This window comes from Pseudoalteromonas sp. C8, from assembly GCF_011378685.1.
GTDB lineage: Bacteria > Pseudomonadota > Gammaproteobacteria > Enterobacterales > Alteromonadaceae > Pseudoalteromonas > Pseudoalteromonas arctica.
This window is the reverse complement of record NZ_WTKT01000016.1, coordinates 1-111,302: the sequence shown is the minus strand read 5'-3', so window position 1 is coordinate 111,302 and position 111,302 is coordinate 1. Positions and strand designations below refer to the sequence as shown.

The following is a 111,302-nucleotide window of genomic DNA, read 5'->3' as shown; positions in this document are numbered from 1 at the left end:
TTTATATTGTTAAAGAACGTTGCGATTATAAAGTTAAACTTTATCTCGCTAGGGCTGCGCATATTACGCTTTCCTATTTTTTTGTCAACACTTAAATTTAAACTTTCTAAAAAGATTCAAACTAAGTTTTACTTAACACCCGAGTTGTTCGTGCCTCGCTATGCGTTGGCGTTTCCCGTCTCAGTGGGGTCGCATTATAGGGAGATCCGAAAACAGATCAACCCTTTTTTGAAGAAAACTTGAAATAATGTACTGTTCGCACACATTTGCATCGAAATGGTTACTTTAAACACTAAAAAGGCCCTGATGGGCCTTTTTAATTAGTTTACTATGAGCTTCCACCCAAGTTTACCTTGCTGTTTAGACTCTTGTTGTAGCTCGCTGGCCATTAATGGATGATCTTTTAACCAGTTACTTTCGAACTTAAGGTCTAACACTTCATTTTTAGCAGTTAACTCAAACTTAGGCAGTACATCATCTTGTCTGCGCATTGATAAGATGACTGCTATCCGTAGTAATCTCACTATATATTGCGCTAATAGACTATTTACGCCGAGTGAATTAAAACAGCCTTTTGGAAAATCAGAACGATGCGCATCTGCTACCGCTACTATTAATTTATGCTCTGACTGTGAAAAACCAGGCATATCGGTATTTTCCAAAATATAAGCGGTGTGTTTATGGTACTGCTTATATTCTATTAGTAATCCAATCTCATGAAGCTGCGCTACCGCTTTTAATAGTGGTAACCCATTTAAACTTTCAATTGGCCAATCTTTATCAATACTTACCGCTAACTGCATAGCTAAGCTTGAAACCCGACACGCTTGTTTTTGATCAACGTGATAACGACTCATAAACCCATCAACTGTGCGTTTACGAATGTCGTTATTATGAAACTCCGGAACCATGCTATATAAAACGCCTTCACGCAGTGCTCCACCCGCCAATCCCATTTTTTCTATTTCAAGAGATTCAAATAGTGCGATTAAGATTGCGAGCCCTGATACAAATACCAGTCGACGGTCTTCACTTAATCCAGGAAGGTCTAGCGCTGCAATAGTGCTAAATGCAATTGCTTGCTCTTTTATAGTGTTGAGCTTTTCAAGCGTAAGTAAATCGTCAAGATTTTGAGCGACCATAATTTCTTGAATTGCTTGCACTGTGCCAGAAGCACCAGATGCAATTTGCCATCCCGCTGTTTTATATTCTGGAGAAATTTCATCAATGACTGTTCGAGCTGCTTTTATGGCTGCGTTAAAGTTACTCTTACTTAATTGGCAGTCTTTGAAATAGCGTTCAAGATAGGTAACACACCCCATATTGAGGCTTTTGTAATGTAAGGCATCAAATGCTTTACCAATTACAACTTCGGTACTTGCACCACCAATATCAATAACAAGCTGTTTGCCAGTACAAGATGAAGTATGAGCAACACCTTTATAAATTGTACGCGCTTCTAATTCTCCGCTAATAACATTAATGTTATGGCCAAGAATCTTTTCTGCATGATTTTTGAATACTTCGGCGTTAGTGGCTAGCCGTAAGGTGGCTGTTGCTACTATGGTGATGTTTTTATCTGGGATATCTTGTAGACGCTCAGCAAAAAGGGCAAGGCATTCCCAGCCTCGCTGCATTGCTTCAGTGCTCAATACGTTATCTTTATCAAGCCCTGCGGCTAATCGGACTTTGCGTTTAACACGTCCAATTGTTTGTAGACCGCCAGCAATTGATTTGGCTATAAGCATATGAAAGCTATTTGAGCCCAAATCAATAACTGCGTACACATTTTTTTGCGGTTTAAGTTGCCCCACCGTTCAAAAACCTCTAGTTACTACTACTTATACAAACGGTCGTTTACGACCGTCCTTTTTGGTAACTATTATTTGGGCGACGTCCGCTGTTATTACTACGGTTACGTGGACCTGTTGAATAGTTGCGCTTTCTTTGAATAATAGGCTGAGTTAAATCATCTAGCAATGCTGTTTTATCATAATGTGATAAAGGAATGCTGTGCTCTATATATTCTTCAATTTCATGCAGGTTATATGCATATTGCTCACATGCAAAACTAATTGCGTGGCCTGATGCACCAGCGCGACCAGTACGACCAATACGGTGAACATAATCTTCACAATCGTCAGGTAAATCAAAGTTAAATACATGACTTACTTCTGGAATATGAAGACCACGCGCTGCAACATCAGTCGCAACTAAAAAGTCTAAGTCGCCTTTGCTAAACTGCGCTAATATAGTTTGGCGTTTTTTCTGGTTAACATCACCAGTAAGCATACCTACACGATGACCGTCTGACTTAAGCCAAGCATATACTGTTTCACAACTGTGCTTGGTATTTGCAAACACGATTGCTTTCTCTGGCCATTCTTCTTCAATTAAGGTTAACAACAGCTTAATTTTATCTTCTTGCGAAGGATGAAATAGCTCTTCTTGAATACGTTTACCCGTTTTAACGTCAGGTTCAATTTGAACATGTTCTGGGTTTGTCATGTGCTCAAAAGCTAATTCTTGTACGCGATACGATAATGTGGCAGAAAATAATAAGTTTAAACGCTTTGATGTATCTGGCATACGATCGAACATATAGCGAATATCTTTGATAAAACCTAAATCGAACATACGATCAGCTTCGTCAAGCACGACTACCTCAATTTCATTAAGGGTGTAACAGCCTTGCTTATACAGATCAATTAGACGACCTGTAGTACCAATTAAAATATCAACGCCTTTTTCTAGTTGTGCACGTTGTTTTTCGTAATCTTCGCCACCATATACTAAACCTAAGTTAAGATTACAGTGCGGCGCTAAAATTTTAGCATCTTTGTGTATCTGAATCGCAAGCTCCCGAGTAGGGGCCATGATCAGGGCTCTTGGATGTTTACTAGGTGCTTTGCTAGATTGTAATAACCGATGGCACGTGGCAGTTAAAAACGCCAACGTTTTGCCTGTACCTGTTTGAGCTTGGCCCGCGATATCGCGTCCATCACAAATAAAAGGTAGGCATTTTGCTTGAATAGGTGTGCAATATTCAAACCCATTCTCGGTTAAACCGGCAACCACTTCCGGTGCGATAGCAAAGTCTGAAAACTTTTTATCGGTTAAATGTGTCTTAGTCATAGCGTTTAAGCATAACGTTTAAACTTGCAATAAGAAACAAGAGTGTTTAAATACGCACTAAATATTTCGCCTAACTAAATCGGAGAGCGCAATGAGCGAGAAAATAATCCAAATTACTGACGATAGCTTTGAAGCTGACGTATTACAATCTGACAAACCAGTACTAGTAGATTTCTGGGCTGAATGGTGTGGACCTTGTAAAATGATCGCCCCTATTCTTCACGAAGTTGCTGATGAATACGACAGCCGTGTGACTGTTGCTAAATTAAACATTGACCAAAATGCTGGCACACCGCCAAAATTTGGTATTCGTGGTATCCCTACTTTACTTCTTTTTAAAGATGGTCAAGTAGCTGCAACGAAAGTAGGTGCTCTTTCAAAAACTCAACTTATTGAGTTTTTAGAAAACAACATCTAACTGTAAGCTAGAACAATAAAAAGGGCTTTTTGCCCTTTTTTAAATTTATTTTGTATAAAGACTGGACGCTTTGCCAGTGAACTGCTAGTTTATAAAGCCAACTAATCCTTAGTTATATTCAACAAACCTCACTCAACGATCAAAGCGATTTTGAGTATGACAACTGTAATAAAGAACCCACCAATATGCATTTACGCGAATTAAAAGACAAGTCCATTAAAGAGCTTGTAGACTTAGCTGAGTCCATGGGGCTCGAAAACGTAGCCCGCTTAAGAAAGCAAGATATCATTTTTGCCATTCTTAAATCCCATGCCAAAGGCGGAGAGAATATCTTCGGCGGCGGTGTATTAGAGATTTTACAAGATGGTTTCGGCTTCTTAAGATCATCAGAAGCCTCTTACTTAGCTGGCCCAGATGACATTTATGTTTCACCTAGCCAAATTCGCCGTTTCAGCATGCGTACTGGCGATTCAATTTCAGGTCTTATTCGTCCACCTAAAGACGGTGAACGTTACTTTGCTTTACTTAAAGTAAATGAAGTTAACTTTGATAAACCTGAAAACTCTCGAACTAAAATTCTTTTTGAAAACCTTACTCCATTACATGCAAACGAACGTTTTCGCATGGAACGTGGTAACGGCAGTAAAGAAGATATTACAGCCCGTGTACTTGATTTAGCATCTCCTATTGGCCGCGGCCAACGTGGTTTGTTAGTAGCTCCGCCAAAAGCGGGTAAAACAATGCTACTTCAAAATATTGCACAATCAATTACGCACAATCATCCTGATGTAACATTAATGGTTTTACTTATTGATGAACGTCCGGAAGAAGTAACAGAGATGCAACGCCTAGTTAAAGGTGAAGTTATTGCATCAACGTTTGATGAACCAGCTTCTCGTCACGTACAAGTTGCCGAAATGGTTATCGAAAAAGCAAAACGCCTAGTTGAACATAAAAAAGATGTTGTTATCTTATTGGATTCAATCACTCGTTTAGCACGTGCTTATAACACCGTTATTCCTTCATCAGGTAAAGTACTTACTGGTGGTGTTGACGCTAACGCATTACATAAACCTAAGCGCTTCTTTGGTGCCGCACGTAACGTTGAGGAAGGTGGTAGCTTAACAATCATAGCTACAGCTCTTATCGATACTGGCTCTAAAATGGATGAAGTTATCTACGAAGAGTTTAAAGGTACTGGTAACATGGAACTTCACCTTAACCGTAAAATTGCGGAAAGACGTGTATTCCCAGCTATCGACTTTAACCGCTCAGGTACTCGTCGTGAAGAATTACTAACAAAACCAGATGAACTTCAAAAGCTTTGGATTTTACGTAAAATTGTTCATGACATGTCAGAAATTGATGCAATGGAATTCTTAATCGATAAACTATCGATGAGCAAAACCAATGATGAATTTTTTGATTCGATGAGACGCCAATAAAAGCGTTTTAATTGAATAAAAAAGCGCCTTAGGCGCTTTTTTTGTGTCTGGATTAAATACAGTTTAACTTTCATTATACTTTTTAAGTACACCCTGCAGCGTATCAACGAGCGCTTTAAAGTCATTTGCACTGCTTTTTTTGCTTCTGCGTAGAAGTGCTCTGTCTAAATTTTTAGCCGATTGCGCAATTTCATCCAAACCAAACATTTGTGCAGCCCCTAAAATGCGATGGCTATCTTTTTGTAGCGCATCTAAATCTTCGCTTATAAAATGCTGCGCAATCGTTTCACTCTCCAAAGCAAAGCTCTGCTTGAAACTAATCACAAGATCGCTCATATCAACTTCATTTTGCTTTGTAATTGGCTGATCTTCTGCATTATGTAGGTGACTAGAAAGCGCTTTATAAAATGACTCTTTGTCTATCGGTTTACCTAAGTAACCAGTAAACCCTAACTCTAAATAACCATCCACTTCATGACTCATAGCATTTGCTGTTAAAGCAAAAATAGGTCGCTCAAAACCACATTGTTTTAATAGCTGAAAAGCAGAACGCCCATCCATCACTGGCATTTGAATATCGAGCAATACCAAATCTGGATATTCTTTTAAGCACTGCTCTACCGCTTGCTCACCATTTTCAACAGCAATAACCTCGAGTCCCATTGAGCGTAAATAACGACTTATTAACCTACGATTATCAGGATGATCTTCCGCAAGTACGACACGACCTGCCAATTGCTTATTTGCCTTAGGAGCACTTTGAGTTTCAATCATGCTTTGCGATTTATTTACTTCTGCGCACGGTAAAAAGAACGAAAACTGACTGCCCTTTTTGTATTCGCTTTGTACGCTGATATAACCACCCATCATCGCAGCTAATTGTTGCGATAAGCTAAGGCCTAACCCTGTACCACCAAAGCGACGGCTAATGCTGTTATCAGCTTGGCTAAAGCATTCAAAAATAAGCTTTAACTGTTTAGAGCTCATACCAATACCGGTATCTTTTACAATAATAACTAGTCCTTGCTCACTCTTATTTAATGCAATAATGATCTGCCCAGAATGAGTAAACTTAATAGCATTTGCACATAAGTTTATAAGAATCTGCTTTACGCGTATTAAATCCAGCTTAGTGTAAAACTCATTACCCACTTGATTGTCTAAAATAAGATGTAGATTTTTTGCTTTTGCTTGGGTGATAAACATTGCGTGCACATCATTTACGAGCTCTACAATATCAAAGCACGAAATATTTAACTCTAATCTATTGGCTTCAATTTTACTTAAATCAAGTACATCATTTATTAAGCTTTTTAAATGGTCACTGTGACGCTGAATTACTCTTAATTCATCTTTAAGTGACTCAGGCTCATATAATTCATTAATCAAAGCATCTGTTTGCCCTAAAATAGCCGTTAGTGGAGTGCGAATTTCGTGACTAATATTAGCCAAAAACTGGCTTTTAACATCGTTGGCTTCTCTCAGCTCTTGTGCAATTGCCTGCAACTCTGCGGTACGTTGCGTAACTTGTTCTGTTAACTGCTGCTTAGCGCGTTTTTCTGCACCACGGCGATAAAGCGCAATACCAGTTACGACAACTAAAAGTAATAGTAAAAAAGAGAATAAAGTAAGCTGAGAACGCTGCGACATTTTTAGCTCTTGCACACGGCGATCTTGCTTAAGTTTTTCTATCTCTTGGTTTAATTGCGTTGCTTTAAATTGATGCTGAAGTACCGCTAGTGCATTTATAATTGCCGTACTTCTGAGCTTTCGCAACTCACTAATATATTTTTGTTGCAAAGCCATTGCGCTTGAATAATCGCCTTTACTGGCTTCAAGAAGTGCTTTGGCCCCTAAGCTCTCTCTAATTATTCGCTCACTACCATATTCATGAGCAAGTAAAATAGCTCTATCTAAATTTATTTGCGCCTCTTCTAAGTTACCCTTAACAAACTGAATTTTAGCCAGCGCATGTAGCGCATTAAGCTCTAAATTATGATTATCTATTTTAAGGGCGTAGTACTCACCTAATTTAGCTTGCTCGTACGCTTCATCCACTTTTTTTAATACTAAATTAGTGTTAGCTAAATTTGTATATTGTGTAGATAACTTATTGTAATCATTAGCTGAAATATAATAGCGCAGCGCTAGCTGATAATAATGCAGTGCTAAGTCAAATTGATTACTCTCCATATGGGCAACACCCATATTGTTATATACCTGCGCAATACCGCTTTTATCATCTAATCGTTGATAAACCTTAAGTACATCTTGATAAAGACCAAACGCACTATCGTAGCGTGATAAGCGTATATAAACGCCTGCTATATTAAGTAGTATATCGGTTTTATCTTGCTCACTGCCGTACGCCTCGTAGATAGCTTTTGCTTTTAAATAAAACTCTAGGGTATCGCCTAGCTTATTCATATTAAAATAGGCCAAACCAATATTATTTAATAAGTTTGCCTGCTCTAGTAATTGCTTATTCTTTTCTGCTAATGCTAGGGTACGGGTATATTCAATAATCGCTTTTTGAAATAAGCCTTGATAAAAAAGTACAACACCTTGCATTTTAATTGCACGAAAGTGCTCATCAGGGAAGAAAGTATCCGAAGTATGTTGTTCGAGTAATTTAAAGTAATGTAATGAGTCTTTAAAATTATCAACCGATAACGCAGTATTACCCAATGCCGAATAAACAGCGACACGCTCCTTTTTGGAGGCATTTTTATTAGCAAGTAGCATGTTTGCTAATTGTAATTTAGGCTCCCACTGCACTTCGTTTTTGAATTGCTCAAATAACGAATCATTATTTTGGGCATAGCTAGGAGCTATTAGTACACAGCATATAGTAAATAAGAGGCATTTTAACTTGCCCAGCATAATTTTAATCCTTCAAACCGTTACTTATATCAGTGTAATCTTTATTGAAGATACACCAACTACTAGGGCCTAAACAATGCTTAACCCACTGATTGATGAGATTTTTGAGCTAATACTAACAAAGCAGGTTTGGCAAGTTCATACTTTAGCAGCAGAACTGACAAACCGCAGCGCTATGACCACTCTCGATAAAAGTCCTGAACGTGATTTATTTAAACGTAACTTTTTAATCATGAATGCACTGTACCAACTGCAGGCACAATTACGCCCTCAGAGTTTACTCATTTCAGCTCTGCATATCGAGCTTTTAGAAAAAGGAGATAATAGTTTAGTAACAACAAGCGAAAATTTGCGAGATTATTATTTAGATTGGCATAATTACGATACCAGTGAAGAGCAGATTGATGAGCTTTTAAATAGCTTTTGGCGTCAGTTTAAAACGACATCACCACAACAAGCTTTAAATGAAAATGAATTTAAAGCATTGGCTTTAGAATGGAAGTTACCTGAAAATTTCACTCTTAAAAATGTTCAAAAGCGCTGGAGACAACTTGCATTACAAGTGCACCCAGATAAACCAAATGGCTGTGAAGTTGAGTTTAAAAAAATACAAACACAATACGAGCAACTAAAGGTAGCTGCTCGTTAATCTATTAATTTAGAAGTTTAAATTAACGAGTAAGGCGACGTGCGCGTATTTTACGCCCTTTAATATTGCCTTCGGTTAATTTACGAAGCGCAGGTTTTAATGAGTTACGCTCAACAGCAACAAACGCTACGTTATCAAGTACGTTAATTTTACCCACCTGACGACCTGCAACCCCATCTTTACCCGTTAAAGCACCTAAAATATCACCTGCACGTACTTTTTGTTTTTTACCTGAATCAATCATCAAAGTAACCATTTCAGGGCGGTACGGTGGCTTGTCTAATAAATTAAATGGTGGCATTTGCTCTGGAGTAATATCACGTTCGTAATGTTCGCCTATTTGAGCAATTTTAAACGCTTCTGCTTCACCGTAAATAGAACATGCAATGCCCTTTTTACCAGCGCGACCTGTACGACCAACACGATGCACATGTGTTTGCGTGTCATGTGCTAAATGGTAGTTAATCACCATATCCATGTCGTCAATATCTAAACCACGTGCAGCAACATCGGTTGCAACAAGTATTGAAGCACTTTTATTTGAAAAGTGAATTAACGTACGTTCACGATCGCGCTGTTCTAAATCACCGTGTAGCGAAACAGCACTAAAGCCTTCATCAGCTAAATCGTCACACACTTGTTGTGTTTCTACTTTAGTATTACAAAACACAACACAGCTTTGTGGTGTAAATTTAAGTAATAATAATTTTAGCGTTGGATAGCGCTGCTTATTATTATCCATTTTGTAGAAGTACTGCTTAATTGTGCTTTTGGCTTGCTCTTCTTCTACTTTAACCATTTCTGGATTTTTAAGTACACGCTTAGCAATTGCTTCAATAGCTCTTGGGAATGTTGCACTAAATAACAATGTTTGACGATTTTGTGGAATGCGCTCAATAATTGCATCAAGTGTATCTTGAAAACCCATATCAAGCATTTGATCGGCTTCATCAAGTACCAATGTTTCAACATCATCTAAACGTAAAGTACCTTTACGAATATGGTCATCAACACGCCCAGGTGTACCAACAATAATATGCGCGCCATGTTCAAGCGAGCCTATTTGTGGACCAATTGATACACCGCCACATAACGTTAATATTTTAATGTTATGGATACCGCGCGCTAATTTACGCATTTCAACCGCAACCTGCTCGGCAAGCTCACGAGTAGGACACAAGACTAAAGATTGAATACGAAAGCGTTTTACGTTTAATTTAGCTAACACACCCAAGCTAAACGCAGCAGTTTTACCTGAACCGGTTTTTGCCTGAGCAATGATGTCTTTACCAGCAAGTACAGGCGGTAAACTTTGCGCTTGTACAGGTGTCATATGCGCATAACCAAGTGTTGATAAATTATCAACGAGTCCAGCTGGTAAAGCCAAAGATGAAAAAGCAGTTGAAGTCACAGTAAGTTCCATAGCAATAAAAATAACGTGGGGGAAAGCCCCACTAAATATGCTGCTAATAATAGCAGAATTCGTAATTAGCAACCATTAACAAACACATAATAAAGCACGTTAACAAAAGGTGTTGAAAATGATAGTAGTTTGCATTAAGATCGCGATTGTTTTTTACATATCACTGCTGGAAGCAAACAATGAAACTGAATTCTCTTTACATAGCACTATTAGCAAGCATTACAACAAACACATACGCAAACACTACTGACCTTGAGCGTATAGAAGTAAAAGGTAGCTACTTTAACGATTACAAAGTAGATAACGCTAATGGCGCAATGAGAACATCAGCTTCATTACTTGAAACCGCACAATCTGTAACCGTAATAACCGACACTATTATTAGTGAGCAACTTGCCACTACCCTTGGCGAAGTACTAACAAATGACGCAAGCTTAACTGCAGGCTCACAACAACGAAATCGTGAGGTATTTAACTTGCGCGGCTTTGAGCTAAGCTCATCAACAGGTTATTTACGTGATGGGCATCAGCATTGGTCGCACTACCAACAACCAATCGAAATTTTACAACAAGTTGAAGTAATTAAAGGCCCATCGAGCATTTTATATGGTCAATCAGGTCCGGGTGGCTTGGTGAACATGGTTACTAAAAAGCCTACAGCACAAACATTATTTAATGCCAGTGCCGATGTAGATCAACATGGCTCAACGCGCTTTATGGTTGATGCTGCAGGTGCCTTGACTGAATCTGAAGATTTACGTGCTCGTGGTATTTTAGTTAAACAAGATGTTGATTACTGGCGTGAATACCAAAACGGTGAAAACCGCGAGCGTGACCGCTTTTTAGGTGCTTTAGTTGTAGATTACGATATTAGCGACAACGCATTAGTACGTGTGCATTACGACCGCACAGACGACGAAGCCGGTTTAGATACTGGCGCATGGATAGACGAAAACGCCAATGTAATTGGTGATGATAAAACAATCCGTGATATGTCTTGGGCATTTACCGACATAACCGTAGAAAACCTAGGTGTAGACCTAGAAGTATTTTTAACCGATAACTGGCAAGTAAAGCTTGGCTATAACGAACAAACGTTTGAGCGCCAACGCTTTGAATCAGCACCGAATATGCCAAGTGACTTTGTTGAAGGCGATAGTTATGAATCTCGCCCTTACGACCGTTTTGATGATTGGCAATTTAAAACTGCATTTATTGATTTTATTGGTGAATTTAAAACAGGTAGCTTACAGCACCAATTTTTAATTGGCGCAAACTCGCTTGATTATTACTACGGGCAACGTCGTACCTCTGCCGACTCTTTTGATTTTTCTGCAGGACAAGCAGAACCATCTCGTCCATCAGTAAGCTATAAAACAGATGATACAGTAAGCGAAACTGAATACGACTACTACGGAATTTACGTTCAAGACTTAATTTCGTTCTCGCCTGAGTGGCAACTATCATTGGGTGGTCGTTACGACAAACAAAATAGCACAGGAAATGATAACGAATCATTTGTACCAAAAGTAGGTGTGCTTTATCACCCAAATGCTTCTGCAACTATATACGCTAGTTACTCAGAAGGTTTTGAGCCTCAAGGTAGTGAAACACTGATTGATGAAACAGATGTAAATAACGGCATGAAATTAGATGCTGTTACATCTAAGCAAAGAGAGATTGGTATTAAATGGCAGTTATTTGATGACCGCCTAATGCTTACCAGTGCTATTTTTGATATTAGCAAAGAAGGTACTCTTGTTAGCGAACAACTTGAGACGCCTATTGGCTCATTCACAAGTGAAACAAACCAAGTGGGTGAACAACGCCACAAAGGTGTTGAAGTAAGCGCACAAGGTGCCGCTACTGACCGCTTATTTGTTATGGCATCAACTATGTATCTAGATGCTAACTTTGAACGCGATGAAATATTGGAAGGTAAACGCCCTACCGATGCACCAAAATGGTCGGCATCACTTTGGACGCGTTATGAATTAAACGACGCCATTGCACTTAATGCTGGTGCTTTTTACGAAGGTGAGCGCTTTGCCGATAGCGCCAATACAATTACTAAAGATGCCTATACGCGTGTTGATGTAGGTGCAACTTATAAGTTTAACTTAAGTAATACCGATATTAACTTACGCCTTAACATCGAAAACTTATTTGATAAAAGCTATTTAGGTGGCGGCGGCACAAATAATGTAACTGTTGGCGAGGGCACAAATCTTCGTTTAGCTGCGCAATTTAGCTTTTAAATAAATGCCTTAAATAACAGCTTTAAAATATAGCCCGCGTACATTTACGCGGGCTTTTTTATATCTAAATATTCACACCTAACAGCATTAAACCTATTACAAAGCCTATTCATCTCATCTATTTTTTATCATGTTTGTTACATGCTCTAATAGCGCTAATTATTAAAAAGGCCTACCAAAATGAAAAAATTAATTACCGCACTGCTGCTTACTAGCAGTATGGCTGCAAACGCTAACAGCGCCGAATTTACCCAAAAGCAATTACAACAAGTAGACGAAGTGCGCACCTCTGCACTAAATAGTGATTTAAGTTATAAATTACTAGAGTCATTAACAACTGAAGTAGGCCCACGCCTTCCTGGTACCGAAAACGATAAAAAAGCCGTGGCATGGGCTCAAGCCAAATTTAATGAACTGGGCTTTGATAAAGTATGGTTAGAAAAAGCCACATTTCCTGAATGGCGCCGTTATAGCGAAAGCGGAAAAATACTAACACCAAGCGAGCAACCACTGCACTTAACTGCATTAGGTAACAGTATAAGCACGCCAAAAGATGGGATTACAGCGCCGGTAGTCTTATTCGAAACACTTGATGAATTAAAAGCCGCACCGGCAAACAGTTTAAAAGGTAAAATTGCGTATATTAATTACCGTATGAACCGCGACATAGACGGGAATGGTTACGGACCTGCTGTAAAAGCACGCGGTACAGGCGCTATAGAAGCATCTAAAAAAGGCGCTGTTGCCTACATGATGCGCTCGGTTAGTACCGGTCATCATCGCTTTGCACACACTGGCGGTAGTTACTACAAAGAAGGTGTTACAAAAATACCTAACGTAACAATTGCTAACCCAGATGCAGATCAAATAGCACGCTTAGTTGCTTTAAATAAAGACGTATCGGTAAATATTAATGTGCAAACCGAAAGCCTTGGTGAAGGCACTGGTTATAACGTGATTGGCCAATTTAATGGTACCGAAAACCCTGAGCAATATGTATTAATTGGGGGGCATTTAGATTCTTGGGACTTAGGGACTGGCGCATTAGATGACGGCGCAGGCGTTGCACTAACAATGGCAGCCGCTAAACATATTAGCGATGTAAAACGTCCTAAGCGCAGTATTCGTGTGGTACTTTTTGCAGCTGAAGAGCTAGGTCTTTGGGGTGCAAAAGCTTATTTTGCAGAGCATAAAAACGAGCTAAGCAATATTGTTGCAGCCGCTGAGTCTGATTTTGGCGCCGATGTTGTATATGCTTTTGAATCGAACGTAAGCGCAGAGTCACTTCCTGTAGTTCGCGCTATAGCAAAAGAACTTGCGCCGTTAAATATTGAGCACATTGGTAAAAACCAAGCGAATGGTGGCCCCGATCTAATTCCACTTAAAGCAGCAACGTCAGCGCCTATTTTTGAACTTGCTCAAGATGGAACAGATTACTTTGATTACCACCATACAGCTGACGATACGCTTGATAAAGTAACACCTGCTAAGCTTCGTCAAAATACCGCTGCATATGCTGTATTTGCTCTAATGGCTGCCGATGCAAAAACCACTATCAAGCCTAAAGCTCAAAATAAGTAATAACAGACATACTTACTTACAGTTTGTAGCTTTAACTAACACGCTTCTTGTTTTACCTTTAGGTAATTAAACAAGGAGCGTGCTTTATGTTACTTTTCAATACGAGTGAATCATTTCCACATTTTGCACAAATAACACGCTGCCCTCACTGCCAGAGCGACGCCTACCATTTAGTAAATAAAAGCCGCTATTTACGATTTAGCATTTTACCTATGCTTGCCTTAAAATTAAGCTATAAACGCGAGTGCTATCAATGCGGAAAAAGCGAACCTGTTAAAATACCGCAACTACCGTTAATAGAAAAACTAAGCCTACCTAAATACTTTATTGGCGTATTTTTATTGCTTTGGATTGTTTCGTTTTTTTATCAACAACACCTTGATACCGAGACTCAAAAGCAAAGCTATTTGAATACACCTAAAATATATGACACCTACTTAGTACACGCCGACAAATTTACACACGAACCCTGGACCCTAACCAATTTAAGAATTGCTCAAGTTTTAAGTTTTGACAAGCAGTTTATTACCTTTCAGATAAGCAACTACAGCTATAAACGTAATAATAGTATTACCTTGGCAATGCGTACCAGCCAACTAATTCAAGACAATTACTTCTCCACTAAAACAATCACTCTCCCTCGTGATGAAGTAAAGCGTTTGTATAAAGACGAAGCTATTTATGACGTGCTGCGACCTTATGCCAACAGCCTTTATGGCGGGTTTGTGATGTTTCCTCCCAAACCTAAGCCACTATATAAAGGTTTAAAACTCGATAAAAACAATCAACAAGGCATTATTTATTTTAAAGATAAGTTGTTTTTTGAAGCATTTAATAGCTTTAAGCTAGCTGCTGAAGCGGGTTCTCAATGGGGGCAATTAAATTTAGCGCAAATGTATCGTGATGGTCAGGGAATAGCTCAAAATTATCAACAGGCTATTTATTGGTATAAAAAGGCCATTGAGCAAAAAAATACTAAAGCACAATTTGAATTAGAATCGCTTTGTAAAATAGCTAACTGTGAATGAGTGAATTTAAATATAGCTGGCGCAACAAGTACGCCAGCTATAAACTATTTTTTAAATAACTTTGTATAACTTACATGTATAAGCACAACAACTAAGCCGGCAATAACACCTAGCAAACCATCAAACAAGAGAGGCGCTAATACTTCTCCTGTGCCGCCAGCAACAGACTGAGCATAGCTTGTTACATCCACTTGAGTATGATGCAGTAACTCAACACCATGCACTAAAATCCCGCCGCCTACTAAAAACATTGCAATGGTGCCCGCAAATGCTAAAAACTGCATCAACCTAGGCGCTGCTGCGAGTAAGCCTTTACCAAGTAACTCTTTAAATTTATTAGCTGACACTTTAGATTGGTTGAGTAAATAAAGCCCGGCATCATCCAGCTTTACAATACCGGCCACTAAGCCATAAACGCCAATCGTCATTATAATTGCGATAACACAAAGCACTAAAGCTTGGTTAAGTAATGTAGCGCCTGCCACAGTGCCTAAAGTAATAACAATAATTTCGGCAGAAAGAATAAAGTCGGTTCTTATTGCCCCTTTTATTTTTTGTTTTTCATACTCAACTAAATCTAATTTTTCATCTTCATCTACCACTTCATTGTGATGAGGCAAAAACTTAGCAAATACTTTTTCAGCTCCCTCAAAACACAAAAACAAACCACCCATCATTAAAAGCGGTGTTATTAACCAAGGCAGCCATACGCTTATTAATAAAGCAGCGGGTACGAGTATCGCTTTATTTAAAAATGAGCCCTTTGCCACAGCCCAAACAACCGGTAATTCACGCTCTGCTGCAACACCTGTAACCTGCTGTGCATTGAGCGCTAAGTCATCGCCTAATACACCCGCTGTTTTTTTTGTTGCTACCTTACTCATTGTCGCAATGTCATCAAGTAAAGTGGTTATATCGTCTAATAACGTTAAAAGGTTAGTGCCTGCCATAAAGCTTCCGAGCTCAAAAAATATTGCTATAAACATAACGTAAAGCGCTACTTTCACCAACGGTTAATTTTGCTTTGTTATTCTTACATTAGATTAAAATTTTGCCCTGTGTTTTAACTAACTTTTAAAGAAGATGGGAGGAAAAATGAAAGTATATTTAGCATTAATCGCTATTTTACTAAGCTTAACCGCATGTAGTGATTTACAAACCAGTACTGCTTACCAATGCGATGATGAGAGCGTAAAACTCAATATCATTAATAATTCTGAAGCCGAACTTATCTTTAACAATAAAATGCATGTACTTAATCACGAAAAAAGTGCATCAGGGAATAAATATATAAGTGAAGAGGTACTGTTTTGGGGTAAGGGAAATGAAGCCATGCTAATCATTGCTGGTAAAAAAAGACAGTGCATCAAGGTTTAACACAAAACCAACCAATAAATTACAGCAATGCTACAATAATTAAAGACCCATTATTGTGATGAAGTTATGCGTTCAATTGCGATCAAACATAAAATAATTTTAGCTTTTACAGCCATTGGTTTATTGGTGCTAACAAGTAGTGTGTTTTTTTATTGGTCATTAAACAAAATTAGCGTTAACAATACCCGAACCGAAAAATTAGCAGTTCCGGTACAACAGTTCAGTAAAGATTTAAGGCTATCATTACTGTCTATTACCAAATTTAATGCCTTAGCTTACAGCCAAGCAAACCTTGATTTACTTCAACAAAATAAAAAACAGGCGCAAGCTGAACAACAACAATTTAGCGATATGCTCAATTCGTTAAGCACTCAACTAAATCAACAAATAACAATGCAAAATTTACTCACCAGTACCAACGCAGGCTTCGAGCAACTGACTAAAGTAAGTGTCGCAATGTTTAGTGCTAAAGAGAGTAAGTTTGTAGCGCAAAATTCCACCATAGAATTATCAGCAACGTTTAACGAGCAACTTTACAATTTAAGTTCTAACTTACTTGATATAGAACTTTTAGAAGTGCCTGCAAAACAGCAGGCGCTACTTAATGCGATGTTTGGAACAGCGACCCGTATAGATGATTTATTGTTTAACTTAAGCAATAATATAAAAAGCATTACTCAAACTACAAGTATCAATGATTTAAATAGCCATCAGCAAGATACCCTATTTCTACTAGATAACATCCAACCTAATTTCACCTATTTAGAGCAACAAGCGCTACCTTTTAATAATGCGTTTAATGCTAAAAATTTAACGGCTAAATTTAATCAATTAAGAGAGTTACTTAACAACGATACAGGAATTTATGCCCAACAAAATAAAGTACTCAAAAGTACTATTGCTGCGGCTCAAAATTTTGAACACTTTCAACAGCAATTTATAACAACAGAAGGTCAGCTTATTGAACTTAATAAATTGGCTGATGAGCGCTTTAATGCCTTACAAACTAATGCAAAGGCCGCCATAAATACAGGGATTAGTTCTGTAGTAATTATTACGCTTGTTTTAATTATATTGATTATCGCTATCTCTATTTTTACAACTCGCGCAATGCTAAAACCGCTTAAAAAAGTAAACCGCGATTTAGCCCGAATCGCCTCAGGTGATTTATCAAAGCGAAGCCATCCGCGCAGTAAAGATGAATTTGGTACTTTGCTAAATAACATAAATAAACTCAGTGAAGACCTTACCCAGTTAATTGGCGCAATTAGTAGTGACGCCCATGAACTAGACCGCAGCGCTATTAAAACCAGTGAAAAAGGTCAGCAAATGACGGTTGTTGCACAACAGCAGTTGGAGCGAAGCGCGCAGGCAACATCGCTTGCACAAAATATGCTAACCAACTCACAAGCGGTTTATGAACAAGCAGATAAAACATCAAGTGAAATAACCAATGCATCGCAATTTGCCAATGACGTAAACAAGATTGCTAATAAAAATAGTCTAAGTATAGAAACTTTATTACAGCGCCTTGATAAAGCAGTAGGCAGCACTGAGGAACTAGCCCAACACACTCAGCTTATTGAAGCCATTGTTGAAACAATTAGCAGCATTGCCGAGCAGACCAACTTATTGGCACTCAATGCTGCAATTGAAGCAGCGCGAGCGGGTGAAAACGGACGCGGGTTTGCTGTAGTTGCTGATGAGGTTCGATCATTAGCTGCACGTACACAGACCTCGACTAGCGAAATAAACACCATGATCCAAACATTGCAACAGCACACTCAAACAACTCAAGAACACATTACCGATGGCCAACACCAAGCCAAGCAATGTGTTAAAAACAGCACTGAACTAAATAAAGCCGTAGAGCGTATTAAAAGCACATTGTTGTCTGTTAATCAGATGAGTGAGCAGATTGCTCATGCATCACATGAGCAATTGACTAACAGTAACGACATTCAACAAATAATGGCCAAGGTGACAGAGCAAGCAACCTTGAATGCCAAAAACGCGACAACCCTAGCAAGCGAAAGTGAAGACGTAAATCAACTTGCACACTCCTTAACAAGTGCCGTAGAGCGCTTTAAGTTTTAAGTGCAAGTAATGACTTGGCTTGCATGAAATGGGTATAATACTTCAACTCTTTTGCTTAATAGCGGCCCACAATGAAATATAAAGATCTACGTGATTTTATCGATTTGCTTGAAAAAAAAGGCGAACTTAAACGTATCACCCAAGAAATCGACCCGTATCTTGAAATGACCGAAATATCTGATCGCACATTGCGTGCAAAAGGCCCTGCGTTATTATTCGAAAATCCAAAAGGCTACGATATGCCGGTGCTTACCAACTTATTTGGTACACCAAAACGCGTAGCAATGGGCATGGGCCAAACAGACGTTAGCGAGCTGCGCGAAGTAGGTAAACTACTCGCTTTTTTAAAAGAGCCTGATCCACCAAAGGGTATTAAAGAAGCTTTAGGCGCTATACCTATTTTTAAGCAAGTGCTTAATATGCCAGCAAAAGAAGTTAAAAAAGCGCCTTGCCAACAAGTAGTTTTAGAAGGTGATGATGTAGACTTAACTAAATTACCTATTCAACATTGTTGGCCAGGTGATGCAGCGCCATTAATTACTTGGGGCCTTACAGTTACTAAAGGGCCTTATAAAAAGCGCCAAAATTTAGGTATTTATCGCCAGCAATTATTAGGCAAAAATAAAATAATTATGCGTTGGTTGTCGCATCGTGGTGGCGCGCTTGATTTTCAAGAATGGTGTAAAGAAAACCCAGGGCAACCTTACCCTGTCTCGGTAGCACTAGGTGCCGATCCAGCTACTATATTGGGTGCAGTAACGCCTGTACCCGACACATTAAGCGAATATGCATTTGCTGGTTTATTACGTGGTAGCAGAACCGAAGTTGTAAAATCTATTTCAAATGACCTACAAGTCCCTGCCAGTGCAGAAATAGTACTTGAAGGTTACATTATGCCAGGTGAAATGGCGCCAGAAGGCCCTTATGGTGACCATACCGGTTACTATAATGAAGTAGATGACTTTCCAGTAATGACGGTAACTCACTTAACGCATCGTAAAGATCCTATTTATCACAGCACATTTACTGGCCGTCCGCCTGATGAGCCTGCAATTTTAGGTGTAGCACTTAATGAAGTGTTTGTGCCGATATTACAAAAGCAATTTCCTGAAATCGTCGACTTTTATCTGCCGCCTGAAGGGTGCTCGTACCGTATGGCGATTGTAACAATGAAAAAACAATATCCTGGCCATGCTAAGCGCGTGATGATGGGAGTTTGGTCGTTCTTACGTCAGTTTATGTATACCAAGTTTGTAATTGTGTGCGATGACGATATTAATGCCCGTGATTGGGAAGATGTTATTTGGGCTATAACAACCCGAATGGATCCTGCTCGCGATACAACATTAATAGAAAACACACCTATTGATTATCTCGATTTTGCATCGCCAGTCTCTGGCCTTGGTTCAAAAATGGGAATGGATGCCACCAATAAATGGCCTGGCGAAACCACCCGCGAATGGGGCGAGCCTATTGTTATGGATAAAGACACCAAAGACCGCGTAGATGATATTTGGGAAAGCCTTAATATTCTTTAAGTGTTTATATGTAAGTACATAACAGGCTATAAAATAACCCTGCAGATATGCTAGAATCGAGTCATTCGATTGCGTATCTGCTGTTTAAAGCGCTGCTAAAAGGTAAAAAATGCAAACATTAAAAGCTGAAGTTGTAGCTATCAGCCCACTTACAGAATTTGTTCACAAAGTAATTTTAAAGCCACAACAACCTGTGACCTTTGAAGCTGGCCAATACATGCAACTCGTATTGGGCGAAAAAGACAAACGTGCTTTTTCTATAGCTAGTCGCCCTTCACAGTGCGATGCAATAGAACTGCATATTGGCGCGTCAGGTGCCGATTCGTATGCAATGCAATCGCTGGAACATTTACGAAACGCCCATACCACTGGGCAGTTAGTAGACATTGAAGCTGGCTTGGGTATTTCACAGTTGCGCCTGCAATGTGAGCGCCCTATTATTTTACTTGCCGGTGGCACTGGTTTTTCATACGCAAAATCAATGGCTGATCACTTAGCTGAAATTAAGTGCGACCGTCCTGTATTATTTTACTGGGGTGTAAAAGAAGAGTCAGCTTTATACGCACATACAGAAATGCAAACATGGGCCGATAGCCACAAAAACTTTGAGTTTATCCCTGTGGTAGAAAATCCATCTGCTAATTGGCAAGGTCACACTGGCTATGTACATAAAGCGGTAATGCAAGATATTGTATCACTTGAACCATACGATATTTATATGGCCGGTCGTTTTGACATGATAGGTATTGTCCGTGATGACTTTATTACTCATGGTGCAATTCGTGAAAACATGTACGCAGATGCATTCGCATTTATCAAATAATTGAAATTAACTTTCAGTTATGAATAAAGGCACCTAATCGGTGCTTTTATTTTATATAACAACAAATACTTAATAGTTAAAACCTATCAATCTCATCAACATAAACAATTTCCTAAATCCCTATCTATAAACCATACTTTGTATAGAACATCAGCGGGAGAGACCCAAATGCTAAATACAAAAGTAAAAGATTTTATGCAACGCAAGTTGCCAAATATCACACCAGATACAGAAATGACGACAGCCATAGCAGAACTACAAAAATTTAAACTACTTGGCGCACCAGTATTTGATAAAGATAAATGCCTAGTCGGATTTATATCTGAGCAAGAACTATTAAAACCACTTACGCAAAGCAGTTATTTTTGTGATGGGATGGTTAAAGTATCGCAACTTATGCAAACAAAGGTAGTGACCGTTAGCGGCGATACCAATATTATTGAGCTTGCAGAGCAAATGCAGCCCGGTAAACCAAAAAACTACCCTGTTGTAGAGGGTGTTAAAGTAATCGGCATGATCAGCCGAGCTGACGTACTTAAAGCACTTTACGATAATTATATAAGTTGCCAAACGCGTTAATTAAACTGACATTACAAATACAAAAATGCCGCTTATATAAAGCGGCATTTTTAATATTCTTAAATTAACGTGCGCTAACGATTGCTGAAAGTTCTTTTTTATCGCCATCGCTTAAAAATGCTATTTCTAATGCATTTTTTTGGGCTTTTTCCATATCAGCTTGAGATAAGCCAGCTTTAGGTGCTGCAACGGTATATTCGTACTCAATTTCAATGCCTTCAACCGCAGGGTCATCAGTATTAATACACGCTAAAATACCGTGATCTAAAAACTGTTTAAGTGGGTGCTTAGCTAAATCGTTTACTGTACTGGTTTGAATATTACTTGTTAAGCACGACTCAATGCCAATACGGTTATCGCGTAAGTAATCCATTAGTTTTGGATCTTCAATAGCTTTAACGCCATGCCCTATTCGGCTTGCACCTAGCTCATTAATTGCTTGCCAAATACTTGGAGCACCGAGTGCCTCTCCAGCATGAATAGTCGAAGCTAAATAAGCATTTCGTACTTGTTTAAAGTGCTCTACAAACAACTCACCAGGAAAGCCAATTTCGTCACCGGCTAAATCAACAGCAACTAAATCATTTTTAAATGCGAGTAAAGCATCAAGCTCTTTTTGACATGTTTTTACGCCATAAGTACGCGATAAAATACCAATCAAGTTAGCTTTTATATTTGCATCCTTTGTTGCTGATTTAATACCATCAACAACCGCCTCTACAACCCCTTCTGGGTGTAAACCTTGGCTTTGTGCCATGTAGTAAGGGCTAAATCGAAGCTCTACATAATCAAGGCCTTGTGCTTGTGCATCTTCAATGTTTTCAATCGCTATGCGTCTACACGCATCGTAGTCGCCAAGTACAGTGACACCCCAATCTAACTTTTGTAAAAAAGCCATAAGGTTTGGCTCAGGGTCAATAACTTGAACATGAGGAATTAATGCCTCAACGTTATCTGCAGGTAACTCTATATTAAACTGACGACCAAGTTCTAATATGGTTTGCGCACGTACATTACCATCTAAATGACGGTGAATATCTAGCAAAGGTAATTTTCTATTGATCATAATAGCAACCCAGTTTAGTTAAATTTGCGCGCATGATACGCAGATATAGTTATTTTTCAAGTCTATATGGTTTGCGTTAAGTTTAAGCGGTCATATGTCTGCTTTTTGTGCAAAAAATAACGTTACTTATTTATTTGATAAATAATGCCAAAGAGTTTTAAAAAGCGTATTTGCATCAATAGGTTTGGTAATATAACTATTCATTCCAGAGGCTAATGCCTTTTTAACGTCATCGTCATGGGCGTTCGCCGATAGCCCTATTATGGGTAAATCAATTAACCCTAAATCACAACGAATTACTTTTGTTGCTTGGAGTCCATCCATTTTTGGCATCTGAATATCCATAAGAACAATGTCGTAGCTATTTTCGGTTAGCTTTTCTATGGCTTCAAAACCATCATTAGCAATGTCGGCAATACACCCTTTTGTTTTTAAAATGGCACTGGCAACATGCTGGTTAAGTGGGTTATCTTCGACTAAAAGTAACTTATAGTTTGCGAATGATAAGGTACTTACATCTATTTCGTCGTATTGCTGTTGAATTTGCTCTGCCTTTGGTAAAGGCGATATAAGCGGCAAACTAAATGTAAATGTAGAACCTTTGCCTTCATAACTAACTAAATCAATTGCACCACCCATTAACTCAACCAGCTTTCTGCAAATACTTAACCCTAAGCCTGTACCACCATATTGACGTGAGGTTGAGCTATCGGCTTGCGCAAACGGTTTAAACAATTGTTTTTGTGCTTCGCTACTAATACCAATACCCGTATCGTTAATACTAAAGTAAGTCATTTTTTTCGACTGCCAAATTTTCAGAGTGATCTCACCTTCCCCTGTAAATTTAACCGCATTATTGAGCAGATTCAGCAGCACTTGTTTTAAGCGGATTGGATCGGTATTAATGACCAAATTTGATGTTTTATCAAAATCGAGACTTAACTTTATTGATTTAATGTCAGCTTCAAACTGAAGTAAATTAAGCATTTCATCCGCTAAACTCGCTACGTTAATAGGCTCTTGCATTAAGTCTAGCTTGCCTGCTTCCATTTTTGAAAAGTCGAGCACATCGTTTAATACCCGCAGTAAAACACCCAGTGCTCCATCTGCTTGTTCAATGTAACTCCTTGCTTGTTGCCAATCATTCTGTTGCAGCGCTAAATAATGCAGCCCTTTTATACCGTTAATAGGGGTGCGGACTTCGTGACTCATGTTTGCTAAAAACTGTCCTTTAATATGACTCGCTTCATCTGCTTTTTGTTTTTCTTTGCGTAATGTATGCGTTTGCTTAGCCACTTGTTCGCGAATTTGTATGTTTGTACCTGTAACTGAAATCAAAAATGTAATCAGTAACCACACAAACAACATACCTACTATTTGTGCAAGCCAATACATTAACCAAGACGTTCTAACTATTGGTTCATATAACTCGACCTGCCACATGCGTTTGCCAATCAACAATTGATATTCTTTAAACAGCGTTTGCGAGTTATCGGTATCGGCAATATAAATTGCCTGCTTTTTCCCTGGTATCGTTGTATCAAAAAAACTGACTGAAATTGAGTTGTTGTGATCAAATAATAGTGTTTGCGATAAGCGTTTCAGACTGACAATCGCAGCCACAAAACCTTGAAAATCATCTTCGGTAGACGACTCTCCAAAAACAGGATATAAAAAGAGTACACCGTCTTCAGCTGTATTTTGGACTAAATTAATTGGCTCACTTAGTGCAAGTTCATTAAGCTCTTTCGCTTTGCTAAGCGCTGCACCTCTTACTTTACTAGAAGCTAAATCAAACCCTAAAACACCTTCATTATCTTTTAAGGGATATACATATTTTACAGGAAAGTAATTACTACGAGTACCTGCAGGTTGCCAACCTCCATCAAGTGACTTTTCTTTTATATATAAAGGTTTGCCTGTGGCTGTATTTTCATGTGTTTCAAAATCTGCGAGTTTATTTGCTGGTACATAAGGTATCCATTCAAATGCTAAAATTTCTTGGCTATAGTCCAACTGCTTTGAAGTAAATTGTTTAAACTCTTTAAAGTTCACGTCATTACTACTAGCAAAAAATGTAGCTAACAATCCTAAGTGAGCAGTAATACCATCGAGCTTCTGGCTTATAGCATTTTGCACAGTAAGTATTTTGGCTTCTTGCTTTTGAATGTCTTTTTCTTTTTTAACACTGGCAGCGCCATAAAAACTAACGCTGATTAGTATATAAATTAATAGTGAAGGTAAAATTACCAACATACGGTGGCGTACTTGCGTGTAATTAAAGGCTGCGAGCATGAGTGGAGTAAATATAAGTACACCGATACTGTCGCCAATCCACCATGCTATAAAGCTATCAAAAATAGCATGCGTAGGGATCACATTATTCAATGCTAATAAACTAGTTCCCACACCTGCAGCAATAACACAGCATATTGGTCCTGCTACTATTAAGCTCTGCACACTGTGTTTTAAAGAAGATAAATCTAGTGGAGCCTTTATAACATTTACTATAATTTGACGACCAATCCAAGCCTGTAAAACAGAGGCTAAAGTGACGCAAATAGCTTGTAAAAGCACATTAAAATGAAGAATATCTACGGTGTTATCAAGATGAATTAAGTTAGTACAGAAAGCACCAAGAATAAGGCCAATAAATGACTTACGTCCCCAAATTAAAAAGCTCGCTAAAGCAATTCCTGAGGGCGGCCAAGAGGCGACCGCATAGCCATCTACAGAAAGAAGTGAGTTGCTAAAATACCCAGTAAAAAAGTAAGCACAAGCCAAGCTAAGGGTTAATATTAAAAACTTTCTCAATGCTTGTGCTCCTGAACTACAAAAAATGCTAAGTAGTTATAGTGTAGTCATTTATTGATATAAAACGAGCGCCTTTTCTGCTTGTGCACTATTTTTATAACTTAAAACAGCTTGTTCAGAGAACTGTTTTTTATTGTCACTATTCAGTGCTTTATCAAAAATTCTAGCTGCTAAGTCATAATCACCTTTAGCATTAGCAAGGCAAGCCAGCGCAAGTAATAGTGAATTATTTGAATCATCCTTTTTAAGGCGTTCTTGTATGTTTATTTGCAACTTAGGCGCATCGGCTGCTGTTGCTTTACTTAATATATTGGCAAGCTCTAAGTGTTGCTCATTGTGCTTAACCATTTTAATTAAGTCACTTTCAATAGCAGCCAATTGACCTGCTTGCGCCATTTGCATTAAATATGCGGTGTGGGCATGAGCTTGCAGCTTTTTAGGTAGCTGTTTATATTTTTCACTCAGTTTGTCTGCATCTAACGCATTAAAGTAGGCACTAAATAACTGCGTCCACTGTGCATCAGTAAGTGCTTTTTTGCGTAATAAACGCGGCAAAAAATCTTCCAGCGCACTAAAGTGTTGTTGCTGTACTAATACTTCTGCATAAAGTTTTAACTCAAGTGCGGTGGCTTTTTTAGCTTCTGCGCTAATACGCATTTGTGATTCAATCGCGCTACTGTCGCCACTTGCCAACCATAGCTTTGCTACTTTTAATTGATGCTCTGGGCTTATTTCAAATAAACGCTCAAGTGCTTTATCTGTTTGATTATTAGCAAGCGCTGCTTTTGCAAGTAATGCTAAGCGAATATCTTCAAACTTATCTGGTACGCTATTACCCGATAGAGCCTGCTCTACATGCTCATAATCATCATTAATAGCACTCCACAGAGCCTGCTCAATAGCTACTTGTTTGCGCTCTTGGCTACGTGCAAAAAAGCCATGTTTAGTATTATGATAAATCGATAATAAGTAGCGGATTAGCTTATATGTAATAAATACGATCGCAGTAATAACAATCACTGTACCGCAAAAAGCAATCATAGTGCCCTCAACTGTATAGTTATTAAATGAGAAAAGGACATAACCTTTCTCATTTATAACGTAAGGAGCTACACCAATAACAAGTACTAACGCAATAACCAGTATTATTAGCCCTATCATTGTACCCACTCCTTAACCTGCTGTGTACTTTGAAGTGTTACTTTAGGGTTAAAGTTAAGTGATTCTTTTTCAAGATTAGCTATTGATTTTAAAACCCTTTGTGTAGCGTTATCGTCTTTCTTAAAATACTCATCAACTAAGCGTTTTGCTTCACTTAAAGTACTAAAGTAAATACTAGCTTGTTTACTAAGTAACGCATCTTGTGCCTGAGTAATATAAAGCTTAATACGTTGATTAACGAGGTGACGCTCTTGCTCATCAAGAAATGGAGCAACTACTCCTCCTTCTCGGTGGTGAAGTGTTAAAAAGCTGTCTAAGAAGCGACCCCAGCTGTTATTTAAATTCTGCTGCCAATCATTTATGTCTTCACTTAATACATTTTCATCTACTTCGCTAACTTCTTCTGGCAAATTAACTGCATTAAAAACTAAGTCGTCAATACTGCTTAGTACACTGTTTAGCTGTAAATAAATAGCCTCTGTTGCTATAGGTTTAAGGCTATCAAGTGTTTGTATGTCTTGCATAATAGCTTGGCGAACTTCAACTGTTCCTGGGTGTTCGCTAAGTAATGCATCTAAGCGCTTTAAAACAGCACTAGTGCCTTGGTAATCTTTTTCAGCCCATAGTTTAAATTCAGCCATACGCTGTAAGCTGGTTACTTCTTGTGGGTTTAAAGACGAGCCTTGTTGCTGCGCTTTTTGCAGGGCTGCTTTTAGTTCTTGCTGATTTTGAGCTGCACTTTCACTTAGGGTTGCGGCTACTTTTTTCTCACTATTAAACAGCGCTTGCTGCAAATTAGATTGCGCCGATTTAAGTGCTTGCAGCTCTTGAACGAGTAACTTATTTTGCTCGCTTAACTCATTAACGGCTAGGTTTTGCGCCTTACCAGCATTTAATTTTTGATAAAACTCGTATCCAACACCAGAGGCCACAATTAACGAAATAAGAAGCGCAAGTGCTGCAACCTTACTTACCTTTTGTTTGTTTTTTTCTGTCGTATTTTTTGTAGCTGCTGGCTCTTGCTTAGCTGATTTAGCTGAGGCCGGGTTAGCTATTGTTGATGTGGCTTTTTCTGCCGTAACTGGCTTTGACTGTTCGCTCATGTTGCTACCTTGCTGATTTATGCAGGTAAACATAGCATTATCGCTAGCCCCTGCTGCAATGTGTATATTAGCCGAACTTACCTGTTGCAACTTTAAATAAGCGGCTATCCGCTCGCTTGCAACATAAAATCGGCACTGTTGTAACCATTGTAGTTGGTGTGCAGTAAGGCTTTTAAATATAGCATCAACTGCTGCATTACTTGTTATGACTATACCGTGTACATTCTGGCTTTTCCAGTGGTCTGTCCAGTTAGGGGTGATACTCTCTGTGGGTTCACGTTTGTACACAACACAATTATTTAAAAAAGCACCGCGCTCTTTTAGCGTTTTAGCTAACTCAGGGCGGCCACCTTGCCCCTTAACTAACACTATATTACTGCCATCAACCTCGGCGAGTGATTTGAGCGCAAGCAACCCTTCTGAATCATACTGCTTTGGTACTGCTGCGCGCACACCAAATTGCTCATATATAATGTCGGCTGTTTGTTGTCCAACCGCATAAAACTGCGCTTTGGTATTTATATCGGGTTTTAATTGCGAAAGTGCACTGACTGCATCTTGCGATATAAATATTATTTTATCTGCATTTAACAGCGGACTAAGTTCAGTGCTGGAGGGTGTTAAATGCGTTATTTTTAATACCGGAAATAAAGACGCCTGATAACCCGCTTGCTCAAGTTGCTGTGCAAGGGCTGCGCCTTTTCCTTCGGGCCGAGTTATCAGAATATGTGTCATTTATGCGTCTCTATAAACTTCAGCTAATATTTTGTCTGCGCCTTGAGCTAGTAATTTTTTAGCAAGCTCAATACCTAGTTCTTCTGCGTCATTTACATGACCTGTTACTTCGTCACGTAAAATTTCGCTGCCATCAACAGCACCCACTAAACCACGCAAATGTACCTGCTCGCCATCAACTAATGCATAAGCACCAATAGGAACTTGGCAACCACCTTCTAAATAGCGGTTCATCGAACGCTCTGCATTTACGCGAATACGTGTTTGGGTATGCTCAAGTGGTGCAAGTAATGCTTTTGTTACTTCATCATCAATACGACATTCAATACCTACAGCGCCTTGACCATTTGCCGGTAATGACACTTCTGGCTCAATGTAGTCAGCAATACGCTTACTCATTTTTAAACGAATAAGCCCCGCTGCCGCTAAAATAATAGCATCGTATTGGCCATCATCTAATTTACCTAAACGCGTATTTACATTACCGCGCAAATCACGAATATCTAAATCAGGGCGAAGTGCTTTAATTTGGCACTGGCGGCGTAAGCTCGAAGTACCCACAATGGCGCCCTGTGGTAGCTCGTTTAAATTTGCAAAATTGTTTGATACAAACGCATCACGCGGATCTTCACGCTCACAAATAGTATACAGCTCTAATCCTTCTGGGAACTCTACTGGCACGTCCTTCATAGAATGCACGGCAATATCAGCTCGGCCATCTAACATAGCTTGCTCTAGCTCTTTAACAAATAAGCCTTTACCGCCAATTTTAGCCAATGGCGTATCTAAAATTATATCCCCTTGCGTCGACATTGGGACTAATTCTACGCGCACATCTGCATGAAAACGCTCAAGCTCTGCTTTTACAAATTCGGCCTGCCAAAGTGCTAAGGCGCTTTTGCGCGTTGCGATGCGTACTAATTTTGTTTTTTCTGTCATAGGGGTATCCAATTAATTACTGCGTTTAGCTAGTTTTAGTCAGCTAAAATTCTAAATTCTTTTTGGGCAATTAAATTGCCTTGCTCATCAACTACATCAACACGCCAATGGCCTGTTTGTGTGTCCATGATATTTTTTGTTGAGTACGTTCTGTAGCGAGGCGAAGTAACATTAAGTGTAATTTCAGCCATAGTTTCACCTTCAAACGACCAAACATGCTTAACTTGCTGGCCTTGAAGATTTTTAATCTCACTAAAAAACGATACGCCTTCATCAAACTGACTTAATCTAATATCAGCAGCAAACACATTAGTGGGCTCACGCTTACTTACTTTACGAGTAAGTACTGCACGGCTAATTTTACCTGTATCTATTTGCGCCCCCAATGCCACACTTGCCACTTGTGCTGTAGGTGAAAAACCTTCAGTGCCACTCAATGCACCATCATCACTTTCTAAATCTAAAAGTAAGTCGCTTTGACTGGCTGGCTCAGCTACGTTTTGAGCTTCTGCGGTTTCTTCTTGCACATCATTATCAAGGTTTGAGTTTAACTCTGTATTAATACTCTCACTTTGATCAATCACAATATCGTTGTTAGCTAATAAAACTGTATCAGTATTTACAAGCTCAGCGTCATCAGATGTATTACTTGAAATGCTTAGTTGAGCCTCATTTTGCTCAGCTGACAACGGTTCAATCCGAGCTTGCATTACCTCTGCAGGCTCATTAGGGGTATTGTTTACTGATGATTCAGGCTCAACATCCGTTACTTCAACGCTTGCCTGGTTTTGAGCGTTACTGCTAAAGCTTAAAAATTGCTCCTGCTCATTTGGATGCTCACCTTGCTCAGCACTGGCTGACGTTGTTAAGCCATACACAACTGCTGCAGAGGTCATTAATACCAACATAGCAATACTCACAATACGACGCCAATTCCACTCGTAGCTTACCGTTGGTACACTCTCATGTAGTTCGCGTTTAACATTTGCTTTAATAACTATTTTTTGACTCATATTGACCTCAGCGGTTCCAAAATTAGCTTAAACGAGCAATTAACCATTGGCGAATAGCTTGCAATTCTTCTGCGCAAACTTGGTGAGCCATTGGGTATTCTTGCCAGCTTACATCCATGTTATGTGCTGTTAATACTTCAAACGCACTTCTTCCCGCACTATGCGGTACAACGTTATCTTGGCTACCATGAGCCATAAATACGTTTAAATCAGTATGCTTTGCTTCATCAGCAAATTTTTGCGGCACACACATATAAGTAGAAAGCGCCATAACACCCCCAAGCTTTTGCTCAAAGCGCGGTGCTAAATGCAGAGACACAACACCACCTTGAGAAAAACCAGCTAAAATAATTTTATTAGCAGGTATGCCATTAGCAATTTCTTTATTAATTAACTCTTCTACCTTTGCAGCCGAATCCCTTACGCCTTGTTCATCGGCACGCTTATCTAATTCTATAGATTTAATATCGTACCAAGAGCGCATTTCCATGCCACCATTTATGGTGACCGGTTGTACTGGCGCATGCGGAAAAACAAACCGTATACCAAGCTCACTTGGTAAATTAAGCTGCGGAGCTACTGGCGCAAAACCATCCCCAGAGTCACCTAAACCATGTAACCAAATAACCGTTGCTTTGTGCTCACTTTGGGCTGCATATTCTACAAATTCTAAACTCATAGTGATGATTGCCACTTAACTTCTTGGCCTGCTTGGCGAGTTGAGGCTTCATTTATAAACGCCCAAAATTCAGCGCCAGAACGGTTATCGATCCATAATCCATCACGCATTTCAAAATGATGTCCGTTAAACTTAGTCGCAACCCATACTTGATGAAGAGGTGCTTGCTTGTTAATCACTATTTTACTTTTATCAGGAAAAATAATTTCTAAAATACCTTGTGCCGATTCGTAATCTAAATCAGCTTCGCAATCATCAACCTGCTCTTCAATAGTGAACATAAGAGCTTCGGCTAATTGGTGATATTCGTGTTCAGTCATTGTTATTTCCTTTGCAGGCGAGCCGCCTAATATTGGGTACGTTTTAGCTTTGAATTAGCTTTAAAAATGTGCAGCTAGGGCCTGTTAACCTTTCAGGATTGAAATTTGTTCTATCTAGGGGCGATTTAATCGCGGCGCGAGGTTTGTAACCTAGTGGACTAAGTTAAAACCGAGCAACAAAGAGTAAATCGTTCCTAGGACGAACCCAACGGGCAGCGCAAATTCAACCTCGAGAGATAAACAAGTCCTAGTGTAACAGGAATAAAATCATCCGCGAATAGCTGCATTTTTTAGATATTCTGTTACTCTGCGATTATAAAGCCAGCAACCGTATTAATCTAATGAAAGCGACACATACCTTACAATTAAAAAAACTATTAATAAGCACTGTACTGTTAAGCGCCTTAGCTGGCTGCGGACAAAGCGGTCCGTTATATTTACCAGAGCAACAAACAGAGCAAAACCAACCTCAAAATACAGCTAAACCAGCCACTACCGCTGAGCAAGCCAAAACATCACAAAGTCAGGAGCAATAAATGGATTATTTTAACTACAAAAACAACCAATTATTTGCCGAAGACGTCAGTGTGGCAAGCATAGCGCAGCAATACGGCACGCCGTGTTATGTGTACTCGCGTGCTACATTTGAGCGCCATTATTTAGCGTTTGCTAACGCCACTAAGAATCATAAAAGCTTGGTATGTTACGCCGTAAAAGCAAACTCAAATATAGCCGTGCTTAATATATTAGCGCGCTTAGGATCGGGTTTCGATATTGTATCCAAAGGCGAACTTGCGCGTGTAATTAAAGCGGGAGGCGATGCTTCTAAAGTGGTTTTTTCGGGCGTGGCTAAAACAGCCGACGAAATAGCTTACGCATTAAAATTGGGGATTAAATGTTTTAATGTAGAGTCGGCCTCTGAGCTTGAGCGTATTTCTGAAGTGGCTTGCGAGCTTAACCTAGAAGCACCTATTTCTATTCGCGTAAACCCAGACATAGATGCAAAAACACATCCGTATATTTCTACTGGTTTAAAAGAAAATAAATTTGGTATTGATATTCAAACGGCTGTAAGCGTTTATCAACAAGCCGCTGCTTTACCGGGCTTAAAAATTATTGGTGTTGATTGCCATATTGGCTCTCAATTAACTGAAGTAAGGCCATTTTTAGAAGCCCTTGATAAATTAATGGCGCTTATTGATGAGCTAAAAACTAATGGTATTGAGCTAACTCACTTAGATATTGGTGGTGGTTTAGGCGTACCATATAACAACGAGCAACCACCGCACCCAAGTGAATATGCAGCGCAAGTTACCGAGCGCTTAGCTAACTATAAACACCTTGAACTAATTTTTGAACCAGGGCGCGCTATTGCAGCTAACGCAGGTATTTTAGTTACTCAAGTTGAATTTATTAAACAAAACCAAGACAAATTTTTTGCCATTGTAGATGCAGGTATGAACGACATGCTTCGCCCTGCGCTTTATCAAGCGTGGCAAAAAATCATTCCGGTATCAGTTCGCGACGACGAAACACCTACTCACAACTTTGATATTGTGGGCCCTGTGTGCGAAACCGGCGACTTTTTAGGAAAAGATCGTGAGCTAGCGCTTAAACAAGGCGACTTACTCGCACAGCGAAGTGCGGGTGCATATGGCTTTACCATGAGTTCAAACTACAACTCGCGCCCGCGTGTTGCAGAAATAATGGTAGATGGTCAGCAGCATCATCTTATTCGTGAACGCGAAACTATTGAAAGCCTTTATCAAGGTGAGAAAGTTTTACCATAAACGTTTTTGTCTACTAGCTGCTCTGTGGCATGATTAGCACAGAGCAAAACCGAATTAGAGCGCTATGTTAGTTAATTTTTCCAAAATGCACGGCTTAGGCAACGACTTTGTTGTGATTGATAACATTACACAAAATGTTTTTTTGTCGCGAGATCAAATCAAAAAACTGGCAGATCGCCATTTTGGCATTGGCTTTGACCAATTGCTGATGGTTGAAGCGCCATACTCTCCTGATCTCGACTTTCATTATCGAATATTTAATGCCGATGGTACCGAAGTAGAACAATGCGGTAACGGCGCACGCTGCTTTGCCCGCTTTGTACGTATGAAGGGCCTTACTAACAAGCATAAAATTACGGTGTCGACCAAGTCGGGCAACTTAACGCTCTACATAGAAAAAGACGGTCAAGTAACGGTTAACATGGGTCATCCTAATTTTGAGCCAAGTAAAATCCCTTTAAAAGCGAGCAAGCGCGAGCTTACTTATATTATTAGAACGCAAGAACACACTGTATTTAGTGGCGCGGTATCTATGGGCAACCCGCATTGCGTGCTAGAGGTTGACGACGTAACCACCGCGCAAGTTGATATATTGGGTCCATTACTTGAAAACCACGAACGCTTTCCACAAAAAGCGAACATTGGCTTTATGCAAGTTGTATCGCAAGAACACATTAAATTAAGAGTGTGGGAGCGCGGCGTTAACGAAACCCTAGCCTGTGGCACAGGTGCGTGTGCAGCAATGGTTATTGGTCATATGCAAAATAAGTTATCAACAACCGTTCAAGTAGATTTACCAGGCGGTAGCCTACAAGTACGTTGGAGTGGCGAAGGTCACCCGGTACGCATGACTGGCCCCGCAGAGCATGTGTTCGACGGGCAAGTAGCGCTATGAGCGAGCTAAGTAAAGAACAGGTTATTGCTTACTTGCAGCAACATCCTGATTTTTTGGTTCAACACCCGGAGCTACTCACACAACTTGAGCTGCAACAGCAAGCTCAAGGTGCAACGTCGCTGGTACATATTCAGCAACGCCAATTACGCGAGCACAACACGCTTTTAAAAAACCAAATAGACGCTATGAGCAAGCATGCAACGCAAAACGAGCTTGTATATCGTTTGTTTAGCCAGTGCCATCGCCAGCTTTGGAATCATGACGATTTTAACACTCTTGCAAATAATCTACGCAATATAATTTGCTCAAGTGAAGATGTTAACGACTGCAAATTAGTAAAATACAATCCCGAATACGACGAACTTATTTCACATCGCCTTACCCATTCTGGGCATTATTTAGGGCGTATTAATCAGCAAGAGCGCGAATTATTATTTAGTGAAGATACACAATCTGTCGCTATTTATTTAATTGGCGACACTAAACACCCTATCGCTATTTTGGCGTTTGGTAGCAGTAACGTAAACCATTTTGAGCCCGCTCAAGATAATCTGTTTGTACTCGACTTTATAAACGCATTACACCTGCGGTTGCAAAAACTAGCATGAGTGACGATGCGCCTAACATTACCCAGTTAAGCGATAATTGGCGTACACCCATAACGCTATTTAGCGATTATTTAAAGTTTGAAAAACAATATTCAGCGCACACAGTTAATCAATATGTAAGCCAGCTTGGCTTTGCAGCACTTTATTTTAGCAAATTATGTGACGACTGGTTTGGCGTGCAAGGCGAGCATATTCGCCGCTACAGCATGGCACTACGCTCAAAACAATTAAGTGGGCGTACTATTAGTTTAAAGCTCAGCTGCATTCGTAGTTTGTATAAGTTTTTAAAAGCAAAAAATATTGCCGAGCAATCGCATTACCATAATCCGGCGGTGGGTATAAAAGGTCCTAAGTTTGCAAAGCCCCTCCCTAAAAATCTCGATGTAGATCAAATGGCGCGCTTACTCGAAATACCCGACGACGAGCCTCTCGCTATTAGAGATAAAGCAATGATGGAGCTTATGTATTCATCAGGGCTGCGTATAAGCGAGTTAGTTGGCGCTAACATGCAAGATATTAGTGCTGCCAATGGCGAAATTTTAGTGCGTGGTAAAGGCAATAAAGAGCGGTTAATTCCGGTGGGCAAAAAAGCGTTAGACGCATTAAAAAAATGGCTCACAATACGCCCTCAGTTTACAAAACCCGATGAAATAGCAGTATTTTTAAGTAGCCAAAAAAATCGTATTTCGATTCGCCAAGTGCGCCTGCGTATGCAAGAGTGGGGAATAAAACAAGGCATTAGCTCGCAAGTTCACCCGCACAAGCTGCGCCACTCGTTTGCGTCACATATTTTAGAATCGTCTGGTGATTTACGCGCCGTACAAGAACTACTAGGGCACAGTAGTTTGTCGGCTACACAAGTGTATACGCATTTAGATTTTCAACATTTAGCCAAGGTGTACGACAACACCCACCCTCGCGCAAAAAAACGAACTGATTAGGGAAGTAAATATGATCCGATTTAATCGTGCTATTAAGCCATTTTCTGTCATGAGCTTTGATCTAGACGACACGCTATACAGCAATCACCCTATTATAAAAGCAGCCGTTAAAGCCCAACAAAATTATTTAAACGCGCTACCGGACTATCAAGAGCAAGGTCCAAAGTACTGGCAACTGTGCCGAGAACTTGCCGTAATACAAAACCCAGATCTCGCGGATGATGTAACTAAATGGCGCAAACACACCCTACGTTTAGCGCTTTCTAAACTTGGGTTTACCGCAGATGAAGTAGAGCACCATGCAAATGCCGCCTATAACGCCTTTGCCGATGCGCGCAGCAACATAATCGTAAGCGATGACGTACTTAACTTACTAGATAACCTAGCCAAACACTTTACGCTTGTTGCAATTACTAACGGTAACGTTGAAATTGAACGCTTTAACTTACACGATAAATTTGAACTCGTACTGCAAGCAGGTATGCACGGTAAAGCAAAACCTCACAGCACCTTATTTGATAAAGCAGCCACACATTTAAACGTTGCTAAAAGCGATATTTTACATATTGGCGATAGCCTAGATACCGACGTACAAGGCGCAAATAATGCCGGTTGCCAATCGGTATGGTTAAACGACCAAGGCGTTAATTATGCTTATAAAGGGCTGGCTGATATTGAAATAGCTAATATTCATGCCTTAACGCACTTTATTAAATAATACCAATTGCATTAAATAAGAGGTCACAATGAGCCACTATACCAAGCTAATTACCTTGCTATTAATTGGCTCGCTTAGCCTTAACGCTTATTTATTATGGCCGCAGCCTGCGTTAACTAAACCACAAAAAACACAAAGTACCCAGCAAAGTGTATTACCTAAACAACAAAATACGTTACTAAATACAGCAAAGCAGCAATTTAAACAACACCAATTTGAAGCCGCACTTAATAGCTATCAACAGTTAAAAAACAGCAATCCAGAAAGTGCAAAAAAACTTTATTCATCGTGGCTAATACAGCTTAAAACATGGCTAAGTAGCAATTTATTACTCAGCGAGTCATTTCTCAATGCGCTATTAAATAACAGCCCTTATAACGTAGAATTACTTAACTTTCAGGTTGAGTATTTAATAAGTAGCGAGCAAACACAAAACGCCATTATTGCTTTATTTGAGTTGTTTCCGTTGCTATCTGCTGATCAGCAAAGCAATGCAAATACACGCTTAAATACGCTCACTCAAAACGAATTACACACATTAACTGAGCAACAAAATTGGCAAGCTATTATTGAGCAAACACAAATTTGGCTTGATTATAAAAGCGATAACGCACAGTTTTTATACCCGCTTGCGTACGCCTACTATCAGCAAGGCGATTTAATTAGCGCACAAGCCACGCTTGATCGAATGCCAAACCAGCACAATCTAAAAAGCCAAGTGCAAACACTGCAAGCGATGATCAATAAAGCACAATCGCAAGACGACTTCGTTGCTTTAACGCCTTACGGCGCACATTACTTAATAAACACCGAAATAAATAATAATCTATCGACCGAACTAATGATTGATACCGGCGCAAGCGTGACCTCGCTACCTACAAGTATAATTGAGCAAATTTCGCCACAACCTTTATATTTAGGCGATGTAACGGTAAATACAGCTAACGGTCAAATTATTGTAAAGCGTTATCAAATTGAATCGTTTAAAGTGGGCTCGCAAATTATTTATGGTTTTGAAGTGTTGAGTATTGAGTACACCCGCGGGCAAGGTTTGCTAGGAATGAACTTTTTATCGCGATTTAAATTTAATATAAATCAGCAAACAGATGAGTTAGAGTTGAGCGCTAAGTAAACAAAAATAATAAAAGGAAGTTTATGCGTACTCTACTATTTACACTACTTTGTTTTTGGCAATGTAGTGCTCAGGCAACAAGTTACTTTTTAAAAGATACACGTTGTGAGGCTATTTCACCCGAAATAGAAATAAACCTGAGCACCACACTTAGAGATTTAGATAATCATCAAAGAAAAAGACAAAACCTTAGACAAAAAGCTCTTGATAAGTATAGCGAACAGTACAATCAACTGCATGAGCAACTATATGTAGAGGAACGTTTTACTACGCAAAGCCCCCATTCTGCTGAAGCCCCTACAATAAGCAGATCCAAAAAAAAATTACACTACCTTGTTAAGCTAACCCCCTCAAGAAACTGCAATCAGCAAGTCGCCATGACTAGCGAGCTATTTATTTCAGGAATGCACAAGCGCAGTTTATCAAATACCATTGAGGGAAATGCAATTGAAGTCACTTTAGACATAAACAGTTCCCCTAAGTTTACTCAATTTAACCCCCCCCTCATCACCCCAACTAACTTTTTTGGACTTCAACTTGGCAATAGCTATGAGCAGGTATTAGCGTCTCTCGGACTTGCCAGTTTATCGCTAAGCGATAAAAATAATGCAATACTTGTATATGGAAGAAATCATGCTTTTCACTTTAAAAACAATGTCTTTATAGGTTATCAGTTCCATGAAACGCTGCTACCTATGGTGATAAATAATGAGCTTTCTCTGACAAATGAAAAACTACAAATAAGCACCGGAAAAGATCAAGCTATTTTGTTAAATACTGATTTAACCCAACCAGCACTCAATAAATTAAAAAACAGTTTTGATGAAGTGGAAACCGCATCTTATAAAGTATCCATTAACAAATCAGAGCAAAGAGTCGTTGGTATATCGCACGGTGAACTAGTTGAACATATAGAGAGCACCACTCAATGCTATAACGGCACAATGTTGGCCGATGAATACTTAAAAACTCATAAAAATAGTAAAACGCTTAAAGTGGTTAATGAAGATCATGACAATATAATCATTACTCCTTGTTATGAGTTTATATATGAAGGCAACGGCTACATTTCTAAATTAAAGCTTGTGGAGCCCTTTTCAACCGCTAAAATTAAGCTCGCCGCATTAGCTGGCTATATTAATCAAAGTACACAGTGGAGCTTATCAGGCGTAAAATACAATGACCCTGTTGCAAGCCTTGCTAAGTTGGGCAATTACGATGAGTTTTTTGACTCAGCAGAATTTACTTCTCAACACTGGGATGGTTATTTTTATATTTATGACGGAAAGCTTTTAAGTGCAGAGCTTACAAGTAACGACTATTAATTTTCCTCTTTGAATTTTCTGTTAGAAAAGGACAAACATGTTATTAAACTATTTTTTACAGCAACTTGCAGAAAACCCAAAGAGCATTCAATTTACCGATACAATGGCGGTGATTGAAGCAAATTACGACTTTACTGCATGTGGCTTTAATAACCATGGATTACTTAGCGCTGCGAGTGAGAACAACGGATCGTGTAAAATTTTTGCGTTTGCTAAATTAAACGACTTAAGTAAACAAAATACGTTGGATTGTTTTGGTAAGTTTTACCGAGAAGACGTGCTGAAAAACCCTAAAGGGGATGATCACATGAACATTCGCACGTTTATGTTAGCACCAGAGGCAACACCGTTTTTAGGTATTACCTTTGAAGGCGAGCCACTAAAAGCAAAATAGTCAGCAAAAAATTAAAGTGGCTTTTCCATAAAATAACGCGTACCAGAGCGTGGGTAATTATTAAGTTGATACTTAACACTATAACCGCGCTTTTCATAAAAAGGTTTTGCTTGAAAATCAAGTGTATCAAGCTGAGCAGTTGTTGCTTCTAGTTCAATAGCAGCTTGTTCAAGTGCCGTTAGCAGTTTATCTGCAAGCCCTTTACCTCGTGCACTATCGCTACACCAAAGCCAACTAATCATCAGCCAATTTCCAAACACACACCCACTAATACCGGCAACAAGCTCGCCTTGCTCATCAGTAAATTTATAACCTAATGGCACTCTTTGCGCATCAAAATACTGGGCGTTAAATTCAACCATTTTACCACGTAGTATAGAGCTTAATACGTCGGAGTGATCTGCTTGTAATTGGTACATATTGCGCTTCTTAAAAAGCGAATGTTAGCAAACTCATATCATCAATACAGATTATTTTTACCATAAGGTACTTCAAGCATATTGCTGCCGGTTTTTTCTGGCTGACCGCACATTTCGTCATAAGCACTAGTTTGCCTTAATATCATCTGTGCATATGCTATTTTGTCAAAACGCTTTTGAACATGCAGTGGGCTTAGCGCTCTTAAAAACTCACCGCTGTCTTCTGTTACATAATATTCAACGTGATTAATCATTACCGATACTTGATAAAGCGCCATATCTAAAGAGTGAACAATAACTTTTTGTAGCGGCTCGTGCTTTTTTAACTGTGAAAATTTAATACCCATAATTTTTGCCTTAATTAAATTTAACATTATCGATACGCAGCTTTGCTATAATCGCGATCAAATTTTTATTAGCCGCTGGCATCACACGTTATGAGCACAAAAATCCGACTCGCTAAATATATTGCCCATGCAGGTATTTGTTCTCGTAAACAGGCATCGCGTTTAATTGATGAAGGTGTTGTGACTGTAAATAATCGCCCAGCAAATCATATTGATCACGTTGATGAGCAAGACACAATAATAGTGAACGAAAAAGAAATTAAAGGTGCTGCCGATTTAGTTTATTTTGCGTATCACAAACCAGTCGGTATTGATTGCAAATTAAATATTGATGACCCAGCCAGCCTTATTCACCATTTGCCTACACTCACCCGTGTTTACCCTATTGGACGATTAGATAAAGACTCTCGCGGTTTACTTATTTTGACCAACGATGGGGATTTTTGTAACCAACTAATACATCCAGACTTCCACCAGCCTAAGCATTATTTAGTCACCGTAAATAAGTCTTTAGACGATGCTTTTTGTAAAAAAATGGCAGCAGGTGTACCCGTTGATAAACACATAACCCTGCCTTGTGAAGTAAATAAAATAGCCAGTAACCAGTTTAGTATTGTTTTAAAGCAGGGGCTAAACAGGCAAATACGTAAAATGGCGCATTACTGCGGATACAAAGTTATTGATTTATATAGAGCGCAATTTAGTGACCTTGTACTTGAGGATTTAAACCTTTGTGAAGGGCAGTATATCCGCATTAATAAAGCTGATATTTTAAAAGCCCACAGCTAACCCCCTACCTATTAGCTTAAATAACATCCTAAAAAGTTAAAAAATAAACTTGCAATTATAGATTACAGGCGTAATCTTATGTTGAAGATTACATTTGTAGGCAATAGCATGATTGAATTATCAAAAGCAGAGTTTGACGTACTCGACGCACTTTGGATTAACTACCCCGCCACCGCGAGCCAAATAATTGAGCGCTTAAGCGACGATAAGCAATGGCACGAAAAAACCATTAAAACCCTACTAGGTCGACTAGTAAAAAAAGGCGCACTTACATTTGAAAAAGAAGGTCGTCAGTATATTTATATGCCGTGTATGGAGCGCGCCGACTACACCTTAAAAGAAAGCCAAAACTTTATTGAGCGCTTTTTTAGTGGACGTATTGCGCCACTTGTAAGCGGTTTTGCTAAATCGGAGCAGCTTTCTCAGCAAGATATAAACGAGCTTAAAAAAGTTATAGATGACTGGGAAAAAAACCAAAAGTAAGGGATTAACATGGTTATTCAAACTGGGTTTAATTGGTTAATTGAGCAGCAACTACTATTAAGTATTTTGTTTTGTGGATTTATTTTACTCGAGCGATTTTGTTTAAAAGCCCTTGGCTCGCGGTTTGTATATAAATTAGCATGGCTATTACCTGCAGCATTGGTTATTGCTAATTTACCAAATGCGGTTAAACCACTGCAAAATAGCAATATTAGCCATTACTTAATCACCCCTAACCAGCCCTTTATACATGAAATGGATATTAGCTGGGCGCTCATGTATGCACTTATTACCGCAGGGTTATTAATAGCTAGTTTTATTACGCATACCCGTTTTGTTAAAACCCTGCAGTTAACTGAGTTAACACAATTTGAAGGTACTCTTACCACTGGTGTTAAAACCTACACCAGTCAACATGTAGCCACACCAATGGTGGTCGGGATTTTAAACAGCAAGCTGGTGTTACCGAGTAACTATAATACTCAGTTTGATCAAGCCACATTAGCACTTATTTTAGAGCACGAAAACGTACACATTAAACGCAAAGACAACTTAACAAACGCACTTATATTACTGCCTACTATTTTACTTTGGTTTAACCCACTAGCTTGGTTTTGTTACGCAAGTATGCGCCGACTACAAGAGCTGACTTGTGATGAACGGGTACTTAGCAATAAAACCACACAACAACATATTTTATATAGCAAAGCCCTAATAAACTGCGCGGCAAATGCGCCCACAGGACTTATGGCTTATTCACACTACGGAGATAAAAAAACCATGTTACAACGACTAATTAATATAAAACACAGCGGGGAGCGTTCAAAGCTTGCTAAAGGTGGCTTATTACTTGTAGCCGCAAGCATGCTAAGCGGCTTAGCCATTGCAAAACAACCAGAAGTAAATAAAACGCAAGAGGAGCATATCTCACCAACAATACGCATTGAACCTGCTTATCCAATACAAGCAGCTCAACAAGGGATCAGCGGCTCTGTTGTATTAAAATACGATATTGCAGCAAACGGTAAAACAAAAAACATTAGTGTTATTCAATCTAAACCTAAAGATGTTTTTGATAAATCAGCGAAAGAGGCGCTAGCAAAATGGAAATATAAAGCATCAGATTCAGGTTTTGAAGATGTACTTGTGCAACTAGATTTTGCGATTAATAGTGAAGTGGCACCTACCGATTTAATTGAGCGAATTAAAGTATCGCATTAACGCCATCGGGTTGTTCAAGACTACAAAGCAAGCGCCCTTTTAGGCTGCTTGCTTTGTGGTTTTAAAGTATAAACCTACAAACTCACCACAATCATGGCAATGGCTGTACCCAAACCAATAAACCACACTAATGAGCGAATTATATCTAGGTTCATATAGTAAAATACGCAATACAAAATACGCGACACAATATGTGTAACCGCTAGCGTTTCGGTCACTGCGCCTACAGAGTTAGTGCCGAGTACAACTGCAATAGCGACAGCAAAAACAGCGAGCGATTCAAAACAGTTTTGATGAGCAGCGAGCGCCCGTGCACCAAAGCCGGTTAATTTTATTTGTTGCGCCCTTGGGTGTTTATTGTCGTATCGACCTAATTTTGCCATTGCTATAGCAACCGGCACTTTTGCAAAGTAAGGCATTAATACCGCAAGTAATGCACATACAACTAATGTTGTCATAATTTATCCTTTTGATGTTTCGGATAATTTAGCATAAACGTAATAAAAAAGCCGCCAGATACGTTTTATGACAAACGCTGGCGGCTAACAATAACATCAGGCTTACTATAGCTAAATTTATCCTCAAACCCGTGCGACATAATGTCGCAGATGATGAATATTCAACATCACGGTTAATGCATCGCTTTACTTCACAAAGCTTGTTAACTTTACTGCCTTACATTTTAACGATGACAATCATGACCTGGATATTTTTCACTTTTTTAGCCGCTTTCATGCAAGCATGGCGTAATGCCCTGCAAAGTAAATTAAGTAACGATGTGAGTGTTGCTGGCGTAACCCTCTCCCGCTTTATTATTGCAGGCCCTATTGCTGCCGTGTATTTATATGGTTTGTATCAATATCAAGATACCACCATGCCTACATTTAATAATGCCTTTTGGGGATTTATTGTAGGCGCAAGTGTTATGCAAATACTTGCTACCGGTTTAATGGTTAAGTTGTTTAAAATGAATAATTACGCTGTAGGTGCTGGTCTTGCCAAAAGCGAGGCGTTAGTAGCTGCCATTTTAGGTGTATTATTTTTTGGCTCGGCACTTTCTTTGCTTGGTTGGCTTGGTGTGTTTTTTGGCGCTATTGCCGTATTGCTGCTCAGCGGCATAACAAGCGTTAAACACTTTAATGCTAAAACTGCATTACTAGGCCTTGCTTGTGGTACTTGCTTTGCACTTACCTCACTGTGGGTACGAGAAGCGAGTTTAAATTCAGGGTTACTATTCCCACATTCTGCCGCTTGGGTTTTACTGTTTGTAATCAGCCTACAAACGCTAATACTACTTGGCTATTTATTATTAAAAGAGCCGCAAACACTCAGTAAACTGTGGCAATACAAAGGCACTACAGCCGCAATTAGTGTTTTTAGTTGTGTCGGCTCTATTGGTTGGTTTAGTGCAATGAGCTTACAACATGTTGCTTACGTTAAAACACTTGGACAGGTTGAAGTATTTTTTACCATGCTAATTGCCGTACTTTGGTTAAAACAGCCACTTAAAAAACAAGATACTGCAGGCTTAATACTCATTGCTATTGCCGCTATTTTGGTAATGTTACCGTATTAATGGCAGCATAAAAAAGCGCAGGCTTTTACACCTGCGCTGTTATAATTTTTTATAGTTTTAATAACTGATTCTAAGAGCTGATTTTTAGCGTTATCACACCACTAATAATCATTAATACTCCCGCAATACGACCAAACGTAGCGGCATCGTTATAAAACAATATACCTACTAAAAACGTACCCGCAGCGCCAATACCTGTCCATACGGCGTATGAGGTGCCCATAGATATTTGCTTTTGGGCAAGCCACAACATAAAACCACTAGCAACTAAAAATGCCACCGCTATTGCTATGCCTTGCCAACGAGTATCTGGGTTTTGCGACACCTTTAAACCTATCGGCCAGCCAATTTCAAGTAAACCGGCAATAACCAAATAAATCCACGCCATTAAACATCTCTCTTTTTCAATATAACTTCATATAAATCTTCGCGGCGGTCTTTTAAGTTACGCACTGTGCCTTCGCTGTGAAGAATTTTTAACTTATCCATATCAAGGTCACTAAATAACAGCATTTCTGTATTAGGTGTGGCTTCGTTAAGTGTTGCATCGTGCGGGAACGAAAAATCAGAAGGCGTTAACACTGCCGATTGTGAGTACTGCACATCAAGGCTTTCTACTTGTGGTAAATTACCTACCGAGCCTGCAATAACTACATAACATTCGTTTTCGATTGCGCGTGCTTGTGCACAATGGCGAACACGTAAGTAGCTATTTTTAGTGTCTGTCCAAAATGGCACAAACAAAATATCTAACCCTTGTTTTGCTAATATGCGCGATAATTCAGGGAACTCAACGTCATAACAAATTTGAATACCTACACGCCCGGCATCAGTTTCAAATACAGCAATTTTGTCGCCGCCTTGAATAACCCAATCGTTTTGCTCATGCGGGGTAATGTGTATTTTACGTTGCTCGTCTATTTTACCGCTACGGTGACATAAATAACTCACGTTATAAATTTTATCATCTTCGGCAAGTGGCATAGAGCCAGTAATTATATTGGCGTTGTATTCTATTGCCATACGCGACATCGCGTTTTTAAACGTTTCGGTATATTCGGCTAAATAACGAATCGCTTCCGTTTGGTTGCTTTGATTTCCTAAGCCCATTAGTGGTGCGTTAAAAAACTCAGGGAATAATATAAAGTCACTTTTGTAGTCAGATACGGTATCTACAAAGTATTCAACCTGCTTTAGCATTTCTTCAACCGATTCAACGCAGCGCATTTGCCATTGCACAGCACCTACACGCACTATTGATTTAGTTGACTCAAGTACCGTGTCGGTTGGTTCATACATAATGTTATTCCACTCAAGTAAAGTGGCGTAACCAACTGACTCTTGATCCTCTGGTAAGTACTTTTTAAGTAAACGCTTTACCTGAAAATCGTTAGATAACTGAAAACTTAAAATAGGATCGTACAGCTCTCTTTGATCTACTTTTGCAATGTATTCCATTGGCGTCATTTCACTACTGTGATTAAAATAACGTGGAATACGCCCACCCGCTAAAATAGCGCGTAGGTTATATTGGCGGCACAGTTCTTTACGGGCATCATAAAGGCGACGACCTAAGCGCATGCCTCTGTGAGTTTCGCTAATAGCAACATCTAAGCCGTATAGCGCATCGCCGTCGGTATCGCTAAATACACGGTCGTGGCCATCTGCAATATCTTCGTATGTATGCGGGTTTGAAAAGCGTGTGTAATCAACTTGCACGCTCAGCGCTAAGCCCACCAGCACGCCGTCATCTACAATACCTATTTGTCCTTCAGGAAATTGGTCTATTAATCTAAAAATGGTATGACTTGGCCACGCACCACCTAAGTCGGGATACGCTTGATCCATCAAGGTTTTAATTTGCGGATATTGCTCTCTGGTTAAGTTACAAATTTCAAGATGGGTTTTTTCTGCCGACATACACAACTCCTTTAGGCATAAGAAAATAAAAGCCGAATGCACTTTAAAATACATTCAGCTTTGTATCATGTTTTTTACTTTAGATGTACTACTTTAAGCTGCGGTAAAAGAGTGTGGTTACTTTCTCTTTTGGTAACCAGCCTGCGTATTCAAGACCAAGTTCTGCCAATGGATCGGCTTTAAGTACTTGCTCTAAGCTTGCATTATTTTGCATTGCTTTTAGCATCACATCTTTCGCGCTTTGAACTAACTTACCATACGCTATTAGTCCTGAACGGTCACTTACCTTACCGTGCCCTGGTATTACTTTAGTGTTGTCGTCAATTTGTTTAACTACATCGTCTACTGCCGCTAAAATACCATTAACGCTACCGCCGCTATCTACATCAACAAACGGTAAGCTACCAAAATTAAAGTAAATGTCGCCCATGTGTACTATGTTGTCGTTACTAAAAAAGATAACTGAATCGCCATCGGTATGTGCATGCTCATAATGCACCACATGGGCGTGTTCGTTATTAAAATGCAGTTTTAAATCGTGACCAAAACTAATGCGCGGTAAAAAGTCTGACCCTTCTCCATGCTGCTCTTCTAAACGTTTATGTACATTGTCGTGTGCTATAACGTGCGCACCCGCTTTAGCAAAATTTTCGTTGCCGCCGGTGTGATCGCCATGATGATGCGTATTAATAACAAACTCTGCGCTGCCTGGTTTTAAATCGCTAATCGTTTTTTTAATATCATCTGATAACTTGGCAAACTGATCATCAATAATATAAATGCCATCATCGCCTACACTTGCTGCAATATTACCGCCTTGCCCAAATAGTACGTATACATGGTCACTTAATTTTTGTGCTGTTACTGGGCCTTCATCGGCTTGCGCTGTAGTGCTTAGTAATAAACCTGTTATTAATGCGGGTAGTATTTTTTTCATTTTAGTTCTCTGTTGTTTTATTAGTGATTATATAGAACGTGTTTAGGTATACTTTAGTTCATCGCGTAGGCTCTATTACTATTTGATGTATTAATTCTTGAGGTAATAAAGGCGTATGTTTGCCCTCTACATAGTCACTAAAACCCGCTCTATAAAATTCAGATAACGGATGCCCCGATTGCCCTCCCGGAATAGCTAAAATTGCACGTTTTAAATGACCTGGTTGAGCAATAAAGCGCTGCGATGCGCCAAAACTACGCCCTTGTACAGCGGGCATGTAACTATCGCCAAAACCTTGTGCTGTAGGCATATTTAAAAACTTAGCAAGTAAGGGGATTTGCTTTGCAAACGGATGCTCTATTACTAGCTCGTTTACCTTGCCCCACTGCCAACTTTGTACGTTATTACCAAATTGCTCGGTAAGCTTAGTAATAGTTTGGCTAAATGCACCGAGTAATTGCGCATCCCAACTTTTAAATTGTGGGTTTAACCATGTGTCGGGTTTGTTGTTAATAAGCTGCCAAACTGCGGGCTCTAAATCTCGTTTTACGTATTTAAGTGTGCCTTGCTGTTTATTTAATTGGCTTTCAATATTACTAAATAAAATATTAATCACTTCATCGCGGTAGCGCTTAACTAAGGTATACCCTATGGAGGTTGAACATGCACATTGCTGCCAATTTTCGAGCGCGGTTATATATTGCTGATTTTTGGTTTGATCGGTTTTTAACTGCTTTAATAGCAAAGCATGCCAAGGCATTAAAAAGCGAGCTTGGTTATCAAGCTGTAGTGCGTAAAAGTCGCTCTCTGCAAATGTTTGTTTTTCAAATAATCTATCGCGTATTTGGCTTGAGCGCGCGCCCAGTGCATAGCCACCATTACCAAAACGGGTATTATCTTCAGCCGACACCACGCGTGAATTACCAGTCCATAATCGCCCGCTTTGTGGGTTTTTAACAAACGGGCGTTGTAACTCGCTTTGCTGCCAAAGCGCTGAGTAGTCATCGGCATTTACACCAAGTTCGCTAGGCGTTTTACGCGCTGGTATACCGCCCATATGCTTCCACGCTGCGCTGCCTTGGCTGTCGACCACCATTAGATTTTGCACCGGTATTCCCACATCGCTTGCTACGCCAAGTGCATCATCTACTGTTTTGGCTTGCTCTAATTTTAATAACTGCATATTAACGGCATAATGCTGGTGTGCCGCCCAGCTAAGTGCATAAGGTTTTTCGTTAATGTATTTTACAGGTCCGTATTCGCTGAGTATTAATGAGTAGTTTTCGACCTCCCCATCGGGTAATGCAATAGGTTCATCAACTTGCCATGTTTTACTGTTATCGTTTAATGCAATCCAATCGGCGGTATCTAAATAACCGTTAGTAAACCCCCATGCAATATTATTGTTAGTACCCACCACAATTGCTGGCGCTCCGGGCAGCGATACACCGGTTACCTGAGCAGGCTCTCCATTTTTTATATAATTTAACTGCGCTCTGTACCAAATTACAGGCACTGCCATCGATAAGTGCATATCATCCGACACCATACCCGCACCTGTTTTAGTAAGCGCCCCCGTAACTGCCCAGTTATTACTGCCGCGCTCTTGGTTGGCTTCAATACTTTTAACTGTATGCTGTGTTTGAGTTGGCAAAGTAGGTATGCCGCCGCTATAAGGCGCTAATTTACTGCCATCAAGTGCGGCTTGGTACTTACTCGGTTGCGTTAAAAAATCAACCATTTGCTTACCATACGCTTGCTCAATTTGAATAAGTGCTTGGTCACGCTTAAATGTGGCACTTTGCAAATCAAGGTACATGCTAAATATAACTAATAGGCTGTCTTCGCTTTGCCATGGATTTTGTGCTGCACCCGTTAGTAAATATTCAAAGCTTGAATACCCTACTTGCGCTAAGCCTTCGTTTACACCTTGAGCGTAACTTTTAAGTAATTGTTTATCGGATTCAGGCAGCGTTTGTAAAATAGTGTGGCTGCGTTTACGTAATTGATGAAAACGCATTTCCTTATCGAGCCCCAGCGCCGCTTCACCAAATAATTCACTTAGCTCGCCTGCGGCATTACGCCTTAATAAATCCATTTGAAAAAAGCGGTCTTGCCCGTGCGCATAACCTAAACCATAGGCGGCGTCGTTTCGGCTATTTGCATTGATCACTGCTTGTCCTAATGCATCGCGCGAAATTTTTACAGGCTCTACTATTGCGTTACTACGTCCGTTTCCATCAAGGGCGGGTAAACTTAAAGTAAGTACACCATAAACAACGGCGGTACTTGCCAGTCCTAAAATCACAATTAATAACAACAAGCGTTTGATTACTTTAAACATCAACCTTTCCTTTGCACGTTTTTGACCAAGCGTTAAGGGCATATAATAACCATAGTTTTATTAAATAATAATGTTCTTGCTCGCAAAGGGTGAAATAAACATCAAAATCCACGATAATGTCGGCTCCACACATCGTGCAGAACTAGTTGAGTAAAATATGACTGAAAAAACATTTATCAAAGGTAAAGACCGCGACCTAGAATCGTCAATCTCTACCATGCAAAACAAGCTTAAAGCCCTAAACATTAATGTTGAAGAAGCGCTTTGGCTTAACCCTGTAGCTAACTGTTATTCGGTTCATATAAAAGACAGTGATTGCGGTGTTATGTTTACCAATGGTAAAGGCGCAACCGACAAAGCCTCTATTGCCTCAGCGCTAGGTGAATACTTTGAGCGTTTAAGCTGTAACTACTTTTTTGCAGACTTTTATTTAGGTGAAGAATTTGCCAATGGCGAGTTTACTCATTACCCAACCGAAAAATGGTTTAAAGTTGAAGGCGATGAAGTACCACAAGGCATTATGGACGAGAGCTTATGGGATTACTTTGACCCAGAGCGCGAACTTACCGCATCACACCTTTTTGATTTTAACTCAGGCAATATTGATCGTGGCATTTGTACCCTGCCGTACACGCGTCAACGCGATAACCAAGACGTATACATTCCAGTAAATGTTATTGGTAATATTTTTGTATCTAACGGTATGAGCGCAGGTAACACAAAATTTGAAGCTCGCGTACAAGGTTTATCAGAAGTATTTGAACGCGCTATTAAAAACCGCATCATCGCCGAAGGTATTTGTTTACCAATCGTGCCTGAAGATGTTGTTAAGCAATACCCTAAAATTCACGAAGCGTGTGAAGAACTTCGCAGCCATGGCTTTCATTTACGTATTGCCGATGCATCACTTGGTGGCAAATACCCTGTAATGAGCGTAACGCTTATTAACCCAACAGATGGTTCAGTATTTGCCTCTTTTGGTGCTCACCCATCATTTGAAGTTGCACTTGAACGTACCGTTACCGAGTTACTACAAGGTCGCCGTTTAGATCAGTTAGATGTATTTCAACCAGCAACATTTGATAACGATGAAGTAGCAACACCAGAGAACATTGAACTGCACTTTATTGATTCAAGTGGTTTGATTTCACATGATTTTTTCCGTGCAAAACCTGACTTTGAATTTGTACACTGGGACTTTAGCGGCACAACAGAGCAAGAATATCATTTCTGTACTGACCTAATTCACAACATGGATCATGATATCTACATCATGGATTACACGCACCTAAACGTATACGCATGTCGTATTTTAGTACCGGGCATGTCAGACATTTACCCTGTTGATGAACTAATTTGGCGTAATAACAATGAAGGCGCTAAATTCCGCGAAACATTCCTATCGCTTGATCAGTACGATGCCGAGCAATGGATGGAGATTTACGACAGCCTTGAAGAAGCCGGTCACAGCGATATTATTCGCGCCGCAGAATTTATTGGTTTAGCAACTGATGCCGACACGCCATGGCACACACTGCGTATAGGTGAGCTTAAAGCGCACCTTTGCTTAGCTGCAGGCAGTGAAGAGGCAATCGATTGGGTAGATTGGATACTTCATACAGGCCAAGTAAATGAAGATGCAATGCGTCATTTTCGCTGCTTAAAAGCTATTTTAGAAATAAAATATGATGACGAGCGCCAATACGCTGATTACCAAGATGCGTTAGGCTTAATGTTTGGCGCTAATAACGTAACGCTCGCTATTGAAATTGCCGAAGGTGAAAAACAATTTAACGGTTTAACTTTCCCTGGTTTATCGCTTGAAGGCTTTAAAAAGCATGCGGCACTACTTGATGGTTACCGCAAGCTACATGTAGCAAAGCAAAATCATTGGGCGCGTGAAGTTAGCGATAGCTAAACTACTAATTATAAAAATAAAACGGCGCATTTGTTAATGCGCCGTTTTCATTTATGTCATAAATTAGCTATAGTTAATTTGCCTAAATTAACGCCACGATGTAGCTAATGCCACCGTCTACTAATAACAAAACAAATGTTCATAACTTTAAGCTGACCTTTTGGTTATCGCTTACGCTAATTGTACTAGTTGGTGTCGTTCTTGATCGTATTAACTATAATCGTGTAAAAGATGCACATAGATTACAGATACTCTCTGAAGTAAGTACCTATCGTGCTCAATTAGAATCTATTTTAGTTTCTAATATCCAACTAGTTCGAGGCTTAGGGGTTGCCGTCGCAGCACAGCCTAATTTACAGCAAAAACAATTTGAACAAATTGCTCAACCGCTATTTAAAACCTCAAATGAGCTTCGTAATATTGGTGGGGCTCCCGATATGGTAATTCGCATGACTTACCCCTTAAAAGGTAATGAAAAAGCACTCGGTTTAAACTTCTTAGAAGAAAAAAACCAACGCGCTGATGCAATTAGAGCCCGCGATACAAATACCATAGTTATGGCTGGTCCATTAAAATTAATTCAAGGTGACATTGCACTTATTGCCCGAGTTCCTGTTTACGTACCTCCAGAGAATCGCTTTTGGGGATTACTCTCAGTTGTTCTTAATATTGATAAAGTCTACAAAAATTCGGGTATTTATGAGCTCGAAAAAGAGTATAACGTCGCTTTACAAGGCAGACATGGGCTAGGCAAAAAAGGGGAGTTTTTTTATGGTGATCAAAATATAACAGATCAAGACCCCCTTGAGTTTACATTAAGCTTTCAAGGTGGGAATTGGCAACTTTATGTTGCACCTAAAATAGGTTGGAGCCCTCCAAGCTCAGCTGTATGGCCACTTCGGTTATCGATTATTATTATTTGCGGGTTATTAATTTGGGCCTTTTTATTCTTTTTAAAAATGCTTAATCGTCAGCAACAAAATGAAAAAATGCTTGAAGCAATGAGTGATCTAGCCCAAATAGGCGCATGGTCATTTAACTTAGAAACTAAACAAGTGTATTGGTCTGATATGACCAAAAAACTATTTAAACACCCATTAAATAACCAACCAGAATGGCCTAAAGACTTAAATTACTTTAAAAAAGGCACCAGCAGAGAAACAATTAAGCCTTTAATTGAACGAGCCATAAAATATGGTGAAAGCTACGAAGTTGAATTAGAAGTAATGGATGCAGAAGGTGAATCTGTTTGGGTACTCGTACATGGTGAAGCAGAACGAAAGAATGGACGATGCACACGCATTTTTGGCTCACTACAGAATATTGATACCCGTAAAAAAATTGAATTAGAAAATAATAAAACCGCATTACATAACGAAATTTTAGCTTCTCTTACCGTTAATAAATTAATATTAAATGGGCAACTTAGCCAATCGAAAGATATTATCACTGAAGCAATCTGCCAAGCATTCGATATTAAACGTGCCAGTATTTGGTTTTTTAATGAAGACAAGTCTCAACTAAGCCCCTTTGCCATACATAGCAAACATTCGTCTAGTGACAAAATTGACTCTATTTGGCTAAGAAAAAACAACCCCGGCTTTTTTAATGCAATAGATCATCAAGCAGTATTTAATGCACCCGATGCACTAGAACACCCAATACTCGCACCAATTAAAGAGCAGTATTTAATGCCACTCGAGATTAAATCAATGCTGTGCATAATTATTCCTGCGGGAAGTGGTGCTATAGGCGTTGTTTGCGCCGAGCAATGTCAATCCAAGCGCCACTGGTCTAAAAACGAAGAAAGCTTTTTAATTGCCGTTGCAGCGTTAATAGGCAGCTTGCACTCGAGCCAGCAACGAATTGAAACTGAACAAAAGCTGGTTGCCGCCAAAGAAACTGCAGAACAAGCTGTTGAAGCTAAAAGTGAATTTTTAGCAAGTATGAGCCACGAAATTCGCACACCAATGAATGGTGTTTTAGGCATGCTTAATATAATTAAGCAAACGCAACTAGACCTACAGCAAAAGCATCATATCGAACTTGCTCAGTCATCAGCTCAATCTTTACTTAATATAATTAACGACATATTAGACTTTTCTAAAATTGAAGCCGGTAAGCTCGATATTGAAAACGTGCAATTTAACCTACCTCGGTTATTAGGAGAAGTGGTTGAGTCGTTTGCTTTAAAAGTAGAGCAAAACAATACAAAACTTATTTTAGATGCCACTCAAATTACAGTTAGCGAAATAATTAGTGATCCGAACCGCTTACGCCAAATTTTGAATAACTTAATTGGCAACGCCGTTAAATTTACTATTGATGGCGAAGTAGTTATTACCGCCAAAGTGGATGAAACAACGGATGGCTCGTTCCTACAATGTTCGATTATTGATACTGGCATTGGTATTGACCCTAAAAAACAAGCGTCGTTATTTGATTCGTTTACACAAGCAGATACCTCAACTACACGCCAATTTGGGGGCACAGGGCTTGGCCTTGCCATAGTAAAACAACTGTGTGAGCTGATGAACGGTGAAGTAAGTGTAAACAGCATGCAAGGTGAAGGAAGTACATTTTCTTTCACAATACAAATACAGCCTCGCTTAAGTAAAGAACAAGATTTACCGAGTCATTTAATTAAAAACAAACATATTTTAATTATTGATGAGTGCTCGTTAAATGCAAATACAGCCAGCAAACAACTCACGGTATGGGGTGCAAAGGTTAATTGCATACATGACTATCTTGAGGTTGATGATTATTTAAATAATGTAACCACCCACCCTGAAGCTATTTTAGTTGATTACTACTTTTTTGAAAAAGCGCCGCAAACGCATATAACTGCGCTTAAAAACTTTATAAATATGCATAGTTGCAAGTTAGTTCTTATGGCGCCAATGAGTTATTCACCTGAGGAGTCTAAAGTAGGTATGGAAGTCGACTGTATGATTTTCAAACCACTCACACCTTCTGATTTGTTTGACTCACTCACTAACGATAAATACATTGAACAACAGCAGCAACAAGCACAACTACAAAATAAACTAACTAAAGCACCAGTACTCGATTCATCAGAGCCACAACTACTGCTCGTTGAAGACAATAAAATAAACCAAGTAGTTGCCTCGGCGCTATTAAAGCAAGCAGGTGTGACTTTTGATATTGCTGAAAATGGGCTTGAGGCAATTGTAAAACTCAATGCAAAACAAGGTAAGCCATATAAGCTAGTTTTAATGGATTGCCAAATGCCTGAAATGGATGGCTACCAAGCCACTAAAGCCATTAGAGAAGGCGATGCAGGTAAGGGTAATGAAAATATTACTATTATTGCACTTACAGCCAATGCCATGCAGGGCGATAAAGAAAAATGCCTAGCAGCAGGCATGAACGACTATTTAAGTAAGCCGCTCGATTTAGCCGCCCTAAAACCTAAACTCCAGCAATGGCTTGGTATCCAATAAAGGTGTAAGCTAATAAAATACGCTTACTAATTTGAGATTATTTATGCAGTTATCAGCAAATCAACAACGTATTCTTGGTTGCTTACTAGAAAAACAAAGCACAACGCCAGAACATTATCCGCTATCGTTAAACGCTCTAGTGAACGCATGTAATCAAAAGTCTAATCGCGATCCTGTGTTAAATCTTACAGATAGTGACGTGCAAAACGCACTTGATGAACTAATAGACATGCGCTTGGTAACTATAGATGAAGGGCTTTCTGGTCGCGTAAATAAATACGACCACCGCTTTTGCAACACTGAGTTTAGTAATCTGCAATTTTCTGCTCAGCAACGTGCCATTGTTTGTTTATTACTTTTACGTGGTGCCCAAACCCCAGGTGAATTAAGAACTCGCAGTGCTAGGCTTGCTGATTTTAATAACGTAAATGAAGTAGAAACAGCGCTCAATAAACTGATTGAAAGCGATTACGCCCGTAAATTAGAACGAGAAGCAGGTAAACGCGACAGCCGATACATTCATTTATTTGGCGAACAACAAAATAATCCCGCCGATGCCTTTGTTGCTCTACCAAGCGAAGTAATTAAAGATAAAGAATTAAGTGATTTACTGGCAGAAGTGGAAGAATTAAAAGTAGAGCTTCGCAAAATAAAAGCTCATTTAAAACTTTAATTAATTAAGACTAAATCACATAATAAGTTTATTGCGTATCACATATTAAATTTTATAAGGAGCTGGCAATGCGCGCCGAAATTATGGCTGAAATGAAGGTTCAGCCAACTATTGATGTAAATGCTGAGATAACTCGCCGGGTTGCTTTTATTAAAGCACGTTTAGTAGCAGCTCACTCACGATCACTAATATTGGGTATTAGTGGTGGTGTTGACTCATCAACTTGCGGCCGCTTATGTCAACTTGCCGTAAACGAGCTAAATAAAGAACACGATACTGACAAATACCAATTTATTGCTGTGCGCTTACCTTATGGCGTACAAGCCGATGAAGACGAAGCGCAAATGGCGGTTGATTTTATCCAGCCAAGTAAACGTATGACCGTAAACGTACAACCGGCTGCTGATGCACTGCATGAGCAAGCGATAGCTGCTGTAGTTGGCTGTGGTGAAGCACTGCCTGAGCAAGCTCAGATAGATTTTATTAAAGGTAATGTTAAAGCACGCCAACGTATGGTTGCTCAGTACGAAATTGCTGGCTTTTGCCAAGGCTTAGTAGTGGGTACCGATCATAGTGCTGAAAACATTACTGGTTTTTATACTAAATTTGGTGACGGCGCGTGCGATTTAGCTCCGCTATTTGGTTTATCAAAACGCCAAGTGCGTGCACTTGCTACTGCACTCGGTGCCCCAGCTTTATTAGTAGATAAAGCACCTACAGCTGATTTAGAAAGCGACCGCCCAGGCTTAACAGATGAAGAAGCACTTGGTTTGAGCTATGAGCAAATTGATGACTTTTTAGAAGGTAAATCTGTTTCTAAAGACGTTGAACAAAAGCTTGTAAGTATTTACATGCGTACACAACATAAGCGCCAACCAATTCCGACAATTTACGATTAATGTTTTAGTAAATAAAATAAAGCAATTAACGCCTTTGAGGATTAATTGCTTTTTTGATCGACAGATTAAGAAACTGCGTATATTTTAGTAAATTAACGCTTTAAATTTTATAATACCAATTGCATTAAGTTAGTGATCTATTATAGCCCTAAGAAAATAGCGATAGATCGATCATGTTTTAACAATATTGGTATAAGTTACCCGCCAAAGAGAACACTGCCTTATATGACATCGCCCATCTTAATTACCGGCGCAGGCCAACGTATTGGTTTAGCGCTCGCTCAGCATTATATAGCCCAAGGGCAGGCTGTTATTATTACGTATCGTACTCGCCACAACGCTGTTGATAAATTAGAGCAACTAGGCGCTGTATGTATTTATGCCGATTTTAGTACCGATGACGGTATAAGTGCATTTATAAATACGCTTAAAGAGCATACAACATCGCTGCGCGCTATTGTTCACAATGCATCAAGCTGGGACTGCGAAGCTAACAATCCTGACTTTGCAGTACTGTTCGATAATATGATGCGTATACACGCCAAAACACCGTATTTAATTAATTTAATGTGCGCTGAGCTGCTTATAAACTATCAGCAAAGTGAAAAAGTACCTGCTGATATAATTCACCTTACTGATTATGTAGTTGAAACAGGCAGCCCTAAACACTTAGCTTATGCAGCAAGTAAAGCAGCTCTCGATAACTTAACTAAATCGTTTAGCGCTAAATATGCGCCAAACATAAAAGTGAACTCGGTTGCTCCATCACTCATTATTTTTAATGAACATGACGATGAGCAATATCGAGCTAAGACCCTTAAAAAATCATTAATGGGCATTGAACCCGGATGCCAAGAAATTATCAATAGCATTGATTTACTATTACAAAGCCACTACATCACAGGGCGCTCTTTGCCTGTTGATGGCGGCCGTCATTTAAAGTAAATATAAATAAACTGAGATATTTATGCACAATGAATTAAAAGAAAGTTACGAAAAAATCATCACCGCAGTAGGCGAAGATGCTAACCGCGAAGGCTTACTTGATACGCCAAAACGTGCTGCAAAAGCAATGGAATATTTAACGCAAGGGTATCGTCAAACGCTTGATGAAATAACTAATAAAGCGGTATTTACATCTGACGCTGACGACATGGTGTTAGTGCAAGACATAGAGCTTTACTCTATGTGTGAGCATCATTTACTACCTTTTATTGGCCGTTGCCATATTGCTTATATTCCAAACGGTAAAGTATTGGGCTTGTCTAAATTTGCACGTATTGTTGATATGTTTTCACGCCGTTTTCAAATTCAAGAACAGCTAACGCATCAAATCGCTAAAGCAGTTGAAGAAGTTACTGGCGCTAAAGGTGTGGGCGTTATTGTTGAAGCAAAACACATGTGTATGATGATGCGTGGTGTAGAAAAGCAAAATTCAAGCATGCGTACATCAGTAATGTTAGGTAACTTTAGAAGCGACCCTAAAACACGCAACGAATTTTTGCAGCTTATAAAAGGTTAACCCTATGGCTAATGCAATTATTAACGTTACTAATTTGCGCCTGCGTACGTTTATTGGCTTTAACCCCGATGAGCGTGAAAAAAAGCAAGATGTAGTGATCAACCTAGAGATTCACTACCCTGCTGATGACGCGTGTAAAACGGATGAAGTTGACCAAGCACTTAATTATAAAGTGATCACCAAAGAAGTAATTAGCTTAGTAGAGCAAGGCCACTTTTTACTGCTCGAAAAATTAGTGGCTGAAATTCTTGCGGTTTGTCACTCACACCCAAGTGTTCATTACGCTAAAGCACGTGTTGATAAACCGCATGCACTGCGTTTTGCCGACTCGGTGTCGTTAACGCTTGACTGGGCTAAATAAGGCCTTAAAAAACTTATTTAAAAAAGCTTTTCGAATCCTACGGCAAGGGCGATAACCGCTAAATAGCGCGCGCCTTTGCCTAGTGTTACTAACAGTAAAAAGGTGTTAAATCGCACTTTAAATATGCCTCCAATCACCGTTAATGGGTCTCCCACAACCGGTAACCAAGCAAATAACAAACTATATACACCATATTTATTAAATTGCTTTTGTGCGTTATCAAGCCCTTTTTGCGATACCGGAAACCATTTTTTATCTTTAAAACGCAGTACCTGCGTGCCTAACCAGTAATTAACGCAGCTTCCCAATACATTTCCAAGTGTTGCTACGCACCACATAAGCCATAAATTAACTTTACCTTGGGCAATCATCCCCACCATTATCACCTCAGAAGAGCTAGGCAGTAATGTGGCAGATATAAATGCGCTAATAAATAACGTGAGATAAAGCATAATGTCCTTATGGCTAAACGTAAAAACCCAGCCTATAGCTGGGTTTATAATACCAATTTTATTAAAAACATGATCATTCTAGCGTATTAAATAACTCACTAACTACGTTAAAAATTATTTATATAGAACAACTATGTATCATAATTTTAGCCTTGTTATTGAGCTATTTTCTTATCGCTATAATAGATCACTAATTTAATGCAATTGGTATAAAAATAAACTGAGGTTTTATTTTATCAAATTTAAACTAAACGGGTAATTAAACTCTTTACCTTCGTTAGCTTTAATACTCGCCATTACAACCATTACAAACCCAAAAATTGCCACTATAGGTAGTAATATTAAGCCTACTGCTACAAACATCAGTAAAAAACAAACTACATATGCAATTGCCATCGTTATTTGAAAGTTAAGCGCCTTTTTACCGTGCACGTCAACAACTGGCATCTCATCTCTTTTAATTAACCACACAATTAATGGCCCAATTATTGAGCCAAACGGCACAATAAATCCGGCAAGCGCACTCAAATGGCATAACATAGCCCACATACGGTCATCTTTATTAACTGGTTCAACCTGTTGATTTTCTTCCATAACACTCTCCTTTTTGTTTTATGTATGTTGCCTCTTAACTAAACAAATGTCTACAAATCAACCAACGTATTTGTATTTAAAAATCACAGCGTGAAATCTTGTGATAAAAAAGTGATAAGTTTGTGAGAGTTTCTGGAGACGATTATTCAATACTTAACTCGAATCATCACTTACAGGAATAATAATGAAAACTTCTACATTAACAATTGCAATTCTTTTAGCGGCAGCTAGCCAATCGACTATGGCCGCAGAATTAGACCTAAAAGTTACTAACCTAACCAAGGGTATTCACTTTACTCCACTGTTAATTACAGCACACAACAGCGAAGACACACTATTTGAAGTCGCAACGCAAGCATCTACAGCATTACAAACAATGGCTGAAGGCGGCAATATTGCAGAGCTAGTTGCACAAGCAGCTGCAGCGGGCAGTGATATGGCTGCAAATCCAGCTGAAGGTTTACTTGCACCAGCCGCATCTACAACGGCAACACTAACAACTACTGACGGTAACGAGTACCTATCTTTAACTGCAATGATGCTACCAACTAATGATGGCTTTGTAGGCTTAAACAGCTGGAAAATCCCAACAGAAGCGGGTACTTACACAATTAATTTAAATGCTTACGATGCAGGCACAGAACAAAACAATGAGCTTGTAGTTGAAGGCTCTGGCGCTCCAGGTACTCCGGGGATTCCTGCGGCTCCAGGTGGCGACGCTGGCACTGGCGGTACAGGTATATTAAGTGGTGATACAAATACAAGCATCCATATTCACCCAGGTAGCTTAGGTGATGACGATTTAGAAGCGGGTAATAGCGATTTAAGTAATACAGTACACAGATGGTTAAACCCAGTGGCGCAATTAACCGTTACAGTTAAGTAGGAGCATGATTATGTCATCTGCTAACAACCTTAAAAAAAGTCTACTAGTGCTTGCACTTGCAACCACACTTGCAGCGTGTAGTGATAATGATAACGACCCAGTGGTTGAAGAGCCGGTCGTTGTTGAGCCAATTGTTGTAGAACCTGTGATCAGTGAGTTTACTATTACTTTTAGTAACTTAACTGCAGGACAGCCTTTGTCACCACTCTCTGTCATTGCTTTTGAAGATGAAGCACCTTGGACATTCGGTACAACAGCTTCTGTTGGTTTAGAAATGCTTGCAGAAAGCGGTGCAAATGAAGAATACCTCAGCTACGAAAGTGCACTTGCTGCAGTTTCAGCTGAAGGCGCTATTGGCCCTGGTGAAACCACCACAGTAATCATTACTGTTGAAGAGCAAGAAACGCTTAATTTGTCATTTGCTGCCATGCTTGGGAATACAAATGATGCTTTTACCGGTCTTAGTTCTTTAGATGTATCAACATTAGAAGTTGGCGGTTCGTTATCACGCACTACGACTGCTTATGATGCGGGTACGGAAGCAAATACAGAAACAGCTGAAACTGTGCCAGGTCCTGCCGCTAGCGGTGAAGGGTTTAACGAAATACGTGACGATACAGCCGATATAATAACAATGCATCCAGGCATTGTTTCAAATCAAGATGGATTATCTACATCTGCACTTGGTGTTGAACATAAGTTTGATAACCCAGTATCGAAAATAGTAATTACGCGCACGCAGTAACGTTCCAGCTTGTAATGGGGAAGTAAGGGAGCACGGATGCCCCCCTTTTTACGAGGTAATACATGCGTCACGAAAAAATATTAGTAGTAGAAGATGACAGAGAAATAGGTAAGTTAATTACCACGCAGCTAACGTCGCTTAACTTACATGTTGATCATGTTGTAAGCGCAGAACTTGCCTTAAAAAAAATAGCTAAGCATCCCTACGGACTTATTTTACTCGATATAAACTTACCCCAAATGGATGGTTTGAGCTTATGCCGAAAAATAAAAGAGCATTACCCAACTACCTCCGTAATTTTACTCACCGCGCTGAGTAGCGATATGGACAGAGTTATTGGCCTTGAAATGGGCGCCGATGATTATATTTGTAAACCCTTTTTTGCACGCGAATTACAAGCCAGAGTAAAAACCCAATTACGCCACAGAGCACAGCTACTCGCTAGCCAAAATAACGACAACTCCCCCGTTGATAGCGAACAAACACTAAATGTAGGCTCACTCAATATAGAATTTAGTTCGCACCAAGTGTATTTAGGCAAGCAAGCCCTTAACCTTACCGCCACCGAATTTGATTTACTCGTTTACTTTGCACGCCATCCTAATCATGTTTTTAGCCGCCAGCAGTTACTCGATAAAGTATGGGGTTACCAACACAGTGGGTACGAGCATACGGTTAATTCACATATAAACCGCTTACGTGCCAAGCTAGAAGAACACCAACAAGCGCCTATCATCGAAACAGTTTGGGGTGTTGGTTACAAACTAAACCCTAGCCAACTCAATTAAGACACCTATTATGAAATTATCTTTGTATCAAAAATTAGCTATATCGCTAGTCGTGATTTTTTGTTTTATTTGCGCCCTAGTTTACGGCTGGAGCAAGCAATTAGAACTGACTTCAAAACACCACGCCGAACAAAATCTGCACTTAGCGTTAGCGGAACATTTAGTACAAGATAACCCATTAATAAAAGAAGGTGTTTACGACTATAAAGCGCTTGAAAACCTCTTCCATACCTTAATGTTATTAGGTCCTGCGTTTGAATTTTATTTTGTAGACGAAACCGGAAAAATTCTTACTTACTCAGCAAAGCCGGGTAAAGTTAAACGCACGCATATTAGTTTAACGCCTTTAAAAAGGCTGATTAACGACCCAAGCGCTGCACCTATTTATGGTGATAATCCTCGTAATAAAGAGCAACAAAAAATATTTTCAGCCGCGCCAGTATTTAATCAAGATAAGCTACAAGGTTATTTATATGTAATTATTGGTGGTGAGGCTTACGATACCTCACTAAGCACTGTAAAAAATAATGATAAGTTATGGCTAGCTGCTTTATGGCTTGGCTCTGCACTCGCATTTTTATTTATTGCGATGCTAATTTTACTACGTTTTTTTACCAACCCAATTCAGCGCTTAGCACGCGATGTTAGTAATATTGAAGCCGCTAACTACAGCCTTACCGACACCAAGCTAAGTAACTATTCAACGCAAAAAAGTAACGAAGTGCATAGTTTAGGGCGAAGTATTCAAGCCATGCTAACGCGTATTAATGAGCAGTTTAAAGCGCTTGAACAAGGCGATAAACAACGCAAAGAGTTGCTAACTCATCTATCGCACGACCTACGTACACCACTTGCTTCACTGCAGGGGTTTTTAGAAGTATTAAATCAGTCGGGCGAGCAGCTAAGTAAACAAGAGCAGCAAGAATACTTGCAGGTATCGCTTAATAATTGTGGGCAATTAAAGCTACTCATAGAGCAAATATTTGAGCTTGCTCACTTAGAAAATGGCGAAATAAGTATAAATAAAGAAACCTTTAATTTAGGTGAACTCATTTACGATTGCATGGCAAAATTTAGTTTAGCCGTTGACAAAAAAGGCATTAGTTTGTCGGTAGAACCTGCGATTTGTGATTTTCCTGTGGTTGCCGATATAGCTAAATTAGAGCGCGTGTTAAGTAACTTAATTGATAATGCAATTAGGCATACCCCTCGCGGCGGCAGCATTGCAGTACATGTAAAACGCAGTGACGATAATCAACTATTTGTGCATGTATCAGACACGGGCGTAGGCATAAAAGAAGATGAGCTGAATGCTATTTTTGATCCGCACTACCAAGCAAGTAATTCTAATAAAGAAGGGCGCCAGCAAGGTGGTTTAGGATTGGCTATTTGCAGAGGGTTATTAAAACTGATGGATAGCGAAATTTACGTACAAAGTGAAATTGGTAAAGGCACTATGTTTAGCTTTAACTTGCCACAAAAAAAGGTGCTTTCTTAAAAAGCACCTTATTGAGTTAAATCTATTTAAATATTAATTACTTTTTAATACCCGCTAAATCAAGCATAAATGCATAGTTTAGCGCGGTATCTTCTAAGCGTTTAAAGCGACCCGATGCACCACCGTGCCCTGCTTCCATATCTATTTTAAACAATAACTTATTGTCATCAGTTTTATAGTCACGCAGCTTAGCAACCCATTTTGCAGGCTCAAAGTATTGAACTTGTGAATCGTGCAAGCCAGTCGTTACTAACATATTAGGATATGCTTGCTTAGTTACTTGGTCGTATGGCGAGTACGACAGCATGTAATCGTAATACGCTTTTTCGTTCGGATTACCCCATTCGCCGTATTCATTTGTTGTAAGCGGAATACTCGCATCAAGCATCGTTGTCACTACATCTACAAACGGTACCGCAGCAACCATGCCTTTATAAAGCTCAGGCGCTTGGTTTGCTACTGCGCCCATTAATAAGCCACCAGCACTGCCACCTAACGCAAATATTTCATCTTTTGCGCCATACTTTTGAGAAACCAGTGCTTTAGTTACGTCAACAAAGTCGTTAAATGTATTCTTTTTAGTGAGTAGCTTGCCGTCTTCGTACCAAGGTCGACCTAGCATTTGCGATCCACGTACATGGGCAATTGCAAATACAAAGCCACGGTCTAACAAGCTCAAACGTGAGCTTGAGAACGTTGGATCCATGGTAGCGCCATAAGAACCGTAACCATATTGCAGTAGCGGGTTAGTGCCATCTTTTTTAAACGCATCTTTACGGTAAACTAAGCTTACCGGTACTTTAATGCCATCGCGTGCTGTTACAAAAATACGCTCTGAAGCGTAATTGTCAGCATCAAAATCACCTAATACAACCTGTTGCTTAAGAAGCGTTTTATCGCCAGTCGTTAAATCTACATCGTACGATGAGCTTGGAGTGGTCATGCTTGTGTAGTAAACACGTAGCGTGCTGCTATCTATATCGTTATTGCCATAAGTACCAATTGTATAAGCGCTGTCGTTAAAGCTCAGTGGTAACTCTTTACCCGTTTTTAAATTACGCGCAATCAACTTTGATTGGCCCATTTCACGTTCTTGATAAACTAAGTAGTCATTAAATAAATCAATGCCTTCTAGTTTAATATCATCGCGCGCTGGGATCACACTTTGCCAATTTGCTTTGTCGCTTGCTTTATCAATATCAACTTTCATCAGCTGAAAATTTACAGCATCTAAGTTAGTTACAATGTAGTAAGTATTCCCTAGTTTAGAAATCCCATATTCAAGCCCTGCTTCGCGTTCAATTAAGCGTTTAGGCATTGCTTTGGTATCATCAGCACTTAATACCGATACGCCTGATGCGGCCGTGCTGCTGTGCCAAATATAAATTTCTGACTCATCTTTGCTTTTACTCATACCCATGTAGTAACTGGTATCAGTCTCTTCGTATATTAGCTCGTCATCAGCTTGCGGTGTACCTAATGTATGACGATAAACTTGGTAACCTAGTAGAGTTTGTAAATCTTTTTTAATGTAGTAAACCGTTTTATTATCGTTTGCCCACACAATGCCACCGTTAGTGCCTTCAAGTGTGTCTTCGAGTAATTTACCGGTAGTTAAGTCTTTTATTTTTATGCTATAAATACGACGGCTAACAGTATCTTCGCCATAAGCCATTAAATTGCCATTCGGGCTTACATCTAAGCCACTTACCGCATAATAATCATGACCTTTAGCAAGCTCATTTACATCTAAAATAACTTGCTGATCGGTACCTGCAAAATCGCTGCTGCGTAAGTAAGTAGTGTATTCGTTATCGCCACGTGTTTGCGATGAGTAAAAATAATCACCGTTTTTAACTGGGACTGAATCATCGTCTTTTTGAATACGCCCTTTTAACTCTTCAAACAACTCGCTTTGCAGTGTTTTAGTATGTGCAAGCATTGCATCAGTGTATGTATTTTCAGCTTCTAAATAGTTAATTACCTCTGGTGCTTTACGTTCATCATCACGCAGCCAATAGTAATCATCTATACGTGTGTCACCATGAATAGTCATTTCATGTGGCACTTTTTTAGCAACCGGGGCAACAGCTTGGACTACTTGAACTGTTTTAACTTGTGTATTATTTTTTTGAGTTTCTTCTGGGGCTTGGTTACAGCCACTTAAAATAGCGAGTGATAGTGCAGCGAGTGCGAATGGGGTACGTTTCATCAGTCAAAGTCCTTGTTATATTTTATTTTTTATTAAGTAATTAAATATACCTAAAAATAACCTGTGTTGTGATTTAGTTTGTGAAGCTATGTAAAATAAATCAACGTGATTCCTCTTTTCTTAATAAGCCTACATCAGGTACTCTGTAGATATATAAATCACTTTTAGGCTCAACTGATTAAGGGTAGTAATGAATAGCGAAGTAATTAACATTTTAACTATGGCAAAAGTAATTCAAACGGCCGTTGCTCCCGTATTTTTAATCACAGGTATAGCAGCAACTTTAGGTGTTTTATCTAATCGCTTAGCACGAATTACCGACAGAGCGCGCTTATTGGAGAGAAGATTAAAAGTAAATACAGATGACGATTTTAATAAGTCGCTAGCAACAGAGCTGCGCGCCTTATTAAAAAGATCTCGATGTATACATATTGCTTTCAGCTTAAGCGTATTAAGCGCCTTACTTGTATGTGCTGTGGTTATGTTTTTATTCTTGTCGCACATTCAATCAATTAACTTAAGCGTGACCATTGCTTGTTGTTTTGTAGCAGCGATGGCATTGCTTATATGTGCATTTATTTCGTTATTAGGTGAAGTATTTTTAGCAACCCGCAGCATGCGACGAGGCATGATATTTGCCGATATAGGCATTAATGATTAACTTTTCATTAAATCCGTCGTATTCGCTTGAATAAAAACGACGTTACATACAAGATATTAAATTAGGAATAATACTCAACAGGGGCAAACTATGAAATTTAAAAAAATATTAGCAGGTATAGCATTAGCTACATGTGCACTTAGCGTATCGGCAAATTCTGCATTTAAAGAACCAAGTGACGCGATTGAATACCGCCAAGCAGCGTTTTCAATGATTTCAGTGCAAATTGGTGACATGGGCGCAATGCTAAAAGGTAAAGTACCTTTTGACGCAGAGCAATTTAAAATGCGTGCTAACAACGCTGCTGCACTTTCAAAAATGCCATGGGAAGCGTTTTACGAAGGAACAGATAAAGGCGACACAGCTGCACTTGCTGCTGTTTGGGCCGAAAATGCAACCTTTGTTGAAAAAGCGAATGCTTTTGCAGCAAATGCAGATAAGCTAGCGTTAGCAGCCCAATCGGGCGATAAAGCCGTAATTGGTAAAGCTTTTGGCGCATGGGCTAAAGGCTGTAAAGATTGCCATAAGCAATTTAAAGATTAATTATTGTTGTAGCCAGTTTAACAACAATAAATAAATAGATAATAAAAAGCACTGAGCGTTAATAACGGTCAGTGCTTTTTTTATGCTTTTTATCTACGAGACCTTAGCAGCTCGGCTTTTAAAAGGGCGCTTAAATAACGCACCAATATCGCCTAGAATAATATATAAACACGGTACTAATATAAGCGTTATTAACGTTGCAAACATAACAGCAAAGCCAAGTGCTACTGCCATAGGTATTACAAACTTAGCCTGCAGGCTTGTTTCAAACATAATAGGTAATACACCAGCAAAGGTTGTTATAGACGTTAATAGTATTGCTCTAAAGCGGGCACAACCAGCTTCTATTACTGCATTTTTAACGCTAACACCTTCGCGGCGAACTTGGTTTACATAATCTGTCATTACAAGTGAATCATTTATAACAACACCTGCTGCGGCAATTAAGCCAAATCCCGACATTAAGCTCATATCTAAATCAAACCAGTAATGACCCCAAATAGCCCCGGTTAAACTAAACGGAATAACCGACATTACAATAAGCGGTTGTGAATAGCTTTTAAGCGGCACAGCTAGCAGTATGTATACTAAAATCATTCCGCCAATAAAAAACATTATTTGCTCATTAGCTTGAGCTTGCTGCTCTTCTATTGCGCCACCAAGCTCTGATTTAACACTTGGGAATTCTTCTATTAGCTGTGGCAGTAGATTTTCTTTTACTTGCTTAACCACTTCGCCTGGCTCAATTTGCTCTTCATCAATATTGCCATAAACATACACGGTACGGTAACCACCTTCACGGCGTATATAGCTAATACCTGGCGTTTCTGTTAGCTCTACTACATCACCAAGAAGTACTTCTCGCCCTTGTGGGGTAGTAACAACGGTGTGTTTAAGCGATGAAAATGCCTCACGAGTCAGCTTAGGGTAACGTACCATTACGCGTACTTCTTCGCCGTTTCGGATTACACGCTGTGCTTCGCCACCATAAAAACTAGCACCCACTTGATTTGCAATGCCGGCTAAATCTAAGCCTAAATCGTAAGCAACGGGTTTAAGGCTCATTTGCACTTCTTTGCTTGCAGGGTCGATGGTTGAGCTAATATCAAACAACCCTTTTTGCTGTTGAAGTAATTGAATAAAACGACGACCCGCTTGATTTAAAGTATCTATGTCTGAGCCATACAGTAAATAGCCAAACTCGCCGCCGCCATTACCACCGCCGCCACCAACATCGTCTTGAATAGTTAACGACTTAATACCAGCAATAGTCGGCATAGCCTCACGCCAGCGACGCGAAAGTTCAAATGCATTGTATGGACGTGAATCTTCGTCAACTAATGGAGCTAGTAACTGCGACTCGGTTCTGCCTTGATTAAATACCAATACATCACGAATAATCTTTTGGCCAAACTCACGTTCTGTTTCTTCATCGACTCTAAGTACCATAGCTTCTATTTCACGAATAGCAGCAATGGTTTGTAAGTCAGAAACGTTGTCGTTCATTTCTACTTGAATTTGTGGAAAGTCGTGCGGCACTTTAGGAGTTGGAACTGTACGTACTTTATTAGACGTAATAAGTGCAATACTGATTATAAACATTGCAATAAAAGCAAACAAAACAGTCCAGCGCCAATCAACACACTTAGCAATAAAACGTTTATATGGGCCATTTACGAAACCAAAAAAGCGTGTATTGAAGCGATCGCGCCAACCACCTTTTTTAATCGGCGAAAAGTGCGTATGAGCAATGTGAGCTGGCAGTATCAGCTTTGATTCAATCAAACTAAATACTAAACACAGCATTACTACAACGGCTATACCATAAAAGAAGGCACTTTCTGGCCCGCTCGACATTGTGAATGGTGCAAATACAGCAATTGTTGTTAACACACCAAAGGTTGCTGGGGTCGCGACTCGGTTAGCGCCACGCACAACATTTTCTACACCACCGCCGCTTTTTTCAACTTCGGTGTAGGCAGCTTCCCCTATCACTATGGCATCATCCACCACTATGCCGAGCACCATTATAAAAGCGAATAACGAAATAATATTAATGCTAATGCCAAATAGTGGCATCATCATCATGGCCCCTAAAAAACAAACAGGTAAGCCAATCATTACCCAAAGTGCTAGTTTAAAACGCAAGAATAACGACAACATAATTGCCACCAAAATAGCACCTTGAAACAGGTTAGCTTTCATCATATCAAGGCGAGCATTTAGGTAGTAGGTCATATCCATTAATGGCTCTAATCGAATACCTGGCGGTAGTTGCTTATTTTTTTGATCAATAAACGCTTTAACCGAATCCGCAACGGGAATCATGTTTTGCTCTTGCGTTGCTTTTACCGACATATAAACGGCATTTTCACCGTTAAACTTAAAGTAGCGCTCACCTTCAGTAAATTGATCTTTAATAACTGCAATATCTTGCAGTAAAACTTTAGCGCCATACTCACCAATTTTTACCGGAATTTGTCTAAATTCATCACCTGAGTAAAACTGGTTTTCTACTCGAACAGAAATAACACCTGCATCTGTTTTTAACTGCCCAGCAGAGAAGTTAGCTGAGTAACGACGTACCGCATTCATAACATCACTAAGGGTTAAATTATATTGGCGAAGCGTATCAGGCTCTATTTCAATAGCAATTTCATCAAGCGGTACATCGTTTACAACCAAAGATACGTTAGATAGCTGTAGTAACTCATCCTCTATTTGGTTTGCTATCGGCTTAAGCTCCGTAAGCGGTAAGTCAGCAACCAGTGTCATGCCTATTACATCTTGCCTAAACTCAACCTGACTTATGGTGACCGGTTCCATACCAGCCGGAAAAGTCGCAATACCATCAACACGCAACTTTACTTTATCAAGCACATCGGTAAGTTTGGCATCGGTGTTTATTTCTAGGCTGGCTGTACCGCCATTTCTAAACGCGCGATACACACCTTTTTTAATTTCGGTTATATCTTTAAGCGACTCTTCAACTTTTATAAGAATACTTTCTTCTATTTCCTGAGGAGAGGCACCGGGATAATTAGCCTCAATATTAATGTAGTTAATCTCTACATTAGGAAACATTTGGCGCTGAATCGTAAAGTAGCTTATAGCCCCCATAATCATGATAAACACCATCATTAAATTAGCGGCTACTGAATTATTAGCAAAGTAGGCAATTAGCCCTGTTTGTTTTTGTTGTATTGACTCGCTCATAACTATTACACCCTACAGCTGTTGCGTGTTTGAAGTGCTCGTTTCTGAGCTTTCAGGTTTTGCAGCTACACCTGCAATTTTAACCTGCATTCCTTTTTGCGGGTATTCAGGTAAAGTAATAACGAGTTTGTCATCGGCATTTAAACCACTGCTAATATAAAAATACTCACCCTCTTCTCGAATAACCGTTACTTTGCGAGGCTCTAGTTCTTGATTTTCGTTTACTACCCACACAGTTTGGTTGTTAACCAAAGCTTGCGGTAAACGGTAAATATTATTAAGCATTGCACCTGCAAAATTCACCTGTACGTAGCTGCCAAACTTAATGGCTGGTTGTATGTTTTTAAGACCGTATGGGTCTTCTATACGCACTACTAGACTGCTCATACGCGTAGCGTTATCAACAATCCCTAGGTCGCGGTCAATTACACCTTCACGGGTGAAGCTGTTTAGGCCCTTTTGAATAATCGTCGCGGTAATGCCTTTAATACGCTCTGGTAAAAAAACGCTATCGAACCCTGCTATAGGAATAATCACTTCAGCAGTTTCAATATTATTGAGCTCAGCAACTTGCGAACCCATAGTGACAAATTGACCAACACCTACATTTCGGCTAATAACCAATGCATCGTAAGGGGCTGTTACTTCACAATTATCTAAGTCACGTTGTGCACGTTTTAATGCAGCTTGCGCCGACTTTACAGATGCCTGCGCACTTAACACTTGAGGCTTACGTAAAAATAAGTCGGTACGCGCTTTACTTGGAAAACGCTTTGCTTCATCTGCGGCCACTTGAGCTTGGGCCTGCTCTTCAATCAAGCCTGCTTGTGCACGAGCAATTTCTGCCTCTGCAACAAGTACTGCTGCTTCGTAGTTGTCTTTTTCGATAGTGAATAACGTTTCACCGCGAGCAACGATGCCGCCGGCTACAAAATTAGGATGCCAACTTAACACTTCACCCGACACCTGCGCTGAAAGCTGTGTACTTTCAAGAGGCTTTACTTCACCGTAGCTATTAATAATAACTTGATGATCGTTTGCAGCCACTGGCTCAACTTCCACTGTTGGACGAGTATCAATTACTTCTTTTTTTTCTGGCTCTTGTGCAATGGCATTTATTCCCATAAAGCCAACAACACCAACAATTAGCGCTACAAATGGAAAAACCCATCTAAGTGAATTTGTTTGCATATCCTATTATCCCCAAAATTCTATTAACGTCATAATACCAGAGCCTTATGAAACATTAAGGTGACATTTGTAAGCAACTGTTACAAATGCGTATATTAATAGATAAAATAAAGGAAGTAGCTTAAAAAAACGACTAGTATAATAATAAAAAACAAGCAGTTGGTATGATTTTGAAATGAATAATTAAACCTTGTTCCTTGTCAAATATAAAGCTCCTAATTAAATATAAATAGTGCCTTTTAAATACCTTACAGCATGCCCCGTTAAGGTGACGGTTGTATCACCCACTTCACATAGTAAATACCCGCCTCTGCTTGAAGCCTGATAAGCGCTTAACGTAGTTTTACCCAATTGCTGCGCCCAGTAAGGTGCCAAGCCAGTATGAATAGAGCCTGTTACATAATCTTCGTCGCCACCGCTTGCAGGCCAAAAATAACGAGATATAAAATCATATTCAGCACTTGCAGCAGTGGCCACTACATCAAGTGGATAAAGCGTTTTTAAAAGCTCTGAGCTAGTTTTTAATTCAAGTATTTGATCGGCGTTTTCATAAATAACAAAGTAGGCTTGGCGATTTTTAAGCACTTTACTCGGTTGCATAGACAGGCCATCAAGCAGTTGCTGAGGCACATTTTGCACTTCAACCGGTGCTTGTTTTGGAAAGGTCATTGCAAAGCTGCCATCAGCGTTTTTATTAACGATTAGCTCGCCCACCGCATCAGCAATAAAGCGAATTTGCGATATGTTATGCTCTTCACATAAAACATAGGCAGCCGCAAGTGTGGCGTGACCACAAAAATCGATTTCCATTAACGGCGAAAACCAACGAATAACAAAACTGCCATCGTCTTGCAGGCAGGTAAAAGCAGTTTCAGATACGTTATTCTCAGCGCCAATCTTTAGCATTAAATCGTCACTTAACCACGATTCTAGTGGGATCACTGCTGCATAGTTACCTTTAAATAACTCATTCGTAAACGCATCAATTTGATGAATAGCTAATTGCACTTTAATCCCCTAAACTATTTTATATACACGCTGAAGGTAAAATTTCTTTTGGTACTGTTGTTTTATTTTCGCCAACCGCTTGCATGCCAGTTACCGGTTCGTCAAACCCACATAACCACGCAATCGGGCTTGTAGGGCTTCCCGTTACAACTGCGGGTCTGAATGTTAAAACTGTATTTTGCAAAAGCTGTGAAGCTTTATTACCCAAGCTAATATGAATAGCACCATTATCAACTGTAATACCTGTTACTCGATTGCCAATCAAAAATTTACTTGCAGGCACACCTACTTGTTCATTACTTGCTGGAAAACGCCTGTTTTCAAGATAATAAACCGTAACGTCTTCTCTAATGGCAGCTGCCATTGCAAGTGGGTCAACAAGTTCTGCTCGTTGTATATACTTACTGTATTGAGGTAGCGCAACCGCAGCTAAAATACCAATAATGGACACCACCACCATCAACTCTATTAACGTAAATCCTTTTGTTCTCATAGCACTTCTCCTAGCATAAATAGTGGTTGATAAGCCGCTCTCACAAATAAGCAAATAGACACAACAATGACCAAACCATAAACAATAACGAGCTTACTTATAAAGCTTTTAATATGTGTATTAAGTAACTTTAGCTGCTGCTTTAATAACGCTTTAAATTCTTCTTGGGTTTCTAAACCTAGCAGCTCGCATTGAGCTAAGTGCTGGGTTTGAGGTGTAGAGGCTTTAACACCCTTTTTATGATTACTTGGAAATAATAGCGTGGTAATTAAAGAGTTATGCTCATTAATTAATTGACGAGGAATAAGAAATTTAAATAAACCCGAAAAAGGCTTTAGCTCTGTGAGAGCACTTACATTTTTTAGCTTTAAAATAACGGTAAAAATAACACTCAGCAATAAAACGAGTAAAATAATTGGCACATACCAGTACGTAAAATAATCATCAAATACATGATTTAAAGAAACAGTATGCTTGCTATATATCTCAACAAAAGTAGGCACAACAAAAGACTGATACAACAAAGAGGATAAAACATAAATAACAAATACAATGGTTAAGTAACTAAGCCAGCCCTTGTGCTCAAACTTAAATTCGTTAACTAATTCCGGTAAACATTGATAATACGTAGCTTGCTTTTGCGATGTTGCCTCATCTTGAGATGCAATTTGCGTCACCAGATTATGCGCTAATTTACTATGCGACCCGCTATTGGCATACATATTTAAATGGGGCTGTGTACTCAGCTCATCTTTTTGCTCTGTACTTAGTGTTTTAGAGCTATTAACACGGCAAATATAGCCAAACTGATTCCAATTCATACTTTATCCTTTTATTAGATAAAGTAATTTGCCATAAATTAGGCTAAATAGGAACTTAAGTAGCTTGTTTTTAAGCCATTACAGGCCGCATCCTATAATATTGCATACAACCAAATTGCACAGCATTGGTAAGCAACAGCATAATAAACATAAGTAAGTGCGCCGTGCTTGGAGCCGCTGTTGTAAGCTCAACAACTAAGCCGCAAATACCAGCAATAAACTGCAAGCTAAAATAGCGCGCGCTTAAATTACTTACATTACCCGTACGCAATGTTTTATAAGTTTGCGGCATAACACGTACCGAACTCATCACAAGGCCAACATACGTTAAAGCGCTTAATACCGTTGCAGTATCGAGGCTTGAATTCAAAAGTAGTGAAAAGGGCAGTAACGAAAAACCTAGCATAGTAAACAACTGTACCCGTTCTCGTTTAGCTGCGTTATAACGTACAAAAAAATACAAAATAAGTCCGCTTAACGCACCGGTTACAATAAATGGTAACGCAATATAATAGCGCTCAAAGTAAATATTGTAGGTTATAAAATAAAGGCTTTGTGCTAACCCAAATGTCATCATCAATAGTGATAAACCTGAGACACTACGATTTTTTCGAATTTTGTTTAGTAATGGTAAAAAACTAAAAACCAAAATAAATGAAGACAATATAGGCAAATAATGCGCCAAAGCAACCTCGCTCGTTACATAAATGTTAATTAAACACGGAAATAAAAACATTTAATAAACATTTGTTTTAAAAGGCTTTTACTATGAGCGCGGCATTGTAGAGCCGCGTAAATTTAACTCAACTAAATAAGACATTCTTGTTTTAGGTACTGGCAAGCTAGGTATACAAAAACCGTAGAATTAAGTTCACAGTTTACCGGTTTAATAGAAAGCCTCACCACCAAACTATTAAATAAAAATGATAGTTGTTATCATGCGCAAGTCATTAATTGCTGTATATAAAACTACCTATGAGAAAAACTCTTTTTAAAATTCACAGTTGGATCGCTCTAATAGCTATCATTCCATTGATTGTTATTAGTATTACAGGGAGCGTATTAGTTTTTAAAAGTGAAATAGATGGCTTACTTATGCCAAGCAGCCACTTTGTTGTAAATGCACTGCCAGAGCGCATGCCAATCGACACGTTAATTGCCAAAACAGAGCATGCTTACCCTGAATATGTAGTAGGTAGTTGGGAAATATTTAACAATGATACAGCTGATCGGGTTTACTTAGTCAAGCGCGGCACAGAGCAATGGTATAAGTTTCATTTAAACCAGTATACGGGTGACATTTTGTCTGAACCTGTTGGTACCAGCCATTATTTTACCGATTGGTTTTTAGAACTACATTACACTTTTTTACTGAACGACTTTAAAAACCGGCCAGGGCAAACAGGCACTGTACTAGGCTTCTTTTTTGCTCTGTTTTTATTGGTATTAGGTATTACTGGGCTTATTATTTATCGTAAATTTTGGCAGCGTCTATTTAGTGTGCGCTGGCGTGCAACACTGCAAATTGTACTTAGCGACATTCATAAAATGACGGGGGTTATAGGATCTCCCATCATTATTATTTTAGCTATCACAGGTGGCTACTTTAACTGGGCGGTGTGGTATCACGAAGTTATTGAACACGCAGATGAAGAGCACTTTGTACTAACCAAAAACCTACACAGTAGCGATATTTTGTTTCAACGCATACTTGATGACAGTAAAAAGCAAATCCCCACTTTTAACGGTACGTTTTTAGTTATGCCACTCGAGCCTGACGAAAACATTACCTTATTCGGCGAAGTCGATACCGCCAACCCACTTGCTAGTGAGTATGCCAATACGGTTAGCTATAACAAGCTAACAGGCGAGCACATAGCTAACTGGGATATTCGCGAAGTAGGCGTTGGCTGGCAGGTAATTGATAGTTTTAGAAAACTTCATTTTGGCTACTTTGCAGGGCTAATAAGTAAAATACTGTGGTGCGTAATTGGTTTAAGCCCAGTGTGGCTAGCAGGTACTGGTTTTTACTTATGGTTTACTCGCCGAAAACGTAAAAAAAAATCACAAAAAAATCGCTCAAGTAAACGCAGTACAGCAAGTGCTTGATTAAAAACCCACCACATTGTAATGTAAAATTTAACAATGGAGTGGGTTTATGATGTTTTATAAAATAGCAGTCTGTATTACTTTTTTATATTTAGTTGGATGTAACACAACCAAGGTTCAGCAAGTAGAACAACAAGTAGGACTTGAACAACTATTAAACCATTCTTTGTTTAATAAACTCGACACACCTTCTGAGCACAGTATTTTTGAGTTACCGGATGCTGAAAAAGAAATGTTTTTAGCTTACGCCGAAAACCAAAAGCTATCCCAAATCCGTGATGACCGCATAATTTACAACTACCTCGAAAGCCACTTAGCTAACTTTAAATACCATGGCGATACACTTACTTCAGCTCAAACCTTAAAGCGTTCGCAAGGTAATTGCATTAGTTTAGCCATTTTAACGCAAAGCTACGCACAAGCTCTTGGGTTAGAAACAAGCTTTCAAGAAGTTACAAGTAAGCCCATATACGCAAAAGAAAATAATGTTGTTTATGTCGCTAATCACTTTAGAACAAAAGTATATGCTCCAAAAGTAGAGAAAAAAGATGATAATATAATTGAGTTTTTCAGAGCGGGAACCTTAATTGATTACTTCCCTACCCGTCGCAGTTTTTATTCAAGCAGCGCAGACTATAACGATTTAGTTTCTAAGTTTTACAGTAATTTAGCTGCAACAGCGCTAGCAGACAAACAGCTGGATATTGCTTACTCACTTATTTTACAAGCAAACAAATACACTCCCAATGATCCTGAATTATTTAATATAGCGGGCGTTTTGCATCGTCGGGCTGGTGATTTACAAAGCGCTAAAAACATCTATCAAACAGCACTTAGTAATAACGAAATAAGCATTAATTTAATCAGCAACTATCAGCTTTTAGCTAAAAAGTTAGGCGACAAAGAGCTTGTTAAAGAGCTCACCTCACAATTAGTTAATAAAGAAAAAGACCCATACGAATTACTAGTGATCGCTAAAAACAACTTACAAGCTGGCCATGCTCATCAGGCTAAAGCACACCTTGAGCAAGCTATTACTAAAGCGCCTTACATTGCTGAGTTATACTTGGAACTCGCAAAAGTTCGCTATCAACAAGGTAATATTAAACAAACACAAACCTTACTTGAGAAAGCAATTGAACTAGAACGTGATAATCAAAAACTCGATGTATATCAAGCTAAGTTACTATCCTTGCAGATGGATAAGTAACTTAGCCAATTAATATTTATAACGAATAATAAAAGCTCAGCCAAGCACGCATTTCATCTTCAAAACTGTCGCCTTCTACTCGCGACAGTCCCATATTAAACGTTAAATCGTTTACACCTGCTGGCCCCATTCCAAAACTAAAGTCTCCTTGGTATTTTAAGCCGTAGCTTTGTGCGTATACGGTGTCGTCGAGTTGATGTTGCTTATAATAAAGCCACGGCATGCCTTCTTTAAAGCTAAAGCCGCCACCGTAGCCTTGATAGCGCTTTGCAGTTGCACTGTAAAAAGGCAGCTCAGATGAAAGTACATATTCACTATTTTGCTGCTGATTAATAAGATTTGAGCTAAAGCCACCTAATGCAAGGCTCCTGTCGTCACGTTGCTTTTGAGAAAAGTTTGCATAAAGAGGAATACCAAACGCTTTACCAAAAAGTTTGGCGGCTAAATCGTAACCTTGCCAATTATTATTCTTGGTACTGCCATCGTACCAACTCGCATAAATACTTTGGCCTATTGCAAAGTCTTGACGATCATATTGCCAATTTTGAGCAACGCCTAAACGCGTCCAATTTTTATGGCTTTGCTTATAATCAGTGTAATTGTAGGCAAGCTCTGGCGTTAAACTTAACTGCCCAAATTTAACTGGGTAACTTATTGCGGCAAAACCACCACGGGCATCCATGTCTGCACTTAGACTTTGCTGAGACTGGCGCGATGTATCTAAATTGTAGTCAAACAGTGCAAGTTTCAGTTTTACATCAAGCGCATTATATTTTGCCTGCACATAACCACCGTGCAATGCCCCATCGTGTAAATCAGTGCTATAACCCGCTTGTAAGTCGAGCTGCTTTAATAAGTCGCTACTTTTAATGCTTAAATCTAACAAACTGGTAGAAGCCGAATAATACTGAGAGCCAATCGCGAAAGTAGCGTGCTGGTCGAGCACGTTGTAATTTGTTTGCTCTGTAGTTTCGTGCTTATATATTTTAGCTTTTGGAAGTGTATGTTCGTTTACTATTAGCAGCGGTGCTTTTTTGTTAGCTGCAAACTCAGTAACTACAGTGCTTTTTATAGCTTTTGGCAGTGTTTTTACATTTGGCCCATCTGCAGTTATCGAAAAATAGAGTAACGAGCCATCAGCCATTTCAATTGGGTGGGCAACGGCCTCTTGCCCTTGGGTTAACTTGGTGAGTGTTTTACTCTCTATGTTGTAGTTATAAATATCGGTGGCGCTATTTAAACCTGCAACAAAGTAAAGTGACTCGCCATTATGACTAAAGCTTGGCTGACTTAAATATTGATACCCGTTTGGCATAGGTACTGATAGCTGTTGTTCGCCGTTTATGCCTTGTATATACAATTGCCAATTTTCATTTAATGATGTTGATAAATAAGCTAATTTAGTTTCGTCAGGACTGAGTATTGGGTAATCGTAAGTTGTCTCAAGGCTTTTTGTAAATAATGGTGTGATGGTTTGCGTATTTAGATCAACCTTTACTAATTCAGAGTAGCCATCCCTTATTTGCTCGCCATACAAGGTTTCGCCGTTACTGGTTACGTTAAAACGACGTATACCAGCAAGTTCGGTAAGTTGTGTAATATTTCCAGTGTCAGTGTTATAGCTAAATATGTCAGACACTTTGTTATAAATACCCGACTCTTCATTGCTGTACGCATTGAAATACAACGTTGTGCTATTTACCCATTGAGGATTTGCAATACCGGCTCGGTTAATTTGATTAAGCACTTGTTTTTGTTCGCGCTTAAATACACTTGGCGCTGTATCGGGAATGTCTTGTGCATCGTTTTCGAGTAGCTCTTTTTGCGCTTTAGTAAACTCTTCTTGCGCTTTAATGTTGTCATCAGTGCTATAAATTATAAGCTTGGTATTACTCTCTTTATCTCGCTCAACAATCGCAATTTTACTACCATCTTTTGAAAGTACTGGGTTACTTGCATATAAGTTAAGCTCAAGCCAAAGTTCACTATTAAGTAACGGCTCCCCTTGCTCTATTTGCATTGCTTTATAGGTATATTCAGCTATAAATCGGCGATATAGCTTGGCTGCACTTTGCCCAAACACACCGCTAAATGCCTCATCAAAATTCCGCGTTTTTACGCCTTGCATTCGCGTCCAAACACTATCGAGTGTTTGTTCTGAATAGTTTTTCTCTAACCAATTTAAAAAGCGACTACCCATTAAATACGCCATTGAGCCGCCCATAAAGCCCTGCTCGCCATTTAACTGCCCATAGGTTGGCAGTGCGCCCTGTTGAGCAAATTCTCGCAGTATTGACTCTGAGTAGTTATCAAACAAACGTCCACGACCCGTCATTTTAGACTCAATCAATGTGGCATAACCTTCGGCTACCCAGCGCGGCGTATCACTGTAGGTTAAGTCGTATAAATCCCATATACCACGTACTTTCTGCTGCCAGTCATTGCGTGTAGGCTGTGCTAAGTGCACTAAGTGAATATATTCATGCAACACAAGCAACTGCTGCCAGCCAGAGCTGTTTGATATAACTGTGTCGGATTGTGGTGGGGTTGTAAAAAGTGCCATTACAGGGTTACTTGAGGTAGGTAGCGCAAAGCCGTTTGCTGCATTTAGGGGATCAAACACCACTACATCAACTGTTTTATCAAGTGCTCTGTTTTGCTGCTCAAGCACTTTGGTGCGTACTATTTCAAGCTCTGTTGCAGTTGATTTAGCAAAATCAGCATGCTCAACACTGTAGTGAATGTTGAAATGTTCAGTATGAATAGTTTGCCAATCGGCTGCAAAGCTTGGTGCTGCTAGTAATAAAGCTGATGCGATAAGTGTTTTTTTCATGAGCGTCCCTAAAAGAATTCCTTAATACCATCTAGGGTATTATTAAATGTCTTTCATGGGCAGTAAGAAAGTGTAATAAAGCATGTGCAAATGTGTATTTACACATGTTTTATTAGGGGAGTTTACATCCAGCTGCGAGTATCTGACTCAATCTGCTTAATTGTAAAATCAATAATAAAGTCAGCATCTTGCTGCTTTATGTAGGGCATAAATGCAAACCCTGAAGCAAGTTGTATATACAGGCTTTTTAAGCCTGATTGTCTCATTAAGTACGTGCTTATACTGCGTGCACTTTGCGCTTTATAAAGCTCAAAAACACGGTAATGAACGCCAATCATACCTTTGCGTACAACCATGTAAAATCGGCCATTATCCTCATGCATGTAATAACCATAACGCTGATACGACAAAGTTACCAAGCCAGAAAACACCACCAAAACACCAAGGCTTATAAAAGTATTAATATCAGCAATAAAACAAAAGCAAAACACTAATGCACTGGGTAACAGTGAATAAAAGCCTAAATTTTTATACAAAAGCGCTCGCTCTGCGCGCTTAAAAGCGAGTTTTTTACTATTAAACCACGGGTAAATCCACTGGCATACACTATCAACTTGTTCGCTATTTAATACAGGTAATACTAAGGTTTGTTTATTTTTTTTAGCCGCAACACCGGCTGCTATCCCGCCGCTACTTGCTTGCAAGCACTCAACGGTAAATCGCTTTAGTAATCGCCCCATTAGGTTTTGCTTAATAACAATAGATTGCACTTTATCCATGCTCATAGAAAGCTGATGGCGCTCTAACAAGCCAGCAATACGTTTAAATTTTTGACCTTTAAAATAAAGCTCAAAGTTATAAAAACGAATAAGCGACATAGTCACCGATAGCATTACAGCCACCAAAACTAACAAAACAATTAAGGTGATCATCGCAAAGGTAGCAGCACTTGCCAGCATACCAAGCTCTTGTTGGTAAAAGCCTTCTACTTTCGCAATAATTTGCTTCTCTAAAAAATCGATAATCAAGTTTATAAAAGGGGCAAAAGCAGCGATTGCTAAAATGGCCATATTCGACATTAAACCAAATTTGGCTATTTCTTTATTGCTAATGCTTAGGCTGTTTTCGATAGTGTCTGTTTCGCTTTGTTCAGTATTTGGTGCTTCTTGCTGTTGCTGCGCTTTAAAATCAAATATTTGTTTACGCATTTGCTGTGCGTAATCTTTAGTGACGCCAGGTAAGACAACTTCTTGTGACACACTGCCAGCAGCATCAAAAATACAATTAACTAAGTTTACAGGGGTAAAATAAAATGGTTCGGCAATATTAACGTTTTGCACACGGCCAAATTTAAGCGTAAGTCGCTCTTTTTTAAATACACCTTTGTTAAGCAATATTTCGTTGTCGCTACTAATACAAAACTTAAAATTTAAATAATATAAAAATGAGTAAATAAGCAACGAAATTAGCGCAATCCCACCTGCAACCTGCGCCCAAAGCAACTTATTTTCTACTTGAGTAACAAACACGACAAGCATAGGCAGTAAGTTTAAAAGGCCATCTTTTACAAAGCGCACACTAAAGTGCACAACAAAGTATAAAAGCGCCCAGGGCGATACTTTTTGCCAGTAAATAGGGCTCGCTTTATCTTCGATAGTTGCATTACTCATCGACTAAAGCTGCCTGAGTAGTTGCGTCGTCTTGGCGGTAGTTTTGTACAAATTGGCGCATATTTTTACAATCATCATGGGTTAGCCCACTAATTTGTAAATCGGCACTTACACCGCCAGCGCTAAATAATTTAATACTCGCAAGGCTAAGCTTTCGCTCTATTGGCCCTTGGTGTATTTCCATATGCTGTACACGCGCTAAAGGTAATACCGTCACTTGTTGCCAAATAACGCCTTTTTTAAAAGCAATGTCATGATTTCGCACTGCAAAACCTCGTAACCTCACACTTATCATGTTGTACGCCATAGATACGGCCACCAAAATAGGCATACCAATTAGCAAATACGTTTGTGCATTATTAGCAAAGGCTTCATTAAAATAACAAACAGCAATAAGCGCTCCAATTAGCGGTATATAAAACAGAAGCGAGCTAAGCTGTGTATGTAATAAGGCTTTATCAGCCAATGGCTTAAAGCTAATATCACTATGCTTTGGTAAATCCATTATTTGTTGATTGTTAAACACTATTTGTCCCTATTCCTGCTTTTAATTATGACTAGCTTACCAACTAATGGTGGTTATTAAGGTGTGGCTTTGTTTTGGCTCAAGCGTTACTTTATCTGTCAGTACATTAGCAGCCTCTAAGCAGAGCATTGTTTTATATTCATCATCAGCAAAGTTAGATAAGCGTTTTGATTTTTCTATCCATGGGTTCCACAGTACACACGAACTTGAGTTTTCGCGGCTCACATTAATAACACCTTCTGGCGTATTAATGGTTTGCACTGTACTTGCTTGTGTATAAACCATATCGGTTTCGCGATTAAAGCTTACAACATCATTTTGTACAAATGGCCCTTCACTAAACTCAATATATTGCGCGCCTTGCAAACCATCTACATGGGTATTTGTAATGTCTGATGTAGGAAAATAGGTATGTAGCGCTTGAGTAAAGCTAAATGGCGCACTCCCTAAGTTAGCGGTCGTTAAGCGAACCTGTAATTTATCGCTTAATACAAACTCAACTTTTAATGCTGACTGATGTGGCCAATACGTCGTATTAACAAGCTTCATGGGTAGCTTTAAACTAACTGTAATTTGCTCATCAGATTCGTGTACTTCATCAGCTTGCCACACACTTGTGCGCGCAAAACCATGGGCAGGCCAGCCATCATTAGCGTGTGTACCAAACCACGGCCAACAAATAGGAATACCACCTCGAATACTTGCCCCTTCTTGATAAGTTTCGTCTTGTGATACCCATATAAGTGGCTTGTTATTTTTAGGGATAAACTCGGTAATTTGCCCACCTTGCAAAAATATTTTTGCATCGCACTTTGAGCTAGCTATTTTAATAAACTCAAGACCGGTTTCGCTTTGCTCAATGCTAACTGATGGCGATAATTTCATACCTTCCCCTATAATACTGATACTAAAGATTTTTAATATTTGTGCAGAAACAATAATGCATGCTTAAAGTATACGCTATTGATATTAAATATTGATTGCTGAATTTGTTCATTGCCGATTAATACATATACAGTAAACTCACAAACAATTACTTTGTACTAACAGCTGTAAATGAATAATACTAAAGTCTATACAATAAGACTTGCCAATTATTCACAACATACGTACTGTGCGCAACTTAATGCACACAAGATGCTAAGAAAATTTACTATAATTTAAACAATATAATTTTACATTAGTTACTGCTCTAACTATTAAAAACCAACAAAAGCGGCCTAATGTGCAATATATTGTTTGAATTCAATTTATTTGATGTGTAACATTTCGCGATTACGGCAAACTACCGCCCCATCGATGAGATAAGCAAATGCAAAAATATGACGAGTTATTGGTTTCTTTACGTAAAGTGATCCGCGCGATTGACTTACATTCTAAGCAGCTAAATAAAACTTCGGGTTTAACTGGCCCACAATTGCTTATAATGCAAGAAGTTAAAAAAACCGATGGAATAACGGCGAGCCGTATTGCTCAAAACGTAAATTTAAGCCCAGCAACGGTCACCAATATTCTCGACAGAATAGAAAGCAGAAACTTAGTAACACGCGTACGCAGTCAAATGGATAAACGCAGAGTGAGCTTATACCTCACCGAGAAAGGAAAAGAGTTACTTGATAAAGCACCTCAGCCACTGCAAGAACACTTTATTGAAAAGTTTTCTGCGCTTGCTGAGTGGGAACAGAGCCTTTTACTCTCATCAATGCAGCGTGTAGCCGCGATGATGGATGCAGATAAATTAGATGCATCGCCCCTTCTAGAAGTTGGTGCACTTACTCAAGCTCCTAAAGAATAAACAATAAAAAAAATACATAGTTTTGTACTTACTCTAAACGTAAGGCGTTTTTTGACGTCTTGAATTTTTTATTTTTTAATCACAAGCAGAGCGGCTATTATGACTAAACTCTCAAAATTAACACTAGCACTAGTCCTAGGTGGTGTTACAAGCACTTCTTATGCGTCTGATGATCTAGACACACTACAAAGCCAACTTAAACAGCTAAAGCAACAAATGCAATTGCTTGAAAATAAGTTAGCTGATGAAAAAACAAAACAACAGCAAATTAATAAGCAGCACGAACAACAAGTTGCAAACATCAGTAAAAAATCTGATCAAAAAGTAGTTGAAGTTGCCGCAGCTGAACCTGAGAAAAAAGATGAAGGCATTAAAGTTGGTGGAGCAATACGCTTTAATTACAGCACCAACACATACGATGAAGATACCCAAGATCGCGGTGGCGATTTTGATTTTGATATTTTCCGTATAAATGTATCTGGTGAAATTAACGATATTTCACTTAACGGCGAAATACGTTTTTACGATTACATGACCGTTGTTAAGTATGCTTACTTAGGTTACGAGTTTGCAGATGGCTGGGAAGGACAAGCAGGTATTGCACCCGTGCCTTTTGGTAATGGCCCATACAACTCACACAGCTACTTTTTCAGTACTAATTATTACGTAGGTCTAGAAGACGACTTTGATTTAGGTGTAGTAGTAAAACGTAAACTTAAAGATAACTGGAAACTAGACCTAGGCTTTTTCAAGAATGATGAGCTAGGTGGTATAGACGGTGGCTCTTCAGATATTAACCATCGTTACTCTTACGACATTATTGGTAGTCGTTCAGCAGAGGAAGGTACATACGATGCACCAGGCTCTCGCATAGGTGAATACAATACGTTTGCCGGGCGTGCGACGTATCAAATTGAACACAGCAAAAATATAACTACCGATGTGGGTGTATCACTATTAAGTGGTGGCTTACATGACGGTAACGATCGTGCAGGTAACTACGGCGCATGGGCATTTCATGTTGATAGCACAATTAACAACTGGAATATCCAATTTCAACACGGTGAATACGACTACGATCTAGACGACAGCAGCGACCGCTTTGTTGTTGGTGCGTATGCGTATTATGACACTGTATCTAGCGAAGCAACTATGACTAACTTTAACGTTGCTTATAATTACTCGCTTGATTGGGGCCCAGTTACCGACATTCAATTTTACAACGATTACGGCATTATTTATGACAAGTCTGACGATAGCGCAGATACATGGATGAACGTAACGGGTATGAGTGTTGCTGCAGGTGGTTTCTTTAGTTACTTCGACTTTATTCAAGCACGTAACCAGCCATTTATTGGCGGAACAATTATTGGTGATGGCGATACAGAACGTCGCTTCAACATAAATATTGGTTACTACTTCTAAACTGTTAACCGCATTTATTTTTAAAAGGGCAAACTTAGTTTGCCCTTTTTTATTGATTTTAAGCTTCGAATTAATAGCTATTTAGCCTACAATTAGAGATACCATAACACGCCTAAAAAGAGCCTAAGTGAATATAAAAGCAGTGTTTATTTGTTATAAAAACTTATGGTTTAAAGCGCTTGGCTTAATACTTGTAGCCTTGGGTATTATTGGCATTGTGTTACCGGTCATGCCTACCACTATATTTTTTATTTTAGCGCTCACCTGCTTTACTCGCTCATCACCCGCGCTTGAACAATGGCTGTTAAACCACCCTCGTTACGGTGTAACTTTGCAGCAATGGCAAGCCCATAAAGTAGTGCCTGTTAAAGCCAAATGCTACGCCGCCATTGGCATGTTAATTGGATTTATATTTTTACTGTATTCAGCCGCCCCTATTTGGGTTATTTATCTCGTTGCAGTAATAGAAGTATCGGTAATGATTTACCTTATTTTAAGACCCTCCAGCCCCCCTAAGCATTAAATATTCATTTTTTACCTGCATACCACCTTTGTTTTAAAGTTTTTATGTAAAGATAAGTAAGTAAATTTGTAATAGCTAATGCAAATCATTATCATGTTGTAAATTTAATTTATTTACTGTTTTTATGTCGTTTATTGATAAGCGGGCTTTGTATAGTACAAGCCGAGCTCTACATATTTATATTTCTACAGCTTTGTTTTTTTTGCTTATTTTATTTTGCGTTAGCGGCATTGTGCTCAACCATATTGATTGGCTTAAAAACGATAAAAATAACGGCCAAGTAACCGCGGTAATTCCAGCAGAGCTAGTTACCAAAGCGAATGAGCAGTTAAATACGTTGCCAACGCTTTACCCAGAAATAGAAGCTTACTTAGCCGAGCAATATGCACTTACAAAAGTAAAAAGCATTGAGTGGGAAAAAGAAGACGCGCTCGTCATGCTCGACTACCCACTGCCTGCAGGGTTTGCCTACGCAGAGCTTGATTTTACAACTGGCGAGCTAAATCTTGATTACCAAACAGGTGGTTTTTTAAGCCTCATTGGCGACTTACATAAAGGCCGCCACAGCGGTGAAGTATGGAGTTGGGTAATTGATATATCTGCCGTACTAATGATTTTATTTGCCATCACCGGCATGATTATTTTGTTTCAAAATAGAAAAAAACGCTTAGCAGGAATATGGATAACCTTACTAGGAGTCGCAACTCCACTGGTTATTTATTTATGTTGGGTTCCACAAATAAAAGGAGTGTCTTAATGGTTAAATTTAAATTATTTATAAGCGCCGCATTACTGCTAGTAGCTGCGTTTTTTCAAACAACAGCGCATGCACAAACACCACAGCTAGAGGTTGAATTAACGCTTCCCGACTTAGAAGTACAACCGTATCACCGTCCATACGTTGCAGTTTGGCTTGAAACACCAGAGCGCAAACACGTTACAACGCTTGCACTTTGGGTACAAAAAGCAGAATGGTTTAAAGACTTACGCCAATGGTGGCGTAAAGCCGGTAAAAGCGATGCCAACTTTGACGGCATTAGCGGCGCAACAAAACGCGCGGGTACTTACACTATAAATTGGCAAGGTAACGATTTAGACGGTAACCCAGTAAAACCAGGTAAATACTTACTAAATATTGAAGTTGTACGCGAAGAAGGCGGTAGAGATTACGCCCGTGTTGAGCTTGATTTAACAAAGTCGGGAAAAATTACAATTGATGGTAAAAACGAGTTTTCACAAAGTTTCGTCACTGTAAGCACTAAGTAGCACCTATTTATTACTAGAATTTAAGCAAAGGAAAAATAATGAAAATTAATTTATTAAAAACTGCATTAATCGGCGCATTGAGCTTATCTGCTTTAGTGTCAACTTCAGCAAGTGCACACGGACGTTGGTTACTACCTTCGCATACATCTTTATCAGGCGATAAAGCGCATTACGTAATGATTGACGCGAGTATCTCTAACGAAATTTTTGCACCAGACAAAGCCTTTAAACCTAAAGAAAAAGGCGCAGAGTACGACGATACGCTATTAATGGCACTTGCTCCTAATGGTGAGCCAGTATCTGAAACGATCCGTGCTTATTACTTAAAACGTAAAAGCTCAGCTGCGGTAAGCTTAACAGAGCAAGGCACTTACCACATTGCAATGACCCAAAAGCCAATGTACATGACCTTTTATAAAAATGAAGAAGGTAAGCGTAAGCGTGTGTTTGGTAAAAAAACAGACGCTAAGTTACCTAGTAACGCTAAAGATGTAACTACAACAAAGGTTGTTTCAACAGTAGATACATTTGTAAGCCGAAATGGCACCACAAAGCCATCACAGTTAGGTTTAGGCTTAGAGCTTAGTGGCCCAACGCATCCAAACGATTTATTTGTAGGTGAACAAGCACGTTTTCAATTACTACAAGATGGTAAATCTGCTGGTGAAGGCATTGAAGTAAGCATTTTAAAAGGCGACACACGCTACCGTAACAACCGTGGCGAAGTAAAAGTAACGACCGATAAAGAAGGTATGTTTACAATTACATGGAAAGAACCAGGCCTATACCTAATCGAAACCTCTAACAAAGTTACAGTAAATGAAGAAGGCGTAGATGCAGGACGTTATGCATTATTTACAACGCTTGAAGTTGCCCCTGAATAATTTAAATCACTAAATTTAAAAAATTGAAAGGCCAAGCATTTGCTTGGCCTTTTTACGTCTTACTAACTTTTATCTAAAATTCCCTTGAATTCGCAACCATTCGACACAAGATTGCAACTACAACGATCCAAACGCCTATATCGCGCGTAAACAGTGACCTTATATGTTAACAACTTAGAATATCTTAGATAGTTTTTATCTTTGCACTAGGGTAGTCGCTTCTATATGATGCGCTCCTTTTCGACTAGCAGCTCTTGGGGAACAATTAATGACTTTTAAGCGTTTATCTGCAAATAAACTAGCACTTAGCTTGGCCGTTACCACTGCACTTAGCACACCTTACTCTACGGCCGTTGCCGCAGAGCAAGATAATCAAGCAGAAAAGAATATCGAAGTAATTTCGGTTACCGGTACTCGCAGAAGCTTACGCAGTATTGCCGAAAGTACGGTACCCGTAGACATTATTACCAGCGGTGATATGCAAAGTACGGGTCAGCTAGAAATAAGCCAAATACTAGCAAACCAAGTACCTAGCTTTAACTACCCAAGTGCCACTATGGGTGATGGTACTGACCATGCAAAACCAGCTGTTTTACGTGGATTAGCACCCGATCACACATTAGTACTTATAAACGGTAAGCGCCGCCATGCCGGTGCGCTATTAAACTTAGCAGGTGTTGTTGGCCGAGGCTCTACAGCTGTTGATTTGAACATGATCCCAACCTCTGCAATTAAGCGTGTTGAAGTACTACGTGACGGCGCAGCCGCACAGTACGGTTCTGATGCAATTGCTGGGGTAATTAACATTGTACTTAAAGATGCCTCAGAAGGCGGTAGCGTAAGCGTAACGTACGGTAAATACAATACTCAAATGGCTGGTGTATCTCAGCTAGAAAGCACCTATGCAGATGCAAACGGCGACTTAGCCTTTAATACCGGTGGCGACAGAGAAGTAAACGATGGTGCAACACGCACTGTTAGCGCAAACTCTGGTTTTGCGTTATCTGATAACGGTTTTGTAAACGTATCTATTGAGTACCGTGATAACGACTCAACTCAACGCTCAGGCTTTGACCCACGCGAACAATACAGCCGCCTTGATGATGGCAGCCTAGACCCACGTGAATTTACTATCGATCGTTACAACCACCGCTTTGGTAAAGCAGACCTTGAAGATTACGCGTTGTTTTACAACATGGGTTACGATTTAGATAACGGCTTAAACCTTTATTCATTTGGTAGCTACTCAAAGCGTGAAGGTAATTCAGGTGGTTTTTATCGCCGAGCAAAAGACAGCCGTAACGTTTTAGAAGTGTACCCAGATGGCTTTTTGCCGCAAATTGAAACAGACGTACAAGACTACTCATTTGCACTGGGCTTACAAGGCGAAACTAACGACTGGACATGGGATGTAAGTACCAACTACGGCCGCAACGACTTTGGTTTCGGTGTTGTAAATAGTATTAACACATCACTAGGTGCCGACAGCCCAACCGAATTTGACAACGGTGCATTGGTTTACGATCAGTTTTTAGTAAACGCAACAGCCAATACCACTCTCGATTTAGGCTTACCTGATGACGTATTTTTTACCGTAGGTACTGAATACCGCCACGAAAGCTACAAAATAGAAGAAGGCGAAGAAGCGTCTTACATCACCGCACTTGATAGCGATGGTAACCCAATTGCAGCCGGTGGCGCGCAAGTACTTGCTGGTTTTGGACCAGAAAGTGCGACTGACGAAAGCCGTCATAACATCGCTTTATTTGTTGAGTTTGATACTTACTTAACAGAAAAATGGAATGTAGTTTTAGCAGGTCGTTATGAAGATTACAGCGACTTTGGTGACACATTTACTTCTAAGCTTGCTTCGCGTTACAGCATTACTGAAAACCTATCGCTGCGCGGTGCAATTAGCACAGGTTTCCGTGCGCCATCTTTAGCGCAAAGCTCGTACCGCCAAATATCAACCGTACTTGAAAACAACCAACCATTTGAAGTTGGTCTATTCCCAACCGATTCTGCAGCAGCGCAAGCGCTAGGTGCACAGCCGTTAGATGCTGAAGAGTCAGTAAACGTTACTGCGGGCTTTATTTACACTCAAGGCAGCTTTAGCTTAACTGTTGATGCGTACCGTATTGATATTGATGACCGTATTGTATTGTCTGAAAACTTAGAAGGCGATGCAGTTGTTGAAATACTACAAAATGCCGGTGAGCTAAATACCGAAAGCGTACGTTACTTTACCAACGCTATCGACTCACGCACGCAAGGTGTAGATATAGTTGCCACTTATAACCTAGATTTAGGCAACTTAGGTGATTTACGCCTAAACGTAGCAGCTAACTTTAACGATACCGAAGTAACACACGTAAACGACAACCCAGCGCAGCTTAACTCACTAGGTGACGACTACGTAGTGTTTGCACGTCGTGAAGTAGGTCGCTTTGAAGAAGGCACGCCAGATAGCAAATGGAACCTATCAGCAGTGTGGAACTTTAACGAATGGCAAACAACGCTTCGTGCCACACGTTATGGTGAAGTCGCTGATATATCAACTACAGCTGATCGCGATGAATACCTAGACCCTAAATGGATCACCGACCTAGAAGTGGCATACCGTCCAGACGAATATTGGAAATTTGCCGTTGGTGCAAACAACTTGTTCGATCAGTACCCACAAGCCACCGTGGATAACATTGGTTACTCTGACTTTGGCCAAATATTCCCGTACACACCGTATGCGCCTTACGGATTAGACGGACGTTTCTTATACGGTAATATTACTTACAGCTTTTAATTAGTTTACTAGGGCGTGTTGATCTTTGGTGGGTGAATTTGCAGCAGTATGTTTGGTTTTTAGGCAAGGCAGAGCCTATGTAGTGTGGTTATTCCCCATAAATAGGCGATAACGCAGCATAAATACCAAACATGCGCTGCCCTTTGGGTTCTTTCTAGGGACGATTAACTCTTTGTTGCTCGGTTTTTACTTAGCCCACTAGGTTACAAACCTCGCGCCGCGATTTAATCGCCCCTAGATTGAACAAATTTCAATCCACAAAGATCAACACGACCTAATAAAAGCAGAGCAATTATAAAAGGATGCATCGCGCATCCTTTTATATTAATAATTAGTTATTTTAACCACTTATTAGTATTTCAACTTTCATAAAAAACCACCACCCTATATAAAACAACAGCTTACATTTCGGCCTCATTTTTGCTCTATATTGTTTATATAAATACAAACAATAAATACCAAAGGACTAAACATGAGCTCATCAACACAATTAAGCATTGCAAAACCACTTTCACTTATTGGCGGAATTTTATTATTAAGTGGCTGTGTATTTCATATATCGCCAAGCGTTGCCTCAGTAAAGCAAACTCAACAGCTATCACTGCCAAGCAATAATCTTGAATATTTAAATGTGTTAAGCGGCGCAGGTAGCCTTGAAATAAAAGGCTCAAAAACGGCCACCAGCATTAGTGTTGATGCCACTATTTACACAGCCGACATTGAAGACGAGTACGAACTAACGCTCGAGCAAGACGGTAAACAGGCAAAGCTTGTTGCCCAAAATAAAAGCCGTAATGGTATTAGCTTTTACAGTGGCCAATCTCCAAGTATTAATTTAGTGGTTACTGTGCCAAGTAATCTAAATTTAGATATTGATGATGGCTCTGGCGACATTTTAATAAATGCTATGCAAAGCAATATTGATGTAAAAGACGGCTCAGGAAATTTAACAATAAGCGGGGCTAAAAACCTAACTGTTGACGATGGCTCAGGTGAAGTAACCCTTGAAAACATCGCAGGTAATTTAGAATTAACCGACGGCTCTGGCAGTATTCATATAAACAACGTAAGCGGCAATGCAACTATTGACGATGGTTCTGGCGAAATGCACGTGAGCAACATAACCGGTTCGCTAAACGTTGAAGATGGATCGGGTGATTTAGTGATAAGCCATATAAGCGGTGCAGTTAATGTTGATGATAACTCTGGCGACATGATCATTGAGCATATTGGCTCAAGCGTAACAATTGAAGACGGTTCGGGTGATATTCGCGTTAACCATGCAAAGGGGCTGACTATTACTGAGTCGGGCTCGGGCGATGTAAGTATCGATAATATTAGCGGTTCAGTAAAAGTAGCTGACTAGGGCGTGTTGATCTTTGTGGATAGAAATTTGTTCAATCTAGGGGCGATTAAATCGCGGCGCGAGGTTTGTAACCTAGTGGGCTCGGTAACTACTCCTGTGTTACCCTAATGGCTTACATCCATGTAAGAATAAGTAAAAACCGAGCAACAAAGAGTTAATCGTCCCTAGAAAGAACCCAAAGGGCAGCGCATGTTTGGTATTTATGCTGCGTTATCGCCTATTCATGGGGAATAACCACACTACTTAGGCTCCGCCTTGTCTAAAAACCAAACATACTGCTGCAAATTCACTCACCAATGATCAACACGCCCTAACAGTATGAGCTAAAAATAACGTATTTTCAGCCACATGAATTATTGTATTTTATAAGAACCTAAGTCATTCTATTTATGCTCAAATACCTTGAGCATAAATAGAATGACTTAGGATAAACGCGTGTTAGAAATTGCTTTAATTTATTTAGCAGCAGCCATAGTAGCTGTCCCTATTGCAAAACGAGTCGGACTTGGCTCTGTGTTAGGTTATTTAATTGCCGGCATACTCATTGGCCCTTATGCGCTGGGTGTTGTGGGCGATCAAACCGATGTAATGCACTTCGCTGAATTTGGCGTAGTAATGATGCTGTTTTTAGTGGGCCTTGAACTACAACCTTCGCGTTTATGGACATTACGCCACTCTATTTTAGGGCTTGGCGGCTTACAGGTTGTGTTATCGGCAGCGGCTATATTTGCATTTTGTTATTGGTTTTTTGCCATGCATTGGCAAACCGCACTCGCCATTGGTTTAATGCTCGCGCTCTCCTCTACCGCTATTGTGCTGCAAAGCCTTGAAGAAAAAGGCTGGCTAAAGCAAGAAGCCGGACAAAACGCATTTTCGGTATTGCTGTTTCAAGACATCGCAATTATCCCTATTTTAGCCCTATTGCCATTGCTCGCATTTGCCCCGCAAACTAGCACAAAAGAAATCAGCGATTCGATTATTGCAGGCTGGCCTGTATGGCAACAAGTATGTGTTTCGGTTGCGGTTATTGCCGCTATTATTGCCGGCGGTAAATATGTATCGGCGCCGTTATTTAGATACATTGCCCAAACGCACATGCGTGAAATATTTACTATTTTTGCACTCTTTTTAGTAGTCGCTATTGCACTGGTTATGCAAAGTATTGGTTTATCGCCTGCCTTGGGAACTTTTTTAGCCGGCGTTGTACTTGCCGAGAGCGAATTTAGACACGAATTAGAAGCCGATATAGAACCCTTTAAAGGCTTACTGTTAGGATTGTTTTTTATAACTGTTGGCGCATCAATTAACTTTGAACTGCTATTTAACGAGTTTAGTACCGTTATAGGCTTAGTGGTTTTACTCATTGTAGTTAAAGCCTGCATTTTATTTGCCCTTGCCGTTACCTTTAAAATTAACAGTAAACAGCAGTTATTATTTGCCCTAGCCCTTGCCCAAGGGGGTGAGTTTGCCTTTGTACTGCTAAGCGTAACCACCACCTTAAGTATTTTAACGCCCGAGCAAACCAGCCTTGTTACCTTAGTTGTGGCGGTATCAATGCTAATAGCGCCGTTATTACTTATGGTTTATGAGCAAATACAAAAACGCAGCAGCAGTGCTTTACCTGAGTTTGATAAGCCAGAACAAATTAGCACCGCTAAACACGTAATTATTGCGGGCTACGGACGTTTTGGTCAAATTATGGGGCGTTTACTGCACGCGCAAGGCTACGAAATTACCGTACTAGATCACAGCCCTAGCCAAATAGAATTACTACGCCGTTTTGGCAATACTGTATTTTATGGCGATGCCGCACGCCAAGAACTGCTTGAAGCCGCAGGCGCGCACACCGCGCAAATGCTGGTAATTGCAATTGATAACCCCGATAAAACCATTGAGATAATTAAGCTCGCGCATAAAAACTACCCGCAACTTAAAATAGTTGCTCGCGCAATCGACCGCCGCCATGCGTATCAGTTACTTAATTTAAAAGTAGATGCGTTTAACCGCGAAACCGTCGACTCAGCTATTAACCTTGCCGTAGAAGCACTCGAGTTACTAGGTAACACTAAGCAAGATGCAGAGCGTGCTGGTAAACTGTTTAGAGACCACGACCGCGCTGCAGTACTGCAACTTGCTGCATTATGGGGAGACGACGCCAGCTACGGCGTAGCAGTTCGCCAACGTATGGAAGATTTAAAACAAGTACTGCAACAAGATAAACAAGCACAAAGCGATTTAAATACCTGCGACAGCGGCGATTGCGAAGACGGCTTAACAGAAGTAGCGAGTAAACCTAAAAAACCTGATGATGCTCATTTGGAGTAGTTTAAGGCTTTTATAGTTGTGCTGTTGGCAATAGCTGGCAGCACATAAACTTGAGGTTTGATTACTAAAACTCTATTATGCCTATAGCTGTCACTGCGACGAACATTCAATTCCTAAATAATTTTTAATAATATTTTTGTTTTTTTAAATCCTCTTTCCAACGACGATAACCTCTTAAGAAGCTTTCAACATCAGTATTTTCACCGAATGAGTTATTATCTTTTTCTGAGTATTCTAGTAAGTATCGTTCCGCAACGGCCTGCAATGATTCCTTTTTATCTATAACCCATTTTAATTCAAAATCCATATACTTAGTAATCTTAGACACGTTTATACAATGATCGAACTGCTTATCTTTTCCGAAGAAATCTTCAGATAAATTAGTTTTCCCTCCGCTAATCATATGAGCTCTAAAACAACTTGCGACAACAATTAATAACTCAGGAGGTGGATAAAGCCCAGATTCTATGAGGTATAAAAAGCTGTTTAATGGATTACTTTCTACTTGTTCACGCTCAATTATATTATGTGATGAGTTTTCCCTAAGCATATTCCAGCTATGTTCAAACTCTGAATAGTATGGAAACTCATTATGTTTATAAGAAGCTTTTAAAATTTCTCGCACTTCCTCCACATCTTCAAGTGTATTTTTATAAGCGCCTTCAAAAAGAACTTTCCCTTTCACTAATTCAGTTAACTCATCAATATCCATTTTTCACCCTAGTTTAAACACTAATAAAACAAGACAAATACAAACAGTAACTGTTGAAACATTCTCAACTCTCACTACGCTTAATAGTTTCATAATCAACTTTTCCATAAATAATTAGCCTCTTTATTGGATTAGTTTCCATTATGATGTTTGGCTAAATATAGTCACGGACACGATACTAAATGATTGTCCGTTTAAGGAAGCAAAGAGCCATTAACTCCACTTAATATCATTGATGAATAAGGCTCTAGTCTTTTTTAGTATAAAGAGACTTTAAATCTTGGTCGTGTTCCGATATTAAGTAACCTATGTTTTATCAAAAAATAACCTTCGGCGGTAGGTTAACTTTGAAAATACGAGAAAAGGTATTTGATTAGGTTATAACTGTGGTAATAATTTAGGGGAGACCTTTATGTTTTGCTTGTAGCCCAGCACGGCTGGGCTAACTATGAACTACAACATTTAAAAACCTAGTGGTGATGCCCGCCTTGAATAGCCTCGCCTTGCTGGTTGTAAAAACCAGTTGCGCTGTGCTCAATAAAACCAAGGTTTATCATTTTAGCTAAAAATGGGTCACCTTCGTTATCGCCAATGTCGGCGTAATCGGTGGTTTGAAAGCGATCCCACTGTTCAAATTGAGCACTAATTAATGGCTCATTAGTGTTTACATTGCTAAGGCTAAGTAAGGTGGTTGTTTGGCTTTTTTTATTACTAATACTAAATGTTTTAACTAATTTTGAATGCGTAAAAAAGGCGAGGTTAAAGTCGTTGCCATTTTCGCTCAATGTATAGTTTTTCACTTCACCGCAGCCTTTGCCTTGTGTGCTTACTAGGGTCATTTTTTTTATTAGGTGGTTATCCACCAGCTGACTTTTAGCACTCCAGTTTTGTACGCCGCGTACCTCAGATGGTTGGTATTCAATGCCGCGTTGCTGGGCATTAAAGTAACGTATTGGTCGTATTTGGTTATTGGCTAAGTGCTGCCAAAGCTCGGTTATTACTTCACTTTGATGCGCTACTTGCTGATCGTTTCGCCAAAGGGTAAGTGACTCGCTGCTTTGCTGCGTTTTATGGCTGTTGGTAATTTTATAATCCGCTTTTAAATGCTTGGCATCAATATCACATTGCGAGGCAAAGCTACTTGTACTTACAAGCGTGGCAATTATTAATAACGCTTTTTTCATTTAGCTATCTCTTATTTATATTTCAAGTTTATGGCAATAACATAACGATTATAAATGTCAGTTTAATGACAAAAACCCCGCACAGTAGGCGGGGTTTTTTATTTAGATATATTTAACTAAATTTATAACTAGCCGGTATTTATTGCGCTAGTTTTTCGTCTGCTGCTTTTACAAAGTCAGCGGCAAAGTCCATTACATGGAATAAAAAGCTTTGCTCGTTTGTGCCTGTTACTAAGTGTGCACCTGGTCCCATTGCATAAACGCCTACGTCTTCACCGGCATGTGTTTCTGAGCCCATTGGTACAAGTGCTTCTTGATGAAAACCAGGTGTTGTTGTATCAACATCAGTTAAATCAACACGCCCTGTAACTGGTGCAAACGCGTAACCTGCATCGGCATCGGTCTCGCTACCTAGGTTTCTAAAGCCACCACCATTGGTGTAACCAACCGTTGTATAAGGCATATCGTCGGCAGCTAAGCTTGGCTCAGTAGCGCCTACTGCAACTACTTTACCTAAAATTGGGTTACCGCGTTTAGGATAACCGGCAATGGTAAATACATGGCTGTGATCGGCAGTTACAACTATTAATGTTTCTTCTGGGTTGGTGTTTTCCATCGCCACTTTAACGGCTTTAGCAAGCTCAATAGTGTCGTTTAACGCGTTATAAGCGTTACCCGCATGATGCGCGTGGTCAATTCGACCCGACTCAACCGTTAAGAAAAAACCTTGCTCGTTGTTATCAAGTACGTTTATTGCTTTTTCGGTCATTTGTGAAAGCGAAGGCTCGCCTGCTACATCGTTTGCGCGGTCAGCTTCGTACTGCATGTGGGATTCGTTAAATAAGCCAAATACTTTAGTGGCGTCGTCACTTATTGCATCAAAACCGGTTTGATCCATTACGTAAGTGCCATTTGGATATTGCGTTTTCCACTCTGCGGTTAAGTCGCGGTTATCTGTTCGATCCCCTTCAACAGCACTTACTGCATCGGCTGAATTAAACGCGGCATCTTTTGGTAAAAAGTGACGACGACCGCCGCCCATTACTACGTCAATACCGTCTACATCAACACCACTAAAGCGTGCTTCTAGGTTGGCTTCAAAGTTAACCAGTTGCGAGGCAATATCTTCACACGTTGCGGCACTTTCTGGCATATCGGAGATATCTTCCCAGTTACGCTCTGCCGATTTAGCATACGTTGCAGCGGGTGTAGCGTGAGTAATACGCGCTGTAGAAATAATCCCTGTTGCTTTACCTGCAATTTCAGCAAGCTCTAACGAGGTAACAAGTTCGTGCCCTTTGCCTGATGCACAATTACCACGTTCAACCGCTTCATCAATACCAATAACGCCTGCGTCGGTTTTAACACCCGATGCCATTGCGGTCATAGTGCCTGCCGAATCTGGCGTTTGCGCATCTACGTTGTATGTTTTTACAAAGCCCGAAAAAGGCATAGTTTCAAAGCTTAACTGGTGATCTTCACCCATTTCGCCCTCTAACTGACCCGCTAAAATACGTGCTGCGGTTATGGTAGAAATACCCATACCATCGCCCACAAATAAAATTACGTTTTTAGCTTTGCCTGATTCAGTAACAATGTTGCTACTGGCTGTTTGTGCTGCACCTAATTTTGTTTGTGCTTCACTAAACCACGTATTGCTAGTGAGCGAGGCTAACTGCTCGCTTGTTAACGACGTTGCAGGTGCATTACACACTAAATTAGTTGAGTTAACTTCGTTGCTATCTAGCACGTCGTTATTATTGGTATCTGTGCCTACTTGCGTCTCTACGCCGCCATTAATACACTGCTCAGAGCCCACTGCAATAGCGTTATCTACTGCGATAATATTATTTTCATTTTTGTTATCGTCACTCGAGCAACCTGCTAGCGCGACCATTACTGCCAAAGAAAGTACCGTTAATTTGTTCATGTTAGCCGCCATTATTGCTGAGTTAGTTCAAGAGCTTGATTAATTAAATGAAATACAACGTTTTGTTCAATTACGCCTTGTGCTAGCTGAGCACCAGGACCTTTAGCATGCAAAGATATGTCTTCACCTGCGTGTGTTTCTGACCCCATTGGTACGGTTGCTTCTTGGTGAAAACCTGGGGTTGTTGTATCAACGCCATTTAGCTCAACACGCCCTGCAACAGCAGCACTTATGTAACTTGCATCAGCGTTGGTCTCACTGCCTAGATTTCTAAAACCTAAGCCATTTGCGTAACCTACCGTGGTGTACGGCATATCGTCGGTGGCTAGGCTTGGTGTTGTAGCACCTACTGCAACTACTTGACCTAAAATTGGATTACCACGCTTAGGGTAGCCTGCAATAGTAAATACATGGCTGTGATCGGCGGTTACTAAAATAAGGGTTTCTTCTGGGTTGGTGTTATCTATCGCTGCTTGCACGGCTTTAGCAAACTCAATGGTGTCGTTAAGCGCGTTGTATGCATTACCCGCGTGGTGCGCGTGGTCAATTCGACCCGACTCAACCGTTAAGAAAAATCCATTATCGTTTTTACCAAGCACTTCAATTGCTTTAGTGGTCATATCGGTAAGTGAAGGCTCGCCCGCTACATCGTTTGCGCGGTCAGCTTCGTACTGCATGTGGGATTCGTTAAATAAACCAAATACTTTAGTGGCGTCGTCTGCTATTGCATCAAAGCCTGTTTGATCCATCACGTACGTAGCATCTGGATATTGTGTTTGCCACTCAGTTACTAAGTTGCGCTCGTCAGTACGGTCGCCTTCTATAGCGCTTACTGCGTCTGTTGAGTTAGCTGTTTCGTCTTTTGGTAAAAAGTGACGACGACCGCCACCCATTACAAAATCAAGACCGTCTACGTCGGTCCCTACAAATCGTGCTTCTAGGTTTTTTTCAAAGTTAACCAGTTGCGATGCAATGTCTTCACAGCCACCCGTTACGGCATCTTCTGGCATATCTGATACGTCTTCCCAGTTACGGTCAGCCGATTTAGCATATGTGGCAGCAGGAGTTGCATGAGTAATACGTGCTGTAGAAATAATACCGGTAGATAGCCCTTTAATTTCAGCCAATTCGGTTGCGGTTATTAGCTCGTTACCTGCCACTGTTGAACACACGCCGCGTTCAATATCTTCATCTACACCAATAACGCCCACATCGGTTTTTACACCCGAAATAATAGCCGTCATCGTGCCTGCTGAATCAGGAGTTTGAGCATCTACGTTATACGTTTTAACTTGTGCAGAGTATGGGAACTCTTCAAAACTTAAATAACCTTCTTCGCCAGATTGGTTATTACGCTGCCCTTGTAAAATGCGCGCGGCGGTAAGTGTAGATATACCCATGCCATCGCCCACAAATAAAATGACGTTTTTAGCTTTAGTGGCTTGTGTAGCCTGCGCTTGTGCTGTTTTTGTTGTTAGTTTAGTTTGCGCAGCGCTATACCAGCTGCTGTCTTTTTGGCTTTGCGGTAGTACATCAGCATGGCTAACTGCGCTAAACGCAAATGTTAGCGCGATTGCCGCAGCGACTTTTTTAATTTTCATCCGTAATTCCCATTGTTTAGTGGTTATTTTTTGAAATGTGTAAACACAAAAAAGATCAACCGCTGCACTATAGAAAACAGATGTGACTGATAAAGGTAATTTTAATGAAAGTAAAATGACTAAACTATTACAAAGATAAGTCACAAAAAAAACGCAACGTGTAAAACGTTGCGCTTGTAGGGAAATTATTAAGAGAATTATTTAAATATTAAAAACGTGCTTTAAACGATACTCCAAAGTAGCGCTCAGCATCACGTGGTATTTGGTAACGGAAGTTATCGCCACTGTAGGTAGTTACGTAGCTTTCGTCGGTTAAGTTTTTAGCAATAAGCGACACTCTAAACGCGTCATCTTTAAACGATAAACCCACACTTGCATTTAAAATACCGTAATCTGGTAACAAAGCGGCTGGGTTAAATTCGCCTACGTTGTCTGGTAGGTCTGAGTATTGCTCGTCGGTATAAATGTAAGAGCCATTTATATGTACGTTAAAGCCATGGTCGGTTTCAATAAAGTAGTCAGCCGTTAGTGAGTATTTTAAATCTGGCGAAAATGGTACATCTAAACCTGAGCGGTCAGTACATGAACCTGCGGCTACCTCTGCCGGACAATTAAACTCGTCAATTTCAGCTTTAATGTAAGCAACACCACCGGTAAGCGTTAGCGACTCTGTTGCAGCCCACATAAAGTCAACTTCAACACCTTGCGTACTTACATCACCCGCATTGGTTAAGCGCGTAATACAAGTGCCGTCTGAACAGTCAAAGTTGTTAGCTTGAAAGCCTTCAATTTCGGTTCTGAAAAGCGCCATGTTAAATACAAATTCGCGGCTTGCGTATTTGTAGCCTATTTCATAAGCGTCAGACTCTTCAGGTGCTATTTCGCGGCTGTCGGTGTCTGGATTAAAGTTATAATAAATATTAAAACCAGGGCCTTTGTAGCCTTGCGAGTAAGTGCCGTATACCATTTGGCCATCGCCTAAATCGTATTGCATGCCTAAACGACCCGATACGTTGGTTTCTTCGGCTTTGCCTTCATCATCTGTATTAAGTGTTGCTGGGCGCACGCCTACACCGGTGCGGCCATATACATCATTACTTACACGACGATGCGTGTACGACACTTCATCGTCGGTGTAACGAATACCAAATAATACGCGTAAATCTTCAGATAAATCGTAGATACCATCGGCAAAGGCTGCCCAGTTATTAAATTCTGTACTCATAAAAGCAGTGGCCGATACAATATCGTTTGCGTTACAGCTAACGCCTAGGCCTTGTGTGTAACCTTCTAAATCAGCAAGTGCTGTATCAAGCTCAGCGCCCGATAAGTTATTTTGCGCGTAAAAAGCCATTGCGCTATCAAGCTGACCACCATTATTTTGGCAACTTGCATCGCGAGTAAAGTTACGTTGTGAATCCATGTTCCAATAAAATAAGCCAGCAACATAGTTAAATGGCCCAGCTAGGTTTGATGTAACTCTAAATTCTTGCGAAAACTGATCCCATTGCTGTGCACCTAAATCGTGTAATTGAAACGGCGCGTCAAATACCGGCTCGCTGCTGTCGCCAGCAATAGAGGTAAAGTCGCCTTCACGGTACTCTGTGTTATCCCACGAACGCTGCGCTGTAATTGAAGTATATGTATAGTCGCCAATTGTTTTATCAATCTGTACCGAAAACGCGCTATGTTCGTCAATTGTGCGCGACTCGTAATCGTGATCAACGCTGCGTTGGTCTAAATCAATATCGGCTACGCCATCAACAATACCGTTACTGTTTGGTACTGATTTTGAATCTGGATTACGGCCACTTGGTAGTGCTTCTAAGTCGGCACAACAATCATCGTCAGCGTTATAAAATTCAGCAATAAATTTTACGCTTAAGTCATCCTCTGGCTCGTATTTAAATACAGCACGTGCACCTTCACGGTCGTAACCGTTTACTTTTTCGTTGTTGTAAACGTTATCAATGTAACCGTCAAATTTACCTTTAAATACCGTTAGGCTTGCCGCTAGGTCGTCGGTTAAACCGCCGCTTATAACGCCTTTAAAACGGTATTCGTTATCTTGATAAAACGAGGTTTCTACGCTGCCTGTTGTGTCGTACGAGGGATCTTTTGTTGTTATGTTTACCACACCTGCTGAGGCGTTTTTACCAAACAATGTACCTTGTGGCCCGCGTAATACTTCAATGCGGTCTACGTCGTATAAATCGGCAAATGCTTGACCCGAGCGGCCAAGCACCACGCCATCAACAACAGTTGCTACACTTGGCTCGGCAGCAATACTAAATGAAATAGTACCAATACCGCGCACTGTTAGCGCTGAGTTACGGGTTGTGGTGCCTTTTCTAAAGCTAACTGAAGGGACAAGTGACTGTAAGCCTTCCATGTTATTAGCAAAAGCTGAATTAATTTGATCGCTATTAAGTACCGATACCGCAACTGGTACTTCGTTTAAACTTTGCGTTCTTTTTTGTGAAGTAACGACTATTTTTTCAAACGTATCGTTTTTAGCTGTTTCTGTTTTTTGTTGTTCTTGTTCGGTTTGCTCTTGCTGCGCATGTACCTGCGCGCTAAGCGCTAAACCGGTTGTCATTGCTAACGTGACTGCCAAGCTTAAGACGGACTTTTTAGCTCTCATGTCATTCTCCATATTGTGCGTGTGTGCTGTGTGGTACCGCGCTAGCAATTGTGTGTGTTGCTAATAAAGCGGTGTCAGTGTGTGGTACTTCCCTTAAAGCTCTTGTATCTTATATAAGAGCTTTAAATTTAAACAAACTATCTTACTAATGCAAACATTATGTGAATTAAATGTGATTTAAGTTTGGTATACAGAATATAGCCGCAGGTTATGCGGCGTTTTTAGCACCAATACGCGCTAAGCTATTTTCGTAACGAACCTGCCAACGACGTACACTCCACCAGCTAAGCACTAAAACAGTAGACCAAACAGCAACTAAACTTGGTACAAAGTACACACTGGTTCCACCCACTAATCCGAGCGGCGAAAACAATATATACAAGCTAACAATCAAGCCTACTAATACAATTGCACAAGGTAATGCGTATTTCCAAGGATTAAGGTCTACCTCAGCTTTGCGTGTAAATTGCCATGGTGTTTTAAGTGGTTTGTAGTAACCAATACCCAGCATTATTGCCAATTCAATTATGAACAAAATGGCGTAAATATGAATAAAGTTAATGTCTACATCCCATACAAATTTAAGCAAGGTGTAGGCAATAATATGGAATATAATCGCGACTTTAGCGCCCAGTGCAGGCACTTTTCGAGTAAATAAACCAACCAATACAATTGTGATGACCGGAATGTTGTAGAAACCTGTAAACACACGAATAATGTGCCATAAACCTTCAGGCGCAAACATCAATAATGGCGCAGTTATAAACGACAATATGGCAATAACAATACTGGTAATTTTGGCTACTTTTATAAGTTGGCTGTCTGTTACTTTATTTTTTTTCATTGGCTTATAAACGTCTAAGCAAAATAAGGTCGCCGCGCTATTGAGCAATGAGTTAAATGAGCTAAATACAGCACCTAGCAATACGGCCAAAAAGAAGCCAGATAAATACTGTGGAAGTACTTCTTTTACCAAATGTGGGTAAGCTAAATCGATAGTTGGCAGGCTTTCGTGTTTATAAAGATGGTAAGCAATAACGCCTGGGATCATCATCATAAACGGTACTAGCACTTTAAAGTACCCTGAAAACAACACCCCTTTTTGACCTTCAACTAAGTTTTTAGCGCCCAGTGTACGCTGGATCACGTACTGATTAGTGCCCCAATAAAACAAATTAGCTAAGATCATCCCTGTAAAAATAGTGCCAAATGGCACGGGATCATCGCTACTACCAATAGCATTGAGCTTTTCTGTGTCGGTGTTTACTAGGGTGCTTAACCCTTCTGAAAAACTACCATCACCCAATGCAATTAAGCCCAGTGTTGGCACTAAAATACCAATAATTAATAACCCAACACCGTTAATGGTATCTGATACCGCAACCGCCTTTAAACCGCCAAAAACAGCGTATATAGCGCCAACTGAGCCCACTGTAATAATGGTCACAATCAGGCTTGCTTCGTAACTCATATTTAATAAGGTAGGAACATCAAACAGCCTAAGTACGGCTATTGATCCTGAGTACAAAACCGAAGGGATCGTTATAAAACAATACCCTACCATAAATAAGATCACCGTCATGCGGCGTACGGTATCATCAAAACGATCTCGTAAAAATTCAGGCAAGGTAGAAAATGCACCCGCTAAATAACGAGGCAAAAAGATCAACGCCATAATGATGGTTGATACTCCCGCGGTTACTTCCCAAGCCATTGAGCTTAGGTTGTAACCATAGGCTGAGCCATTAAGGCCAATTAGTTGCTCTGCTGATAAATTTGTGAGGATCATCGACCCTGCTATAAACGTACCCGTTAACCCACGACCCGCTAAAAAGTAGCCATCTTGGGTGTTAACTTCCCCTTTGGTTTTTTGGTACGAGATATATCCCACCAGCGCCATAAACGCCAAGCACGATAGCAGTGTCATGGTAATGTTCATACCTTCCATCTTGCGCCCCTTTTAGCTTACTTTACTCGGTAAAAAGTAAGCTAATATCTTTATTATTATGTGTTGTATGTGTGTAGTGTGTGTTTTTTATTAAGCCGAGATTTATTTAGGCCATGCTGTTAATTGGCTCATGTCTTGTTCTGTGTGTTGAACCTCTGGGCCAAGCATTAGGCTGTCGCCTTCGCGTACAAATACTGCCATTTCTTCAAGTGCGAGTGTGTGTTCGTAGTACTTACCACCTTCGTAAGATTGTTTATCAGGAAAGCGAATCCAGTTGCCTTGTGGTAAATAAAACTTCACTTTACCGTTTGGCACGACACACGGCACTACTAACAATTTTTCACCGCACATAAATTGCTGATCAAAACTATGCGCTAGCACATCATCAGGAAATGCTAAAACCATTGCACGCTGAATTGGTAAGCCAGTTTGCTGTGCTTGTATGGCACTTTGCTCTAAATAAGGAATAAGTTGGTAGCGCAATTTAAGTGCTGCAAATACCGCATCACTTGCTTGCTCTGTGTAAGACCAAGGTTCGCGAGGACCAATACCATGTAAGCGCATATGTGCGCTAAATACCGAGGCTTGTGCCCAGCGCACGTAAAGTTCTGCATCGCGGGTGTCTTTGTAAAAACCACCAATGTCGGTTGCAAAAAATGGCCCGCCCGACATGCCCCACGCTAAACTGCCACGAATGCTTGCCGCTAAACCCTGCCAATCGGCCTGTGGGTCGCCGCCCCACTGTGCAGGAAAACGTTGGCTGCCCGTCCATGCTGAACGGCTAAACAAAAATGGCCCAGTTTTACAGTATTTTTCGGCGGCCTCAAAAACGCAGCGGTTGTACAACATGCTGTAAACGTTATGCAGCCTAATACCGCTATCACCACTGTGAGATATCATATTGTCGTCTTCTAGCTGTTCGCCAAAGTCTGCTTTTATCATATCTACGCCAAGCTCAAACAATGGCTTGTGCGATTCGAGCCAGTATTCGTAAGCGTCGGGGTGAGTAAAATCTAAAATACCCGACTCTGGTAGTGGTGTAAGTACTTCGCCAAATGGGCTTAAGTCCCACTCGTATTGATACGCTTTACCGGTGCGTTTATCTTTTATAAGCCAGCCATTTTCGGCCGCTTTAGCAAATAATGGGTTATTTACCGAGATCATCGGGTATTCCCATACGCAAATTTTAAAATCCATCGCTTTTAGTTCATCAAGCACTGGTTTTGGGTCGGCGTAGCGTGTTGGATCCCATTCAAATGCAAAGCGGGTGTCGGTGTCTTGCCATGCGCGGCCATCAAGAGTAATTACGTCGCACGGCATATTTTTAGCACGCACTTCGCGGGCAACACTAAGTAATTCGTCAGCATCTTTGTAATACGCTTTTGATAAAATAACACCAAAGCTCCACTGCGGTGGCACCGGTGCAAAACCTGTTAGCTCACAGTAACGGTTAATGCTTTGGGCAGGTGTTTGTTCTTGATATAAAAATACATCTAGCGCGTCATCTTCAACTAAACATACATATGCGCGTTGCGACCACAGTGCGTAACCTACGCCATGAGTTACCGGCGCAGGTGTATGTACAAATAAGTTCCAGCCTTCTGGGCTCCATGCATACGGTGTGTTTTTATAAGACTTTTCGGCGTTAACGCCTAGCGCATCGTGGTTGTATGAACGAATAAGTTGGCCGCGTTTATCAAGCTTTCCCCATTTTTCGCCAAGACCATACACGGCCTCATCGTAGTTAAGCTCTAAGCTTAATATCCAGCCGTTATCTGTTTTAGCTAGTGGCGGTAAACGGTGCTGGCGTACAAAGTGACCATCAGTTGCTGATTGCTGTACTAGCTCATCGTTTTTATAAAGTTTGAAATGAAAAGGGTCGCTGTAAAATTCTAGGCGGTATTCGCCACCACTTACGCTGTAATCATTATTGTTTTTGCTAAGTGTGAGGGGGTATTCTGATGGGGTTGTGGTTAATATTTTAAATTGCTCGTCATGCGTAGTGCCTGCATTTAGACGTAAGCCAAACTGGCTTATCGTTACGCTAATATCACCAAACTGAGTGGGCAAAACCAGCACATTACCTTGCAACTTTGGCTGTGCGGTTAAGCGTGCTGGCTCTATTGCGTTCCAGTCTGGCTCACGTAATTCAAATGCATTCATGGGAATTCCTTAACCAATTATTAGTCTTGTATAAGACACAAGTTAAATAATTGTAATCCCCATGTCAACGTAAATAAACTCAAGATGAATTATTTACATCGCAATTTTTAAAAAATGCCAGGTGCCGATGTAGCCACCAGCGATACGCCGCTCAGTCCTAGTAACGTAATAGCTATAATGCGTATCCATTTAGCGTCAACGTAAGGCGTTAATTTACGAGCAAAATGCGTAACTAACAACACTAAGGGAATAGCCGCTGCAATTAAAAACATAATGTCGAGCCCCGGCAAAGTACCAAATAAGGCGATACCTACACGTACTAGCCCGCCAATAGTAAATACCGCTAATAACGTACTGCGAATAGCTTCAATAGACCAACTTTGCTTATAACACTGAAACACAAGCGGCGGCCCTGAAGTTGAAAACAACCCACCAAGTAATCCACTCACCCCTCCAGCTATTAAAAACGAACGAGGGCGGCTTTGTTTATTAGCACGATCGCGGCCAATCAGCATTAAAGCGCAGCACAGCAGAATACTTACACCTAAAATAAAGTTTAAATAGTGCGTTAAATGCGACGACATAAACTCAAGCAGCACAAAACCTATCAGCATTAACGGAATACCGGTATACAACATAAGTTTTAGCTCGGGTACTTTTACCGAACTGCGGTTTTTAACGACCACGGTTGTTGAATTAACTAACCCCAGCAAACTCACTAAAAATGTAGTTGCCGTGAGTGGCAATACATCAAGTAACGTAAAGCTTGCAACCACCAGCAACCCAAAGCCAAACCCGCTAAGAGTTTGCATTACAGTGGCAAGGCTTAGGCACAGCGCCATAAGCAAAATGAGTTCAAAAGAAATACTGAGCACTTTTAATTTCCTAAGGGTGAGCTATTGTAGTGTAACGATTTGTTTTTAGGCATAATGTATATTTTGCGCCTATTAAACATTACAGCAGTAGTTCACGTTTAATTGAGCTAGCGCAAATATGCGTAAAAGGTTTCACCTATGCTATAACTACAGGTGGATTAAATTTAATGGTAAATAATAATGAGTAACTCTATGTTTGATCACAAATTAAGTGGCCCAAGCTTGGCTTTTCAACCACTTTACTTACAAGTGGCTGATTATATTAAACAGCTCATTGTTGAAAGACGTTGGGTACCTGGCGAAGCATTACCAAGCGAATTTCGCCTTGCTGAAGAATTTAACGTAAGCCAAGGTACAGTTCGTAAAGCACTAAACTTATTAACCGACAATAAAATAGTAACTCGTCGCCAAGGCGTTGGTACGTTTGTATCGCAACATACTGCGCAAGATGCCTTATTCAGGTTTTTTCCGTTACAAGCAGACGGTAAAGGTGCCGATTTGCCAAAGGCTGAACTGCTATCGGTTGAGCTTTGTGCAGCGCCAGTTGAAGTAATAGAAGCGTTACAACTCAATAAAAAAGACAAAGTTACCAAGCTTGTTCGTAGGCGTATTCTTGATAACGAATTTTGCATGAGCGAAACTATATACCTACCGCAAAGCTACTTTCCTGATATACATCAAAGTAGTGATATTCCGCATACATTGTACCATTACTATCAAACCAAATTTAACCAAACTGTACACAAAACCCAAGACAGTATTAAAGCCGTACTTGCTACAATGGATGATGCCAAAATGCTTGCTATAAAAGCTGGCGATCCACTGCTGTTGGTATCACGCATTACCGAATCAATCGAAGGTAAACGTATTGAATACCGCCAAAGTAAATGCCGTAGCGATCATTACCACTATCAAATTGAACTTGATTAATTAAAAGCGTGTTTAGTGCTAAAAACCCACTTTAGCGCATAATAATTAAATATTTTTTAAAGGCAGCAAACGCTGCCTTTTTGCTGCCTGTAGGTTTTTTAACTGAACCATTTACTGCTTTGCTGTTAACACAGTATTGACACTGTTTGATTCGTATAATAACTTATGTCTTATACAAGACCTAAGTCATTATGCATTTTTAACAGGAATTCCCAATGAGTTCATTAAATAATATCCCTCCAGTAGGGTTCGGTTTATGGAAAGTCGCGCAAGAAGATTGTGCACAAACGGTATACCAAGCCATTAAGGCAGGTTACCGCCATCTTGATTGCGCATCAGACTACGGTAACGAAGAACAAGTAGGCGATGGCATCGCCCAAGCATTAAACGATGGCTTATGTACCCGTGAAGAATTATGGGTAACATCAAAACTGTGGAATACCTTTCATGCACCAGAGCATGTTGGCCTCGCGATTGATAAAACACTGAGTGATTTAAAGCTAGATTACCTAGACTTATACCTAATTCATTTTCCGATTGCGCAAACATTTGTGCCAATAGAAACGCGCTATCCACCAGAGTGGTTTGTTGACCCTACGGCGCAAAACCCACAAATGGAGCTTGCAAAAGTACCACTGTATTTAACGTGGCAAGCAATGGAAGAACAAGTACACAGCAACAAAGCAAAACGCATTGGGGTATGTAATTACTCAAGCGCACTGCTTCACGATTTAATGACCTACGCAAATATCAAACCCGCTATGTTGCAAATTGAGTCGCACCCTTATTTAACGCAAGAGCGATTAGTAAGACTCGCAAAGCAGTACGATATTCCGGTTACTGCGTTTTCACCACTGGGTGCGCTTTCATACCTTGAGCTAGAAATGGCTGATAAAACTGAATCAGTTCTTGAGCAAAGCGTTGTTAAAGCGGCCGCACACAATCATGGCAAAACGCCAGCACAAATAGTTCTTCGCTGGGGCGTGCAACGCGGCACTGCCATTATTCCTAAAACCTCAAAACTTGAACGCATGAAAGAAAATCTCGCACTGTTTGATTTTGAATTAACAGAGCAAGAAATGGCGCAAATTTCTGCGCTTAACAGTAATCGCCGATTCAACGACCCTGGGCACTTTTGTGAAGCTGCCTTTAACCGTTTTCACCCAATTTACGATTAGGAACATACAATGTCAGCTACCGAAATTAACTACGCCTCAGTGCCAACTCAATTAACATTCGATGATTCGGTTTTTCCGTGCATTGTTGTTAATAACAATAACGCCAGCACCGTTGAAGAAGCGGTAGCTTTCATTCGCGCAAATAAAAGTGAATTGGCTACAAAACTTCGCAGCTCAGGTGCTGTGTTGTTTCGTGGCTTTCCTGTAAATAGCGCCGAAACATTTGATACTTTTTCAGCCGGGTTTGATTATGACAATTTTACTTATAAAGAGTCACTGTCTAACGCGGTACGTATTAATTTTACCGAACGTGTATTTACAGCTAACGAAGCGCCAAAAGATGTAGAAATATACTTACATCACGAAATGGCGCAAACGCCTATTTCGCCAAGTAAATTATTCTTCTTTTGTAAATCGGCCGCAGAAGAAGGCGGTGCAACACCTCTTTGCCGATCAGATAAATTATTTAGTGCATTAAAAGAATACGACAGCAAGCTTGCCCATGACTTTGAACACAAAGGCCTAAAATATACCACCTATATGCCAGCCGCTGACGACGCAACATCAGGCCAAGGCCGAAGCTGGAAAAGTACGCTAAGTGTAGAAACCAAAGACGAAGCACATAATAAATTAACCGAACTTGGTTACCAGTGGGAATGGCTTGAAGACGGCTCACTAAAAGCCGTTACACCAGTACTGCCTGCTGTAGTAACTCTTGAAAACAACGTACAGGTTTTTTATAACCAACTGATTGCCGCTTACATGGGCTGGAAAGGTGTACGCGATAATCCATCAATTGCCATTACCTTTGGTGATGGTAGTGCGATTCCTAAAGTTGGACTTGATAAAATTGTGGAGCTTTCTAAAGTATTTACCTTTGATCTTGCATGGCAAGACGGTGACGTTGCTTTAGTTGATAACGAAATGGCTATGCATGGTCGTCGCCCTTTTACAGGTGAACGTAAGCGCCAAGTATTAGTAGCACTTACCGCAGCTAAAGCGTAATGCAGCGCTTAAGTAGTAAATTAAGCTGTAAAATATCACCTTTATGGCAAGGTGCCAGCATTGCTGCAATGACTGGCCTTGCCGCCTTATTTTTAAGCGAACATTATGGTGCGCCAGCCATGTTGTTTGCTTTGTTACTGGGTATGGCAGTCTCATTTTTGTATCAAAGCGATAGCCCTTGCGCCAAAGGTATCGATTTTACCGGCACCACGGTTTTGCGTGTAGGTATAGTACTGCTAGGCACACGCATAGCGCTGGGAGATTTAGTAACACTGGGTTGGCAAACAGCACTTATGTTAGCGGGCGCCATATTTACCACTATTATTTTAGGCGTAGTGCTAGCGCGCGCATTTGGCCTACAAAAACGCTTTGGTGCACTAACAGGTGGCTCGGTTGCTATTTGTGGAGCGTCTGCTGCGCTGGCTATCTCGTCTATTATGCCAAACAGCGAACATAAAGAGCGCGACACCTTATTAACCGTTATTGGCGTAACAGCTATGTCGACCCTTGCTATGATCCTCTACCCTATTGTGGTTAATTATCTTGAGTTTGACGCCCATAATGCAGGCGTATTTTTAGGTGGCACAATACATGATGTAGCCCAGGTAGTGGGTGCAGGTTATTCGGTATCACCAGAGACAGGCGATATAGCAACTCTAACTAAACTTGTACGTGTTGCCATGCTACTACCTGTTGTACTTATTATGATGGTCGTTATTAATCGCTCAAAAAAAGAAAAACACGGAGAATTACCTAAAGTACCTGGTTTTTTAATTGGCTTTGTAATACTCATGATAATAAATAGCTGCTTTTCACTTCCTACAATAGTACTTGAAACCGCTAACGAACTTTCGCAGTTCTTTTTAATTGCGGCTATTTCAGCTATAGGAATGAAAACTAATTTAGGAAAGCTTACCGAAGTAGGTATGAAACCCATTATTTTAATTGTGGCTGAAACACTTTGGATTGCATTATTAATACTTGGATTTGTAATTTGGAGCTAATGAATCAAGTTATTTAAGGTATATATCAAAAAAATCAGTAGGTAATTAGGTCATGTTTTAACCACTTAAAACTTGCATTTTACCTACTCTAGAACCGCGTGCCAATACAAACATAAAGCATTGATTAAATTAAAATTAACTTAAATTAAGACGCAAAAAAGATCACCTTAATCATGACTGGTTAGTTAAAAAACAAACAAACTAATAAAGCACTTACTCTAAAATAAATTTACAATAGGGCTTGGTATATAGCTCAATTTGCTGTTATCCTGCTTGGCATCGGGTTGACAGAAAACCCTATTTATTTGTAAGTACCACGTTGTTTTAGTAATAATCCTTCGCGTTATCCTCAGTTAAATGTATGTTTTCTTCCTGTTAAATTGCCTAATTTAAGGCGCACTTTTATTAATTCTTAGGATACTATTATGTCTAATACTACAACTGGTACAGTTAAATTTTTCAACGAAGCAAAAGGTTTTGGTTTCATCGAGCAAGAATCTGGTCCTGACGTTTTCGCACATTTCAGCGCAATCTCTGGCGACGGT

General features: G+C 39.9%; 94 protein-coding genes. 53 read left to right on the top strand and 41 right to left on the bottom strand.

From position 1 onward, the window contains the following. Positions 1-320: 320 nt before the first annotated feature. Positions 321-1,814: a guanosine-5'-triphosphate,3'-diphosphate diphosphatase gene (gene gppA / locus GQR39_RS15295; RefSeq protein WP_024608259.1), complete on the bottom strand. Its 1,494-nt coding sequence runs from the start codon at positions 1,812-1,814 to the stop codon at positions 321-323. Positions 1,815-1,857: 43 nt separating this feature from the next. Further along, positions 1,858-3,135 carry an ATP-dependent RNA helicase RhlB gene (gene rhlB / locus GQR39_RS15290; protein WP_002960940.1) on the bottom strand — a complete coding sequence of 426 codons (1,278 nt, stop codon included), beginning with the start codon at positions 3,133-3,135 and terminating at the stop codon, positions 1,858-1,860. Positions 3,136-3,226: 91 nt separating this feature from the next. On the opposite strand from rhlB, the gene trxA reads away from it, so the two are divergent. Together trxA and rho are read left to right on the top strand one after the other, a co-directional pair. Beyond that, positions 3,227-3,553 carry a thioredoxin TrxA gene (gene trxA, locus GQR39_RS15285; RefSeq protein ID WP_002960942.1) on the top strand — a complete coding sequence of 109 codons (327 nt, stop codon included), beginning with the start codon at positions 3,227-3,229 and terminating at the stop codon, positions 3,551-3,553. A 185-nt stretch (positions 3,554-3,738) separates the two neighbouring features. Next, positions 3,739-4,998 carry a transcription termination factor Rho gene (gene rho / locus GQR39_RS15280; RefSeq protein WP_002960945.1) on the top strand — a complete coding sequence of 420 codons (1,260 nt, stop codon included), beginning with the start codon at positions 3,739-3,741 and terminating at the stop codon, positions 4,996-4,998. A gap of 63 nt (positions 4,999-5,061) precedes the next feature. On the opposite strand, the gene GQR39_RS15275 is transcribed toward rho, so the two are convergent. Continuing rightward, positions 5,062-7,881 carry an ATP-binding protein gene (locus tag GQR39_RS15275; protein WP_121954360.1) on the bottom strand — a complete coding sequence of 940 codons (2,820 nt, stop codon included), beginning with the start codon at positions 7,879-7,881 and terminating at the stop codon, positions 5,062-5,064. 76 nt (positions 7,882-7,957) lie between these two features. On the opposite strand from GQR39_RS15275, the gene GQR39_RS15270 reads away from it, so the two are divergent. Beyond that, positions 7,958-8,530 (top strand): DNA-J related domain-containing protein, encoded by a 573-nt coding sequence (locus tag GQR39_RS15270; RefSeq protein ID WP_010555422.1) that lies wholly within the window; start codon positions 7,958-7,960, stop codon positions 8,528-8,530. A gap of 22 nt (positions 8,531-8,552) precedes the next feature. Here the strand turns inward: GQR39_RS15270 and dbpA are convergent, their stop codons facing one another. Then, positions 8,553-9,941, bottom strand: coding sequence for an ATP-dependent RNA helicase DbpA (gene dbpA / locus GQR39_RS15265; RefSeq protein WP_007580581.1), 1,389 nt, complete (start codon positions 9,939-9,941; stop codon positions 8,553-8,555). 191 nt (positions 9,942-10,132) lie between these two features. Here dbpA and GQR39_RS15260 point away from each other — a divergent pair, with 191 nt between their 5' ends. The 3 genes from GQR39_RS15260 to GQR39_RS15250 all read left to right on the top strand — a co-directional run bounded on the left by GQR39_RS15260 (position 10,133) and on the right by GQR39_RS15250 (position 14,820). After that, positions 10,133-12,211 carry a TonB-dependent receptor gene (locus tag GQR39_RS15260; protein WP_165736047.1) on the top strand — a complete coding sequence of 693 codons (2,079 nt, stop codon included), beginning with the start codon at positions 10,133-10,135 and terminating at the stop codon, positions 12,209-12,211. A 180-nt stretch (positions 12,212-12,391) separates the two neighbouring features. Further along, complete coding sequence (locus GQR39_RS15255; RefSeq protein ID WP_165736046.1) at positions 12,392-13,792, top strand: M20/M25/M40 family metallo-hydrolase; 1,401 nt, start codon at positions 12,392-12,394, stop codon at positions 13,790-13,792. An 86-nt stretch (positions 13,793-13,878) separates the two neighbouring features. Further along, entirely contained in the window at positions 13,879-14,820 is a 942-nt protein-coding gene (locus tag GQR39_RS15250; RefSeq protein WP_024589662.1) for a tetratricopeptide repeat protein, read from the top strand. 44 nt (positions 14,821-14,864) lie between these two features. Here the strand turns inward: GQR39_RS15250 and GQR39_RS15245 are convergent, their stop codons facing one another. Continuing rightward, complete coding sequence (locus GQR39_RS15245) at positions 14,865-15,770, bottom strand: DUF808 domain-containing protein (protein ID WP_024592606.1); 906 nt, start codon at positions 15,768-15,770, stop codon at positions 14,865-14,867. A 145-nt stretch (positions 15,771-15,915) separates the two neighbouring features. Between GQR39_RS15245 and GQR39_RS15240 the strand changes: the two genes are divergently transcribed. From GQR39_RS15240 to GQR39_RS15220, 5 genes are all read left to right on the top strand, one after another. Further along, positions 15,916-16,197 carry an MliC family protein gene (locus GQR39_RS15240; RefSeq protein WP_165736045.1) on the top strand — a complete coding sequence of 94 codons (282 nt, stop codon included), beginning with the start codon at positions 15,916-15,918 and terminating at the stop codon, positions 16,195-16,197. A gap of 66 nt (positions 16,198-16,263) precedes the next feature. Next, positions 16,264-18,294, top strand: coding sequence for a methyl-accepting chemotaxis protein (locus GQR39_RS15235; RefSeq protein ID WP_165736044.1), 2,031 nt, complete (start codon positions 16,264-16,266; stop codon positions 18,292-18,294). Between the two features lie 71 nt (positions 18,295-18,365). Continuing rightward, positions 18,366-19,832 carry a 4-hydroxy-3-polyprenylbenzoate decarboxylase gene (gene ubiD / locus GQR39_RS15230; protein ID WP_007580574.1) on the top strand — a complete coding sequence of 489 codons (1,467 nt, stop codon included), beginning with the start codon at positions 18,366-18,368 and terminating at the stop codon, positions 19,830-19,832. A 109-nt stretch (positions 19,833-19,941) separates the two neighbouring features. Beyond that, on the top strand, positions 19,942-20,655 hold the full coding sequence (fre, locus tag GQR39_RS15225) for an NAD(P)H-flavin reductase (RefSeq protein ID WP_024589658.1): 714 nt from the start codon (positions 19,942-19,944) through the stop codon (positions 20,653-20,655). A 168-nt stretch (positions 20,656-20,823) separates the two neighbouring features. Further along, on the top strand, positions 20,824-21,234 hold the full coding sequence (locus tag GQR39_RS15220; protein WP_024592608.1) for a CBS domain-containing protein: 411 nt from the start codon (positions 20,824-20,826) through the stop codon (positions 21,232-21,234). Positions 21,235-21,298: 64 nt separating this feature from the next. Here GQR39_RS15220 and add read toward each other — a convergent pair whose 3' ends face one another. From add to cyaY, 8 genes are all read right to left on the bottom strand, one after another. Continuing rightward, a complete protein-coding gene (add, locus tag GQR39_RS15215; RefSeq protein ID WP_024592609.1) occupies positions 21,299-22,300 on the bottom strand; it encodes an adenosine deaminase in 1,002 nt (333 codons plus the stop codon). A gap of 126 nt (positions 22,301-22,426) precedes the next feature. Continuing rightward, the gene (locus tag GQR39_RS15210; RefSeq protein WP_165736043.1) at positions 22,427-25,114 is read right to left on the bottom strand and encodes a CHASE domain-containing protein; all 2,688 of its coding nucleotides are present in this window, start codon (positions 25,112-25,114) and stop codon (positions 22,427-22,429) included. Positions 25,115-25,165: 51 nt separating this feature from the next. Continuing rightward, the gene (locus GQR39_RS15205; RefSeq protein ID WP_165736042.1) at positions 25,166-26,275 is read right to left on the bottom strand and encodes a heme biosynthesis HemY N-terminal domain-containing protein; all 1,110 of its coding nucleotides are present in this window, start codon (positions 26,273-26,275) and stop codon (positions 25,166-25,168) included. Continuing rightward, positions 26,272-28,113, bottom strand: coding sequence for a uroporphyrinogen-III C-methyltransferase (locus GQR39_RS15200; RefSeq protein WP_165736041.1), 1,842 nt, complete (start codon positions 28,111-28,113; stop codon positions 26,272-26,274). Before GQR39_RS15200 ends, GQR39_RS15205 begins: the two co-directional genes overlap by 4 nt. Next, complete coding sequence (gene hemC / locus GQR39_RS15195; protein ID WP_010554568.1) at positions 28,114-29,052, bottom strand: hydroxymethylbilane synthase; 939 nt, start codon at positions 29,050-29,052, stop codon at positions 28,114-28,116. It abuts the gene before it with no gap. A 35-nt stretch (positions 29,053-29,087) separates the two neighbouring features. Next, positions 29,088-30,065 (bottom strand): DUF2914 domain-containing protein, encoded by a 978-nt coding sequence (locus GQR39_RS15190; protein ID WP_165736040.1) that lies wholly within the window; start codon positions 30,063-30,065, stop codon positions 29,088-29,090. Positions 30,066-30,087: 22 nt separating this feature from the next. Then, entirely contained in the window at positions 30,088-30,744 is a 657-nt protein-coding gene (locus tag GQR39_RS15185) for a dienelactone hydrolase family protein (protein WP_007580555.1), read from the bottom strand. Then, positions 30,741-31,064 carry an iron donor protein CyaY gene (cyaY, locus tag GQR39_RS15180; RefSeq protein WP_002960979.1) on the bottom strand — a complete coding sequence of 108 codons (324 nt, stop codon included), beginning with the start codon at positions 31,062-31,064 and terminating at the stop codon, positions 30,741-30,743. Before cyaY ends, GQR39_RS15185 begins: the two co-directional genes overlap by 4 nt. 341 nt (positions 31,065-31,405) lie before the next feature. On the opposite strand from cyaY, the gene GQR39_RS15175 reads away from it, so the two are divergent. The 9 genes from GQR39_RS15175 to GQR39_RS15135 all read left to right on the top strand — a co-directional run bounded on the left by GQR39_RS15175 (position 31,406) and on the right by GQR39_RS15135 (position 38,867). After that, a complete protein-coding gene (locus GQR39_RS15175; protein ID WP_024589651.1) occupies positions 31,406-31,600 on the top strand; it encodes a lipoprotein in 195 nt (64 codons plus the stop codon). Then, complete coding sequence (gene lysA / locus GQR39_RS15170) at positions 31,601-32,854, top strand: diaminopimelate decarboxylase (protein ID WP_024589650.1); 1,254 nt, start codon at positions 31,601-31,603, stop codon at positions 32,852-32,854. Positions 32,855-32,918: 64 nt separating this feature from the next. Then, positions 32,919-33,749: a diaminopimelate epimerase gene (gene dapF / locus GQR39_RS15165; protein ID WP_024609948.1), complete on the top strand. Its 831-nt coding sequence runs from the start codon at positions 32,919-32,921 to the stop codon at positions 33,747-33,749. Continuing rightward, entirely contained in the window at positions 33,746-34,357 is a 612-nt protein-coding gene (locus GQR39_RS15160; protein ID WP_165736039.1) for a DUF484 family protein, read from the top strand. The genes dapF and GQR39_RS15160 overlap by 4 nt, the downstream gene beginning before the upstream one ends. After that, positions 34,354-35,298, top strand: coding sequence for a tyrosine recombinase XerC (locus GQR39_RS15155; RefSeq protein ID WP_007580545.1), 945 nt, complete (start codon positions 34,354-34,356; stop codon positions 35,296-35,298). The genes GQR39_RS15160 and GQR39_RS15155 overlap by 4 nt, the downstream gene beginning before the upstream one ends. Positions 35,299-35,308: 10 nt before the next feature. Beyond that, positions 35,309-36,016, top strand: coding sequence for an HAD-IA family hydrolase (locus GQR39_RS15150; RefSeq protein WP_165736038.1), 708 nt, complete (start codon positions 35,309-35,311; stop codon positions 36,014-36,016). Between the two features lie 28 nt (positions 36,017-36,044). Further along, complete coding sequence (locus GQR39_RS15145) at positions 36,045-37,148, top strand: retroviral-like aspartic protease family protein (protein ID WP_165736037.1); 1,104 nt, start codon at positions 36,045-36,047, stop codon at positions 37,146-37,148. A gap of 23 nt (positions 37,149-37,171) precedes the next feature. Then, on the top strand, positions 37,172-38,473 hold the full coding sequence (locus tag GQR39_RS15140; RefSeq protein ID WP_165736036.1) for a hypothetical protein: 1,302 nt from the start codon (positions 37,172-37,174) through the stop codon (positions 38,471-38,473). A gap of 37 nt (positions 38,474-38,510) precedes the next feature. Next, positions 38,511-38,867, top strand: coding sequence for a HopJ type III effector protein (locus GQR39_RS15135; protein ID WP_165736035.1), 357 nt, complete (start codon positions 38,511-38,513; stop codon positions 38,865-38,867). Between the two features lie 11 nt (positions 38,868-38,878). Here the strand turns inward: GQR39_RS15135 and GQR39_RS15130 are convergent, their stop codons facing one another. Together GQR39_RS15130 and GQR39_RS15125 are read right to left on the bottom strand one after the other, a co-directional pair. Beyond that, a complete protein-coding gene (locus GQR39_RS15130; protein ID WP_165736034.1) occupies positions 38,879-39,286 on the bottom strand; it encodes a GNAT family N-acetyltransferase in 408 nt (135 codons plus the stop codon). A 41-nt stretch (positions 39,287-39,327) separates the two neighbouring features. Beyond that, positions 39,328-39,633: a DUF6482 family protein gene (locus tag GQR39_RS15125; RefSeq protein ID WP_165736033.1), complete on the bottom strand. Its 306-nt coding sequence runs from the start codon at positions 39,631-39,633 to the stop codon at positions 39,328-39,330. A gap of 90 nt (positions 39,634-39,723) precedes the next feature. On the opposite strand from GQR39_RS15125, the gene GQR39_RS15120 reads away from it, so the two are divergent. The 3 genes from GQR39_RS15120 (at position 39,724) to GQR39_RS15110 (ending at position 42,126) form a co-directional block, all read left to right on the top strand. After that, complete coding sequence (locus GQR39_RS15120; protein WP_165736032.1) at positions 39,724-40,422, top strand: pseudouridine synthase; 699 nt, start codon at positions 39,724-39,726, stop codon at positions 40,420-40,422. Between the two features lie 108 nt (positions 40,423-40,530). Beyond that, positions 40,531-40,905, top strand: coding sequence for a BlaI/MecI/CopY family transcriptional regulator (locus GQR39_RS15115; protein WP_007580531.1), 375 nt, complete (start codon positions 40,531-40,533; stop codon positions 40,903-40,905). 9 nt (positions 40,906-40,914) lie between these two features. Further along, complete coding sequence (locus tag GQR39_RS15110; protein ID WP_165736031.1) at positions 40,915-42,126, top strand: M56 family metallopeptidase; 1,212 nt, start codon at positions 40,915-40,917, stop codon at positions 42,124-42,126. Between the two features lie 74 nt (positions 42,127-42,200). Here the strand turns inward: GQR39_RS15110 and GQR39_RS15105 are convergent, their stop codons facing one another. Then, positions 42,201-42,584: an MAPEG family protein gene (locus tag GQR39_RS15105; RefSeq protein ID WP_101163821.1), complete on the bottom strand. Its 384-nt coding sequence runs from the start codon at positions 42,582-42,584 to the stop codon at positions 42,201-42,203. A gap of 239 nt (positions 42,585-42,823) precedes the next feature. On the opposite strand from GQR39_RS15105, the gene GQR39_RS15100 reads away from it, so the two are divergent. Then, positions 42,824-43,702, top strand: a complete 879-nt coding sequence (locus tag GQR39_RS15100; RefSeq protein ID WP_171972337.1) for a DMT family transporter — start codon at positions 42,824-42,826, stop codon at positions 43,700-43,702. Positions 43,703-43,772: 70 nt separating this feature from the next. On the opposite strand, the gene GQR39_RS15095 is transcribed toward GQR39_RS15100, so the two are convergent. The 4 genes from GQR39_RS15095 to GQR39_RS15080 all read right to left on the bottom strand — a co-directional run bounded on the left by GQR39_RS15095 (position 43,773) and on the right by GQR39_RS15080 (position 48,903). Beyond that, positions 43,773-44,090, bottom strand: coding sequence for a multidrug efflux SMR transporter (locus tag GQR39_RS15095; RefSeq protein WP_076925559.1), 318 nt, complete (start codon positions 44,088-44,090; stop codon positions 43,773-43,775). Next, the gene (locus tag GQR39_RS15090; RefSeq protein WP_076925558.1) at positions 44,090-45,622 is read right to left on the bottom strand and encodes a bifunctional GNAT family N-acetyltransferase/carbon-nitrogen hydrolase family protein; all 1,533 of its coding nucleotides are present in this window, start codon (positions 45,620-45,622) and stop codon (positions 44,090-44,092) included. Before GQR39_RS15090 ends, GQR39_RS15095 begins: the two co-directional genes overlap by 1 nt. Positions 45,623-45,710: 88 nt before the next feature. Next, the gene (locus GQR39_RS15085) at positions 45,711-46,559 is read right to left on the bottom strand and encodes an MBL fold metallo-hydrolase (RefSeq protein ID WP_024598810.1); all 849 of its coding nucleotides are present in this window, start codon (positions 46,557-46,559) and stop codon (positions 45,711-45,713) included. A gap of 58 nt (positions 46,560-46,617) precedes the next feature. Beyond that, positions 46,618-48,903, bottom strand: a complete 2,286-nt coding sequence (locus GQR39_RS15080) for a penicillin acylase family protein (protein WP_165736030.1) — start codon at positions 48,901-48,903, stop codon at positions 46,618-46,620. Between the two features lie 157 nt (positions 48,904-49,060). Here GQR39_RS15080 and ycaO point away from each other — a divergent pair, with 157 nt between their 5' ends. The 7 genes from ycaO to folX all read left to right on the top strand — a co-directional run bounded on the left by ycaO (position 49,061) and on the right by folX (position 57,743). After that, on the top strand, positions 49,061-50,821 hold the full coding sequence (gene ycaO / locus GQR39_RS15075) for a 30S ribosomal protein S12 methylthiotransferase accessory factor YcaO (RefSeq protein WP_165736029.1): 1,761 nt from the start codon (positions 49,061-49,063) through the stop codon (positions 50,819-50,821). 107 nt (positions 50,822-50,928) lie between these two features. Further along, a complete protein-coding gene (locus GQR39_RS15070; protein WP_165736028.1) occupies positions 50,929-54,288 on the top strand; it encodes an ATP-binding protein in 3,360 nt (1,119 codons plus the stop codon). Between the two features lie 43 nt (positions 54,289-54,331). Beyond that, positions 54,332-54,961 (top strand): YceH family protein, encoded by a 630-nt coding sequence (locus tag GQR39_RS15065; RefSeq protein WP_007580511.1) that lies wholly within the window; start codon positions 54,332-54,334, stop codon positions 54,959-54,961. Positions 54,962-55,029: 68 nt separating this feature from the next. Further along, positions 55,030-55,860 carry an ammonia-dependent NAD(+) synthetase gene (gene nadE / locus GQR39_RS15060; protein ID WP_121953458.1) on the top strand — a complete coding sequence of 277 codons (831 nt, stop codon included), beginning with the start codon at positions 55,030-55,032 and terminating at the stop codon, positions 55,858-55,860. A gap of 225 nt (positions 55,861-56,085) precedes the next feature. Then, positions 56,086-56,805 carry a dihydromonapterin reductase gene (folM, locus tag GQR39_RS15055; protein WP_007580509.1) on the top strand — a complete coding sequence of 240 codons (720 nt, stop codon included), beginning with the start codon at positions 56,086-56,088 and terminating at the stop codon, positions 56,803-56,805. 22 nt (positions 56,806-56,827) lie between these two features. Continuing rightward, a complete protein-coding gene (gene folE, locus GQR39_RS15050) occupies positions 56,828-57,382 on the top strand; it encodes a GTP cyclohydrolase I FolE (protein WP_002962341.1) in 555 nt (184 codons plus the stop codon). Positions 57,383-57,386: 4 nt separating this feature from the next. Further along, a complete protein-coding gene (gene folX / locus GQR39_RS15045; protein ID WP_007377309.1) occupies positions 57,387-57,743 on the top strand; it encodes a dihydroneopterin triphosphate 2'-epimerase in 357 nt (118 codons plus the stop codon). A gap of 17 nt (positions 57,744-57,760) precedes the next feature. On the opposite strand, the gene GQR39_RS15040 is transcribed toward folX, so the two are convergent. Beyond that, positions 57,761-58,195: a YqaA family protein gene (locus GQR39_RS15040; protein ID WP_024607729.1), complete on the bottom strand. Its 435-nt coding sequence runs from the start codon at positions 58,193-58,195 to the stop codon at positions 57,761-57,763. Positions 58,196-58,423: 228 nt separating this feature from the next. Further along, a complete protein-coding gene (locus GQR39_RS15035; protein ID WP_007580507.1) occupies positions 58,424-58,789 on the bottom strand; it encodes a DUF4870 domain-containing protein in 366 nt (121 codons plus the stop codon). Between the two features lie 184 nt (positions 58,790-58,973). Between GQR39_RS15035 and GQR39_RS15030 the strand changes: the two genes are divergently transcribed. The 4 genes from GQR39_RS15030 (at position 58,974) to GQR39_RS15015 (ending at position 62,706) form a co-directional block, all read left to right on the top strand. Then, positions 58,974-59,675, top strand: coding sequence for a spondin domain-containing protein (locus GQR39_RS15030; RefSeq protein WP_165726249.1), 702 nt, complete (start codon positions 58,974-58,976; stop codon positions 59,673-59,675). A gap of 10 nt (positions 59,676-59,685) precedes the next feature. Continuing rightward, positions 59,686-60,420 (top strand): spondin domain-containing protein, encoded by a 735-nt coding sequence (locus GQR39_RS15025; RefSeq protein WP_024607274.1) that lies wholly within the window; start codon positions 59,686-59,688, stop codon positions 60,418-60,420. Positions 60,421-60,482: 62 nt separating this feature from the next. Beyond that, a complete protein-coding gene (locus tag GQR39_RS15020) occupies positions 60,483-61,208 on the top strand; it encodes a response regulator transcription factor (protein WP_007580488.1) in 726 nt (241 codons plus the stop codon). A 10-nt stretch (positions 61,209-61,218) separates the two neighbouring features. Next, on the top strand, positions 61,219-62,706 hold the full coding sequence (locus tag GQR39_RS15015) for a HAMP domain-containing sensor histidine kinase (RefSeq protein ID WP_010554544.1): 1,488 nt from the start codon (positions 61,219-61,221) through the stop codon (positions 62,704-62,706). Positions 62,707-62,743: 37 nt separating this feature from the next. Here the strand turns inward: GQR39_RS15015 and GQR39_RS15010 are convergent, their stop codons facing one another. Then, on the bottom strand, positions 62,744-64,918 hold the full coding sequence (locus GQR39_RS15010; RefSeq protein ID WP_165736027.1) for a S9 family peptidase: 2,175 nt from the start codon (positions 64,916-64,918) through the stop codon (positions 62,744-62,746). A gap of 190 nt (positions 64,919-65,108) precedes the next feature. Here GQR39_RS15010 and GQR39_RS15005 point away from each other — a divergent pair, with 190 nt between their 5' ends. Next, positions 65,109-65,579 carry a DUF2721 domain-containing protein gene (locus GQR39_RS15005; protein WP_121953461.1) on the top strand — a complete coding sequence of 157 codons (471 nt, stop codon included), beginning with the start codon at positions 65,109-65,111 and terminating at the stop codon, positions 65,577-65,579. A gap of 90 nt (positions 65,580-65,669) precedes the next feature. Further along, positions 65,670-66,122, top strand: coding sequence for a cytochrome c (locus GQR39_RS15000; protein WP_165736026.1), 453 nt, complete (start codon positions 65,670-65,672; stop codon positions 66,120-66,122). Positions 66,123-66,215: 93 nt separating this feature from the next. Here the strand turns inward: GQR39_RS15000 and GQR39_RS14995 are convergent, their stop codons facing one another. The 6 genes from GQR39_RS14995 to GQR39_RS14970 form a co-directional block, all read right to left on the bottom strand. Then, positions 66,216-69,338: an efflux RND transporter permease subunit gene (locus GQR39_RS14995; protein WP_165736025.1), complete on the bottom strand. Its 3,123-nt coding sequence runs from the start codon at positions 69,336-69,338 to the stop codon at positions 66,216-66,218. 12 nt (positions 69,339-69,350) lie between these two features. Further along, positions 69,351-70,529, bottom strand: coding sequence for an efflux RND transporter periplasmic adaptor subunit (locus tag GQR39_RS14990; protein WP_165736024.1), 1,179 nt, complete (start codon positions 70,527-70,529; stop codon positions 69,351-69,353). 219 nt (positions 70,530-70,748) lie between these two features. After that, positions 70,749-71,537: a PhzF family phenazine biosynthesis protein gene (locus GQR39_RS14985; RefSeq protein WP_121953462.1), complete on the bottom strand. Its 789-nt coding sequence runs from the start codon at positions 71,535-71,537 to the stop codon at positions 70,749-70,751. Between the two features lie 19 nt (positions 71,538-71,556). Further along, positions 71,557-72,030 carry a pilin gene (locus GQR39_RS14980; protein WP_165736023.1) on the bottom strand — a complete coding sequence of 158 codons (474 nt, stop codon included), beginning with the start codon at positions 72,028-72,030 and terminating at the stop codon, positions 71,557-71,559. Then, positions 72,027-72,851, bottom strand: a complete 825-nt coding sequence (locus tag GQR39_RS14975; RefSeq protein WP_165736022.1) for a hypothetical protein — start codon at positions 72,849-72,851, stop codon at positions 72,027-72,029. The genes GQR39_RS14980 and GQR39_RS14975 overlap by 4 nt, the downstream gene beginning before the upstream one ends. A gap of 70 nt (positions 72,852-72,921) precedes the next feature. Next, on the bottom strand, positions 72,922-73,536 hold the full coding sequence (locus GQR39_RS14970; protein ID WP_165736050.1) for a PQ-loop repeat-containing protein: 615 nt from the start codon (positions 73,534-73,536) through the stop codon (positions 72,922-72,924). Between the two features lie 290 nt (positions 73,537-73,826). Here GQR39_RS14970 and GQR39_RS14965 point away from each other — a divergent pair, with 290 nt between their 5' ends. After that, a complete protein-coding gene (locus GQR39_RS14965; RefSeq protein ID WP_165736021.1) occupies positions 73,827-74,960 on the top strand; it encodes a PepSY-associated TM helix domain-containing protein in 1,134 nt (377 codons plus the stop codon). A 49-nt stretch (positions 74,961-75,009) separates the two neighbouring features. Continuing rightward, entirely contained in the window at positions 75,010-76,170 is a 1,161-nt protein-coding gene (locus GQR39_RS14960) for a tetratricopeptide repeat protein (RefSeq protein WP_165736020.1), read from the top strand. A gap of 16 nt (positions 76,171-76,186) precedes the next feature. Here the strand turns inward: GQR39_RS14960 and GQR39_RS14955 are convergent, their stop codons facing one another. From GQR39_RS14955 to GQR39_RS14940, 4 genes are all read right to left on the bottom strand, one after another. Then, on the bottom strand, positions 76,187-79,003 hold the full coding sequence (locus GQR39_RS14955; RefSeq protein ID WP_165736019.1) for a PD40 domain-containing protein: 2,817 nt from the start codon (positions 79,001-79,003) through the stop codon (positions 76,187-76,189). 122 nt (positions 79,004-79,125) lie between these two features. Next, positions 79,126-80,673 carry a PH domain-containing protein gene (locus GQR39_RS14950; protein WP_165736018.1) on the bottom strand — a complete coding sequence of 516 codons (1,548 nt, stop codon included), beginning with the start codon at positions 80,671-80,673 and terminating at the stop codon, positions 79,126-79,128. Then, positions 80,666-81,199 (bottom strand): PH domain-containing protein, encoded by a 534-nt coding sequence (locus GQR39_RS14945; protein ID WP_101163834.1) that lies wholly within the window; start codon positions 81,197-81,199, stop codon positions 80,666-80,668. The genes GQR39_RS14950 and GQR39_RS14945 overlap by 8 nt, the downstream gene beginning before the upstream one ends. Before the next feature lie 36 nt (positions 81,200-81,235). After that, positions 81,236-82,084 (bottom strand): D-hexose-6-phosphate mutarotase, encoded by an 849-nt coding sequence (locus GQR39_RS14940; RefSeq protein WP_007580460.1) that lies wholly within the window; start codon positions 82,082-82,084, stop codon positions 81,236-81,238. Positions 82,085-82,511: 427 nt separating this feature from the next. Between GQR39_RS14940 and GQR39_RS14935 the strand changes: the two genes are divergently transcribed. The 9 genes from GQR39_RS14935 (at position 82,512) to GQR39_RS14895 (ending at position 93,583) form a co-directional block, all read left to right on the top strand. Beyond that, positions 82,512-82,994, top strand: a complete 483-nt coding sequence (locus GQR39_RS14935) for a MarR family transcriptional regulator (protein WP_010554531.1) — start codon at positions 82,512-82,514, stop codon at positions 82,992-82,994. Between the two features lie 99 nt (positions 82,995-83,093). Beyond that, the gene (locus GQR39_RS14930) at positions 83,094-84,419 is read left to right on the top strand and encodes a hypothetical protein (protein ID WP_007580455.1); all 1,326 of its coding nucleotides are present in this window, start codon (positions 83,094-83,096) and stop codon (positions 84,417-84,419) included. A 127-nt stretch (positions 84,420-84,546) separates the two neighbouring features. Continuing rightward, the gene (locus GQR39_RS14925) at positions 84,547-84,942 is read left to right on the top strand and encodes a YbaN family protein (protein ID WP_007580453.1); all 396 of its coding nucleotides are present in this window, start codon (positions 84,547-84,549) and stop codon (positions 84,940-84,942) included. Positions 84,943-85,066: 124 nt separating this feature from the next. Beyond that, positions 85,067-85,699 carry a PepSY-associated TM helix domain-containing protein gene (locus tag GQR39_RS14920; RefSeq protein WP_165736017.1) on the top strand — a complete coding sequence of 211 codons (633 nt, stop codon included), beginning with the start codon at positions 85,067-85,069 and terminating at the stop codon, positions 85,697-85,699. Continuing rightward, on the top strand, positions 85,699-86,208 hold the full coding sequence (locus GQR39_RS14915) for a DUF2271 domain-containing protein (RefSeq protein ID WP_007580449.1): 510 nt from the start codon (positions 85,699-85,701) through the stop codon (positions 86,206-86,208). Before GQR39_RS14920 ends, GQR39_RS14915 begins: the two co-directional genes overlap by 1 nt. Before the next feature lie 38 nt (positions 86,209-86,246). Further along, positions 86,247-87,092, top strand: coding sequence for a DUF4198 domain-containing protein (locus tag GQR39_RS14910; protein ID WP_165736016.1), 846 nt, complete (start codon positions 86,247-86,249; stop codon positions 87,090-87,092). 268 nt (positions 87,093-87,360) lie between these two features. Next, on the top strand, positions 87,361-89,892 hold the full coding sequence (locus GQR39_RS14905; protein WP_165736015.1) for a TonB-dependent receptor: 2,532 nt from the start codon (positions 87,361-87,363) through the stop codon (positions 89,890-89,892). Positions 89,893-90,364: 472 nt separating this feature from the next. Next, entirely contained in the window at positions 90,365-91,258 is an 894-nt protein-coding gene (locus GQR39_RS14900) for a DUF4097 domain-containing protein (protein ID WP_165736014.1), read from the top strand. Positions 91,259-91,693: 435 nt separating this feature from the next. Beyond that, positions 91,694-93,583 (top strand): monovalent cation:proton antiporter-2 (CPA2) family protein, encoded by a 1,890-nt coding sequence (locus tag GQR39_RS14895; protein ID WP_165736013.1) that lies wholly within the window; start codon positions 91,694-91,696, stop codon positions 93,581-93,583. Between the two features lie 124 nt (positions 93,584-93,707). On the opposite strand, the gene GQR39_RS14890 is transcribed toward GQR39_RS14895, so the two are convergent. The 8 genes from GQR39_RS14890 to GQR39_RS14855 form a co-directional block, all read right to left on the bottom strand. Beyond that, the gene (locus GQR39_RS14890) at positions 93,708-94,295 is read right to left on the bottom strand and encodes a hypothetical protein (RefSeq protein ID WP_165736012.1); all 588 of its coding nucleotides are present in this window, start codon (positions 94,293-94,295) and stop codon (positions 93,708-93,710) included. Between the two features lie 470 nt (positions 94,296-94,765). After that, on the bottom strand, positions 94,766-95,479 hold the full coding sequence (locus tag GQR39_RS14885; RefSeq protein WP_165736011.1) for a hypothetical protein: 714 nt from the start codon (positions 95,477-95,479) through the stop codon (positions 94,766-94,768). 139 nt (positions 95,480-95,618) lie between these two features. After that, positions 95,619-97,409: an alkaline phosphatase gene (locus GQR39_RS14880; RefSeq protein ID WP_165736010.1), complete on the bottom strand. Its 1,791-nt coding sequence runs from the start codon at positions 97,407-97,409 to the stop codon at positions 95,619-95,621. A gap of 11 nt (positions 97,410-97,420) precedes the next feature. Beyond that, on the bottom strand, positions 97,421-99,010 hold the full coding sequence (locus tag GQR39_RS14875) for an alkaline phosphatase (protein WP_165736009.1): 1,590 nt from the start codon (positions 99,008-99,010) through the stop codon (positions 97,421-97,423). Between the two features lie 208 nt (positions 99,011-99,218). Next, positions 99,219-101,654, bottom strand: a complete 2,436-nt coding sequence (locus GQR39_RS14870; protein WP_165736008.1) for a TonB-dependent receptor — start codon at positions 101,652-101,654, stop codon at positions 99,219-99,221. Between the two features lie 208 nt (positions 101,655-101,862). Next, positions 101,863-103,602 (bottom strand): solute:sodium symporter family transporter, encoded by a 1,740-nt coding sequence (locus tag GQR39_RS14865; protein WP_206007871.1) that lies wholly within the window; start codon positions 103,600-103,602, stop codon positions 101,863-101,865. Between the two features lie 102 nt (positions 103,603-103,704). Continuing rightward, positions 103,705-105,765 (bottom strand): alpha-xylosidase, encoded by a 2,061-nt coding sequence (locus GQR39_RS14860; protein ID WP_165736007.1) that lies wholly within the window; start codon positions 105,763-105,765, stop codon positions 103,705-103,707. A 107-nt stretch (positions 105,766-105,872) separates the two neighbouring features. Further along, complete coding sequence (locus GQR39_RS14855) at positions 105,873-106,640, bottom strand: sulfite exporter TauE/SafE family protein (protein WP_024595864.1); 768 nt, start codon at positions 106,638-106,640, stop codon at positions 105,873-105,875. Between the two features lie 180 nt (positions 106,641-106,820). On the opposite strand from GQR39_RS14855, the gene GQR39_RS14850 reads away from it, so the two are divergent. From GQR39_RS14850 to GQR39_RS14830, 5 genes are all read left to right on the top strand, one after another. Then, entirely contained in the window at positions 106,821-107,570 is a 750-nt protein-coding gene (locus tag GQR39_RS14850; protein WP_024589596.1) for a GntR family transcriptional regulator, read from the top strand. A 215-nt stretch (positions 107,571-107,785) separates the two neighbouring features. Next, positions 107,786-108,748 (top strand): aldo/keto reductase, encoded by a 963-nt coding sequence (locus tag GQR39_RS14845; protein ID WP_165736006.1) that lies wholly within the window; start codon positions 107,786-107,788, stop codon positions 108,746-108,748. Between the two features lie 9 nt (positions 108,749-108,757). Beyond that, on the top strand, positions 108,758-109,753 hold the full coding sequence (locus tag GQR39_RS14840) for a TauD/TfdA family dioxygenase (protein ID WP_165726271.1): 996 nt from the start codon (positions 108,758-108,760) through the stop codon (positions 109,751-109,753). Next, complete coding sequence (locus tag GQR39_RS14835) at positions 109,753-110,757, top strand: YeiH family protein (RefSeq protein ID WP_197112648.1); 1,005 nt, start codon at positions 109,753-109,755, stop codon at positions 110,755-110,757. Before GQR39_RS14840 ends, GQR39_RS14835 begins: the two co-directional genes overlap by 1 nt. Positions 110,758-111,182: 425 nt before the next feature. After that, positions 111,183-111,302 (top strand): cold shock domain-containing protein (locus GQR39_RS14830; RefSeq protein ID WP_165736005.1); only part of this gene is annotated, 120 nt, incomplete at its 3' end.

Excerpts from the sequence above, each read along its gene's own strand:
- rhlB (WP_002960940.1), bottom strand. The coding sequence starts at position 3,135 with ATGACTAAGACACATTTAACCGATAAAAAGTTTTCAGACTTTGCTATC.
- trxA (WP_002960942.1), top strand. The coding sequence starts at position 3,227 with ATGAGCGAGAAAATAATCCAAATTACTGACGATAGCTTTGAAGCTGAC.
- rho (WP_002960945.1), top strand. The coding sequence starts at position 3,739 with ATGCATTTACGCGAATTAAAAGACAAGTCCATTAAAGAGCTTGTAGAC.
- GQR39_RS15275 (WP_121954360.1), bottom strand. The coding sequence starts at position 7,881 with ATGCTGGGCAAGTTAAAATGCCTCTTATTTACTATATGCTGTGTACTA.
- GQR39_RS15270 (WP_010555422.1), top strand. The coding sequence starts at position 7,958 with ATGCTTAACCCACTGATTGATGAGATTTTTGAGCTAATACTAACAAAG.
- GQR39_RS15260 (WP_165736047.1), top strand. The coding sequence starts at position 10,133 with ATGAAACTGAATTCTCTTTACATAGCACTATTAGCAAGCATTACAACA.
- GQR39_RS15255 (WP_165736046.1), top strand. The coding sequence starts at position 12,392 with ATGAAAAAATTAATTACCGCACTGCTGCTTACTAGCAGTATGGCTGCA.
- GQR39_RS15250 (WP_024589662.1), top strand. The coding sequence starts at position 13,879 with ATGTTACTTTTCAATACGAGTGAATCATTTCCACATTTTGCACAAATA.
- GQR39_RS15245 (WP_024592606.1), bottom strand. The coding sequence starts at position 15,770 with ATGGCAGGCACTAACCTTTTAACGTTATTAGACGATATAACCACTTTA.
- GQR39_RS15240 (WP_165736045.1), top strand. The coding sequence starts at position 15,916 with ATGAAAGTATATTTAGCATTAATCGCTATTTTACTAAGCTTAACCGCA.
- GQR39_RS15235 (WP_165736044.1), top strand. The coding sequence starts at position 16,264 with ATGCGTTCAATTGCGATCAAACATAAAATAATTTTAGCTTTTACAGCC.
- ubiD (WP_007580574.1), top strand. The coding sequence starts at position 18,366 with ATGAAATATAAAGATCTACGTGATTTTATCGATTTGCTTGAAAAAAAA.
- fre (WP_024589658.1), top strand. The coding sequence starts at position 19,942 with ATGCAAACATTAAAAGCTGAAGTTGTAGCTATCAGCCCACTTACAGAA.
- GQR39_RS15220 (WP_024592608.1), top strand. The coding sequence starts at position 20,824 with ATGCTAAATACAAAAGTAAAAGATTTTATGCAACGCAAGTTGCCAAAT.
- add (WP_024592609.1), bottom strand. The coding sequence starts at position 22,300 with ATGATCAATAGAAAATTACCTTTGCTAGATATTCACCGTCATTTAGAT.
- GQR39_RS15205 (WP_165736042.1), bottom strand. The coding sequence starts at position 26,275 with ATGATAGGGCTAATAATACTGGTTATTGCGTTAGTACTTGTTATTGGT.
- GQR39_RS15200 (WP_165736041.1), bottom strand. The coding sequence starts at position 28,113 with ATGACACATATTCTGATAACTCGGCCCGAAGGAAAAGGCGCAGCCCTT.
- hemC (WP_010554568.1), bottom strand. The coding sequence starts at position 29,052 with ATGACAGAAAAAACAAAATTAGTACGCATCGCAACGCGCAAAAGCGCC.
- GQR39_RS15190 (WP_165736040.1), bottom strand. The coding sequence starts at position 30,065 with ATGAGTCAAAAAATAGTTATTAAAGCAAATGTTAAACGCGAACTACAT.
- GQR39_RS15185 (WP_007580555.1), bottom strand. The coding sequence starts at position 30,744 with ATGAGTTTAGAATTTGTAGAATATGCAGCCCAAAGTGAGCACAAAGCA.
- cyaY (WP_002960979.1), bottom strand. The coding sequence starts at position 31,064 with ATGACTGAACACGAATATCACCAATTAGCCGAAGCTCTTATGTTCACT.
- GQR39_RS15175 (WP_024589651.1), top strand. The coding sequence starts at position 31,406 with ATGAAAGCGACACATACCTTACAATTAAAAAAACTATTAATAAGCACT.
- lysA (WP_024589650.1), top strand. The coding sequence starts at position 31,601 with ATGGATTATTTTAACTACAAAAACAACCAATTATTTGCCGAAGACGTC.
- dapF (WP_024609948.1), top strand. The coding sequence starts at position 32,919 with ATGTTAGTTAATTTTTCCAAAATGCACGGCTTAGGCAACGACTTTGTT.
- GQR39_RS15160 (WP_165736039.1), top strand. The coding sequence starts at position 33,746 with ATGAGCGAGCTAAGTAAAGAACAGGTTATTGCTTACTTGCAGCAACAT.
- GQR39_RS15155 (WP_007580545.1), top strand. The coding sequence starts at position 34,354 with ATGAGTGACGATGCGCCTAACATTACCCAGTTAAGCGATAATTGGCGT.
- GQR39_RS15150 (WP_165736038.1), top strand. The coding sequence starts at position 35,309 with ATGATCCGATTTAATCGTGCTATTAAGCCATTTTCTGTCATGAGCTTT.
- GQR39_RS15145 (WP_165736037.1), top strand. The coding sequence starts at position 36,045 with ATGAGCCACTATACCAAGCTAATTACCTTGCTATTAATTGGCTCGCTT.
- GQR39_RS15140 (WP_165736036.1), top strand. The coding sequence starts at position 37,172 with ATGCGTACTCTACTATTTACACTACTTTGTTTTTGGCAATGTAGTGCT.
- GQR39_RS15135 (WP_165736035.1), top strand. The coding sequence starts at position 38,511 with ATGTTATTAAACTATTTTTTACAGCAACTTGCAGAAAACCCAAAGAGC.
- GQR39_RS15130 (WP_165736034.1), bottom strand. The coding sequence starts at position 39,286 with ATGTACCAATTACAAGCAGATCACTCCGACGTATTAAGCTCTATACTA.
- GQR39_RS15125 (WP_165736033.1), bottom strand. The coding sequence starts at position 39,633 with ATGGGTATTAAATTTTCACAGTTAAAAAAGCACGAGCCGCTACAAAAA.
- GQR39_RS15120 (WP_165736032.1), top strand. The coding sequence starts at position 39,724 with ATGAGCACAAAAATCCGACTCGCTAAATATATTGCCCATGCAGGTATT.
- GQR39_RS15115 (WP_007580531.1), top strand. The coding sequence starts at position 40,531 with ATGATTGAATTATCAAAAGCAGAGTTTGACGTACTCGACGCACTTTGG.
- GQR39_RS15110 (WP_165736031.1), top strand. The coding sequence starts at position 40,915 with ATGGTTATTCAAACTGGGTTTAATTGGTTAATTGAGCAGCAACTACTA.
- GQR39_RS15105 (WP_101163821.1), bottom strand. The coding sequence starts at position 42,584 with ATGACAACATTAGTTGTATGTGCATTACTTGCGGTATTAATGCCTTAC.
- GQR39_RS15100 (WP_171972337.1), top strand. The coding sequence starts at position 42,824 with ATGACCTGGATATTTTTCACTTTTTTAGCCGCTTTCATGCAAGCATGG.
- GQR39_RS15095 (WP_076925559.1), bottom strand. The coding sequence starts at position 44,090 with ATGGCGTGGATTTATTTGGTTATTGCCGGTTTACTTGAAATTGGCTGG.
- GQR39_RS15090 (WP_076925558.1), bottom strand. The coding sequence starts at position 45,622 with ATGTCGGCAGAAAAAACCCATCTTGAAATTTGTAACTTAACCAGAGAG.
- GQR39_RS15085 (WP_024598810.1), bottom strand. The coding sequence starts at position 46,559 with ATGAAAAAAATACTACCCGCATTAATAACAGGTTTATTACTAAGCACT.
- GQR39_RS15080 (WP_165736030.1), bottom strand. The coding sequence starts at position 48,903 with ATGTTTAAAGTAATCAAACGCTTGTTGTTATTAATTGTGATTTTAGGA.
- ycaO (WP_165736029.1), top strand. The coding sequence starts at position 49,061 with ATGACTGAAAAAACATTTATCAAAGGTAAAGACCGCGACCTAGAATCG.
- GQR39_RS15070 (WP_165736028.1), top strand. The coding sequence starts at position 50,929 with ATGCCACCGTCTACTAATAACAAAACAAATGTTCATAACTTTAAGCTG.
- GQR39_RS15065 (WP_007580511.1), top strand. The coding sequence starts at position 54,332 with ATGCAGTTATCAGCAAATCAACAACGTATTCTTGGTTGCTTACTAGAA.
- nadE (WP_121953458.1), top strand. The coding sequence starts at position 55,030 with ATGCGCGCCGAAATTATGGCTGAAATGAAGGTTCAGCCAACTATTGAT.
- folM (WP_007580509.1), top strand. The coding sequence starts at position 56,086 with ATGACATCGCCCATCTTAATTACCGGCGCAGGCCAACGTATTGGTTTA.
- folE (WP_002962341.1), top strand. The coding sequence starts at position 56,828 with ATGCACAATGAATTAAAAGAAAGTTACGAAAAAATCATCACCGCAGTA.
- folX (WP_007377309.1), top strand. The coding sequence starts at position 57,387 with ATGGCTAATGCAATTATTAACGTTACTAATTTGCGCCTGCGTACGTTT.
- GQR39_RS15040 (WP_024607729.1), bottom strand. The coding sequence starts at position 58,195 with ATGCTTTATCTCACGTTATTTATTAGCGCATTTATATCTGCCACATTA.
- GQR39_RS15035 (WP_007580507.1), bottom strand. The coding sequence starts at position 58,789 with ATGGAAGAAAATCAACAGGTTGAACCAGTTAATAAAGATGACCGTATG.
- GQR39_RS15030 (WP_165726249.1), top strand. The coding sequence starts at position 58,974 with ATGAAAACTTCTACATTAACAATTGCAATTCTTTTAGCGGCAGCTAGC.
- GQR39_RS15025 (WP_024607274.1), top strand. The coding sequence starts at position 59,686 with ATGTCATCTGCTAACAACCTTAAAAAAAGTCTACTAGTGCTTGCACTT.
- GQR39_RS15020 (WP_007580488.1), top strand. The coding sequence starts at position 60,483 with ATGCGTCACGAAAAAATATTAGTAGTAGAAGATGACAGAGAAATAGGT.
- GQR39_RS15015 (WP_010554544.1), top strand. The coding sequence starts at position 61,219 with ATGAAATTATCTTTGTATCAAAAATTAGCTATATCGCTAGTCGTGATT.
- GQR39_RS15010 (WP_165736027.1), bottom strand. The coding sequence starts at position 64,918 with ATGAAACGTACCCCATTCGCACTCGCTGCACTATCACTCGCTATTTTA.
- GQR39_RS15005 (WP_121953461.1), top strand. The coding sequence starts at position 65,109 with ATGAATAGCGAAGTAATTAACATTTTAACTATGGCAAAAGTAATTCAA.
- GQR39_RS15000 (WP_165736026.1), top strand. The coding sequence starts at position 65,670 with ATGAAATTTAAAAAAATATTAGCAGGTATAGCATTAGCTACATGTGCA.
- GQR39_RS14995 (WP_165736025.1), bottom strand. The coding sequence starts at position 69,338 with ATGAGCGAGTCAATACAACAAAAACAAACAGGGCTAATTGCCTACTTT.
- GQR39_RS14990 (WP_165736024.1), bottom strand. The coding sequence starts at position 70,529 with ATGCAAACAAATTCACTTAGATGGGTTTTTCCATTTGTAGCGCTAATT.
- GQR39_RS14980 (WP_165736023.1), bottom strand. The coding sequence starts at position 72,030 with ATGAGAACAAAAGGATTTACGTTAATAGAGTTGATGGTGGTGGTGTCC.
- GQR39_RS14975 (WP_165736022.1), bottom strand. The coding sequence starts at position 72,851 with ATGAATTGGAATCAGTTTGGCTATATTTGCCGTGTTAATAGCTCTAAA.
- GQR39_RS14965 (WP_165736021.1), top strand. The coding sequence starts at position 73,827 with ATGAGAAAAACTCTTTTTAAAATTCACAGTTGGATCGCTCTAATAGCT.
- GQR39_RS14960 (WP_165736020.1), top strand. The coding sequence starts at position 75,010 with ATGATGTTTTATAAAATAGCAGTCTGTATTACTTTTTTATATTTAGTT.
- GQR39_RS14955 (WP_165736019.1), bottom strand. The coding sequence starts at position 79,003 with ATGAAAAAAACACTTATCGCATCAGCTTTATTACTAGCAGCACCAAGC.
- GQR39_RS14950 (WP_165736018.1), bottom strand. The coding sequence starts at position 80,673 with ATGAGTAATGCAACTATCGAAGATAAAGCGAGCCCTATTTACTGGCAA.
- GQR39_RS14940 (WP_007580460.1), bottom strand. The coding sequence starts at position 82,084 with ATGAAATTATCGCCATCAGTTAGCATTGAGCAAAGCGAAACCGGTCTT.
- GQR39_RS14935 (WP_010554531.1), top strand. The coding sequence starts at position 82,512 with ATGCAAAAATATGACGAGTTATTGGTTTCTTTACGTAAAGTGATCCGC.
- GQR39_RS14930 (WP_007580455.1), top strand. The coding sequence starts at position 83,094 with ATGACTAAACTCTCAAAATTAACACTAGCACTAGTCCTAGGTGGTGTT.
- GQR39_RS14920 (WP_165736017.1), top strand. The coding sequence starts at position 85,067 with ATGTCGTTTATTGATAAGCGGGCTTTGTATAGTACAAGCCGAGCTCTA.
- GQR39_RS14915 (WP_007580449.1), top strand. The coding sequence starts at position 85,699 with ATGGTTAAATTTAAATTATTTATAAGCGCCGCATTACTGCTAGTAGCT.
- GQR39_RS14910 (WP_165736016.1), top strand. The coding sequence starts at position 86,247 with ATGAAAATTAATTTATTAAAAACTGCATTAATCGGCGCATTGAGCTTA.
- GQR39_RS14905 (WP_165736015.1), top strand. The coding sequence starts at position 87,361 with ATGACTTTTAAGCGTTTATCTGCAAATAAACTAGCACTTAGCTTGGCC.
- GQR39_RS14900 (WP_165736014.1), top strand. The coding sequence starts at position 90,365 with ATGAGCTCATCAACACAATTAAGCATTGCAAAACCACTTTCACTTATT.
- GQR39_RS14890 (WP_165736012.1), bottom strand. The coding sequence starts at position 94,295 with ATGGATATTGATGAGTTAACTGAATTAGTGAAAGGGAAAGTTCTTTTT.
- GQR39_RS14885 (WP_165736011.1), bottom strand. The coding sequence starts at position 95,479 with ATGAAAAAAGCGTTATTAATAATTGCCACGCTTGTAAGTACAAGTAGC.
- GQR39_RS14880 (WP_165736010.1), bottom strand. The coding sequence starts at position 97,409 with ATGAACAAATTAACGGTACTTTCTTTGGCAGTAATGGTCGCGCTAGCA.
- GQR39_RS14875 (WP_165736009.1), bottom strand. The coding sequence starts at position 99,010 with ATGAAAATTAAAAAAGTCGCTGCGGCAATCGCGCTAACATTTGCGTTT.
- GQR39_RS14870 (WP_165736008.1), bottom strand. The coding sequence starts at position 101,654 with ATGAGAGCTAAAAAGTCCGTCTTAAGCTTGGCAGTCACGTTAGCAATG.
- GQR39_RS14865 (WP_206007871.1), bottom strand. The coding sequence starts at position 103,602 with ATGGAAGGTATGAACATTACCATGACACTGCTATCGTGCTTGGCGTTT.
- GQR39_RS14860 (WP_165736007.1), bottom strand. The coding sequence starts at position 105,765 with ATGAATGCATTTGAATTACGTGAGCCAGACTGGAACGCAATAGAGCCA.
- GQR39_RS14850 (WP_024589596.1), top strand. The coding sequence starts at position 106,821 with ATGAGTAACTCTATGTTTGATCACAAATTAAGTGGCCCAAGCTTGGCT.
- GQR39_RS14845 (WP_165736006.1), top strand. The coding sequence starts at position 107,786 with ATGAGTTCATTAAATAATATCCCTCCAGTAGGGTTCGGTTTATGGAAA.
- GQR39_RS14840 (WP_165726271.1), top strand. The coding sequence starts at position 108,758 with ATGTCAGCTACCGAAATTAACTACGCCTCAGTGCCAACTCAATTAACA.
- GQR39_RS14835 (WP_197112648.1), top strand. The coding sequence starts at position 109,753 with ATGCAGCGCTTAAGTAGTAAATTAAGCTGTAAAATATCACCTTTATGG.